The sequence below is a fragment of the Leisingera sp. ANG-M1 genome (assembly GCF_000813745.1).
Lineage (GTDB): Bacteria > Pseudomonadota > Alphaproteobacteria > Rhodobacterales > Rhodobacteraceae > Leisingera.
On sequence record NZ_JWLC01000024.1, the window covers coordinates 1 to 103817 of the forward strand.

93 protein-coding genes are annotated in these 103817 nt (G+C 62.2%); 52 read left to right on the top strand and 41 right to left on the bottom strand.

What is annotated here, in order from left to right:
- Positions 1-2 precede the first annotated feature (2 nt).
- The 4 genes from RA19_RS18890 to RA19_RS18905 form a co-directional block, all read right to left on the bottom strand.
- On the bottom strand, positions 3-1370 hold the full coding sequence (locus RA19_RS18890; RefSeq protein WP_039165580.1) for a CmpA/NrtA family ABC transporter substrate-binding protein: 1368 nt from the start codon (positions 1368-1370) through the stop codon (positions 3-5).
- A 266-nt stretch (positions 1371-1636) separates the two neighbouring features.
- Positions 1637-2815, bottom strand: a complete 1179-nt coding sequence (locus RA19_RS18895) for a CmpA/NrtA family ABC transporter substrate-binding protein (RefSeq protein WP_039165582.1) — start codon at positions 2813-2815, stop codon at positions 1637-1639.
- The gene (locus RA19_RS18900; protein ID WP_039165746.1) at positions 2812-3396 is read right to left on the bottom strand and encodes an ANTAR domain-containing response regulator; all 585 of its coding nucleotides are present in this window, start codon (positions 3394-3396) and stop codon (positions 2812-2814) included. The genes RA19_RS18895 and RA19_RS18900 overlap by 4 nt, the downstream gene beginning before the upstream one ends.
- Positions 3397-3890: 494 nt before the next feature.
- The gene (locus RA19_RS18905) at positions 3891-4256 is read right to left on the bottom strand and encodes a winged helix-turn-helix transcriptional regulator (protein WP_039165583.1); all 366 of its coding nucleotides are present in this window, start codon (positions 4254-4256) and stop codon (positions 3891-3893) included.
- 81 nt (positions 4257-4337) lie between these two features.
- Here RA19_RS18905 and RA19_RS18910 point away from each other — a divergent pair, with 81 nt between their 5' ends.
- The 3 genes from RA19_RS18910 (at position 4338) to RA19_RS18920 (ending at position 7142) form a co-directional block, all read left to right on the top strand.
- Positions 4338-4928: an NADPH-dependent F420 reductase gene (locus tag RA19_RS18910; protein ID WP_039165584.1), complete on the top strand. Its 591-nt coding sequence runs from the start codon at positions 4338-4340 to the stop codon at positions 4926-4928.
- A gap of 94 nt (positions 4929-5022) precedes the next feature.
- Positions 5023-6204 (top strand): iron-containing alcohol dehydrogenase, encoded by a 1182-nt coding sequence (locus tag RA19_RS18915; protein WP_039165585.1) that lies wholly within the window; start codon positions 5023-5025, stop codon positions 6202-6204.
- Between the two features lie 59 nt (positions 6205-6263).
- Positions 6264-7142 carry an alpha/beta hydrolase gene (locus RA19_RS18920; protein ID WP_039165749.1) on the top strand — a complete coding sequence of 293 codons (879 nt, stop codon included), beginning with the start codon at positions 6264-6266 and terminating at the stop codon, positions 7140-7142.
- Between the two features lie 334 nt (positions 7143-7476).
- Here RA19_RS18920 and RA19_RS18925 read toward each other — a convergent pair whose 3' ends face one another.
- From RA19_RS18925 to RA19_RS18965, 9 genes are all read right to left on the bottom strand, one after another.
- Entirely contained in the window at positions 7477-8127 is a 651-nt protein-coding gene (locus RA19_RS18925) for an FMN-dependent NADH-azoreductase (RefSeq protein WP_039165587.1), read from the bottom strand.
- 25 nt (positions 8128-8152) lie between these two features.
- Entirely contained in the window at positions 8153-8620 is a 468-nt protein-coding gene (locus RA19_RS18930; RefSeq protein WP_052261933.1) for a hypothetical protein, read from the bottom strand.
- Positions 8617-9909 (bottom strand): amidase family protein, encoded by a 1293-nt coding sequence (locus tag RA19_RS18935; RefSeq protein WP_052261934.1) that lies wholly within the window; start codon positions 9907-9909, stop codon positions 8617-8619. The genes RA19_RS18930 and RA19_RS18935 overlap by 4 nt, the downstream gene beginning before the upstream one ends.
- Positions 9909-10796 carry a polysaccharide deacetylase family protein gene (locus RA19_RS18940; RefSeq protein ID WP_039165589.1) on the bottom strand — a complete coding sequence of 296 codons (888 nt, stop codon included), beginning with the start codon at positions 10794-10796 and terminating at the stop codon, positions 9909-9911. Before RA19_RS18940 ends, RA19_RS18935 begins: the two co-directional genes overlap by 1 nt.
- A complete protein-coding gene (locus RA19_RS18945; RefSeq protein ID WP_039165591.1) occupies positions 10793-12343 on the bottom strand; it encodes an amidohydrolase family protein in 1551 nt (516 codons plus the stop codon). The genes RA19_RS18940 and RA19_RS18945 overlap by 4 nt, the downstream gene beginning before the upstream one ends.
- Positions 12344-12355: 12 nt before the next feature.
- Positions 12356-13051 carry a DUF1989 domain-containing protein gene (locus tag RA19_RS18950; protein WP_039165594.1) on the bottom strand — a complete coding sequence of 232 codons (696 nt, stop codon included), beginning with the start codon at positions 13049-13051 and terminating at the stop codon, positions 12356-12358.
- A 109-nt stretch (positions 13052-13160) separates the two neighbouring features.
- The gene (locus RA19_RS18955) at positions 13161-13946 is read right to left on the bottom strand and encodes an SDR family NAD(P)-dependent oxidoreductase (protein WP_039165597.1); all 786 of its coding nucleotides are present in this window, start codon (positions 13944-13946) and stop codon (positions 13161-13163) included.
- Positions 13947-14011: 65 nt separating this feature from the next.
- Complete coding sequence (locus RA19_RS18960; RefSeq protein ID WP_039165600.1) at positions 14012-14572, bottom strand: VOC family protein; 561 nt, start codon at positions 14570-14572, stop codon at positions 14012-14014.
- A gap of 11 nt (positions 14573-14583) precedes the next feature.
- Positions 14584-15045: an ester cyclase gene (locus RA19_RS18965; RefSeq protein ID WP_052261935.1), complete on the bottom strand. Its 462-nt coding sequence runs from the start codon at positions 15043-15045 to the stop codon at positions 14584-14586.
- Positions 15046-15328: 283 nt separating this feature from the next.
- On the opposite strand from RA19_RS18965, the gene RA19_RS18970 reads away from it, so the two are divergent.
- The 21 genes from RA19_RS18970 (at position 15329) to RA19_RS19070 (ending at position 34945) form a co-directional block, all read left to right on the top strand.
- Positions 15329-16543: an ABC transporter substrate-binding protein gene (locus RA19_RS18970; RefSeq protein ID WP_039165602.1), complete on the top strand. Its 1215-nt coding sequence runs from the start codon at positions 15329-15331 to the stop codon at positions 16541-16543.
- A 114-nt stretch (positions 16544-16657) separates the two neighbouring features.
- Entirely contained in the window at positions 16658-17377 is a 720-nt protein-coding gene (locus tag RA19_RS18975; RefSeq protein WP_052261936.1) for an ABC transporter ATP-binding protein, read from the top strand.
- Complete coding sequence (locus RA19_RS18980) at positions 17370-18044, top strand: ABC transporter ATP-binding protein (protein ID WP_039165606.1); 675 nt, start codon at positions 17370-17372, stop codon at positions 18042-18044. Before RA19_RS18975 ends, RA19_RS18980 begins: the two co-directional genes overlap by 8 nt.
- Positions 18041-18913 carry a branched-chain amino acid ABC transporter permease gene (locus RA19_RS18985; RefSeq protein ID WP_039165608.1) on the top strand — a complete coding sequence of 291 codons (873 nt, stop codon included), beginning with the start codon at positions 18041-18043 and terminating at the stop codon, positions 18911-18913. Before RA19_RS18980 ends, RA19_RS18985 begins: the two co-directional genes overlap by 4 nt.
- Position 18914: 1 nt before the next feature.
- Positions 18915-19910, top strand: a complete 996-nt coding sequence (locus RA19_RS18990; protein WP_039165611.1) for a branched-chain amino acid ABC transporter permease — start codon at positions 18915-18917, stop codon at positions 19908-19910.
- A 301-nt stretch (positions 19911-20211) separates the two neighbouring features.
- Positions 20212-21684, top strand: a complete 1473-nt coding sequence (locus tag RA19_RS18995) for an amidase (protein WP_039165614.1) — start codon at positions 20212-20214, stop codon at positions 21682-21684.
- Between the two features lie 90 nt (positions 21685-21774).
- On the top strand, positions 21775-22158 hold the full coding sequence (locus RA19_RS19000) for a hypothetical protein (protein WP_039165616.1): 384 nt from the start codon (positions 21775-21777) through the stop codon (positions 22156-22158).
- A gap of 93 nt (positions 22159-22251) precedes the next feature.
- Positions 22252-23256, top strand: a complete 1005-nt coding sequence (locus RA19_RS19005; RefSeq protein ID WP_039165617.1) for a sugar ABC transporter substrate-binding protein — start codon at positions 22252-22254, stop codon at positions 23254-23256.
- Positions 23257-23282: 26 nt separating this feature from the next.
- Complete coding sequence (locus RA19_RS19010; RefSeq protein ID WP_193748305.1) at positions 23283-24836, top strand: sugar ABC transporter ATP-binding protein; 1554 nt, start codon at positions 23283-23285, stop codon at positions 24834-24836.
- A complete protein-coding gene (locus RA19_RS19015; protein WP_052261938.1) occupies positions 24833-25816 on the top strand; it encodes an ABC transporter permease in 984 nt (327 codons plus the stop codon). Before RA19_RS19010 ends, RA19_RS19015 begins: the two co-directional genes overlap by 4 nt.
- A 69-nt stretch (positions 25817-25885) precedes the next feature.
- Positions 25886-26815, top strand: coding sequence for a LysR substrate-binding domain-containing protein (locus tag RA19_RS19020; RefSeq protein WP_039165619.1), 930 nt, complete (start codon positions 25886-25888; stop codon positions 26813-26815).
- Positions 26816-26980: 165 nt separating this feature from the next.
- On the top strand, positions 26981-28093 hold the full coding sequence (locus RA19_RS19025) for an extracellular solute-binding protein (protein WP_039165622.1): 1113 nt from the start codon (positions 26981-26983) through the stop codon (positions 28091-28093).
- 92 nt (positions 28094-28185) lie between these two features.
- The gene (locus tag RA19_RS19030; RefSeq protein ID WP_039165623.1) at positions 28186-29046 is read left to right on the top strand and encodes an ABC transporter permease; all 861 of its coding nucleotides are present in this window, start codon (positions 28186-28188) and stop codon (positions 29044-29046) included.
- A 3-nt stretch (positions 29047-29049) separates the two neighbouring features.
- Entirely contained in the window at positions 29050-29847 is a 798-nt protein-coding gene (locus RA19_RS19035; RefSeq protein WP_052261939.1) for an ABC transporter permease, read from the top strand.
- 59 nt (positions 29848-29906) lie between these two features.
- A complete protein-coding gene (locus RA19_RS19040; protein WP_039165625.1) occupies positions 29907-30992 on the top strand; it encodes an ABC transporter ATP-binding protein in 1086 nt (361 codons plus the stop codon).
- A gap of 17 nt (positions 30993-31009) precedes the next feature.
- Positions 31010-31681, top strand: a complete 672-nt coding sequence (locus RA19_RS19045) for a GDSL-type esterase/lipase family protein (protein WP_039165627.1) — start codon at positions 31010-31012, stop codon at positions 31679-31681.
- 54 nt (positions 31682-31735) lie between these two features.
- Positions 31736-32125 (top strand): hypothetical protein, encoded by a 390-nt coding sequence (locus RA19_RS19050; protein WP_206540296.1) that lies wholly within the window; start codon positions 31736-31738, stop codon positions 32123-32125.
- 118 nt (positions 32126-32243) lie between these two features.
- Positions 32244-33140 carry a LysR substrate-binding domain-containing protein gene (locus RA19_RS19055; RefSeq protein ID WP_039165633.1) on the top strand — a complete coding sequence of 299 codons (897 nt, stop codon included), beginning with the start codon at positions 32244-32246 and terminating at the stop codon, positions 33138-33140.
- A 114-nt stretch (positions 33141-33254) separates the two neighbouring features.
- On the top strand, positions 33255-33953 hold the full coding sequence (locus RA19_RS19060) for a GDSL-type esterase/lipase family protein (protein ID WP_039165635.1): 699 nt from the start codon (positions 33255-33257) through the stop codon (positions 33951-33953).
- A gap of 27 nt (positions 33954-33980) precedes the next feature.
- Positions 33981-34382 (top strand): hypothetical protein, encoded by a 402-nt coding sequence (locus tag RA19_RS19065; RefSeq protein WP_152615825.1) that lies wholly within the window; start codon positions 33981-33983, stop codon positions 34380-34382.
- Positions 34379-34945, top strand: coding sequence for an invasion associated locus B family protein (locus RA19_RS19070; RefSeq protein WP_039165641.1), 567 nt, complete (start codon positions 34379-34381; stop codon positions 34943-34945). The genes RA19_RS19065 and RA19_RS19070 overlap by 4 nt, the downstream gene beginning before the upstream one ends.
- Before the next feature lie 86 nt (positions 34946-35031).
- On the opposite strand, the gene RA19_RS19075 is transcribed toward RA19_RS19070, so the two are convergent.
- Positions 35032-35385 carry a winged helix-turn-helix transcriptional regulator gene (locus RA19_RS19075; protein WP_039165644.1) on the bottom strand — a complete coding sequence of 118 codons (354 nt, stop codon included), beginning with the start codon at positions 35383-35385 and terminating at the stop codon, positions 35032-35034.
- Positions 35386-35563: 178 nt separating this feature from the next.
- Between RA19_RS19075 and RA19_RS19080 the strand changes: the two genes are divergently transcribed.
- Complete coding sequence (locus RA19_RS19080) at positions 35564-36529, top strand: MBL fold metallo-hydrolase (RefSeq protein ID WP_039165646.1); 966 nt, start codon at positions 35564-35566, stop codon at positions 36527-36529.
- A gap of 326 nt (positions 36530-36855) precedes the next feature.
- Here the strand turns inward: RA19_RS19080 and RA19_RS19085 are convergent, their stop codons facing one another.
- Entirely contained in the window at positions 36856-37341 is a 486-nt protein-coding gene (locus RA19_RS19085; protein ID WP_052261940.1) for an acyl-CoA thioesterase, read from the bottom strand.
- A 661-nt stretch (positions 37342-38002) separates the two neighbouring features.
- Between RA19_RS19085 and RA19_RS19090 the strand changes: the two genes are divergently transcribed.
- Positions 38003-38677, top strand: a complete 675-nt coding sequence (locus RA19_RS19090; protein WP_152615826.1) for a hypothetical protein — start codon at positions 38003-38005, stop codon at positions 38675-38677.
- 370 nt (positions 38678-39047) lie between these two features.
- Here RA19_RS19090 and RA19_RS19095 read toward each other — a convergent pair whose 3' ends face one another.
- Entirely contained in the window at positions 39048-41189 is a 2142-nt protein-coding gene (locus tag RA19_RS19095; protein WP_052261941.1) for a putative bifunctional diguanylate cyclase/phosphodiesterase, read from the bottom strand.
- 1 nt (position 41190) lies between these two features.
- Positions 41191-42168 (bottom strand): ABC transporter substrate-binding protein, encoded by a 978-nt coding sequence (locus tag RA19_RS19100; protein ID WP_039165651.1) that lies wholly within the window; start codon positions 42166-42168, stop codon positions 41191-41193.
- Positions 42169-42623: 455 nt separating this feature from the next.
- Here RA19_RS19100 and RA19_RS19105 point away from each other — a divergent pair, with 455 nt between their 5' ends.
- On the top strand, positions 42624-43292 hold the full coding sequence (locus RA19_RS19105; protein ID WP_152615827.1) for a hypothetical protein: 669 nt from the start codon (positions 42624-42626) through the stop codon (positions 43290-43292).
- On the opposite strand, the gene RA19_RS19110 is transcribed toward RA19_RS19105, so the two are convergent.
- The gene (locus RA19_RS19110; RefSeq protein WP_039165658.1) at positions 43230-43967 is read right to left on the bottom strand and encodes a hypothetical protein; all 738 of its coding nucleotides are present in this window, start codon (positions 43965-43967) and stop codon (positions 43230-43232) included. The two genes, RA19_RS19105 and RA19_RS19110, sit on opposite strands and share 63 nt — an antisense overlap.
- 111 nt (positions 43968-44078) lie before the next feature.
- On the opposite strand from RA19_RS19110, the gene RA19_RS19115 reads away from it, so the two are divergent.
- A complete protein-coding gene (locus tag RA19_RS19115) occupies positions 44079-44420 on the top strand; it encodes a hypothetical protein (RefSeq protein WP_152615828.1) in 342 nt (113 codons plus the stop codon).
- Between the two features lie 218 nt (positions 44421-44638).
- Here the strand turns inward: RA19_RS19115 and RA19_RS19120 are convergent, their stop codons facing one another.
- Entirely contained in the window at positions 44639-45658 is a 1020-nt protein-coding gene (locus RA19_RS19120; protein ID WP_039165775.1) for an AraC family transcriptional regulator, read from the bottom strand.
- A 105-nt stretch (positions 45659-45763) separates the two neighbouring features.
- Here RA19_RS19120 and RA19_RS19125 point away from each other — a divergent pair, with 105 nt between their 5' ends.
- Complete coding sequence (locus tag RA19_RS19125; RefSeq protein WP_275041748.1) at positions 45764-47545, top strand: acyl-CoA dehydrogenase; 1782 nt, start codon at positions 45764-45766, stop codon at positions 47543-47545.
- 56 nt (positions 47546-47601) lie between these two features.
- Positions 47602-48408: a methylthioacryloyl-CoA hydratase gene (dmdD, locus tag RA19_RS19130; protein WP_039165662.1), complete on the top strand. Its 807-nt coding sequence runs from the start codon at positions 47602-47604 to the stop codon at positions 48406-48408.
- On the opposite strand, the gene RA19_RS19135 is transcribed toward dmdD, so the two are convergent.
- The gene (locus RA19_RS19135) at positions 48405-49310 is read right to left on the bottom strand and encodes a LysR substrate-binding domain-containing protein (protein WP_052261942.1); all 906 of its coding nucleotides are present in this window, start codon (positions 49308-49310) and stop codon (positions 48405-48407) included. The two genes, dmdD and RA19_RS19135, sit on opposite strands and share 4 nt — an antisense overlap.
- 89 nt (positions 49311-49399) lie before the next feature.
- On the opposite strand from RA19_RS19135, the gene RA19_RS19140 reads away from it, so the two are divergent.
- From RA19_RS19140 to RA19_RS19150, 3 genes are all read left to right on the top strand, one after another.
- Entirely contained in the window at positions 49400-51031 is a 1632-nt protein-coding gene (locus RA19_RS19140) for an AMP-binding protein (protein WP_039165666.1), read from the top strand.
- Positions 51032-52138: a dimethylsulfoniopropionate demethylase gene (locus RA19_RS19145; protein ID WP_082020624.1), complete on the top strand. Its 1107-nt coding sequence runs from the start codon at positions 51032-51034 to the stop codon at positions 52136-52138.
- A 287-nt stretch (positions 52139-52425) separates the two neighbouring features.
- A complete protein-coding gene (locus RA19_RS19150; protein WP_052261943.1) occupies positions 52426-53880 on the top strand; it encodes an MFS transporter in 1455 nt (484 codons plus the stop codon).
- A gap of 69 nt (positions 53881-53949) precedes the next feature.
- Here the strand turns inward: RA19_RS19150 and RA19_RS19155 are convergent, their stop codons facing one another.
- The 5 genes from RA19_RS19155 to RA19_RS19175 form a co-directional block, all read right to left on the bottom strand.
- Positions 53950-55203 (bottom strand): aminotransferase class V-fold PLP-dependent enzyme, encoded by a 1254-nt coding sequence (locus tag RA19_RS19155; RefSeq protein WP_039165669.1) that lies wholly within the window; start codon positions 55201-55203, stop codon positions 53950-53952.
- Positions 55204-55437: 234 nt separating this feature from the next.
- Positions 55438-56166 carry an aspartate/glutamate racemase family protein gene (locus tag RA19_RS19160; RefSeq protein ID WP_039165672.1) on the bottom strand — a complete coding sequence of 243 codons (729 nt, stop codon included), beginning with the start codon at positions 56164-56166 and terminating at the stop codon, positions 55438-55440.
- Positions 56163-57428: an NAD(P)/FAD-dependent oxidoreductase gene (locus tag RA19_RS19165; RefSeq protein WP_039165674.1), complete on the bottom strand. Its 1266-nt coding sequence runs from the start codon at positions 57426-57428 to the stop codon at positions 56163-56165. Before RA19_RS19165 ends, RA19_RS19160 begins: the two co-directional genes overlap by 4 nt.
- Complete coding sequence (locus RA19_RS19170) at positions 57425-59650, bottom strand: TRAP transporter permease (protein WP_039165676.1); 2226 nt, start codon at positions 59648-59650, stop codon at positions 57425-57427. The genes RA19_RS19165 and RA19_RS19170 overlap by 4 nt, the downstream gene beginning before the upstream one ends.
- 139 nt (positions 59651-59789) lie before the next feature.
- Positions 59790-60800 carry a TAXI family TRAP transporter solute-binding subunit gene (locus RA19_RS19175; protein ID WP_039165680.1) on the bottom strand — a complete coding sequence of 337 codons (1011 nt, stop codon included), beginning with the start codon at positions 60798-60800 and terminating at the stop codon, positions 59790-59792.
- Between the two features lie 157 nt (positions 60801-60957).
- On the opposite strand from RA19_RS19175, the gene RA19_RS19180 reads away from it, so the two are divergent.
- The 3 genes from RA19_RS19180 to RA19_RS19190 all read left to right on the top strand — a co-directional run bounded on the left by RA19_RS19180 (position 60958) and on the right by RA19_RS19190 (position 65181).
- Positions 60958-61881 (top strand): LysR family transcriptional regulator, encoded by a 924-nt coding sequence (locus RA19_RS19180; RefSeq protein WP_039165683.1) that lies wholly within the window; start codon positions 60958-60960, stop codon positions 61879-61881.
- A gap of 289 nt (positions 61882-62170) precedes the next feature.
- Positions 62171-63862, top strand: a complete 1692-nt coding sequence (locus tag RA19_RS19185; RefSeq protein ID WP_039165792.1) for a thiamine pyrophosphate-binding protein — start codon at positions 62171-62173, stop codon at positions 63860-63862.
- Positions 63863-64065: 203 nt separating this feature from the next.
- A complete protein-coding gene (locus RA19_RS19190; protein WP_039165685.1) occupies positions 64066-65181 on the top strand; it encodes a cystathionine gamma-lyase in 1116 nt (371 codons plus the stop codon).
- A gap of 41 nt (positions 65182-65222) precedes the next feature.
- On the opposite strand, the gene RA19_RS19195 is transcribed toward RA19_RS19190, so the two are convergent.
- Genes RA19_RS19195 through RA19_RS19205 form a run of 3 tightly spaced genes read right to left on the bottom strand, consistent with a single transcriptional unit; the run spans position 65223 to position 68086 of the window.
- Complete coding sequence (locus RA19_RS19195; protein WP_039165687.1) at positions 65223-66461, bottom strand: Coenzyme F420 hydrogenase/dehydrogenase, beta subunit C-terminal domain; 1239 nt, start codon at positions 66459-66461, stop codon at positions 65223-65225.
- Positions 66462-66488: 27 nt separating this feature from the next.
- On the bottom strand, positions 66489-67241 hold the full coding sequence (locus tag RA19_RS19200; RefSeq protein ID WP_039165689.1) for a sulfotransferase-like domain-containing protein: 753 nt from the start codon (positions 67239-67241) through the stop codon (positions 66489-66491).
- 14 nt (positions 67242-67255) lie between these two features.
- A complete protein-coding gene (locus RA19_RS19205) occupies positions 67256-68086 on the bottom strand; it encodes an aspartate racemase/maleate isomerase family protein (RefSeq protein WP_039165691.1) in 831 nt (276 codons plus the stop codon).
- 95 nt (positions 68087-68181) lie between these two features.
- On the opposite strand from RA19_RS19205, the gene RA19_RS19210 reads away from it, so the two are divergent.
- Positions 68182-69111, top strand: a complete 930-nt coding sequence (locus RA19_RS19210) for a LysR family transcriptional regulator (RefSeq protein ID WP_039165692.1) — start codon at positions 68182-68184, stop codon at positions 69109-69111.
- Here RA19_RS19210 and RA19_RS19215 read toward each other — a convergent pair.
- Complete coding sequence (locus RA19_RS19215; protein ID WP_039165695.1) at positions 69083-69973, bottom strand: LysR substrate-binding domain-containing protein; 891 nt, start codon at positions 69971-69973, stop codon at positions 69083-69085. The genes RA19_RS19210 and RA19_RS19215 overlap by 29 nt on opposite strands.
- A gap of 104 nt (positions 69974-70077) precedes the next feature.
- Between RA19_RS19215 and RA19_RS19220 the strand changes: the two genes are divergently transcribed.
- Together RA19_RS19220 and RA19_RS19225 are read left to right on the top strand one after the other, a co-directional pair.
- The gene (locus RA19_RS19220; protein WP_039165698.1) at positions 70078-71736 is read left to right on the top strand and encodes a GMC family oxidoreductase; all 1659 of its coding nucleotides are present in this window, start codon (positions 70078-70080) and stop codon (positions 71734-71736) included.
- Positions 71737-71749: 13 nt separating this feature from the next.
- Complete coding sequence (locus RA19_RS19225; RefSeq protein WP_039165702.1) at positions 71750-72958, top strand: mandelate racemase/muconate lactonizing enzyme family protein; 1209 nt, start codon at positions 71750-71752, stop codon at positions 72956-72958.
- Positions 72959-72974: 16 nt separating this feature from the next.
- Here RA19_RS19225 and RA19_RS19230 read toward each other — a convergent pair whose 3' ends face one another.
- Positions 72975-73979, bottom strand: coding sequence for a LacI family DNA-binding transcriptional regulator (locus tag RA19_RS19230; protein ID WP_082020626.1), 1005 nt, complete (start codon positions 73977-73979; stop codon positions 72975-72977).
- A gap of 114 nt (positions 73980-74093) precedes the next feature.
- Here RA19_RS19230 and RA19_RS19235 point away from each other — a divergent pair, with 114 nt between their 5' ends.
- The 4 genes from RA19_RS19235 to RA19_RS19250 all read left to right on the top strand — a co-directional run bounded on the left by RA19_RS19235 (position 74094) and on the right by RA19_RS19250 (position 80063).
- Positions 74094-76418: a DUF1989 domain-containing protein gene (locus RA19_RS19235; protein ID WP_039165705.1), complete on the top strand. Its 2325-nt coding sequence runs from the start codon at positions 74094-74096 to the stop codon at positions 76416-76418.
- A 38-nt stretch (positions 76419-76456) separates the two neighbouring features.
- Positions 76457-77413, top strand: a complete 957-nt coding sequence (locus tag RA19_RS19240; RefSeq protein ID WP_039165707.1) for an ABC transporter substrate-binding protein — start codon at positions 76457-76459, stop codon at positions 77411-77413.
- Between the two features lie 72 nt (positions 77414-77485).
- Positions 77486-78535: a quaternary amine ABC transporter ATP-binding protein gene (locus tag RA19_RS19245; RefSeq protein ID WP_039165709.1), complete on the top strand. Its 1050-nt coding sequence runs from the start codon at positions 77486-77488 to the stop codon at positions 78533-78535.
- Between the two features lie 10 nt (positions 78536-78545).
- Entirely contained in the window at positions 78546-80063 is a 1518-nt protein-coding gene (locus RA19_RS19250) for an ABC transporter permease (protein WP_039165710.1), read from the top strand.
- Positions 80064-80207: 144 nt separating this feature from the next.
- Here the strand turns inward: RA19_RS19250 and RA19_RS19255 are convergent, their stop codons facing one another.
- From RA19_RS19255 to RA19_RS19280, 6 genes are all read right to left on the bottom strand, one after another.
- Entirely contained in the window at positions 80208-81407 is a 1200-nt protein-coding gene (locus tag RA19_RS19255) for an aromatic ring-hydroxylating oxygenase subunit alpha (protein ID WP_039165712.1), read from the bottom strand.
- The gene (locus RA19_RS19260; RefSeq protein ID WP_082020627.1) at positions 81408-83483 is read right to left on the bottom strand and encodes an oxidoreductase; all 2076 of its coding nucleotides are present in this window, start codon (positions 83481-83483) and stop codon (positions 81408-81410) included.
- A 70-nt stretch (positions 83484-83553) separates the two neighbouring features.
- A complete protein-coding gene (locus RA19_RS19265; protein WP_039165714.1) occupies positions 83554-84612 on the bottom strand; it encodes an ABC transporter substrate-binding protein in 1059 nt (352 codons plus the stop codon).
- Positions 84613-84648: 36 nt separating this feature from the next.
- Entirely contained in the window at positions 84649-85749 is a 1101-nt protein-coding gene (locus RA19_RS19270) for an ABC transporter ATP-binding protein (RefSeq protein WP_039165717.1), read from the bottom strand.
- A gap of 14 nt (positions 85750-85763) precedes the next feature.
- The gene (locus tag RA19_RS19275; protein ID WP_152615829.1) at positions 85764-86615 is read right to left on the bottom strand and encodes an ABC transporter permease; all 852 of its coding nucleotides are present in this window, start codon (positions 86613-86615) and stop codon (positions 85764-85766) included.
- Positions 86616-86623: 8 nt separating this feature from the next.
- The gene (locus RA19_RS19280; RefSeq protein WP_039165801.1) at positions 86624-87487 is read right to left on the bottom strand and encodes an ABC transporter permease; all 864 of its coding nucleotides are present in this window, start codon (positions 87485-87487) and stop codon (positions 86624-86626) included.
- Positions 87488-87738: 251 nt separating this feature from the next.
- Here RA19_RS19280 and RA19_RS19285 point away from each other — a divergent pair, with 251 nt between their 5' ends.
- Complete coding sequence (locus tag RA19_RS19285) at positions 87739-88410, top strand: TetR family transcriptional regulator C-terminal domain-containing protein (RefSeq protein WP_039165721.1); 672 nt, start codon at positions 87739-87741, stop codon at positions 88408-88410.
- A gap of 3 nt (positions 88411-88413) precedes the next feature.
- Here the strand turns inward: RA19_RS19285 and RA19_RS19290 are convergent, their stop codons facing one another.
- Together RA19_RS19290 and speB are read right to left on the bottom strand one after the other, a co-directional pair.
- The gene (locus tag RA19_RS19290; protein WP_241479107.1) at positions 88414-89481 is read right to left on the bottom strand and encodes an extracellular solute-binding protein; all 1068 of its coding nucleotides are present in this window, start codon (positions 89479-89481) and stop codon (positions 88414-88416) included.
- A 42-nt stretch (positions 89482-89523) separates the two neighbouring features.
- Entirely contained in the window at positions 89524-90495 is a 972-nt protein-coding gene (gene speB / locus RA19_RS19295) for an agmatinase (protein ID WP_039165727.1), read from the bottom strand.
- A gap of 100 nt (positions 90496-90595) precedes the next feature.
- Here speB and RA19_RS19300 point away from each other — a divergent pair, with 100 nt between their 5' ends.
- Complete coding sequence (locus tag RA19_RS19300; protein ID WP_039165730.1) at positions 90596-91396, top strand: helix-turn-helix transcriptional regulator; 801 nt, start codon at positions 90596-90598, stop codon at positions 91394-91396.
- A gap of 7 nt (positions 91397-91403) precedes the next feature.
- On the opposite strand, the gene RA19_RS19305 is transcribed toward RA19_RS19300, so the two are convergent.
- A complete protein-coding gene (locus RA19_RS19305; protein ID WP_039165732.1) occupies positions 91404-92312 on the bottom strand; it encodes a LysR family transcriptional regulator in 909 nt (302 codons plus the stop codon).
- A gap of 189 nt (positions 92313-92501) precedes the next feature.
- Here RA19_RS19305 and RA19_RS19310 point away from each other — a divergent pair, with 189 nt between their 5' ends.
- From RA19_RS19310 to RA19_RS19330, 5 genes are all read left to right on the top strand, one after another.
- Complete coding sequence (locus RA19_RS19310; RefSeq protein ID WP_039165735.1) at positions 92502-93587, top strand: ABC transporter ATP-binding protein; 1086 nt, start codon at positions 92502-92504, stop codon at positions 93585-93587.
- A gap of 52 nt (positions 93588-93639) precedes the next feature.
- A complete protein-coding gene (locus tag RA19_RS19315) occupies positions 93640-94728 on the top strand; it encodes an ABC transporter substrate-binding protein (protein ID WP_052261944.1) in 1089 nt (362 codons plus the stop codon).
- A gap of 76 nt (positions 94729-94804) precedes the next feature.
- Positions 94805-95692: an ABC transporter permease gene (locus RA19_RS19320; RefSeq protein ID WP_052261945.1), complete on the top strand. Its 888-nt coding sequence runs from the start codon at positions 94805-94807 to the stop codon at positions 95690-95692.
- A 3-nt stretch (positions 95693-95695) separates the two neighbouring features.
- Positions 95696-96496 (top strand): ABC transporter permease, encoded by an 801-nt coding sequence (locus tag RA19_RS19325; RefSeq protein WP_082020629.1) that lies wholly within the window; start codon positions 95696-95698, stop codon positions 96494-96496.
- On the top strand, positions 96496-97836 hold the full coding sequence (locus RA19_RS19330; protein ID WP_052261946.1) for an NAD(P)/FAD-dependent oxidoreductase: 1341 nt from the start codon (positions 96496-96498) through the stop codon (positions 97834-97836). Before RA19_RS19325 ends, RA19_RS19330 begins: the two co-directional genes overlap by 1 nt.
- Positions 97837-97846: 10 nt before the next feature.
- On the opposite strand, the gene RA19_RS19335 is transcribed toward RA19_RS19330, so the two are convergent.
- Positions 97847-98785, bottom strand: coding sequence for a LysR family transcriptional regulator (locus tag RA19_RS19335; RefSeq protein ID WP_039165740.1), 939 nt, complete (start codon positions 98783-98785; stop codon positions 97847-97849).
- Positions 98786-99005: 220 nt separating this feature from the next.
- On the opposite strand from RA19_RS19335, the gene RA19_RS19340 reads away from it, so the two are divergent.
- The gene (locus RA19_RS19340) at positions 99006-101423 is read left to right on the top strand and encodes a GcvT family protein (RefSeq protein ID WP_039165742.1); all 2418 of its coding nucleotides are present in this window, start codon (positions 99006-99008) and stop codon (positions 101421-101423) included.
- 136 nt (positions 101424-101559) lie between these two features.
- Here RA19_RS19340 and RA19_RS19345 read toward each other — a convergent pair whose 3' ends face one another.
- Complete coding sequence (locus tag RA19_RS19345; RefSeq protein ID WP_039165744.1) at positions 101560-102576, bottom strand: GlxA family transcriptional regulator; 1017 nt, start codon at positions 102574-102576, stop codon at positions 101560-101562.
- Between the two features lie 427 nt (positions 102577-103003).
- Here RA19_RS19345 and RA19_RS19350 point away from each other — a divergent pair, with 427 nt between their 5' ends.
- Positions 103004-103771, top strand: coding sequence for an inositol monophosphatase family protein (locus tag RA19_RS19350; protein ID WP_446720298.1), 768 nt, complete (start codon positions 103004-103006; stop codon positions 103769-103771).
- Positions 103772-103817 lie beyond the last annotated feature (46 nt).

Consider the following 103817-nt stretch of genomic DNA (forward strand, 5'->3'; position numbering starts at 1 on the left):
TGTCAGCCCTGTACGGCGTTGCCGACGACGGTCTGACCGGATTTCAGGCCGATCGGCAGGCTGTCGATATAGGCGTTTGGCGTTTTGCCATCGAAGGGGATGCCGTCGATGATATCCTCGGCCGGGGTCGGGGCCTTGTAGCCGTCGCTGTCCCAAGGGAAGTCATCGGGATTTGCCAGGCCCTCATCGACCAGCATTTTTGCGGCTTCGAGGTAGATTTCGGGCTTGTAGACCGAACGGGCCACCGCGTCGTACCAGCTGTCAGGCTTGGGTTCGGCAATCTGTCCCCAGCGGCGCATTTGGGTCAGATACCAGACGGCGTCCGAATAGAACGGATAGGTGGCGTTGTAGCGGAAGAACACGTTGAAATCGGGAACCTCGCGCTTGTCGCCCTTTTCGTACTCGAAGGTGCCGGTCATCGAGTTGGCGATCACCTCATAGTCCGCGCCGACGTAATCCGGGCGGGACAGGATCTCGACCGCTTCCGGGCGGTTGGCGTTGTCATTTTCATCCAGCCACATGGCGGCGCGGATCAGTGCTTTGACCACGGCACGGGTGGTGTTCGGGTTCTCCTCAGCAAACTCGGCAGAAATACCGAACACTTTCTCCGGGTTGTTCTTCCACAGCTCGTAGTCGGTGATGACCGGAACGCCGATGCCCTTGAACACCGCTTGCTGGTTCCAAGGCTCACCCACGCAGTAGCCGGAGATGGTACCGGCCTCCAGTGTCGCAGGCATCTGCGGTGGCGGGGTCACCGATAGAAACGCCTCCGCACCGATCTGGCCGGTCACATTTTCTGGCGAGTAGTAGCCAGGATTGATACCGCCGGCCGCCAGCCAGTAGCGCAGCTCGTAATTGTGGGTGGAGACGGGGAACACCATGCCCATGTTGAAAGGCTTGCCCTTGGCGTTGAAGTCTTCGATCACCGGCTTCAGGTGCGATGCGGAGATCGGGTGCGCGATCTTGCCATCTGCGTCCGTAGGCAAGTTCGGTTTCATCATCTCCCACACCTCGTTGGAGAGCGTGATGCCGTTGCCATTCAGGTCCATGGAAAACGGCGTGATGATGTGGGCCTCGGTCCCATAGCCGATGGTGGCTGCCAGCGGCTGGCCCGCCAGCATATGAGCGCCGTCCAGGGTCCCGTCGATCACCCCATCCAGCAGAACTTTCCAGTTCGCCTGCGCTTCCAGTGTGACAAACAGACCCTCGTCATCGAAAAAGCCTTGCTCGTAAGCCACGGCCAGCGGCGCCATATCCGTCAGCTTGATGAAGCCGAAGGTCAGCACATCTTTTTCCAGATCAAGGGTTCCGGCCAGCGCCGGACCGGTCAGTGCGGTTGAGGCCGCAAGCGCCATGATGAGTTTCTTCATCGGGTTGTTTCCTTTTCCTAGCTGTGTCCGGCCCTGGGGGCGGAACAGAAAAAAAGCCGCTGACACGCACCGCCGGGAGGAGTGGCGGTGGGTCGAGCGGCTTTGCTCAGTGAAACCCGGTCTTCGGGAAAATTCTCAGTCAGGCTCCGTTGCCTGTCTGACTTCAGACTGCCGGAAGTGCTGCGGGGCGCCAATGGTTTCTTTGCTGCTGCAGCAAAAAATTCTGCATTGCAGCGTAAGGTGCCGGAAAGCTGCCTGATAATTCATCACGGGGCAGCAAGAGGGTCAAAAACCCGGCCATCAAAGAACCGGTTCTTCAGCAGGCTGACGGTTTCTGATTCTCCGGCGGCCAGCAGCGGAGAGCTGACCGCGCCTTCCAGCTTCGAAGAAGCAGCGGGCAAATCCGCACCGGTCCCGCGCAAGGCGTTGCGGTACAGGTCGCTGCGGAAAACGCTTCCAGCCTTCGCAAGAGCCGTCTCGCCGTCCAAACCGTTCCGCCGTGCGAGCTGCAGGGCGATCCACTGGGCCTGACTGCGCCAAGGAAAGCCCGCGGCACCATCATGGAACCCGATGAAACCAGGCGCTCCACGCTGCAGGCCCTGCGCCGAGACCGTGAATTTCCCCGAGAGAGCCCGTTCGATGATTTCGGCTGGCAGATCGAGATACCGCCGGGAGGACAGGATTTCGGCCGCCAGCCCGCAGGAGGCCGGGTCAGCCAGCCAGCGCCCTGCGCGCCACAGCGCCCGGATCAGGCGGCCGGTCAGGCCGGGTTCGGTCTCCGCCCAGGTGCTGCGGACAGTCAGCACCTTTTCCGGCGCAAAGGACCAGATCGCTTGGCCAGGCAGCAGCAGCGCGCCTATCCCCTGTTCAACCGCCATCGAACCCCAAGGTTCGCCGACGCAGAAGGCATCGATTTCCCCGTTGCGGATAGCCTCGGTCATCAGCGGTGGCGGGACCGTGCGGATGCCTATGCCAGCGGGTGTGTCTGTCCCCAGGCCCTTCAGCCAGTAGGTCAGCAGTTCCGCATGCATGGAAAAGGGGAACGGGACGCCAATCCGCAGGTTCGGGCCGGCTGCAGCAGTCAGGGCTCTTCCGGCAGAAAGGGCGTCATCGAAGGAAAATCTGTAGCCGGCATCAATCAGCCTGCGTGCCAGGCTGCTGCTGACGCCAATGACGGTGCCATTTACAGAGAGCACGGACAGCACTGACAAGGGCGCGCTGGCGCCGCCGAGGCCAAGCGCCGCAGCGACCGGCACCGGCGCGAGCATATGGGCGGCGTCCACCCGGCCAAAGGCCAGCATATCCCGCAGCGATGACCAGGAGGGGGCACGGTGCAGATCCAGCGTCAGCCGTTCTTCGGCGGCAAAGCCCATTTCCTGCGCCGCAATCAGCGGTGCAGCATCGGTCAGCGGGACATAGCCTGTGGGGATCCGCGTCAGGCTCATGCCAGCAGCCCCGCTGCAGAGACCAGTGCCTGTGCAATTTCGGCGACACGCTTGTTCTGATCCATTGCCGCCTTGCGCAGCAGCGCATAGGCCTCGTCCTCGCCGATGCCCCGGGCCTTCATGATCATCCCCTTGGCGCGGTCGATGACCTTGCGTTCTTCCAGGGCGCGTTTGGTCTCGGCCAGTTCTGTGCGCATGCGCTGAAACATCCGGAAGCGGGCGATAGCAGCATCCAGAACCGGCTTTAACCGTGCAGGCTGCAACCCATCCACCACATAGGCCGAAACCCCGGCTTCCACGGCAGCCGAAGTCATGCCGTCTTCACTGCGGTCCACAAACATTGCAACAGGCCTGTCTTTGGGGCCGGATGCCAGTGCCAATTCTTCCAGAACATCGCGGGACGGGTTTTCAATGTCGATTAGGACAACATCGGGGTCCTGCAATTGGATCTGGCGCGCAAGCCGTGACGGTTCAGAGATGACGTGTATGTCGAATTCTCCAGCTTCACGCAGTCCGTCCACTATCATGAACGCGCGCTCACGGTCAGCTTCGACAACGATAATGGACAAGGTATCTGGCATGCGGCACAGCATGATGAGGCTGGAAGAAAGCTGTAAAGGCGAGTGGTGCCGCGTGGTTTTCAAACAACCTGCCTGCGCCGGAATTTTATGCGGATTGCCCGAACATTTGGCTTGGGGAAAACAAAATTGATGCAAGCCAGAACACAGGCCTAACCGTGGCATGCTGCTCGTGTGGCATTCCCACAATGCAAGCTGGTGCAGAGCTGCCTGGTTCCCTCATTCTGGTGGACTATTAGGCCGGAAAAACCGCCTGAGAGGAAGTGAAACGGGCGAGTGCAGTTACGTTGCTGCTCTTATTTCCCAATGCATTCAGAAACATGGTTGCAGCGCTATAGGAGGGGAAATTTTGACCTTGTGGCACGACGGCAGGTTGCCGAAGGCTAATTTCAACCGAGCGGTCGATTGTGCGCAGGCTGCTGCAGCAGATGGCGTCCAGCTTGGCTCCTCCCAGGACATTTCGTACCGAAATGCCCTGTCGGCGACGGATCCTGGCCCTAAGCGCCGCTTGAGCGCACCTCAAGTATCTGCCGCATGTTGCGCTCTGCCCAGTCCTTGATGGCTTGGTTCAATGGCACAAGTTCCCGCCCAAGCGCGGTCAGCTCATATTCCACCCGCAACGGCATCTCGTCATAGATCTGCCGGGTCACCAGCCCATCCTTTTCCAGGTTGCGCAGGGTCTGTGTCAGCATCTTCTGCGACACGCCCTCCACCTTGCGGCGCAGGGCGCCAAAGCGCATCGGCCCGTGCTGCAAGGCAATGACAATCAGAAAGGTCCATTTCTCCGCCAAACGGGCAAGGATTTCGCGCGACGGGCAGGCCGCAACAAAGGCATCTGGTGTGCCCTCGGGAATAATCTCCATAGTTACCTCTGGGTACCTAATTGACGATGGGTACTACCCTGCCCATTTTCCGGACCAATTCAATCCCGAAAGGAGCCAAAGATGAAAATCGGTATTCTCGGCACTGGCAATGTTGGCAGCAGACTGACAGCCCTCTTCACCCAAGGCGGCCATGACGTCCTGATGGGCGGCCGCAGCGGCGAGATTTCGCTGCAGGACGCCGCAGCCCATGGCGATATCGTCGTCGTCGCGGTCCACTACCATGTTGCAGCAGAAGTTTTGCGCCCGCTGGCCGTTACGCTGGCCGGCAAGATCGTGGTGGACGCCACCAACCCGCTGAACGACGAATGGTCGCCGATGTTGCTAGGCCAGGAGACCTCTGCCAGTGAAGAGATTGCAAAACTCCTGCCGCAGTCAAAGGTGGTCAAAGCCTTCAACACAATCTTTGCCGACGTTATGTACCCGGACGCCATCAGCCGCGGCGGCCAGAACATCACCGCCTTCGCGGCTGGCGATGACAGCGAAGCTGTGGCTGATGTTGCGGCGCTGGCCAGGGACGCGGGTTTTGCCCCGGTCGCCATCACCAAGCTGAGCGCCGCCCGCTACTTGGAAGCCATGGCGCATTTGAACATCGAGCTAGCGGTGGGCCAGGGCGGCGGGACCAACGCCGCCTTCCTCTATCACCGCGCTTGAACCGCATTTGGGCAAAGGCCGGCACCCGCGGCCCGGCCCTTGCCGCTTTGACACGACGCTTCGCCACCCCGGCGGCTATCAGGAGGGCCTGCCCATGTCCCACACATTCAACTTTCAATACAGCGCCCCAACCCGGATCCATTTCGGCGTCGGCAAAATCTCCGGCTTGAGCACCGCGATCCCGCTGGATGAACGGGTACTGGTTCTTTACGGCGGCGGTTCGATCAAGAAAAATGGCACCTATGACGCTGTTATCAGCTCCTTGTCTGGGCATGACATCCGCGAGTTCGGCGGGGTCGAGGCGAATCCGGAATACGAAACCCTGACCCGGGCAGTCAGCCTGGTGCGCGACCAGGGGATCTCCCTGATCCTGGCTGTCGGCGGCGGTTCGGTCATCGACGCCGCCAAATACATCGCGGCTGCCAGCCTCTACGGCGGCGACGGCTGGGATTTGCTGGATGGAAGCGCCCCGGTCGTCGAAGCCCTGTCCGTCGGCGTTGTTCTGACCACCGCAGCCACCGGCTCGGAGACCAATGCCTACGCGGTCATCTCAGACAAGGCTCGCGGCCTGAAACTGGCGCTGACCTCCGATCTGGTGGTGCCGAAGTTCGCTATCATGGACCCGCAGGTCCTCTCGTCGCTGCCGCGGCGCCAGCTGGCCAATGGTCTGGCCGATGCCTTTGTGCATTGCTGCGAGCAATATCTGACCTACCCAGTGGGGGCACCGATCCAGGACGGCTACGCCGAGGCAGTGATGCGCACCCTGGTCTCGCTGGCAAACGATATCGATCAGGTTGGAACACTGGAGTGGAACCAGAACATGATGTGGGCCGCGAACCAAGCGCTCAGCGGTATCCTTGGCCTTGGCGTGCCCGGGGACTTTGCCAGCCATGTGATCTGCCGCAGCCTGACCGTGTTCTGGGGCATCGACCACGCCCGAACCCTCACCATCATCCAGCCCGCCCTGTTGCGTGAGAGTCTGGCGGAAAAGGCAGGCAAACTGGCTATGCTGGGCGAGAACGTCTTTGGAATGGAGCGGCATACACCACTGCAAGTGGTCGAACGGATCGAGGACTTCTACCGGACGCTCGGCCTGCCGCTGAGCCTGCGGGACGCCGGAGTGACGGACGGGCTGGCAGTGCCCAGGATCCTGGCCAGCTTGGAGGCGGAAGGGATCACCAGCCTCGGCGAAAACGGCATTTTCACTCCCGCCCGGATCCGCCGCATCGCCGAGGCTTGTGTCGAAGGATCCCGCGAAGGCGGCATGCGGACCTGAATCTGGGCTTTGGCCGGGTGATGCAGCGAGGGCCCGGCCCAACAGAAATGGAGGCCAAAATGCCAGTTCAGAAAATCCAGTTCACCGCCGGCGGCGTGTCTCTCATCGGCGATCTGCATCTGCCCGCTGGAGACGGTCCTTTTCCCGGTCTGATCGTGGGCGGGCCGATGACCTCGGTCAAGGAGCAGGTGACCGGCACCTATGCTGCCGCGCTGGCAAACTGCGGCTTTGCTGCTCTGGCGATCGACCACCGGCACTACGGCCAAAGCGGCGGCGAACCGCGCCAGTATGAGTTCTACGAGCACAAGATCGAAGACCTGCGCGCCGCCTTGGGCGTCCTCTTGGATGCGCCGTGCGTCGACAGCAGCCGGATCGCGGCCGTCGGCGTTTGTCTCGGCTGCGGTTATGTTGCCCACGCTCTCAAAGATCGCACTGAGGTCCGGGGCTTCGCAGCAATTGCGGGCTATTACCGGGACGTGCCCGCGATGAAGGCTGCAGATCCGGAAGGTTTTGCCCGGAAGGTCGAGGAAGGCCGCGCCGCCCGGCTGCACTATGAAGCAACGGGCGAAGTGCGCAGCATCCCCGCCGTTGCGCTTGACCGTGACGCAGCGATGACACTGCAGTCGACCTACGACTATTACGCAGGCCGCGCGGCGCACCCCAATTACACCAACGCATTCGCGGTCATGTCGCGCGAGCCCTTCCTGCAATTCGATGTGCAATCCGCGGCGGCGAACATAACCATGCCTTTCCTGATGGCGCATGGTGAGAATGCTCTGAACCCCGGCTGGGCACAAAAGTTCTACGGTGCAGTGCCGGCTGCGGACAAACAGTTCCATGAGATTGGCTCAATGGGCCAAACCGACATCTACGACGACCCAGCCATCGTCCAGCCGGTGTCGCGAACGGTAGGGGACTTCTTGCTGCAGGTGCTGTAACCCGGCTTTCTGGCCCCGCGGCCTGCTCTGGATCGCCGCTTTCCAAGGAAGGCGCCGGGTTGGCTGACATTGTACAGAGAGCTTAACGCAATAAACCGTGGCTGAGTGCCCCGGTTTGAATGCCTGTGCATGACTGGCCTTTGATCCGTCGGAACAATGGTTTCCGGCGCAAGTTGTTTTCCAATGCAGGATGCGGCCGGTTGATGTTTTCGTGATTCATCCATTGGCTGGTTAGGAATTGTGCCTTGCCCAGGCTGTAGAGAAGCACCCCGTTCAGATGGTTTGCGAGGGACACTAAGGACCCTCGCAAAGGCTTCAGGCTTAAGGCAGCTGATCACTCACCTGACAAAGCCGCGGCCAGTTCTGCAGTGCGGCGCTGCGCTGCCGCCAAAGAGTTTTCCCAGCGCTCATCCTTGAACTCTTCATACTCGATAGAAACGGTTTCCATTTCTGCGGCATCGGCGCCCAGGTAGTGGGCCGAGGCCGCCAAGGCCGGATCCAGACCGTTCAAATGAGCCCGCTCGCCGCCGGGAGCGAAGCCGAACTCTCCCCGGGAGGACAGGACGATCAGCTTCTTGCCGGACAGGATCGGCTCAATCGGGGTGTCGCCGCGGGCCAGGTCGAAGCTGAATGTCACCCCGACACGCGCGATCAGGTCAAACCAGGCCTTCAGAGCGGCTGGCATCGAATAGTTGTACATGGGGGTGCCAAGGGCGATCACATCAGCGGCCTTGATTTCTTCGATCAGAGCATCGGATTCGGCAAGAAGGGCGCGCTGCTCGTCCTGCAGCTCTTCCGGGCTGGTGAAAGCCGCAGCGATCCAGTCTTCGTTGATGATGCCCGGCGGGGTCAGGCCTACATCGCGCTCGGTGATGGAACCGCCGCCGCTGGCTGTCCAGGTTTCGGCAAAGATGCGGGCCAGACCGCGGGTGTGCGAGCGGTTCTGCCGGGCGCTGGAGTGCACGATAAGCAAGGATTTGGGCATGTGTTTGCTCCTGTGGAATAGATGTTCAGACGTCAAAAGGTTCGGCGACAAGGCCGGTTGCGGCAAAAGCCGAGGCGATTGATGGCAAGATGTCCCAGGCCTGGGCTGCGATTGCCCAGCCGCCCGGGTTCCGGATCAGCAGGAAGGCGCTGATGTCTTCAGTGACTTCAGTGCGGTTCTCGTGCATCTCGCAGCCGGCCATTGCGACGGCGACGCTTCCGGCAACCCAGATGTGCAGGCCGCAGCCTTTCTCCTCGAACACTGGGATATGGCCGCTGTCGCGCAGTCCGGCCATTCTAGCGGCGAAGTCCTGTGCGGACTGGGCCCGGGCCGGGCGGGCGGAGGCGAAGAGCTGAGCTTCCGGCAGGTAAGCTCCGGTCAGTGCGGCGGTGTTGGGCGGTGTTTCTTCGTCCCAGCACAAGGCGCGGAACTGGCGGGCAATCAGCGCCGCGATCTCCTCTCGGTCGGCTGCGGTTTGGCTGGCGGCTGTCATGCTGGTGTCTCCGTCGTGAGCTGTGAAAGCAGCGGTGCAAGTGTTCCGGCGCAGGCCAGAATGCTGCTGTCGCTGCCGGCAGGGCCGGTAAGGGTTAACGAATGCCCGGGCCTGGCAGCGTCAGCAGGTATTGCAAGGGACGGCATGTTCAGAAAGGCAAGCGGCATCGTCAGGCTCAGGGCCCTGGTGTTTTCCTGGGCGAACCGGGCGGCGTTGGAGGAAACTGTGTCCAGACGGGGCGGGGCTGACGGAACCGTTGGCAACAGCATCAGGGCATCCTGCAGGTCCCGATTGGCGAGCGCTTGCAGGCGCTTGCGCGCCGCCATTAGCTGCCGGGCATTTGCAGGTTTAACCGGCAGCGCGGCCTGAAGCCTGCGGCGGACATTGGGATCAATCGCCGGATTGCTGAGGCGGGCAAACCGGGCCAGGGTGCCTGGCGCTTCGGCGGCGACAAGTGTTCCGAAGCGTTCAAAAAGCGCGCGGATTTCTTCCAGCGCGGCAAAAGGACGGATCTCTACAGACCAGCCGCTTTCACGCATCCGTGCGGCGGCTGCGAGCAGCAAACCCTCAATCTCAGAAGACAGGCATCCCAGGCTGGCAATGTCAGGAATGACGATCCGCTGGGGCAGGGCTGAATAGGATGTCGGCATGTTGCCCCGCAAAGCAACATCCAGAGCTATCAGCCCGTTCAAATCCCGCGCCAATGGCCCTGGTGTGTCGAGCGACGGGGCCAGCGGCAGGATGCTGCTGCTGTCATAACGGCCCATGGTCGGACGGAAGCCAAACAGCCCCTGGTAGGCGGCCGGGACACGGGTAGAGCCGGAGGTATCTGTGCCAATCGCAAGGTCCGCGATGCCAAGCGCCAGGGCCGAGGCGCAGCCGGAGGAGGAGCCGCCGGGCACAAGATCCGGGTCCAACCCATTGCGCGGGGTGCCGAAATGCGGGTTCAGGCCAAGCCCGGAGAAGGCAAACTCCGACAGGTTCGCGTGGCCCATCGGGATGGCCCCTTGCGCCTTTAGGCGCTGAACCAGCGGTGCGTCTGCTGCTTCAGCCTGGGCAATGAAACTCAGCGAGCCGGCAGTGGTCGGCAGGCCGGCCAGCGCGATATTGCCCTTGATCACAACAATTTTGCCGTCGAGCGGGCCAAGCAAGCCTCCCTCTGCCCGCCGCCGGTCAGACTGCCGCGCCAGCTCAAAAAGCGCAGCATCGTTGCGGCGGATGAAAATACCTGCGGCATCGGGCTGATCGGCCCGGCCCAATGCGCGGGCAAGACGGGTGACAGCTGACATCAGAACAGGACCGGTTTGGTGTAATAGGGCAGTTCTTCCACCCGGACGGCGTTTGGATCTTTCGCGGCCTCGGTGCGGACATGGGTTGCAATTTCATGCAGCGGGGCGAACCAGACATCGCCGCGCTCCAGCACATCTTCCAGCCAGGTCTCCACCTGCCGCCAGCGCGCCAGACGCCCGGTCAGGAAGGGGTGCCAGATCGCCAGCCAGAACCCGCCGGCTTCATATTGCGCCTCGAATTCTTCCCAGAACCCCTCAAGTCCGCGGCTCGGCCCAGCCACCGGCATCATATAGCCGATCTCATCATAGTGGGCGAAGGGCGGCCAATCGTCGGTGCCCCAATGGACCGGAAGCTCAACCAGCGACCCGGCGGAGGTGTTCATCAGGTAGGGCACATCATCGGCCATCAGTGAGCTTTCGTACTCGAACCCGTGTTCGATCAGCAGGTCGATCACCGTCTGCGTCACATTGTAGACAGGCGCGCGGTAGCCTTTGGGTGTGTTGCCCAGTACCCGTTTGTGGCTGTCCAAGGCCCTCTCGAACCACTCCCGCTGCTCGGCAGGCCCGTGTGCGGTGGGGTCTTCGTGCAGATAGCCATGGTGGCCGATTTCATGGCCGTCCTTCAGGATCATCTCCATGGCGCCGGGGTATTGCTCGACGACCCATCCAGGGGCAAAGAACGACTGTTTCAAACCAAACCGGCGGTAGGTTTCCAGAATGCGCGGGATGGCAACCGTAGGGCCGTATCTGCCCATCGAGATGGGATAGAGCCGGTCGTGGCCGTCTTTGGGGCGGGAGATATGGATGAGGCTGTCAGCGTCAATGTCAAAGCTGATGGCACAGGCGCAACGCGCGCCGTTCGGCCATTTGATGGGCTTGCGGATCATTGCAGGTCCTTTCCTGTCGGCGAGGGCCGGGCGCCGTAGCGCGTCACCGGCGGATGAGTGTCGGCGGCCCAGGCGTCCCACCGCGCGTACCAGCGCATCAGGTAGGGGCGCAGATCGCGTTGCAGCTGCCGGGCCGCAGGGCTGGGCGGGTTGGCGTCTGCTTCCTGCTGCACGCGGTTCATCAGGGACCGCTCATCTATCCCCGTGCAGATACGGCTGTGCAGAACCGGCCGGCCGCCCACCAGAACGTCGCGCACATCATCTGCCTTGGCGCGGCCCACGATCAGCTCCAGCGGATCTGCAGCGGTGCTGCTCCAGGGGGCCAGGAGACGCTGCAGATTCAGAACCACCGCATCTGCGCAAAACCCTGGGTGCAGCCGGCCCAGCTCATCTTCCCGGCCCATGAGGCGCGCACCGTGTTCTGTTGCCATTGCGAAGACCTGCTGAGCTGTCAGCGACTGTGCCGTGCTATGAGGCGGCCGGTTCAGGTTGAGCGCCAGCCGCATTTCGGCAAACATATCCTCGTCGCCGGCCAGCGAAGTGCCGTCCATGCCGATGGCAGTTGCTACCCCTGCTTCCACCATGGCAGCAGCCGACGCGATCCCTGATCTCAGTCGCAGGTTGGAGCTGGGGTTATGGCTTACTTGGGTTCCGCTGCGGGCGAGGCGGTCAATGTCTTCGCCGGTTGCCCAGACCGCATGCGCCAGAGACAAACGCCCGGTCAACAGCCCGGTGTTTTCGAAATGCCGGATGACTGAGCCGCCGCGGATGCGCGGGCTTTCGATGCTCTCATAGTGGCTTTCCAGCACGTGAGTCTGGATACGGGTATCCAGGCGTTCAGCCGCCGCCGCGATCTGCTGCAGCAGCCCATCCGGGGTCCACTGCGGGCCGGTGGGGCCGAACCAGAAATTCTGAAAGCCGTTCCCCTGCGGCACCAGAGTACCGATCAGGGCGAGATATTCTGCAGGTGCCAGTCTCTGCCTGCGGGCCTCGCTTTCCAGCAGCCGGGTGCGCAATCCTGGCGGAAGAGTTGCGAGGAAGGCGGCTTCCTCTCCGGACCCATGCACGATGCGGTTCTGCCAGCGCTCGCCAGGGGCGATGGAGGCCCTTATCCCGGCATCACGGTAGGCTGCCGCTTTTTCATGCAGCCGTGTTTCGGCAACTGCCCGCGACGGCCCGGCGGCACACATGTCCACCACAGCCGTCACCCCCGAACGCAGCAGCCGAAAAGCTGAGTAAGCCGTCGAGGCATAGTTGGACAGCCCGGTCATGGCGGGGCCGCTGAACATCCAAGGTTCCAGAAAGTCGTCGGCAACCGCGTGGTTGAGCAGTTCCGGCCCATAGCAATGGTGATGCGCGTTGATCAGCCCCGGCAGAATGGCGCAGTCAGGGCCGCCCCATTCCGGTATGCCCGGATGAGCCGCCCGCATGTCCGCTGCCGGTCCGGTTTTTGCAACGCGCCCATGGTGGACCAGGACCGCATGGTCCTGGCACACATCTGTGGCGGAAAGCACCACCCAGCGGCCAGTCAGCAGCAGATCATCCATCCCGAAACCGCCTCAACCGCTGGTGACGCGGAATTCGAGCCGTTCCGGCGAGGCGCCTTCGCCATTCACCGGCGTCACATCTTGAGGGCAGGCCGACATAACCGCAATCACGTCGGTTTCGGCACGGAATGACATCTGGTCGCCGGGTTTAGACACCGGGGGCTCGAAACTGGTGCTGCCGTTTGGCTGCACCGGCACGTTCATCCAAAGATTAAAAGGAGCCGGGACCGCTGGCGCCCGCAGGCCAATCGCAATCAACGCCTGCCGGAGATTATCGGTGCAGTTGTCGTGGTAGTCATCGACGCCAAGCTGCCGGTAGCGGTTGTGATCGCAAGCGGCAATCACGGTGTCATGCACACCGGGCGAGGTGTCTTCGGTGATGGTCATCAGCGGGCGGCGCAGGTTCGAGACCACGCCGTCGCCCACCTTCGGGAAGATTGAGCCAAGCGAGGTGTGCAGATGCTCCATTGAGCTGTATTCGTTCAGGTCATCCGCCGCGAAGATCCAGAAGTCGCAGACCTGGAAGCCGGCAGGATTGATGACTGTCAGGGTCTGCCCCTTGCTGACCCGCACGGCCAAGCCGCAGCGGGCGGGGATCTCATACAGCTTGCCGGGTTCAGGCGTGCCATCGGCCGAGATGGCAATCTCTATGCTGCGGTTGGTGCCGTCTGGCTGGCCGGGGTCGAATGTGGTGGCGGAGGGGATCATGGCGGGCAGACCTTTGTCGTGGTGGTTTTCCAAAGCACACACCAAAGGCCCGCCCGCGAAAACTGAGGAATCTTCAGGCCAGAGAGAAGAAAATCTAAGCTGAGCGTGGTCAGCCCTGCACTGCACCGCGATCCGCGTTCAGAGTCTGACCGGTTATGTTGGCCGCCAGCGGGGACGCGAGATAAAGATAGCTGAGCGCGACATCATCGGCAGATTGCACCCCGGGCAGGGATTGCTCCGCGCTGATTTCCTGGGCGATGACATCTTCGGCCGCACCGCGCTCCCGTGCCATTTCCTGCAGTGTGTTCCGGGCAGGGCCGGTCATGACCCAGCCCGGGCAGACTGCGTTGACCCGGATGCCGTGCGGGCCAAGCTCTTTGGCAATAGAGCGCATGAAGCCGATGTTGGCGTGTTTGGAGGCCACATAGGCGCTGAGTTCTGGCACTGCGGTACTGCCCCAAATGGATGCTGTGATGATAATCCGCCCGCCAGGCCCCATTTGCGGCAGCGCGGCGCGGGTGGTCAGATAGGTTCCGATGGTGTTGATCTCGGTCACCCGGCGGAACAGCGTCTCGGCCCTCGCGCTGCGGTCGCTGATCGGGGTGACAGCCTCCAGCCCGGCGTTGGCGACAAACACACCCAGCGGGCCTGCCTGCGCAAAAACCTCATCAACCCTGGCACTGTCGGTGATGTCGCAGGTCCAGCCGGTCACGCTTTGACCGGTTTCATCTGCGATTTGGCGGGCGGCATCATGTATTTCCTCCCCCTGTGCGAGGATGTGCAGGTTTGCGCCATGCTGCGCAAAGGCGCGGGCCACGCCATAGCCAATCCCCCGGCTGGCACCGGTTACCATGACGGTCTGGCCGCTGAAGCCCACTGTCGCGGGATGAGTCATCTTGCTGTCTCCTGAAAAAAGGCGGCGTCGGCCGGAGCGGGCACCGCGGTAATTGGGGGAGCTTGTTACCAGTCCGCCCCGTTAGGCGGCGGGGCAGGGAACCAGCTTTCCGGCTCGGGATAGTCCCAGCCTTCGGGGAAATGATAAGTCTCGAATGTGGTGCCTGTGACGTCTTCGGTATCGAAGAAGGCAAAGGCGTTCTGGCCCTGCCATTTTCCGGACTGCACCATCTTGAAACCGCGTTTTTCCAGTTCGCTGATACGGGTTTCCCAAGGTATATCGTTGCAGTCATAGGCCACGTGGTGGAACCCCGGGCCGTGCTTGTCGAGGAAGTCCTGAAAAATCGAAGGCCCCCAAAGCGGCTGCATCAGCTCCCAGATCATGTTGCCGGATTGGGCAAAACAGACTTTGAGCGCAAATTTGCAGGGTTCGCCTTTATATGTCTGGTCCGATACCGTTTCCGGCGAAAAGGTGTAAACGGCCCATGGGCCAATCCCTAGCCGGCAGAGGCCCTCCATAGTTTTCTCGTGGTCATCGGTGACAATGCACAGCTCAACCGCATTGCCGAGGAAGCTGTTTGACAGCGTCTCGCCGTCAACAACCGAGGGCAGCTTGGAAAGGTCCATGGGCAGCGGCTTTACTTCTGCGAGCCGTCGACACCGGCAATGGCCAGATGCGGCAGCGGCATGACGCCCAGCTGGAAGAACAGGCCCAAGGTATCTTCGTGATAGAGGTAATCAGTGACCTTGCCGTTCTCATCGAACTTGAACCACTCGGCACCATAGATGTCGACTTTGCGCCCGGTGCCGGGAATGCCATAGAAGTCGCCCTGGTGGGTGCCGCGCAGGCGGAAGCGGGACATCACGGTGTTGCCATCGGCCACTAGGTCAATCGCGTCTTCGTGGATGTCGGGGAACGCCTCGCGCCAGAACGCCACCAGTTTTTTGAAGCCATCACGGCCGGAAGGCCAGCCATCCAGCAGAAGGCCGTGGCGCACGTCTTCGTCAAAGATCTCGTCGACGCGCTGCATATCGTTCTTGTTCCAGCAGGTGGCGTAGATGTCAGCCACTGTGGCCTTGTTGCGTTCCTGATCGGTCATGGAAACCTCCTTTTGAATTTCCCGAATAAGTGAGGCGCACGGGCCGTTTCTGTCACCCGACGAAACCTCAGCCCTTGGATGAGGAGATTTCAGGCGCGGATCCCGCGGGCCGCGGTTAGTGTCGGGATGCACAGCGTCCGGCATGGGCGCTCTGCGGCCTCACAGGCCTCTGTTCAGCAAGGATCTGTAAGCCTGCCCGCAGTCTGCGGTTTGCGGCAGGGCGTCTGTGCGCCCGGGGCGGAGCCTTGCCAAAAACACAGCTGTTCCAACGGGAGGAACTTACATGGTTTTCAATTCTCTAAAGGTCCGGGCAAAGGCCGGTCTGCTTGCCGGTGCTATTGCCGCGGCAGGGAGCGCGGCCCATGCCGATACCATTTCGCTTGGCGCGCCGATTCCGCTGACCGGTTATTTCGCCGCGGATGGTGAAACGATGGAGCAGGCAATCAATCTGGCGGTTGGTGAAATCAACGCAGGCGGCGGGCTGCTCGGCAATCAGGTCGAGGTTGTGACCTTCGATATCGGCGACCTGACCCCGGATAAGCTGGCGGCGGCCGCCGCCAATCTGATCGAGCGGGAACAAGTCAGCGCTTTGATCAACGGTTACGGCGGCATGGGGCCGGATATTCCTGCCTTCTGCCCCTACGGCATTCCCTACATCCACAATGACGCGGTGATCGGCGTTGTCGACCTGGCCGAGCGGATGCGCTGCAACGCGATCTTCAATGCCTCCGACGTCGGCTTGAACTACGGCCGGGCTCAGTTCGACATGGTGCTGAAAACCGGCCACGCGTTTGAGACCAAACGCCTGGCAATTGTGCATGGCGATTTCGAATGGGACATCAACAACGCCAAATCCATGGCCGCTGCCGCCGAAGAAGCAGGCTGGGACGTCGTCTATGTGCAGGAAGTGCCTTATGACACCGTGGAATGGACCGGTATTCAGTCGCAGATCCGCGAGGCCGCACCGTCGCTGATCCACCTGGAGGCGCTGGAGCCTGCCGTCGCCACCACTTTCCTGTCGCAATACAAGGACAAGCCCGCAGGCAAGGCGCTGCTGAACGTCGGGTATATCGGCGCGACCACCGGCCTTGACGATGTGATCGCCCAGGGGCAGGCGGAAGGCTTGCTGGCCTTCACCCTGAATGCGCATCAGGAAAACGAGGCCGGTGCGGAATTTGTTGAAAGCTGGAAGGCTGCCTATGGAAGCGAGCCTTCGGTCAGCCTGGCCGCTGCGGTCTATGACATGGTGAATATGTGGGCTGCCGCTGTCGAACAGGTAGGCGATGCCTCAGACCATGCGGCCGTTGCCGAGGCCATCCGCACCATGAAGTACCAGGGGCTGGTCGGAACCTTTGCGTTCAACGACCGCAACTTCATTGACAACGGGCCGGACACCCAGCCTGCGCAGCTGTTCCAGGTGCAGAACAACGAGCGCGTCCGTGTTGTGGTGGGCGATCAAAAGGTCGCCGACATCGTGACTCCTTCCTGGATCAAGTAACGGTCCGGGCACCTGCCGCGCCTTCGCTCTCCCCCCTTCTCCGGAGGCGCGGCATTTTTCAGACAGCAGGCCTGATGCAGGCAAACCGTCCAGAAAGCTCTCTTCATGACACAAATGTCCCTTGAAAACGTAACCATACAATTCGGGCCGTTCCGGGCGCTCACGGATCTGTCCTTTCAGATCGAGCGGGGCGAGATTCTGGGGGTGGCGGGCCCGAATGGCGCCGGTAAGTCAACCTTGATGAACGTGTGCACCGGCGGGCTGCACGCAAGCCGGGGCAGGGTGCTGTTCAATGGCAAGGACGTGACCGGGTTCAAACGCCACAGCCGCTGCGGGCTGGGAATTGCCCAGACGTTCCAGATCCCGACGCTGCTGTCGTCGGTGACGGTGGGGGAAAACCTTCTGGCCGGGCAGATGTTCGGCAGCGAGGCCCGGGGGTCAGCGCCGGATATCCCGATCCAGGATATCCTCTACCTGACCCAGCTCGAGGACACGCTGAACCTTCCGGCGTCGCAGGCTGATCTTTTGACCCGCAAACGGATCATGCTGGGGGCGGCACTGGCAACGGGGCCGGAAATCATCTTTATGGATGAACCGCTTGGCGGGCTGAACGCCGAGGAAATCGTCGAATTCCTGCAGGTGATCCGTCACGTCCGCGAGGAGCTGGGGATCACCATCGTGATGGTCGAGCACAAAACGCGGGCGCTGGCTGAGATCGCTGACCGCATCCTGATCATCAATTTCGGCGAGTTTGTGATGCTGGACCGCCCCGAAGTGGTGCTGAACGACGACCATGTGGTCGAAATCTATCTTGGAAAGAAACACGATGCTTGAGGTGAACGGCGTCAACGCCTTCTACAGCGATTTCCATGTGCTGCATGATGCATCGCTGCGCGTGAACAAGGGGGAGCTGGTTGCCGTGGCTGGGGCCAATGGCCATGGCAAAAGCACCCTTCTGAAGACGATTTGCGGGCTGGTGCCTGCAAAATCCGGCCAAATAACTTTTGACGGCCAGGACATTGCCGGTCGCAAGGCGCCGCATCTGGTTGGCCGGGGCCTGGTCTATGTGGCCGAAGACCGCCGCCTGTTTCCCGATATGACCGTGCTGGAGAACTTGCAGCTTGGCGCCTATCTGCCTGAAGCGCGCAGGCGGGAGAAAGATAACCTGGACCGCGTGTTCAGCCTGTATCCGCGCCTGGCGGAGCGCCGCGGCCAGCTGTGCCGCTCATTGTCCGGCGGCGAGGCGCAGATGGTGGCGCTGGGGCGGGGTCTGATGTCCAACCCGTCGCTTCTTGCCATTGACGAACCCTCTCTGGGACTGGCGCCGAACCTCACGGAAACCATGCTGCGCACCGTGTCACAGCTGAACCGCGAAGGGCTCACCGTGCTGCTGGTCGAACAAAGCCTGGCGCTGCTCGAAGGGATGATCGACCGGGTCTATTCCATTGAAGAGGGCGTGGTCACCGAAGCAGACAGCCGCAGCCTGCAGGAGGCTCTATGACACAGATCGTTGAAATCCTGCTGAGCGGGATCACCCAGGGGGCTGTCTATTGCGTTGTCGCAGTTGGCCTGTCGCTGGTTTACGGCGCCTCGCGCATTTTGAACTTTGCCCATGGCTCGCTCTATTCGCTGGGGGGCTTTCTGGCCTGGTTCCTGGTCGTAGGGCATTTCAACCTGCCTTTGTGGCTGGCAGTGCTGGTTGCCATCCCGATTCTGGCAGCGGCGGGCATCGGTATTGAACGGCTGATCATCCGGCCGCTGCGGGGCAGCGCAAACTGGAAGATCAACACCATTATGGTGACGCTGGGCCTCGCCTTCATCGTGGAAAACGGCCTGCAGCTGGTCTTTGGTCCCGGCACCAAAACCATTCCGCCGTTCACCGAAGGCGTGCTGGAAATCGGCGGGATCACCCTGTCCTGGTACCGGATCTGGATCTTTGCCATATCCCTTGGGCTGGTCGCCGCGCTGGAATACTTCCTCTCTGCCACCCGCTATGGTCAGGCCGTCCGGGCGGTCAGCCAGGATATGCAGGGCGCCAATCAGGTGGGTGTGAACGTCAATCAGGTGTTTTCGCTGACCTTCGCCCTGTCGGTGGTGCTGACCGGAATCGCCGGGATCCTGCTGGCGCCGGTGTTCCTGGTTTCGCCGCTGGGTGGCTGGGCGCCGTTTCTCAAGGCCTTTGTGATCGTGGTTCTTGGCGGGCTGGGCAGTACTAAGGGTGCCTTTGTTGCCGCCTTCATCCTCGCGATCCTCGAGGCCTTTGTCATTTTCTACATCGGCCCGAGCTGGGCCATGCCGGCCTGGCTGGTGATGCTGATCGCCGTGCTGATGATCCGCCCCAAAGGCCTGTTCGGAGTCTGGGAGAACTAAGATGGCTGACCGATCCGCATCAATTACGTCGCAATTCACCGGCGCCGGTCTGGGCCGCAGCAGCCTGATTTTCTGGGCGCTCGTCGGCGGGCTTGCCCTGCTGGGAGGGCTTCTGGGCGACAGCTATGTCCGGCACATTTTCATTCTGGTCTTTATCTGGTGCATCGTGATCGCCAGCTGGGATCTGATTCTGGGCTATGCCGGGATTTTCAACTACGCGCAGCTCGTGTTCTTTGCCTTTGGCGCCTATGGCTCGGCGATGCTGTCGATCTATGCCGGGCTGACCCCGCTCTTGGCCATTGGCGCTGCCGCGCTGGTCGGTGCCGGGATCGGGGTGCTGGTGGCCGTGCCCAGCCTGCGGCTGAAAGGCGAATATGTGGCGCTCTTTACCTTTGCGGTGCATCTGGCGCTGCCGCCTCTGATCCAGCAGGGCAGAGCCATCGGCATGGGTGGCAACACCGGACTGCTGGGAATCCCCTGGCTCAACCTTTTCGGCTTCCAAGTGTCCTCCATCGACAAGCTGACCTGGTACTGGGTGTCTCTCGCCTTCGGCGCCGTCTGTGTCTATCTGATCTATTTCGTCATTCTGCGCGGGCGCATGGGGCTGGCCTTCATCGCGATGCGGGACGCCGAAACATTCGCTCAGGCAATCGGGGTGAATGAGTATAAATACAAGCTGCTGGCCTTTGTCGTTTCGGCGGTTTTCACGGCCGTCGCCGGAGGGATCTATGCGCATTACACCTCTGTGGTGACACCCAAGGTGCTGGGGACAGAGTTCTTCCTGATGGCAATGGTCATGCTGGCGATTGGCGGCATGGGGCGCTTTCCCGGGGCCATAGCCGGGGTGTTTACCGTGGTCATAGGGAACGAGCTGCTGCGCAGCTTCGATGACTACCGGCTGCTGCTGCTCGGGGTGGCCGTGGTGGTTACGGTGATTTTCTTCCCGGAAGGCGTGGCCGGTGCCTTCAAGCCCAAGCCGCCTGAAAAGGCTGAGTAACTGGCCTGCGTCCCTGGCATTCGGCCTTAGGACGATACAACAGACACACGGTGCGGAGCGGCTGTCTCCGCACCGTGTTTTGTGCTTTTGACAGCCAGTCTGCGCCGGTTTTCCAGCTTGCACCGGTCAGCAAATTTCACGGCAACAAGCAAACCTGTTACTCATTGTTTTTGTTGTGGAAAACCTCTTCACCCATGGCCTGAGCTTTTCTCAGTTGTTGGAATCCCCAGCTCCGCCATCCTGTTGGCAAGCCGGGCCGGAAACTGCCGGTACCGGGCACATCAACGGGAGGAGTTGAAACATGGCAGACCTTGCCAAGCTGAGCGCAACCGAAACAGCGCTTGCCATCCGCGAGCGGCGTGTCTCCGCGTCAGAGGTCATGGAGGCCGCGATTGCGCGGATCGAAGCGGGCAACGAAAAACTGAACGCGTTTGTCTTTACCGCCTTTGACGAGGCGCGGGATGCCGCCAAGGCCGCAGACGAGGCTGTCGCCCGCGGCGATGAGCTGGGTGCGCTGCATGGTGTGCCGACTGCGATGAAAGACCTGTTTGACTTCAAACCGGGCTGGCCGAGCACTTTGGGAGGTATTCCGCAGCTCAAGAACAACATTGCCGACATGAAATGCGGCTTCGTTGAGAGCATGGAAGCAGCAGGCGCTATCTTTGTCGGCAAGACCAACAGCCCGGCAATGGGCTATCGCGGCACCACGGACAACGCGGCCTTTGGCCCGACTGCCAACCCGTTTGACACCAACCGCAATGCCGGCGGCTCGTCGGGCGGTTCCGCCGCCGCGGTTGCCGCAGGCATGCTGCCGGTTGCCGAGGGCACCGACGGCGGCGGGTCGATCCGAATTCCAGCCGCATGGACCAACACCGTCGGCTACCGGGCCTCGGCAGGCCGCACGCCGCTGCTGGTGCGCCCGAATGCTTTTGCCAACACGCTGCCCTACATCTTTGAAGGCACCATCACCCGCAATGTCGAGGATGCGATCCTGTCGCTGGGTATTCTGCAAGGTGCGCATCCCGGCGACCCGAACTGCCACCAGATGGTCAACGACTTCTCGGATGCAGCCCTGCGCGGCATCAAGGGGATGAAGATCGGCTATAGCCCGGACCTGGATGTCTTCCCGATCGAAGGCGAGGTGAGCGACGTCGTCGCTGATGCTGTCAAAGTGTTCGAACAGGCTGGCGCCGAAGTGGAAGAGATCAAGATCGGCCTGACCCGAGACCAGCGCGAATACAGCGACATCTGGTGCCGCCTGTTTGTGCCGATCATGCGCCACAGCTTTGACGCCATCAAGGCTTCAGGTCTTGACCTGCTGTCCGAAGAGCATCGCCATGGACTGGCGCCCGACCTGCTTGACTGGGTGGAGCGCGTCGGGCCGGGCTACAGCGCGGATGATCTCTACCGCGACCTCTCTGTCCGTTCGGAAGTGTTCGATGCCTACCAGGCCACTTTTGCGAAATACGACCTGATCGTTTCACCCACGGTGAGCGCGATGCCGGTCAAGAACACCGCGGATGGCAACACCAAAGGCCCCAGCGAAATCAACGGTGTGGAAATTGATCCGCTGATCGGCTGGTGCCCGACTTTCCTGACCAACTTCACCGGCCACCCGTCTGTGTCGGTTCCCGCGGGCCTGGGTGCTTCCGGCTTGCCGGTTGGCCTGCACATTGCCGGACGCCGCCAAGCCGACGGCGACGTGCTGGCTGCCGCTGCGGTCTTTGAACGCCTGCGCCCGTGGGCGCAGCACTACAGCCGGATTGCCCTCTAACGGTCCGGACTGCCTCTAGGGCCGGATCCCACACGCTGGCGACCCCGCGGCGTGCCGGCCGCCTTTTGCCCAACCAACAGGAGAATACCAATGAAAATGCTGAAATCTCTAGCGCTTGCCGCTGCCATGACTGTGACCGCCGCCGCCGGCGCCATGGCAGAGGCGCTGCCGATCAACAAGGCAGTTGTTGTCGAATATCTTGAGTTCAACCTGATCGACGGCGCCAACCCGGATGCGTTCCTGCGCGAAACCCTGGCCATGGACGAAGTGCTGGAAGGCTATGACGGGTTCGTTGCCCGCCACCTGGCCAGAAACACCGATGGCTCCTGGGTCGAGGTTGTTTACTGGACCTCGCAGGAAGATGCCGAAGCGGCCCTGCCGCGATTTGTCGAAGACCCGCGCACCAAGGGTTTCCTGGCGCTGGTCAACGGCGACTCGCTGTCGGTGAAATACTCGAACCTCTTTGAATTCTGAACCGGCCGCCGGGCGGGGTCTGCTGATCCCGCCCAAATCAAGAGCTGCCGCCAAAGGCAGCCGTCCGCAGCCCGCAAACAACAGGGAAATCCAATGAAGACCATCACAAAAAAACTGGCCCTTGCGATCGGCCTTGCCGCTGGCACGCTGGCTCAGGCCGATGAGGTCAAAGAAGTCACCATCAAACAGATCCGGGAAGCCGCAGCGGATGCCTGCGCCGGCGGCCAAACCTACCAGGTGGCCTACAGCCACTCGGTTTCAGAGGTTGCAATCGTCAAGCAGGTGCGCCGGTTTGCCGATGAACGCGCCGCTCAGCTGGGGTGCGTGACTGTCCTGCATGACAACACACAGGCCAATAATCTGGAGCAGCAGATCAATGCGATCCAGGGCTGGATCACTCTTGGCGTTGACGCCATCGTTGTTCTGCCGATTGAGCCCACAGCTTTGCAGCCGCTGCAGCGCCAGGCCCAGGCGCAGGGGATCAGGTGGCTGACATACTTGGGCAAAATGGACGGGTCGGATGGCTTTGTCGGCTTTGATCACGCCCAGTCCGGCCAGATCGTGGCTCAGGCAGCCGTTGATTGGGCCAAGGAAAACGGTGTGACCGATGCCAAGGCGCTTGTGACCACGCTGACTCCGCTGCCCTCGCTTGCCCCGCGCTGGACCGAGGTGATCCGGATCTTCTCGGAAAATGGTATTGAGGTGGTGTCGGAACAGGACGCGGCTGATCAGACCAACGGCCTGCGGGTTGCGGAAACGGTCCTGCAGCAGCATCCGGATCTGGATATCATCATCGGCATGGCAGATGACGCGGCGGTTGGCGCCATGCGGGCGATCAAACTGGCAGATGCAGATGCGGACGCGATGTTTGTCGGCGGCCAGGACGGCTCTCTGGAAGGGCTGAGTGCAGTGAACGAGGGCGGGGCTTACCGGGCCTCCGCGGCGATCCTGATCAATGAACTGGGCGCCAATATCGTTGATCTAGCACTGAATGCCGTGCGCGAGAAAGGGCCGAGCTTTGCCTACACGCCCACTGTGCTGGCCAGCAAGGCCGACCAGCCGCTGCTGAACTTCCTTCTTTCGAATTACGAAAACTGATGCGTGGAACCGGCAAGGAGGCGGAAATGCGTCTTGAAGTGAAGGATCTTCGCAAATCCTATGGCTCTGTTGCCGTACTCAAAGGGGTGGACCTGCAGGTCGAGGCCGGAAAAGTTCTGGCATTCCTGGGAGCAAATGGCGCAGGCAAATCCACTCTGCTGAACTGCATCAGCGGAGCGCAGGACGCGGACAAGGGCGATATTCTTGCGGGTGGAGCTTCCTTGCGCGATGCCACGCCGCGGCAGGTGCAGAACCTGGGCGTGGCGATCATCTATCAGCACTTTCAGGTCTTTGAAGGGCTGACCGTTGCCGAGAACATCTTTCTTGGACATGAAATCAAGCGCGGCGGCAGGGTGGACCGCCGCGCCCAGAACGGCAAGGCGCGGGAGCTGCTTGCGCGGCTTGGGGTTTCAGGTATCAATCCGCGGGCCGAACTTGGAACGCTGGGCGTCGGCGAGCGCAAGGTGGTGGAAATCGCGCGTGCGCTGCGGCTGAAACCCAGGTTTCTCATTCTTGATGAGCCGACGGCCTCGCTCTCTGACAAGGAGGCCAAGGCGCTGCATGCGGTGATCCGGCAGGCGGTTGCCAAGGACGGGATCGGAGTCATCTACGTCACGCATTTTCTGGATGAAATCCACAAGGTCGCGGATCAGGTCACCATCCTGCGGGACGGGCGTATCCTTTGGACACGGCCGGTGGAGGAGGTGACCATCGCCGACATGACGGATGCAATTTCCCCGGATGCGCTTTTGAAGGGGATAGAAAGGCCTGGCTTCACGCCCAGTGGTCCCGCTGTCTTGAAGATGGATGGTTTGAGCACCGGATTTGTCGGGCCTGTCAGCGCCGAACTGCGGGCAGGCGAGGTTCTTGGCATCTACGGGCTGATGGGGGCGGGCAGAACCGAACTGCTGGAATGCCTGTCAGGTGCTGCGCCGAAATCCAGCGGCCGGATAGAGCTCGACGGGCAGGATGTCAGCTTTGCTGCGCCGCGCGAGGCGTTGTCGCAGGGTGTCGCCCTGGTGGCCAGCGACCGCAAGGAGCAGAGCCTGTTTGCCAGTTTTGCTGCTGTCGAAAACCTGCTTGTGCCGCACTTCGGACGCTCGCCGATGCCGCGGCTGCTGCGCGATTTCCGCCGCGAAGGCCGGGAGTTCGAACGCGCCGCCCGCCGGCTGAACATCCAGCCGCCCAACCCGCGACTGCAGGGGCAACGGTTCAGCGGCGGCAATGCGCAGAAGATCATGGTGGGCCGCTGGCTGGTCGAAGGGACAGGGCTGAAGCTGCTGCTGCTGGATGAGCCGACCCAGGGCGTCGACATTGGCGCCCGGCACGAGCTCTACGAGGCCCTGGCGGATGTGAAGCGCAAGGGCACGGCAGTCGCGGTGGCCTCGTCGGACGCGACCGAGATCTGTTTGCTGGCCGACAAGGTGCTGGTGCTGGGCCGCGGCAGGCAAGTGGCCCTGATCGACAACCCGCAGGATGAAGAAATGCTGATCGAGCTGGCTCACCGCGCAGAGCACAGCGCGCAACAGGATCCAGCGGCTGCAGAGCCTGAAGCAAAGGAAATGGAATTGACGCAATGACAGATACCGGACTGACACGGGCCGCGGCGGCGGCTGACGAAAAAGCCGAACGCGACTGGTTCGAGATCGCGGTGGCGGCCGCATTGCCGGCAGCCATCGCCCTGCTGGCGCTGTTCTTCTATGTAAAAGCGCCGGTCTTCATGACCGCCAACAACTGGATCGCGATCTCGGTGCAAGTGTCAGCGCTGATGACGATTTCCATTCCTTTCGCCATGCTGCTGATGGCTGGCAAGATCGACCTGTCTGTCGGCTCCACCCTGGCGCTTTGCGGTGTTGTTGCCGGGCTCAGCTTTGAACCTTTGGGGATTACAGGCGCGGTGCTGCTCACCTTGGCTGTTGGAACAGGCGCGGGGCTGATCAATGGGGTGCTTGTGTCGTCAATCGGGATGTCCCCGATCATTGTGACCTTGGGCACGCTGACCCTCATCCGCGGGCTGGCCCAATGGCTGGCGCCGAACCCGATCTTCGGTTTTCCGGAGGAATTCCTGGTCATCGGCTACGAGCGGATCTTCGGCCTTCCGGTCCTGACCTGGATCATGCTTGCAGTCATCGCTCTTGGGGCGGCGGTCATGGCCCTGCTGCCTATCGGCCCGCAGATTGTGGCGCTGGGGGTGAACCGGCGGGCGGCTTTCCTGGTCGGCCTCAGGGTCAAGGCCATTGGCGTGGGTCTGTATGCAGCCACTGGCTTCTTTGTGGCGGTTGCGGCACTGATGAGCATTTCGCGGATCAACTCGGCCCCCGCCGGCACCCTGGGCATCGGGGTTGAGCTTAGTGTTCTGACGGCGGTTCTGCTGGGCGGTATCCCTTTTACCGGCGGCAAGGGCTCGGTCCTGCGGGTCGTGCTCGGTGTCTGGCTGCTGGGGATGCTGTCGAACGGGCTGATTCTGATGAATGTGCCAACTGAATTGAGTCTCATGACAACTGGTATCGTTTTGGTTGTGGCGGCCGGTTTGGACGTATTGCGTGCGAGGCGCGGCTAACTCCAGACTGAACCTGCAGGCCTCTTCCGCGCGGGAGGGGCCTGCCCCTTGAAAAGAGAGGTTCACGCCGTGAAACGCCTGCCGCCCCTGACCAGCCTTCAGGCCTTCGAGGCCGTCTCCCGGCATATGAGCATCAAGCTGGCGGCAGAGGAACTGTCGCTGACACCCACCGCGATCAGCCACCGGCTCAAGACCTTGGAAACACAGCTGGGTATTTCGTTGTTCCACCGGCTGACACGGTCGCTGAAGCTGACTGCTGAGGGCGAAATTCTGAGCCCCTTTGTCAGCGATGCTTTCAGCCAGCTGAACCAGGGCGTGGCGCAGCTCAGCATGGATGAAATCGAGGGCGAGCTGGTGGTGACCACCACGCGCTCTTTTGCCTGGAGCTGGCTCAGCCCCCGGCTACCGAAATTCAGCCGCCTGTATCCGCAGCTCGATGTCAAAGTCATCGCTTCGGACAGCGTTTTGGATTTTGCGCGGTACTCCGTTGATATTTCGATCAGATACACGGATACGCCCGACCCCGGCGCCCATGCGGCCTGGGTGCTGGATGACTTTGTGACCCCGGTCTGCGCCCGTAAATTGAGCAGCATGATCAGAACCCCGGAAGACCTGCTGAGCCGGGATCTGGTCGAATATGAATGGCTTGGGTTCGAAGACGGCGATCCAAACTGGCAAGCGTGGTTCGCCTCAGCCGGGGTGCCAGCCTGCCAGATCCGCCCGATCGCGCATTTCAGCGATGAAATCATGTGTATTGAGGCCGCCATAGACAACCGCGCGGTCGCCCTTGTCAGCGTGATCGCAGCATCCCGCGAGATTGAACGGGGGCGCATTGCCGCCCCCATCCCGCAGGTGCTAAAGGATCGCAGCTATTACCTGGTCTGCCCGGTGGAGCGGGCCCGCACCGCGAAGATCAAGGCGTTTCAGGACTGGCTGCTGAGCGAGGCGGACCTGTTCCGGGACAGCGCCTATGGCCAGCAATTCATGCCCCAGGGTTGAGATTCGGCGGCCGGTTTGCAGCTGCCAAGGGTTGCAGCCTGTAAAATTCACGGATTGGCCGCGTCCAAAGGCTGAGAAAATCTTTGAAACGGCTGAGTTCTGCTCGATTGTTGGGCCGGCGGCCGGGCTGGATACTTCCTTCATCACGCAAGGGAGGAGCCGGAAATGGCCAAGAATAATCTCACACGGCGGGGTCTTCTAAAGACAAGTGCCATGGCAGCCGGTGCGCTGGCGATACCAATGATCGCACGGGCGCAATCCGTTACCGAAATGACGATGCTGGCCTGGTACGGCCAGGCGGAACCGGATGCGGTTGCCGAATTCGAAGAGCTGCACAACGTCAAAATCACCCCGAAGTATTATGTCGGCGGCGAACAGATGCTGGCCCTTCTGGCGCAGTCCCCGGCGGGGACTTATGATCTGATCCACGCGGATGCCGAATATGTGCAGCAGCTGGTCCGTGCCAATTTTGTCGAGAAGCTGGATCCGGCCGACTACCCGTTTGATGACTTCTATCCGGAGTTCCACAAGTTCCCGGGCCACTGGCATGATGACGAACTCTATGCGGTGATCAGCCGCTTCGGCTTCCTGGGGATCTCCCACAATCTGGACGCGGTTTCGGTCAAAGAGGCGATGTCCTATGACATGCTGTGGGACGCCAAGCACCACGACAAGGTCGGCCATTTCGACTGGCACCTGCCCAATCTCGGCGTGCTGAGCCTGCGCAACGGCAACGCGCAGCCCTATGACATCAGCGGCGGCGCATGGGACAAGCTGCAGGAAACCACATTGAGTCTGAAGCCGCAGGTGCGTGGTTTCTACGACTATGGCGGCGTTCTGTCTTCGCTGAAATCCGGGGAAGTCACCGTGATGCCGGGGATCGGCGAGTGGATTACCGGCGTGCTGCGCCGCGATGGCGCCAATGTCACCACCACTATCCCGGAGCAGGGCGGCATCCAGTTCACTGAAAGCTTCTCGATCGGACGCGGATCACGCAAGGCAGAGCTGGCGCGCAAGTTCATCCAGCACGCCTCCAGCCCTGCCGGACAGTACAACCTGGCCAATCTGAACGTGTTCCCCGCGATTATCCCGTCGCAAGCCGGCTGGGAACGGATGATTGCCGAGAAGCCTGAAGATGCCCGCCATCTGGGAATGTTTAAGGGTGACGGCAACGCCATCGACCTGATCCGCAAGGGCCGCATCCACATCCGCCAGCTGCCGGTGCAGCAGGATCTGGGTGACTGGAACGACTTCTGGTCCGCCTACAAGAGCGCCTGATCTCCCCTCTCAGGTGCTTTTGGTCCCGCTGCCGGGCTCCGATTGGCAGCGGGACCTCTCACGACCCTTCCCAGAGCCGAAGGACACATACCATGACTTCTCTCCTACAAGCCCGGCGCCTGTCCCGGGCCGCCTATGGCGCCATGTGGAGCCTGCCGCTGCCGGTCTGGCTGGCGGGGTTCTTTCTGGGGCCGATGGTCCTGCTGATCTGGCTCAGCTTCTGGGATGTGAAGAACTTTCTGCTGACGCCGGATTTCCAGCTGGAGAACTGGCAGAAGATCCTGACCGCCGGGTATTTCTGGTCTGCCTATGCGCGTACCGCGGCAATCGCCGCCAGCGCCGCGGCGCTGGCTACGCTGGTAGCGCTGCCCTGCGCGCTGGCCATCAGTTTCTTTTTAAGCCCGCGCGCCCGGATGGTGCTACTGGGCCTGTTTGTGGTGCCCTTCTTCACCTCCTACCTGGTGCGTATCTACTCCTGGCAGATCTATCTGACCGAAAACGGCATCGTGATGAAGCTGATGGCGGCCATCGGCATTGAGACCGGAAGCCTGCTGAACACACCGCTGGCGCTGATGATCGGGCTGGTCACCCTGACGCTGCCGCTGGTGATCGTGATCCAATCGATCTCGCTCCTGTCGCTGGACCGGACCCTGATTGATGCGGCCTACAACCTTGGCTGCGGCCCGCGCCGGGTGCTGTTTGCCACGGTGCTGCCGGCTGCCCGGCCTGGGATCGTGCTGGGCGCCCTGTTTGCCTTCATCTTCAGCTTCGGGGATTTCGTGACGGCAACCTACCTGGGCGGCGGCAAGTTCACGACCCTGTCCATCCTGATCGCTGACACCGTGAAATCCGGCCAGCAATGGCCCCGCGCCGCCGTCGTCGCCCTAATGATGATCGCGACGCTGCTGCTCACCGCGCTGGCCTCGATCGCCTATGCCTACCGGAGGACCTGACCCATGCGTGTCACCCGCACCACCCGCCGTCTGACCCTTGCCTTCACCGGCCTGGCCCTCGTGTTCCTCTATGCGCCGATCCTGACAAACTTTGTGTTCTCGCTGAACTCCGACCGGTTCCCGACCATTCCTCTCGGCGGCTTCACGCTGGAATGGTACCGGCTGATCCTGGCGGATGCGCTGGTGATCGATGCCTTCAAGAACACCATCAAAATCGCGCTGATCGTGGCGCCAGTGGCCACCCTGATGGGCTTTGCTGCGGCTTATGCCGACTACCGGTTCAACTTCCTTGGCAAAAAGCTGGTGCTGGTCTTTGCGCTGATGCCGCCGCTGATCCCGCTGGTGGTGATTGGCCTGGCGATGCTGGCCTATCTGTCCCGCATCGGCCTGTCCGGCACGCTGCCCGCCATCATCGTCAGCCACATCGTGCTGACCTCTCCCTTTGCGATGGCGATCATCCGGTTGCGGTTTTCGCAGATCGACGGCGACCTCGAATTCGCGGCGCAGAACCTGGGCGCGTCCAATTGGCGTGCGTTCCGGGCGGTGATCATCCCGTCGACCAAAACCTCGGTGCTGGCTGCCTTCCTTTTGTGCATGGCGGTGAGCTTCGATGAATACGCGGTCACCTGGTTTGTCGGCGGGCTGGAGGAAACGTCCTCGGTACGGATCCTCAGCTTCCTGCAATCCGCCGTCAGCCCACGCATCAATGCCATCGGCTCCATCACATTCGTGACCTCAATCTCCCTGATCCTGGGCGCCCAGTTCCTGGTGCTGCGCCGCCTGACGAAGGACGCAAAATGAACTCTCTCTCCCCCCTTCAACCCGCGCGTGACGCAGCGCCGCAGCCGCAGGAGCGTGCCATGAGCCAAGCCCATATCTCGCTGAAAAACCTCCGCAAGACCTATGGTCCGGCGGTGGCGGTGGAAAACCTCAACCTGGATATCGAAGAAGGGAAATTCATCGCCATCATGGGCCCTTCGGGCTGCGGCAAATCTACCATGCTGCGGATGCTGGCCGGGCTGGAAGAGGCCAGCGGCGGTGACATCCTGCACCAGGGACGGCGGATCAACGACCTGCCGATCTGGGAGCGCGAAATGCCGATGGTCTGGCAATCCCTGGCGCTGTTCCCCTTCCTAACGGTGCGCGAAAACGTCGAATTCGGCCTGCGGATGAACGGCGTGGGCGCGGCGGAACGCAAGCACCGGGCACAGGTCTGGCTGAAGAAACTGGGCCTGGGCGAATATGCAGACCGCGGCATCGACCAGCTGTCCGGCGGCCAGCGGCAGCGGGTTGCCCTGGCGCGCTGCCTGGTTACTGAACCCTCGGTGCTGCTGCTGGATGAACCGCTGTCGGCCCTGGACGCGCATCTGTCGGTGCAAATGCAGGGCGAGCTGAAACGGCTCCAGCGCGAGCTGGGCATCACCTTCATCTATGTCACCCACAGCCATTCCGAGGCGTTCTCGATGGCGGACACCGTGGTGATCATGAACAAGGGCCGGATCGAGCAGGCCGGCAGCCCGGAAGACATCTATCTGCGCCCGGCGACGCCCTTTGTGGCGGAGTTCCTGGGTGGGTCGTCAATTTTCGGCTGCACCGTGCGGACGCGCAAAAACGGCGAGCTGGTGCTGGAGAGCGCCGATGGCACCTTCAAATGCGACGCGGCCCAAAGCTCCGGCCTTACGCCGGGGCAGAACGTCAGCCTGGTTGTCCGGGCGGATCAGATCTCCATCACCCCGGCGGCCGGCTGGGCAGACAACGAAGTCTCCTGCCGCGTCATCGGCGAGGAGTTTGTCGGTGCGCTGGTCAATCTCCGCCTGGAAACCGGCGCGGGCACTCAGATCACGGTTCAGCTGCAGCAGCGCGACATGCAGAGCCTTGATCTTGAGACCGGGGCAGGGGTGACCGCCAGCTGGCACCCGGAAGACGGCCACATCATTGCAGAATAAGCGAAAGGAAGCCTGAAATGGCACAGAAGAAGATCCTTGTTTACGGCGACAGCAACACCTGGGGCTGGATCGGTGTGGAAGAGGCCTTCCCCTCCACCCGCTGCGCCGATGGCGAACGCTGGGCGGGGGTGATGGCCGCTGAGCTGGGCAGCGGTTATCAGGTCGCAGTGGACGGGCTGACCGTACGGGCAACCAACCTTGATGACTCCATGGATTGGAATGCCATCAAAGCGGATATGTTCAATGGCGCCAAAACGCTGCCCGCCGCCATCGCCCGCGAAATGCCGGTGGATTTGCTGATCATCGCTTTGGGCACCAACGATCTGAAGGCGGAAACAAACCGCTCAGCCGAAGATATTGCCGAAGCCATCATCGAGGTGGCCAGAGTCGCGCAGGGCTGCGCGGGTGGTGTTGCGTATCACTACGGCGCGCCCGAGGTGCTGGTCGTGTCGCCGGCCCCTGTCGACGACATGCCGCATCCGGATTTCGCGGCCATGTTCGAAGGCGGCAAGGCCAAATCAGAAGCGCTGGGTGCCGCACTGAAAGCCGCCGCGGACAAGGCGGGGATCGCCAGCTTTGATGCAGGCGCCGCGGTAGGCAATGCCCAGGGCGCCGATGGGCTGCACATGAGCCGGGATCAGCATGCGCAACTGGGCAAGGCCATCGCTGAGGCAGTGCGCAATCTCTGACTTTCAAATGCCACCACACTCAATCCCATCATGCAACAGGAGGAGACCGATATGATGAAATTTGCAACCGGCCTGAAGACCGCGGTGTTTGCAGCAACCATGGCCGCAGGAGCTATGACCACCGCAATGGCCGCAGACCTGACGAAAGCCGGAACCATAGAATACGTCACCTTCAAGGCCAAGGAAGGCGTCACCGTCGAAGCTATGTCTGCCGCGGCGGCCGGGGGCACGGTGAACGCAAACCTGCACGCCAATTACGAAGGCTTCGTTGACCGCCATGTGGCGCTTCAGGCTGACGGTGTCTGGATTGAAGTCGTTTACTGGGAAAGCGAAGAGGCTGGCCGTGCCGCTCTGGACAAATTTGTTGCGGACCCGGTGAACAAGCCGTTTCTGGATCTGGTGAACGTGGACAGCGTCAGCATCACCTATTCCGACATTCACTGACGCTGCGGCCCCGGGCCTCCTGTCTGCCAGGCGGCCCGGACCCCAATCAGTTTCAATCCCTTTCATGCAGATATTTCAACTTTGTCTGACACCGCCGTCCATGCCATGAAAGGGTGAGATGAAAAGACGCTTGCCACCTCTGAACGCGATCCGCGCTTTTGAAGCTGCCGCCAGGCTGCAGAGCATCTCGGACGCTGCGGATGAGCTTTCGGTGACACCGACTGCCGTCAGCCATCAGATCCGGCATCTGGAAACATTGCTGGACATCAAGCTGTTCGAGCGCTCGGGCCGCAATATCACGCTGACAGACCAGGGTGCCCGGATGCTGCCGGATATCACCCGCGGCATGGACAGCCTGGCAGCCGCGTTTGAGGAGACCTATGGCAACATCGACGCCAATTCAGTCAACATCTCAACGACCCGCGAATTCGCCCGCTACTGGCTACAGCCCAGGCTGGGCCAGTTCTACGAGACCTTTCCGCAGCTGACGCTGAATATCTATGCCAGCGAAGGGGTTGCGGATTTGAGCGGCAGCGAAATTGATGTGGCGATCCGCTATGGTGCAAAGCCTCCCGAAGGCAGCGCGGAAATCGCGCTTTATCAGGAGTACTATGTTGCTGCCGTCAGCAAATCACTGCTGAAGCCGGGCAGGGCTGCCCGGATTGAAATGCTGACCAAGCAGCGCCTGATCGAGGTCCGCTGGGAGAATTCCGCGCTGACGGCACCGTCCTGGAAAGCCTGGTTTTCAGCCGCTGGCCGGGATGGTTTCGAGACATTCCGCCGGATGAGCTTTGATGCCTACAACTTGGCTTTCGACGCGCTTAAACGCGGTCATGGTGCTGCTCTGCTGAGCCGGACGATTGTGAATTCCTCCGAGTTCGAAGACAGCCTTGTGCAGCTCGAAGGCCCGCAATTGCCGGGTTACCACTACCGGGTGTTGCGCTCTCCTTCAGCGATGCGGAAGCGGGCCGTGCGGCAGTTCGTGGACTGGATTTCAGACGCCGCCAAGGGCTGAAGCTCCCGCAAATGTGAACCGGATTGGCATAGTTACCAAAAAGTGCCTTCTGCATACAGCCGAAGGCGGGCGGTAGATTTGCCTGAAAGCGCGTCGCCGAACGGAGAGCTTCTCATGCGCAAACACCTGATTGCCATCGCTATCTACCTGCTGCCGAGCTTGGCTTTGGCGGAAGCACGTATCCTGGTGCTGGGTGACAGCAATACATGGGGTTCGAATGCATCTGGTGCCCGGCATGATAGCGGCAGCCGCTGGGGCGCTGTTATGGGCGCAGAGCTGGAAGAGGCGGTTGTCATTGAGGAGGGCCGCATTGGACGCCGGACCGATTTGCAGCACGGGGCGCCTTTGGACAACATCGGTTTGGCGGTTCGCACCTCTATCCCTCAGGTGGCGGCGCAGCATATGCCGCTGGATCTCGCAGTCATCATGCTGGGCACAAATGACCTTCAGGCGGGGCTGCAGCGGGATGCTGAGACGATAGCGCGCTCAGCCTTTTCACTGGCCCGGATCCTGCGTGCAGGCGGGGTGCGGCAGGTTCTCGTCGTTGCACCGCCTCCCCTGATAGATCCGCACAAGGGGGCGCTGGGATATCTCTTTGGCGCTGCGGAGGAGCCTTCGGAGCGTCTGGCATCAGCCTTCAGCCTGATGTCGCAATGGACGGGCATACCGATGTTCGACGCAGGACAGATCATCAGTGCCGACGGGGCTGATGGCGTACACTTGTCTGCCGAGGCTCAACGCCGCTTAGGGCAGGCAATTGCTCCGGTGGTCCAGCAGCTGCTGCGTGTATCTGCCCCGGATGCACCCGAATGAGAATTTTCCAAAACAGGAGATAAGATGATGAAGAGACGGATGTTTTGTGCCGCTGCAATGGCTGCGCTGGCCGTGGCCGCGGGCGGTCAGTCAAACGCTGCCGGGGCGGTCACGTTCCACTTTTATGGCGCCGAGGACTGCCCGCCCTGCATGGCTTTCAAAAGGGACCACCTGGCTGAGGTCAGGGCAGAAGGGAACGCGCTGGGTTTCGCGGTAGAGGACAACGTGATCCCGCGGACGCGGGATGTGCCGACCCCGGGTGTCTACGGCGAGCGTGATCCAATCCTGCGTCTCGCGGCTCCTCATCTGAAGTTTGTCTATCCGCCGATCTTCTTTGTTTCGCAGGCTGGTGGGATTGTGTCAGTCCATGGCCATGACTGGCGTGCGGCAATGGAGGCAGCGCGGCAACTGGCAGGCCAAAGCGGATGAGCCGGCTGCGCGGCCTGGCCGGCGGCATCGGCCTGCTGATTGCGGGTGCCGCCGGAGCGCAAGACCTGCAAGGGCGTGACACCGCGGGGAACTGGCGGGTCACGCATTATTCTTCGCATGGCATCTGGAACACCATCTGCGATGAACGTGAGGAGCAGGGGGCCTTGAAACGGAGGTGCTACATCCGCTGGGTGGATGTCTATGCCGAAGCCCCAGCGTTTGGCGCCATGTTCACATTCGTGACGCCGCGGGGCGGAGCAGGCGGCAGGCATGATGTCATGTTCGGCCCTGAGCCGGGAACGGCCTTTGCAGCGGATGGTTTCCGGATAGACAGAGACGGCCGGACCGTTTGGCAGATGCAGGACCGCCGGTGCCTGCTGTGGGCGGACTGCAGCCTGGATGCGGAAGAATCGGCTGCGGTTCTGCAGGCGATGCAACAGGGCGGTGTTTTCCACTTTGAATTCACCGGCCGGCATGGCCGGCGTTTCAACCTAGCATGGCCGCTGGAGGGGTTCGCGGAAGCTTTTGAGACCTATGAGCAGCAATGGCGCCAGCGGCAATGAACCCCGGCCCGAGCTGCCGGCTCCCCTATGCAAATAAGCCGCCCCTGCCGGGGCGGTTCTGCTTGTGACAGATTGAATAGGCGGGTTCAAGATTTCTGCGGCTTCCGGATCATGCCGTCAAAGTTCTCAATCACCCAATTGTCGAGCGTGCTGATCACGGCTGCCAGAGACTGCCCAAGCGGCGAAAGACGATAGTCCACACGGGGCGGCACCTCGCCGTAGTCGCGGCGGGTGATCAAATTGTAGTCTTCCAGCCGTTTCAAAGTCTGAGTCAGCATCTTTTGCGAAATCCCCTCGATCGCCCGCAGCAGCTCGGCATTCCGCTTGGGTCCGTCAAGCAGAAGCGGGATAATCAGCAGGGACCATTTGTCGCCGATCACCGCGATGATCTGGCGGGAGGGGCAGAGGGCTGCGTAGGGGTCAGGCTTAACATCAAGCATTTGTGAAAACTCTATAGGCACTAAAAGGTGCGTACTTCTCGTTTAGTTTCCACGATTTTATCGTTCTCTTCAATCAGTGCAAGCATGGGAAGCCGGTTGGCTGGAGCGCGCATGGCGTTTGAGCATGCATACGGTTTTGCCCGGTGCTGCTTGCGATTGATTAGCAAGGAGATAGAACATGACACAAATCACACGCAGACAAGTTTTTGGCACGGCAGCCGTAGCCGCGGCAGCCACGGCCTTGCCCGGCGCCCTATCGGCCAAGGCGCCCCTGGCAGCAGGGCAGGCGCCAGGCTTTTACCGTCGCAAGGTGGGCGAGGCTCAAGTCACGGCCCTTTTGGACGGGTACCTTGATGTTGCCCACGGGTTCTGGAGCGGCATCGAGCAGGCTTCGGTCGAAGAACTGGCGGCTGCTGCCGGACTGCCAGACAACGGATCGATCCGGATCGGCGTCACCTCCTATCTGATCAATCAGGGCAGCCGCTTGGTGCTGGTTGATACCGGCTCGGCTGATTTGTTCGGTCCAACTGCCGGAAAGTTTCTGTCCGCGCTGGCCGCCGCTGGCCATACGCCGGACCAGGTGGATGACATTCTGATCACCCACATGCACCCCGACCACATCGGCGCCCTTCTGGAAAACGGCGCCGCTGTGTTCCCGAATGCGCAGCTTCATGTTGCGGGGCTCGAGTTCAGCTACTGGACTTCAGCAAACGAGCAGTCGAGCGCACCGGACTTTGCCAAATCCTGGTTTGACGCCGCCATCGGCGTGAAAAAGGCCTATGACGGCCGCATAAACGTCTTCTCGGGCGCGCCCGAGGTAATCCCCGGCATCACGGCGGTGCCGCTCTACGGGCACACCCCCGGCCACAGCGGTTACCGCCTGTCCTCGGGTGGCGAGGATCTGCTGATCTGGGGGGATGCCTGCGGTGTCGCATCGGTTCAGTTTGCCCACCCGGAGGCGGGCCTGGCCTTTGACGTCGACGGTGCAACAGGAAAACAAACCCGCGCCAGCCTGTTGGACATGGCCGCAGGCGAAGGCGTGCTGGTTGCCTCTGCGCATCTTCCCTTCCCGACGTTCGGTCGGGTTTTGCGTTCTGGCACGGCCTACGCTTGGCAGCCGGACGAGTACCGTTTCGAAGTCTGATCCGGAGCAGCAAGCAGATTTGCTCCGTAAAGGCCGGAGCAGGCAAACCGCCTGCTCCGATTTTCCTTGAGGCTGATCAGCAGGATCTCAGCAGCCAAACGCGGCAGGCCCCGGGCCAATAGCAAGGCGGTGTTGAGTTTCTTCCCGATCACAGTGACGGTATCGCAGAAAGCTCTGCTTTTTAGACCCCAAAATGGTCTGATCAGATGGATCTAGCCCTCAAAAGAACGGCCTTATGGCCGCCAGTATTCGGTCACGTCAAAGCTGTCCCCGCAACGGGCGAACCATCGGAAACCGCCTCCGGACAGATGATTTGCAGCGCCGGATCAGCTGCTATGCTCTGCATACGCGGCGAGTGCGGCCTTGATATCCGGGGGGATTGGGATGGCTTGGTGCTCGTCCAGGCAAGTGGTTACAGTAGTAAAATTTCCACGCAAAGCCTCGCGGCCGTTCTTCATTGCATGCAGCTGAAGCTGGTAGGATTTACTGCCAATTGCCGTGACAGCGACAAAGATCTCGACTTTTTCGCCCATCATGCAAGGGGTGAAAAATGTCGCTGCAGCATTCACATAGCCCAGACCGGTGCGGCGGGGGCCGATAATTTCGTAATAGCCGATGCCCAGGCGCTTGCAGAACCAGGCTTCGATTACCTGGTTGAAGACGTCAAAAAACTTGGGGGTATAGACGATGCCGGCCGGATCGCATTGGCCGTGCCGGAACACATGGGTCATCGACCACAGGCCCGCAGGCAAGCCGGCCGTGCTGAGCGGACGGGGGCGTGCCTGCTGAATACTCTGTTCTGCTGTTGTCATGCAAAAGACTCGATTGTTTTGGTTAGGCCGTCCAGGCTTGCACCTGAGGCGTCTTTGACCGCCGGGACGGGCGGACCCTGCACCCAATCAGCAGCGTCTTTCCGTGCGGCAGCGGATTTTAAGCTTCTATGACCCTATCAAATTTTGCCGCTGTCCGGATACGGGTATCTGCACAACTTTTGCCCAGGCGCCGAAGCAAAGACCTGTGCCCGCAAGATCATTGCTGGGCGGCACGGCTGCGGTAGCCAAGACCGGCCTAGCTTTACAGTGGGCTGGTTGCTTTGTTGCCATTTTCTGCCGCGCACAGTCTGAGCTCCCGGGCTGGAAAGCCGCTGCAACTACGCGTCCGGTTCTGAACACTGCAAGCGGGAAAGGCGTCTTTCGGGCCATCCCCGGACGAAGTCGGCAACGAAGGGCGCAGGTTGCGCAGTGAGTCAAAATCTCGAACGCCGGCGATACCCGTTTTGAGGGTTTTTTGAAGATGTAATCGCGCCTTGATTGCTATTGAGTCCTGTGACACAATTAATACCACTCAGGATAGTATTAAATGTGAGCGAGCCGTAATTTCTTTTGGAAATAGGCTTGTTCAAGAGAGTGTTGCCACTTGGCCGCAGCGGTGCAGTTGCGAACGGCAAATTGAAACATGCTGAAGGGAATTAAGATGAACGGTATCGCAAATGAATCACCATTCGTTTTGGCCTTGACGATTGTAAACTCTGAACAGCCGCTGTCTGGCGAGGTTGCGGCAAACGACAGGGTGCTGGTTTGTGTTCGCAACGAGGAGATCAACAAGACACATCCAAACGTCATCAGCGTTCCCACCCAGAGAATTCCCACCTCTCTCGCCAAGCACATTATAGCCGCCGGGGCCGCCACAGGGAGTTCCGGAAGCACGACAATCTACAGCGGGCAAACTGCGTCAAGCCAGTCGTCAAACGGGCACAGTGAAATCATCTACGCCGTCGAGAGCCTTCTGGCTGGAAAGCTGGGCCTCGCTGACGCAGTCGAGGGCGGTAAATTTACTTTCACAGCGCGGATTGCGGGCAATCAAATCGGGACTGCAAACTACCCGGAATTCCACGGCACTGGATTGAAAGATCACGAAGATCTTCAGATGCTCAACCTGCTGGTCCAAGTTGAACAGGGGGCAGATTCATTCCCTGAACGCACACTGAGCTATGATCATATTAAATGGGTGCCAATTGAGAAGTTCCTGAACATGTGGGCGAATGGAAAGCAGCCCACTGATCTTGGGTTCTCCGGCGAGCAGTCGTTTCGATTGTGCATACACGGGCTTTGCATTTCATCTTCCGCAGACGTTTTGGCTGCTATCTGACAAACAAGAAGCCAGCTGCGCGCCGGTCTTCCTGGGGTTGCCAGAAAGCAGGCTGATGAGAAAAACTTTGCAGCCGCCCGCTGTCCAAGAGAAACCTCCGGCAGAGCGGTGAACGTGGCATTTTTGATAGGTCAGTAGCCGCGAGCGGCCATTGTGTCCCGTACCATGCCGCAAGTGATCTGTGCCGCTGGGGGGCTGTTGCCGCGCAGCAAGCCCTTGCCAGATTGCTGCTGGCGGATTGCGCTGTATCTGATCCGTGCTGACAGGGGCAGTGGCTCCCTCCCGCCCGGCGGAGGACGGGCTGGCGTTCCAGGGTCCGCAATCCTCCTCTAACTCCGGCGATGGCTGCTGCCGCGGCGCATCTGCGTCTTCAAGCAACCCGGAGTTCCTGTTTTTGCGCCCAGACTATGAAATCCTCGACGCTGAGAGGACGGGCGAATGCGAACCCCTGCAGTGTATCAGCGCCGACCTCTGCAGCTGCCTCTGCCTCGCCAAAGGTCTCAACTCCTTCCACGATCGTGCTGACAGAAACATGGTTGGCCATGTCTACTATTCCGCGAAGAAGATCCCTGCGCTGGGTGTCTTTGTCGATCCCGGTTACAAACATTCTGTCGATTTTCAAGCGGTCGGGTTTCAGGGCCAGAACAGATGCAAAACTGGCGTGGCCAGTGCCAAAATCGTCGACTTCGATTTTGATGCCCAGGTCTTTGAGGGCTGCTATCGTCAATTCCAGCTCCCCTGTCACGCTGTCCAGAAATGCCGTTTCGAGAACTTCAAACGCCAGCCCGGTCTCAGGAAGGTCGGGGCGGTTGCGGAGTTCTTCAAGCAAGTTCGGCGAGGTCAGGCGGCGGGCTGAAACATTCACCGAAACCTGCGGAATATAGCCAAGCTCCGCCTCAATCGTTTTGCGGGCGTCAAGAGCCAGGTCCAGCACCCTGCGGTCCAGGTCTGCCTGCAGTTTCAGCTCTTCAGCGATCTCGACAAATACCGCAGGCGATTGACGGCCTCTTTCTGGATGGTCCCAGCGGGCCAGCACTTCAATACCCTGCAGGGCATAGCTTCTGGCGCAAACCTGGGGCTGCACTTCAATGGTGATCTCATCGCGCTCAAGCGCGGTTTTAAAGTCGTTAATGAGCCTGAGCTTGGCGTCGTGGGCCGCGCCGAGCGTGGCACTGAAGGCAACCGCCTGATTGCGGCCTCTGTGTTTTGCCTCATACAGGGCGAGATCAGCGCGTTTCAACGCATTCAGCAAAGGTTCGCCCGGCGCCAGCAAAGCCAGGCCAATCGAGGCGCCGACACTCAGGTCGATGCCTTTGTACTCCGTGGGGCAAAGCAATTCGTCCAGAAGGTGATCGCAATACCATTGAGCATGCGTTTCACTGCCATCGAAATCGAGGATCAGGACGAATTCGTCGCCGCCGATCCGAAAGGCAAAATCACGGTCCCCCTTGATCCGGTTTCTCAGCCGCTGGCCGCAGGCTGTCAGAACCGCATCCCCGGCAGCATGGCCATAGGTGTCGTTGACGTCCTTGAAACGGTCCAAATCGATTGCAAGCAGCAATGTCCCGCAAGGATCCGGCCGGCTGTCACCCGCTGCCTCGGTCAGTTCCAAGGACAGTTCTTCAAGCAGTGTCCGGTTGCCAAGCCCTGTCAGAGTGTCGTGGCGGGCGGCCTGGGCGGTGGCTGCTTGGGCATCGCGCACTGCGTCCAAAGCGTCTCTGGTACGCCGCTCAGCTTCCAGTGCTTGGCTGGCAGCCTCCTGCGCCTTGCGGTTGCTCTGCTCAAGGCGCCTGGCCTTGTCGGCAACCTCGTCAAAGGCAGAAATCAGCCGGTTCTGCATCTCGGCAAACTCGCGCCCAAGCAGGCCGAATTCATCCGCCCGCTGCCAGGCGGCGGCGCTGAGAGGACGTTCCAGGGTTGCCTCAGCCACATCCCGGGTGAGCTCTTTCAAGGGTTTCAAGGCGGCGCTGCGGAAACCCAGCCACAGCAGCGGGACGCCGAGTATCAGCAGTCCGACCGTCGTCCAGACCGAGGTTTTGAACACGCGGGCGGCTTCGACACGGTTGGCTTGCGAGTTTTCGACCAGGCGGTCGGCCAGTTCGGTCATTTGCTGAAGCTTGGCGATCAGCCGGCCGATTTGGATTCGGCGCAGCTGCGGCGAGGCGTTCTTATTGTCAAAGCCGATTGCGCCAAAAGCCTGGGACAGCTCTGTTGTGATCATTTCCAGCTGTATCGCGTCCGCTTCCTTGTCCGCGATCGGACCGGCAAGCCTGTCCCGAACCCTTTGCGCTTCGTTGGTCCATTGCTGCTGGATCCGCTTCGAAGGGCGCTGCAAGGCCTCCATTGCCAGGGCCCCAAAGGCCGTGACATGGCTTTTGATCGCATTTGCCCGGTCATAGTTCTTATGGGCTGCTGTCTGCTTCAGGTCTCCCCACAGCAGAAGGCCGATGACGGAAGTCAGCAGCAGCCCGCTCAGGACCGCAACAAAGCCGGACTTCTCGACGAGGCGCATGTCAGTTCAAGCCGATGATGCTGATCGCATCGGGATCGGCTTCCTTCAGAGCAGCAGGCGCGATCAGGTCCAGGTAGTTCGGCACTGCGCCGGACGACAGCCCCAGGTCGATCCGGAACCAGGCCTCGTCCTCCATCAGCCGGAGCAGAGCCTGGGACAATGTCAGTTTAAGCGTGTGCTTGGGCCAAAGGTATTCCATCGTGCCGGCGTCGAGATCAAGGCGCCGTCCGACGATCTGCTTCGCAGTTTCGGGATCGGACTCGGCAAATTCTGCGGCCTCCACCAGCCGGCCGACAATGTCGCCGGCGGCGGGCTGGTTGGCGGAGATCCAGCCTCCGGCCCCGTGCAGGACGAACTCGTAATTATGCCATTCCTGGTGGGGCAGCTGAACAAATTGGTCACCCAAGGCAGCGGCCGCTTGGCGCAGGTACGGGTCCCAGACAACGCCTGCATCGATAGAACCGTCAGCGATGGCTGAAACCATTTCCAGCGGCAGCAGCGGTTGCATGGCGCCGAGTTTGACACCGCTTTCCAAAAGCACCCGGTGCAGAACGAAATGCGCAAAACTGTTCTGGACGACGCCTACCGTTTTACCCTCAAGATCAGTGTAGGCGCGGATATTCCGGTCCGCGCGGGCAAAAACGTCGATGGTGCGCGAGCGCGACAAAGAAGCCAGGATTCTTAGATCCGGACGGTCAAAGGCGACGGACACAAAGGCGAATTCCGAGCTGGTGGCCAGGTCGAGCTTGCCACCGACCAGATCTTTCGCGGTCTTGGTGCCAGAAGTGTATTTGACGATTTCGATATCATGGGGACTGTCGCGCAGCAGCCCCATGCCATCGGCCAGCCAGACAAGCACAGCTGTCGGCGTTGCCCCCAGCCGAATGGGCTGAGCGGCGCGCAGCAGTCCCGGCGCCGACAGGGCGAGCGCGGTGCTGCCGGTGAGGGCGATTGCTTTTCTGCGGGAAAAATTCGTCATGATGTAACCTCCAATCACGGGCACTGGCAGCCAAAGGCGCATAACTGCAAACAACCGGTGCGAGCATCATTAATTGGGCCCGATATAGATTCCGTAAACGCAGCTACCATCCATTAATCGAAACTGCCTGTATGGTGTCCTGAGAGGAGTTTTTTGCGTTAATTTTTAATACTGCCCTAGGGAGTCTTTGCTGGATTAAAAGTCAGTGAAGCCAAGGCAAAATGCGCAGGCAAATTGTCCCAGTTTCCCACGCGGCCCGCACCGCTGCAGCTCGGGCCCAGGCGCGAAACATGCGGAGCAGCACAGGCCGGGCTGCCCTTCCTGTAGCCAGTCAAATATTCACTCAAACGCCCGGTATTATGTGAAAAGAGTGCTTTGCTCTCAAAAAGAGGGAATTCTTGTTTTGCGCACTCGCTGTGCGTGTGCGCGCTTCCATTTTTCAAAGGGAGAAGAACATGGAACCCAAAAACATTCGCGCTCACATGCAGGCTATCGAGGAACGGTTCAAAGCCGAGAACCTGACACTTTATGTGTGTACAAACCCGGATGAATTGCCGGCCCTGTTGCACGAGGTGGGCAAAAAGAGCATCCACCCGATGTCGGAAGTCAGCGGCGAGGAACTGGCCGCGGGCCGCGCTTTCTGGCTGTTTCTGAAACGGGCGGACCGCTGCATCACTTGCATCTCTGCCAAGCTCGTCGACCTCGGCGGCAAGGACTTCGGGAGGTACTTCCGCGGCCTTGCGGCCTCGCGTTACGGCGGCCGCAAGGAGGTTGTGGCCAGTGTCTCGCAGCCGCTTGTCGATGAGCTGCAGGGCCGGCTGATCTATTTCGGCGGCATCGAAGTGGCGCCGGACGAACGCGGCGGGATCCGGCGGCTTGGGGATTTTGCCCAGTATGTGAAACTGCTGGCAGCGCTGCGCTGGGACTTTGACTGGATGTACACGATCATCGCCTACAAGCATCGCCGCCTGGCTGATGATTATGGCTTCAACGGCAAGTACCGCAACGCGATACGCTGGGCGGACCCGGCGCCGGAAGGGCTGGCCAACGATCAGATGATCCTAGGCCTCAACGCGGTCCACTTCTCGCACATTGTCAGCAGTGTCGAGCCAGGTAAGCTTTGAGAAAACTGCAGTGACCGGCTCGCCTCTCGGGTCGGTCACCCGCATCGTCACCTTTCGGTAGCCGCCCCGCACTCTTTGCGCCTTGATGATCACATCAATCTCTTCATCCGTGACCAGATAGGGGACTTCATCAAGCATCCTGTGCGACTGCATCGCGCGCGCGATGATTTTCTCCTCAAAGGAGCCGACGATACGGTAGAAATCGCGGTTGCCGGCCAGCATCAGCCGTTCTGCAGTTGAGCTGCGCTTGCCAATCTGAATCGGATGCATGATCCGGTCAGTGGGTTTGATCGGCTCGTAAAGGTCGATCTGGTCTTCGAACCACTCCCAGTTTTTCAGCACTCCGCCTTCCTGATGGAACCAGTCCAGGATGTGGTCGGTTGTCACGTTGAAGCCTGCGCGCGAGCAGGCGGCATGTTCGGTATTGGCGAGCTCTGCCGCCCGCCACCGGTTCAGGCTGGTTGCAGCGGCTTGTTCTTCAACGGGAAATTCAAAGAAAAACTGAATAGGGATGCGCAGGCCGGCCGACAGGCGGGCCAGCGAAGAGGCCGGTATCTCCCGGTTGTTCCGCATCTGGCTGCGCAGCGTGCCGTAGTTGAGTCCGGAAATCGTGCAGGCAGTTTTCAACTTCACCCCTGCGATCTTGCAAGCAGCGTCAATCCGGTCAGCGATCATTGGAGGCCTCGAAAGTTTACATATGTGAACTTCTAGCCAAAAGATTGACAGCTGTGAAGTAAAAGCTGACAATCAATGCTTGTGCAGGGGATGCAAAAGTTAGGACGGCCATTGAAGCAGACAGACGCAAAACTGCATTGCGCTGACGGGGATCAAAACGACCCGGGCAGCAGCGGCGGCGAGTTGGCGCTGCTTGAGAAGGCGTGCAGAATGTCTGGGCGGAGTCTCGGCTTTTGGACCAGTTTCACAGACGGTCTTGATGAGAAATCTCTGGCTTTGCTGGCCGCTAGGGCGCACATGATTTCTCCCGATATTACAGCATCTTGCGATGCACTGCAGCGCGATCAGAGCGAAGCTGTATCGCTGTTTTCGCAAGTAGGGGACCGGGACCGCGAAGCGCTGCTGGTGGCCCTGCGGAGCCTGGTGGAGCTTCGCAAGGGGCGGCTGAATTGAGCAAAGTCAAGGAGGGGCGATTCTCGGCCCTTGCCTGAGCGCGGGGCGCATCCAGGACCTATCTGCCTCAAAGAACATTTGAACAACCCATCGTAGGGTCCACTGCATCAGGTCACGGAGTAAGCCGCCGTCCAGTTTGATGCGTGCGTCCTGCCAGGCTGCGAAGCCCAAGGGCCCGTTGCCAAGCGGACCGCAAGCAGTAGCGCAGGCAGTTATGTTCAGGACGGCAGCCGCCTGTAGGAACTTGGCGTGGCGCCGGTCCAGCGCCGGAAGGCCCGGTGGAAATTCGCCGAGGAAGAAAACCCGACGTCCTGAGAGATTTCCTCGATGCTCTTTATCCCTGCCTGCAAATCGCCGATAGCAATGTCGCGCCGCAGCCCATCCTTGATGGCTTGAAAAGAGGTGTCCTCTGCCTCCAGCCGGCGGATCAGCGTTCTTGGCGTCAGCTTCAATGCCTTCGCGGCCCCGGCCAGATGGCAATGCGCCCAGTCCGTCCGGTAAAGGAACTCCCGGATCCTCAGCGACTGGCTGTGTTCATGGAAGCTGGTAAAGATCCAGTCGCGCGGCGCCCGGTCGAGAAACGCCTTCATTTCTGCGCTGCTGCGGGCTCCCGGCGGACCCAGTTCCGCGGTGTTGAAGGCAATTGCAGAACAGGGGGCCTGGAAACCGGCTTTGGCAGGGAATATGACCGAGTAGTCCGCTGCAAATTCCGGGCGAACAAAGGAAAATTGAATCGAGCGGACCGGCACCTCGTATCCTGCCAGCCACGACAAAAGCCCATGCGCCAGTTTCAGGATCAGCATATGCCCAAAGCGCTGTGGCAGCTGATCTGCATAAGGGGTTAGCTGCAGTTCAATGCTGCCGTCATGGTGGACGAGGCTGAGCCTGTAATCGTCGAGCAGCAAGTTCCAAAAGGTAGAAAACCTGTGCAGGGCCGAGGGCAGCGAGCTGGCTTCTCGGACCGTGGTCAGCAAGTGCTGCAAGGCCCTGGAGCGGACCGGACGGCTCCACAGCCCCATCATCTCGTCGCCGGTCTCGACGGCGGCGATCTGATAAAGGCGCACGATCTGATCCAGGGTGACCCGGTGGGCGGGCTGTCCGTGGACGGCGTCCATTCCCGATCGCTGCAAAAAGGAAGACAGCTGGCTGCTGCTGCTGCAGCTCCGCAAGGCTGTCAGCCAATCACCTGCGAATTGCGAGGAAACCGTGGCAAGGCTGGAGGAACCTGAAAGGGGCATCGGGCGGTGTTCCTGCTCCATTTGTCACTTTTGGATAGGATCTTGTCCTGTATGGAGGTGGAACTGCTGATCGGCAACATGTATTTGGCACAAGGAAACAATTCTATGGGAGCAGCCGAAATGCCCTACCAGGCGCCGGTACGCGATATCATGTTCAATATCGAGCAGCTGTCAGCCTGGCAGGAGGTGGCCGCTTTGCCCGCCTACAGCGGGGTGGATCAGCAGGATGTGCAGGCGGCGCTGGAGGGGTTCGGCCGTTTTTGCGCCGAGGTCATCGCACCGCTTTCGGCTGTTGGGGACGGGACAGGGGCGGAATTTGACGGCTCGGCCGTGACCCTGCCTGCGCCTTATGAGCAGGCGCACCGCCAGTTTCAGGAGATGGGCTGGCAATCGCTGTCCCACCCGGTGGAATTTGGCGGCATGGGGCTGCCGCGCGCAGCCGGTGCCGCGGCCACAGAGATTCTCAATGCGGCCGACACCAGTTTCGGGCTGTGTCCGCTGCTGACCGATGGTGCCGTTGAGGCGCTGCTGCTGACCGGGTCGGAGGATCAGAAAGAGCGCTACCTGGCGCCGCTGATCTCCGGTCTGTGGTCCGGCACCATGAACTTGACTGAACCGCAGGCCGGCAGCGATCTGGGCCGGGTGCGCAGCAAGGCTGAGCTGCGTGCCGACGGCTCTTATGCGGTCAGCGGCACCAAAATCTTTATCACCTATGGCGAACACGGCTTGACCGGGAACATCATTCACCTGGTGCTGGCGCGCACGCCGGGCGCCCCGGCAGGGCCCAAGGGGCTCAGCCTGTTCATCGTGCCCAAATTCCTGGTAGAAGACGATGGCAGCCTCGGTGCCCGCAATGCTGTGAAATGCGTCAGCATTGAGCACAAACTGGGCGTCCGCGCCAGTCCGACTGCCGTTCTGGAGTATGACGGCGCCACCGGTTTCCTGGTCGGCGACGAGAACCGCGGCCTTGAATATATGTTTGTGATGATGCGGGCGGCCCGGTTTGCGGTTGGCATTCAGGGTGTTGCGGTGGGGGAGCGGGCCTGCCAGCACGCTGTGGCCTATGCCCGGGAGCGGGTGCAGAGCCGCCCGGTGGACGGCAGTTCCAAGGAGGCGGCTGCAATCATTGAACACCCGGACGTGCGCCGCATGCTGATGCGGATGCGGGCGCTGACCGAAGGCGGCCGCGCCCTGGCCATGGCCACCGCAGGCTGGCTGGACCTGGCCCATCACGGCAGCGGCGGCCGAGAAACCGCAGCGATGGCCGATTTCCTGGTGCCGCTGGTCAAAAGTTTCTGCACCGAGCGGGCTGTGGAAACGGCCTCGCTCGGCGTACAGGTTCACGGCGGCATGGGCTTTATCGAGGAAACCGGGGTGGCGCAGTTCTACCGCGATGCCCGGATTCTGCCGATCTATGAGGGCACCACGGCGATCCAGGCCAACGACCTGCTGGGCCGCCAGGTGCTGCGCGACGGCGGTGAAACCGCCCGCCGGTTTGCAGGTATGATTGCAGAGACTGAAACGGCCCTGCGCGCCGGCAGCGCCAAGGCGCAGGCCATCGCAGGATGCCTGGCAGAGGCGCGCGGCCATTTCGAGGCCAGCCTTGCCTGGCTGCTGGACACTACGCCAAAGGATCCCAACGCAGGTTTTGCCGGCAGTGTCCCCTTTCTGATGCTGACCGGGACATTGGCGGCCGGCTGGCAGCTGGGCCGCGCTGCGCTGGCAGCCGAAGCCAAGCTGGCGCAGGGCGAAGAGGATGCCTTTATGTCGCGCAAGATCGCAACCAGCCTGTTTTTCGCGCAGCACATCCTGGCGGAGTGCGGCACCGAACGCTCCCGGATCACCAATGGCAGCGCCAGTGCGCTGGACGCTGATTTCGAGATCTGACCCACACAAGACACAGGCACGCCCAGTGCCTTCCAAACATTGCAAAGGCCTGACCCATGTCCCACGCAACCGACCCTACGACTTATGAAAACCTTGCTATCGAGGTGCGCGAAAACGGCGTCTATGTCGTCACGCTGAACCGCCCGTCCAAACGCAATGCGCTGGATGTGGCCACGATCGAGGAACTGGTCCGCTTTTTCAGCAACGCCCATCAGGGCGGCGTCAAGGCGGTGGTGCTGGCAGGCGAGGGCGACCACTTCTGTGCCGGCCTTGACCTGGTGGAGCACTGGAAGGAAGACCGCAGCCCCGACGATTTCATGCATGTCTGCCTGCGCTGGCATGAGGCGTTCAACAAGATGGAATACGGCGGGGTTCCGGTCATCGCAGCGCTCAAAGGTGCAGTCGTCGGCGGCGGGCTTGAGCTGGCCAGTGCGGCGCATGTCCGGGTGATGGAGCAGACCACTTATTTTGCCCTGCCCGAGGGCCAGCGCGGCATCTTCACCGGCGGCGGCGCCACCATCCGGGTGTCGGACATGATCGGCAAATACCGGATGATCGACATGATCCTGACCGGCCGGGTCTACCAGGGGCAAGAGGCCGTCGACCTGGGCCTGGCGCAGTACATCACCGAAGGCTCCAGTTTCGACAAGGCGCTGGAGCTGGCGGACAAGGTGGCGCAGAACCTGCCGCTGACCAACTACGCGATCTGCTCGGCGATCAGCCATCTTAACAACATGTCCGGAATGGATGCAGCCTATGCCGAGGCAGTGGTGGCCGGGGTGGTGAACACCCAGCCTGCCGCACGCGAACGGCTGGAGGCTTTTGCCAATAAAACCGCGGCGCGGGTGCGGCCCAACAGCTAGGTCCGGCCGCTGCCGGGCTGCGGCCCGGTCAGAACCTTCAGGATCGTCCGTCCTCTTCGCGTTTCAAAGAAACCAGGGCGGGCGATCAGCCAATAGCCTGCTTCAGAGACAGCGGTGTCTTCCGACAGCCGCACGAGGCTTCCGCCGGCCAGCAGATCCTCGACCACGCCAAGCCAGGCCAGCGCAATACCGGCGCCGGACAGGGCCATGTGCAAAGCCAGCCCGTGGTCGTTGACAGCAGTGCGCCCGGCCGGCAGGGCAAGGCCGGATTTGGTCTGGCGCAGCCAGTCGTCCCAGCCGATCCAGCGGTGTTCCGGGTCTTCCTGTTCAATCACCGGCAGATCTGCCGGGAATTCCCCCTGCGGTGCGCGCCGGACCCTTTCAGCCTGCGCAGGCGCAGCCACCGCGCAGACCTGTTCGCGAAACAGCAGCCGGGCGTCATGGCCGGGCCAATCGCCCTTGCCGAAAATGATCCGGCAATCAGCCTCCTCACGCAGCAAATCGGCATCTTTGACCAGCGTCACCACCCTCGCCGGAACCCCCAGGGCGGCAGACAGCTCCGGCAGCCGGGAGGACAGCCAGTAGGCGCCGATGCCCGGGTAGGTCGCGATGGTCACCGGAGATGCCGAAGCCGTTTGCCGCAGCCTGTCGGATGTTCGGCGGATGGCATCGAAGGACTGCGACAGGGTATCAAACAATTCATTGGCTGCTGCCGTTGGCTCCAGGCGGCCGCGCTCCTTGGTGAACAGCGCTGTACCCAGATCCTCTTCCAGACGCTTGATCTGATAGCTGACGGCTGGCTGCTGCACATTCAGCGCCTTGGCGGCGGCGGTGTAGCTCCGGCGCGCAAATGCCTCTTCGAATGCGCGAAGGGCTTTCAGGGGCGGCAGGGTTTCTGTCATTGAAAATTTCAATCCTAGCAGTGATTTTTTCCTTATACTCCAAAGCATAAAGGCGAACTATTGAATTTCAAAAGCCGCGCATTCATCGAATGGGGAAGACCATGCAAGAGCTCTATGCCCGCCTTGAAAAGACAGCCGCCAACTATGTGCCCTTGTCACCTGTGTCGTTCCTGAACCGGGCGGAAAGCCTGCACGGAAGCCGGACTGCGGTGATCTATGGCGGGCTGCGGCGCAGCTGGGCGGACGTCGCGGCCCGGGTGCGTCGCATAGCCAATGGCTTGGCGGCGCAGGGGATCGGCAAGGGCGACACGGTTTCGGTGCTGTGCCCGAACATCCCGGAATTGTTTGAGCTTCATTTTGCACTGCCGCTGACCGGGGCTGTGATCAACACGCTGAACACCCGTCTGGAAACAGAGACAATTGCCTACATTCTGGATCATGCCGAAAGCAGGCTTGTGATCGCCGACCAGGAGCTGATCCCGCTGCTGGCCAATGCTTTTAAGCTGCTGGGGCGTTCGATCCCGGTCATCGAAATTGCCGACCCTGAGGCCGGATGCACGGAAACGCTTGGCGGCATGTCTTACGAAGACTTGCTGGAACAGGGCGCGGAGACGGCTGCGCATGGCCTGCCGGAAGATGAATGGGATGCCATTGCGCTGAACTACACATCGGGCACCTCCGGACGGCCCAAGGGCGTGGTCTATCACCACCGCGGTGCTTATCTGATGGCGCTGGGGACGGTGGCGGCCTGGCAGCTGCCGCATTACCCGGTCTACTTCTCCGTCGTGCCGATGTTTCACTGCAACGGCTGGGGGCACCCCTGGGTGATGGCGATGCTGGGAGGCACCATGGTCTTCACCAGAACCCCGGCCGCGGACCGCATTCTGGACGCCATCCGCAGCAACGGCGTGACCCATTTCGGGGCGGCTCCGATTGTGCTGCAAATGCTGGCCGAGGCCGAAGCGGATGCGGCCTTCGATCCGGCAGTCAGGGTGCTGATGGCAGGCGCACCGCCGCCGCCGTCAGTTCTGGAAAAGACCCGCGCGATGGGGTTCGAGGTGACCCAGGTCTACGGGCTGACTGAGACCTACGGCCACATTTCTCAGTGCCTGTGGCAGGACAGCTGGGACGGGCTGAGCGCCGTTGAGCAGGCTGAACAGCAGGCGCAGCAGGGGATTGCCATGCCGATGGTCGAGGCAGTTGCGGTGATTGATGCCGGAACCGGCCAGCCGGTTGCCCGCGACGGTGCGGCCCAGGGCGAAATTGCGGTGCGCGGCAACACTGTGATGAAGGGCTACTACAAGGACCCCGCCGCGACGGAGAAGGCCTTTGCCTACGGTTGGTTCTGGTCCGGCGACGGCGCAATTGTGAACCCGGATGGCTACATCCGGATCCGCGACCGGCTGAAGGATGTGATCATCTCGGGCGGCGAAAACATCTCCTCGGTCGAGGTGGAGGCGGTGCTCTACCGCCACCCGGCTGTTCAGGCTGCAGCCGTGGTTGCCATGCCCGATGCGAAATGGGGCGAAAGCCCTTGCGCCTTTGTCGAGCTCCGCCCCGGTTCCGACGTCTCAGCTCAGGATATCATCCAGTTCTGCCGCGAACATCTGGCCGGCTTCAAACGGCCCAAAGCCGTTGTTTTCACAGAACTTCCCAAAACCTCAACCGGCAAGATCCAGAAGTTTCAGCTTCGCGAAACCGCCAAAACCATGAGCACCTGAATGAGCCACATGATCTCCCATTCCCGCCGCTTGCGCGACACGCCCTTCACCCCCGGTGTCGAGGCCGCCGGCGTGAAAGGCTACACTGTCTATAATCGTATGCTGCTGCCAACGGTGTTTGAGAGTGTCGAAGCCGACTACCACCATCTGAAGACCCATGTGCAGGTCTGGGATGTCGCTGTGGAACGGCAGATTGAGCTGAACGGCCCTGATGCGTCGCGGCTGATGCAGATGCTGACCCCGCGCGACCTGTCGCGGATGCAGGATGACCAGTGCTACTATGTGCCGGTCACCGATCAGCGGGGCGGTATGCTCAACGATCCGGTGGCGGTCAAGCACAGCGATACGCGGTGGTGGATCTCTATCGCCGACAGCGATCTGCTGCTGTGGGTCAAGGGGCTGGCCATCGGTGCGGGGCTGAATGTCGAGGTGTTCGAGCCCGACGTGTCGCCGCTCGCGGTGCAAGGCCCCAAGGCAGAAGCGCTGATGGAGCGGATGTTTGGCAGCGCGGTGCATGACATCCGCTTTTTCCGCCAGAAGCGGCTGCCGTTCGCAAGCACGTCCTTTGTGGTCGCGCGTTCGGGTTATTCCAAGCAGGGCGGTTTCGAGATCTACGTCGAGGGAACCCGGCACGGCATGGCGCTGTGGGAGGCGCTGTTCAAAGCCGGGGAAGACCTAAACGTCCGCGCGGGCTGCCCGAATCTGATTGAGCGGATCGAGGGCGGGCTGCTGAGCTACGGCAATGATATGACGGCCGAGAACACCCCGCTGGAATGCGGGCTGGGCAAATTCTGCTGCCCTGCGGAAGGTATTGATTTTATTGGCCGTGATGCTTTGGCGGCTGAGCTGGCCAGCGGGCCGGCCCGGCAGATCCGGGCCATCTCGATCCCAGGTGAACCGGTCATCCCACCACGCACTGCCTGGCTGCTGTTCAAAGACGGTCTGCGCGCAGGGCAGGTCACATCCGCCGCTTGGTCTCCGGATTTCGCAACCAATGTGGCCATCGGCATGGTGGAGGCGGGCCATTGGCAGGACGGCACCGAACTGACCGTGGAAACACCGCAGGGAGCGCGCCTGGCCCGGGTGCAGGAACGGTTCTGGGCGTAGGCCGGCACAACGACGGCCAGGCGGGGGAGGGAAGCCACTTAGACTGCGGTGTTCTGGCATGCGGGCGGAGAAGACGCGAGCGCAGCCGTGGCCTCTCCTGGCCGCAGCCGACCTACGGCCGGTTTGAATACTGCGCCCCGACGCCACTGCCGGCGACCGGGTGCATACTGAGGCCCGCTGCATTGCCATGTTCTGCCCTGGTGCCTGTTTCAACAGTTGATTTTTTCCCTTGACCTCAACCAACGTTGAGGCCCTAGCAATACTGCTGTCCGAACGAGGAAAGCAAAATGACAGCAGCAGGCACCAATCCAGATGCAGACAGCTTTGTGCCGTGGAAAGAGTTTCTGACAAGCGCCCATGCGCCGCCACTTGCCCTGGTTTGTCTCGCGGTTTGGCTGCACGCAGCCGACTCGCTGATCGTTGCGACAATGCTCCCCTCCATCGTTTCCGAGGTTGGCGGGGCCGGTGTGGTGAGCTGGTCGGTGTCTCTCTACGAGATCGCTTCGGTTGTTGCTGGCGCTGCCAGCGCGTTGTTAACAGTGCGGCACGGGCTTCGGGCGCCGATGAGCCTTGCCGCGGCATTGTTCGGGTTTGGCTGCTTGCTAAGCGCGGCCAGCCCGAACATGGCTCTGATACTGGCAGGCCGGTGTTTGCAGGGGCTTGGCGGCGGCGGGCTGGTCTCCATGTCTTTTGTTGCCGTGGGGGTCATGTTTCCCCGGCGCTATACGGCGCGGGCTTTGGCGATGGTCTCGGCCTTTTGGGGCATTTCGGCATTTCTGGGCCCTCTGATCGGCGGTTTCTTTGTCGAATATGCGACATGGCGCTGGGGGTTCGGCTTCTTTGCGCTTCAAGCCTTCGGGCTTGCGGCCTGGATTGCGCTGCGGCCGGATTTGCCCGCTCCGCAGGGGCAGGGTGCGGGCAGCTTTCCTGTCAGGCGCTTGGCGCTGCTGTTTCTGGCGGTGCTGCTGGTTTCCACCGGCGGAATTGAAGTCGGAGCGCTGCAAACCCCGGTTCTTGTTGCGGCGGGGTTGCTTTGCCTGGCCGTTTTCCTGCAGCTGGATGGCCGTGCCGCAGCAGACCGGCTGCTTCCAAACCGCCCGTTCAGCCTGCGCAATACCACCGGCGCCGCCTTTGTGATGATCCTGTCCTTGTCCATGGCCACTATTGCGCTGACTGCCTTCGGACCGCTTCTGGTCACCGCAATTCATGGTGTTTCTGCTCTGACCGCCGGCTTTCTTGCGGCCTGTTCTTCCATTGGGTGGACCATTGCGGCTGTTCTGGTCAGCGGGTCGCCCGAACGGCTGGACCGGCGGATGATCGGGGCCGGGATCACGCTGGTTGTCTTGAGCATTGCCGGATTTGTCTATGCAATTCCAAACGGCCCGGTCTGGCTGATCGCGGTGTTCGCTGCAATGGATGGGGCTGGTTTCGGCATGGCGTGGACGTTCATCCTGCGGCGGACAACATCCCTTGCCGATCCGGCGGAGGTGCAGCGGATCTCAGCGGCGATGCCCACTGTTCAAAGGCTGGGCTACGCCCTGGGTGCCGCCTATACCGGTATTGCCGCAAACGCAGCCGGGTTTGTGTCCGCAGCTACGCCCGCCGCGGCCGCGGATGCCGGCAGGTGGATCTTCCTTTCCTGCCTGCCTTTCGGCCTGTTGGCCTTGGCGGCGATGATCGCTGTTGTGCGCAGCGGGCCGGATAGTCAGGGCATGCCTGCCGCAAGGGAGCCTTCCCGTTGACAGGATGCTGGCTGCGCCCCATCCAAGAGCACAGCCTGTTTCGGTACTTCCCGGCTGGGTTGAAAGGTGTCAGCTCGTCAGCTCTTTCATGACTCCAAGAAACTTGGCGACCTCTCCGACGCTGTTGTAGTGGCACATGGAGACACGCACGCAAGAATCCATGCCCAGCGGTGCCAGGATGTTGCCGGAGTAGTGATCCGCCTTGCGCAGATGGGTGCGGATCCCTTGTTCGTTCAACCGCTTTACCACATCCACCGATGGAACCCCCTCCACGGTCAGCGAAACCAGCCCTTCTCTGGCCGGGTTATCGGCACCGCCCAGAATGGTGACGCCCTCCATTTCCGCCAAGCCGGGCAGGTTGCCTGTACCGCGGATCATTGCATCGGTCAGGGCCTTTTCATGGGCATGGATGGCCTCGCCCGCAGCTACGAATTTCGCACGCCGGTCGGTGGCATCGCTGACTTCTCCGCCAAGCCATTCCAGGTAATCGGCCACATCCGAAAGCGTCGCATAGCTGCCGGTGTCGCGGGTGCCCATTTCCCAGTTGTCCTCAGGCCCGTCGATCAGCGCGTTATGCGGCACATGGGTCAGCCGGTCGGAAATCCAGGCCAGGCCATAGCCATGGCGCGAGAACATCTTGTAGGGCGAGATCACATAGCCGTCGACGCCATAGGCCTCCAGGTCGATGCGCCCGTGGGCGGCATGCTGGATGCCGTCAACGATGATCAGGCAGCCCGGTGCCACCTCGCGGATGGCAGCGGCGCAGGCGGCAAGGTCCACGCCCATGCCAGTGACAGGCGAGGTATGGACGATGGTTGCCACCACGGTTTCCGGCGTAACGGCCTTGGCATAGGCATCGGCGGTGATAGTACCGCTGGCGTCGTCATGGTCGATCAGCACATGCTTTTGCCGCGCCACCCCAGCCCAGCGGGCACAGGCGGAGCGGGTTGACGGGTGCTCCAGCGTCGAACCCAGCACGGTGCCGCCCTCAGCCGAGCCGAGGCAGGCGTTCATGATCAGGCGGAACAACAGCTCGGTGCCGCTTTCGCCGGCAAAGAACTGGCCGCCCGGCGCGTTCATGAAGACGCGCATGTCGTCCTTGGCCTTGTTGATCACCCGCACCAGCTCGTGGCTGCCGGGGTTGTCGCGGCCTTGGTTGTCGGCGATGGCAGCGTATTGGGCCGAGGTCTCCACCACCGATTTCAGCGTCAGCGCGCCGCCGGCGTTTTCAAAGAAGATGCGGCTGCCCTGCTGCGGGCAGCTGTCGACCTGGGCAAAGCGGTCTCTGATTTGCTCAAGGATTGTGTCGGTGATCTGGCTCATGATGGTCCTATCGGGTGGAATTTGGTTTCCGCGCCAGATTAATGGCCAGCACCTCGCGCTACATGCAAAAGATTTGGGGGCTCAGAGCCGGAAATCTCTGTGGCAGCTGGCACTGCCCGGCAAGGCTTCTATAACGAGACGAACCGCCCGGCCGCAGGCCGGGCAGCGCCCGACCCTCCCCACGGGAGGGCGCTTACGCACCCACCCAGGGTCGGACGCTGCCCTCAGCGTTTTTTAGGTTATGAAGCCAGAAAACGGCACACGCAGCGCAGCCCTATGCACCATCTCAGACAGGGTGATGATATCAAACACTGGCCGGTTCAGCTCCGCCTGCAGCGCATGCGCATAAGGCGGCAGGTCGGTGCACTCCAGCACGATCGGGCCGATCTCCGGATTGCGTTCAATCATGCCCTTGGCCGCGGCCAGCAGTTCCGCCTCAACCTTGGCCAGGTCCATCGCGGTGCGCTCATTGCGCAGGATCACGGTGGAGAATTCCTCCGCATCGTCCAATCCCTGCACCGCAATCGGCGTATGTTCCGCCCCGACACCCTTCAAGTGCGCTTCGGTCAGGCTGCCGGATGAGGCGGTGATCACCCCAACCGTGCGCCCGGTCATCTGATGCGCCAGCGGCACCTGGATCAGCGAGGAGACAAACACCGGCACATTCACCGCCGCCGCGATCTCTTTCTGGAAAATCGCCAGGAACCCGCAAGAGCCGGTGATCGCCCGCACGCCCTTGGCCTCCAGCCGCTTGGCGGCATCGATCAGCCGGTCCTTCATCTCGCCTGTCGGATTGGCCAGCAGCTTTGGCACGGTGATCCCGTCCAGCATTTCATACAGCGTGGTAAACTGCAGGCTGGAGGGGTTCTTGATATGGCCGGGCGGCTTGGGGAAATAGCTCTCCAGCGCCAGCACGCCGATGGAGACGCCGCAGATGTTCTGCCCGCCGGGGTGGATGGTCATGTCTTGATCCTTTCATACCGCCGCGCGCGGAACGGCGCGAGGTCTTCGTTCATCGGGGTTTGGCTGACGATATCAGCCACCAGCCGCCCGGTTTTCGGCGCCATCATCAGGCCATAATGGCTGTGGCCAAAGGCGGCGATCAGGTCCGGGAAGCCCTCGACCTCGCCAATGCAGGGCAGGCTGTCGGGCAGGCTGGGGCGCTGGCCGGACCAGGTGTCTATGTCGGCTGCATTCAGATCAGGCAGCAGCGCCCTGGCCAGTTCGACCAGCCCGTCGAGGCGTTTCTGATTGAGCGGCTGGTCGAGGCCTGCAAACTCGGCGGTGCCCGCCACCCGCAAGCCTTCCTCCATTGAGGAGGCCACGAATTTCATGTCCATATCCATGATCGAGTTGTTGAGCGTAACACCCGGGTTCTTGAACGACACGTGATAGCCGCGCTCCGATTCCATCGGGATCCTGATGCCCAGCGGTTTCAGCAGTTCTCCGGACCAGACACCCATCGCCAGCACCAGCTTCGGCGTCCATTCCTGGCCCGCATCGGTGGTATAGGCCCAGCCGCCGCGCTCGGCGGGCAGGATGCCCCGCACAGTTTGGGCCAGGATCTCGCCGCCCATGGATTGGAACTTCTCTGCCAGAACCGTGCAGATGCGGCCCGGAGAGGTCGCCCGCGCCTGGCCTTTGATCAGGATCGCTGCCTGGAACTCCGGCGTCAGAGCGGGTTCCAGATCGCGCAATTCGCTGGCGCCAATCCGCTCCAACTCCGCCCCGCGCTCACGGCGCATCCGGTAGTCGGTGGAACTCAGATCCGCAGCCTCCGCATTGCGGAAGGCGTGGACGTAATAGCTGTCCTGCACCAAGTCCTCATGCCCAGTGCCGGCCAGATGCAGCCGGTACATCTCCACGCAGTTCCGGTTCAGCGTGTCCATTGCATCGGAGATCTGCTGGATCCGCCCTTCGCGCCCTTCGGACAGAAACCGCAGCCCCCAGGGTGCGACCTTGGGCAGATAGCCGGGCTTTACCGACACCGGCCCCAGCGGGTCCAGCAGCCAGCCCGGCACCTTCTTCCACAGTCCGGGCATCGATTGCGGCACCACCGACCACGGCGAGATAATGCCGGCATTGCCGTAGGATGTCGCCTGGCCCGGCGCATCGCGGTCAATCAGCCGGACACGCAGCCCCCGCTCGGCCAGGGAAAGGGCCGAGCAGATGCCGACGATCCCGGCCCCCAGGACCGTTACGTCTGGGGTGGCCAGGCCGCTCATTGAGCGGCCTCGGCCTGCAGTTTGCGCTGCTGGCCCAGCTGCTGCACCAGGGCCGGAGCCATGATCACCAGAGCCGCGATGTCCGAGCCGCCGGACGGCGCCACCAAGAGCAGGCCCCCGATGGCCATCAGCAGCCGCCAGATGCCGCTAAGCGGTGCCAGGAAATAAGCCGACACAGCCGTGGCGATAGCAAACACGCCCAGTGCGCAAGTGCCGGTCACCTGGATGAAGCCAAGCCACGTGAAATATTCGGGCAGCACGATCAGCATCACCGGCGCATAGACAAACACCATCGGCACCATCAGCTTGCCCAGTCCCAGGGTGAAGGCATTGAGGCCGGTGCGGAACGGGTTGGAGCCCGCAATCCCCGCCGCCGCATAAGCCGAGGCGCAGACCGGCGGGGTGATCTCGGAAATCACACCGTAGTAGAGCACGAACATATGGGTGGCGAGCGGCGGCACGCCCAGCTGGCTCAGCGCCGGCGTCGCAACCGCAACCAGCATGATGTAAAGCGCCGTGGTCGGCAGGCCGGCACCCATCAGGATACAGGCCATGGCAATCAGCACCAGCGACAGGAACTGCTGAATCGACGGCTGGCTGAAGGCCTCGATGGTGGTCCAGTCCAGAAGCGGGGCCAGAGCCGCCGCCATATCTGCAGCACCTCCAGTGACCATGAAGCCCAGGCGGAAACCAACGCCGGTGGTGTTGATCACACCCACCACGATACCCACGGCCGCCGAGGCTGCACCCACCGCCAGCGCATACTGCACGCCGACATGGAAGCTGTCGAACAGATCCCGGAACTTCTGCCGCTCGTTTCGGTGAAGGCAGGCCAGGATGGTCAGCGCTGCCAGCATTCCCGCCATCACGGGGCTGTAGCCTTCGCCGGAATAGGGCGAGGCCTTCCACAATATGAATCCGAGCAAGACAAAGGGGATCAGCATGGTTGCAGGCTTGTTGAAGGCGCAGAAACCGGTGACCACACACAGGCTGAGGCCGATAAACGCCGCCATGTTCGGCGAATAGCCCGAGAACAAGACAAGCAGCAGGGCAATCAGCGGAATGATCGTGTACCAGCCGTCTTTCCAGACTTGCAGGAACTTCGGCAGCTGATCCTTGGGATAAGCGGTCAGGCCCAGTTTCTTGGCGGTGAAATGCACGATCGAGATCACCCCGATGTAATGCATCATCGCCGGCACAATCGCCGCAATCACGATGGTGGTGTAGGGCACCTCCAGGTATTCGGCCATCAGGAAAGACGCCGCGCCCATGATCGGCGGCGTGATCTGCCCGCCAGCCGACGCCGCTGCCTCAACCCCGCCTGCGAAATAGCCAGGGTAGCCAAGCTTCTTCATGTTGGGGATGGTCAGCGAGCCGGTGGAAACGGTGTTGGCGATGGAAGACCCGGAAATGGTGCCGAAAAAGGCCGAGGAGACCACCGACACCTTGGCCGGGCCGCCGGTGTAACGGCCTGCCAGCAGCATGGCATTGTCGACAAAGAACTGCCCCAGCCCCATCCGCTGCGCCACCACGCCGAACAGCACAAAGTGGAACACCACGGTGGAGACCACCCACAGCGTCACGCCGAAAATGCCTTCGGACGGGAAATACATGTTGTTGACGAACTGCTGCCAGTTCACGCCCGGATGCTTGAGGATCTGCGCCGGCATATAGGGGCCGAACAGCGCGTAGACCATGAACACCAGAATGATCAGCGGCAGCACAAAGCCTATGGTGCGCCGGGCGATCTCAAGCACCGTCAGGATCAGCACCGAGCCGAAGAACACATCGAGGCCGGACGGGTTGCCCTGCCGCAGCGCCTGCTCGGCGATGTCGAACCCGAACATGTCAAAGCCGCGCCAGCTTACCCAGAGGAACAGCGCTGCCGCCATGCTGAGGCCGGTGAGTGCCCAGTCATAAAGGGGCACATTGCCGGGGCGCAGCGGGTTCGGCCCGCGCCATTCCAGGCTGCGCGCCGATTTGATCAGCGGGAAGCCCACAAAGATGAACAGGAACAGCCCTGCCAGGTGAATGCCCATATGCACATGGTCCACCGGTGTGCCGAACCCGGCCGTCCACAGGTGGTAAAGGGCAAAGGCGATGGAGGCCCAATAGATGACGCCGGTCAGCTTGGGTCCGTTGTCGCGCGTGTTCAGAGCGGAGTCGTACTGCTTCTCCAGCTCCTCAAGCGCTTTGTTGTCGAGATGGGTGTCCAGGGACATCGGGGTCTCCAATTCCAGGAGTTTCACCGGTGCAAACGCCGTGCATCCGCCGCAGCAGTCAGGGGGCAGCAGACAGGGGCACCGGGAGATAAAAAACGGCAGCAAGGCGCACCCTGCTGCCGCAGTTCAGGGGGAGAGATTACTTCAGCAGGCCGACTTCGCGGTAGAAACGCTCAGCACCCGGGTGCAGCGGCACACCGATGCCTTCGATACCGTCCAGCGCGGTCTCCAGGGTGATTGCCTTGCCTTTCGGATGGCCGTTATCCAGCAGCTTGCGCGCGGTATCGGACCACATCGCCTTGGTGATGCCGTAGATCAGCTCTTCGGACATGTTGGCGTTGGTGACCAGCATGCCGGAGACCGCAACGGTGTTCACGTCATAATCCACACCCGGATAGGTGCCGGCCGGAATGGTCGAGGGGATGTAGTAGGGCACGGTGGTATTGGCCATCTTGATCTCTTCCGCCGACCAGTTGTGCAGCTCCATGCCCTTGGTGTTGTCGAGCTGGATCATTGCTGCCACCGGAGTGCCTGCCGCATAGAAATAGGCATCCAGCTGGCCGTCGGCGATGCGTTCGGCGGACTGGGCGTTGTTCAGCTCGGCTTCATCCATGTTGTCACGGTTCACGCCGTGGTCGTCCAGGATCAGCTCAACCGCGATCTGAGTGCCGGAGCCCGCCTGGGCGATGCCAACGCGCTTGCCTTTGAGGCTGGCCAAGCTGTCCAGCTTGTGGCCTTCGGGCAGCACCAGGTGCAGATCTTCCGGATAGAGGTTGGCAATCACCCGCAGGTCGGGTTTGGCGTTGCCTTCGAACTTGCCCTTGCCGTGATAGGCAAAGTGCAGGGTGGCCGCACCCGACAGGCCCGCTTCCATCTGGCCATTCTGAATCGCGTTCACGTTATGGGCTGATGCATTGGTCGATTGCGCCATCGCCACCAGGCCGGGCACGCCGCAGTTGCCGCCCTCACCGCACTCGCGCGAGCCGGGCGGGTTGGAAATCGCGTTGGCAATGATGCCGCCGATCGGGAAATAGGTGCCGCCTGCACCGCCGGTGCCGATGCGGAAAAAGGTCATGTCCTGCGCCACTGCGGCGCCGGTCAGCATGGTGCAGGCCAGTGCCGCACCGGTCAGTTTCTTGAAAAGTCCCATTGTCTCTTCCCTTGGTTTTCGGGCCGCAGCTTGCCTGCCGCAGCTCACTCCTCCGATCCTTGCATCATGGGAAAGGAAAAGCATAAGTACAAATTTAAAATTATACTGTATGTATAGATTGAATTTATGTTGGATTTACGCTGGAGGGAGCGGATTCATGAACTCACATCAGCTTGCGGTGTTTCATGAAGTGATGAAAACCGGCTCGGTCAGCCAGGCCGCCCGCAACCTTCACCGCACCCAGCCCGCGATCAGCGCTGCCATCAAGACGCTGGAGGAGGAACTGGGCCTGACCCTGTTCCTGCGCGAGGGCCGCCGCCTGGTGCCGGTGCCCGAGGCGCAGTATCTGATGGAGGAAGCCACCGAGATCCTGTCGCGGATGGAGACCGCGCAGCAAAATCTGGCCAATATGCGCGACCGGCTGCAGGGCTCGATCCGCATCGTGGCGATGCCGGGGCCCTCGACCTATCTGCTGCCGGAATTCATTAGCCGATTTGTGGCAGGCAAGTCCGAGGTGAGGGTGACGCTCGCCACCCGCTCCTCGCCGCAAGTACGCAGCCTGGTGGCGGCCAGCAGTTTCGACATCGGCTTCTGCGACATGACTCGCTTCCGCGGTGACCGGAAGCTCTATGCGGCCGAGGAGCTGCCCAGCAATTGCCTGTGCGCGGTACCCGCCAGCCATCCGCTGGCTGGCCGGGACGTCATCACCGCCGCCGACCTGAACGGCCAGCCGATGGGTGCGCTGCAGCCGGATCACAACACCTATCAAGCCACCTCGCAGGCCTTCCTAGCCGCGGGCGCCGAGTTCAACCTGCGCTATGACGCGCAGTATTTCCTGCCGCTGTTCCACTTCATTGCAGCGGGGCAGGCCTGCGCCGTGGTCGATGTGCTCAGCGCCGAAAGCTACCGGCGCAGCAATGCGGGCGACGAGCGAATCCGTTTTCTGCCGTTCGATCCGCAGATCCCCTTTGGCTATTCCATCCTGACCCCCAGCGAGCGGCCGCTGTCGCAGCTGGCGGCCAGTTTTGCCGGGGCCTGGCGGGAGTACGTGCAGGACATCCTGATGGATGCTGCCGGGTAGCCGGAATTTTGGGAAAATCCGGAGGCCCGCGTCACTTGTGCCCGCGGTACTTGGGGCCGGCCCGCGCCCGCCCGCTCCATCCTTTAATGACTTGTCCCGGGGAAACGCCGGTCAGGCCTTTCCTCTGACGGGGCGGGCGCCTGGCGCTTTGATCCAGCCGTTTTCCTGTATCCTTAAATTTGGTCTTCACATCTATCTACAGAATTGTATACAGTTTGGAGCACGAATCCCGGGCATCTCCCCGGGGCAGGTTTCATACAGGTTTGAGGGGGCACCCATGAAGAACACGATGACCAATTCGCTGAACGGCGCAGAGGCGATGGTGCGCTCTCTGGAGGCGCATGGCGTCACACATATCTTTGGCCTCTGCGGCGACACCACGCTGCCGTTTTATGATGCGATGAACCGGCTCGAGCACGGCATTACCCATGTGCTGACCCGCGACGAGCGCAGTGCCGCCTATATGGCCGACGGCTTCTCCCGCGTGACCGGCCGGGTTGGCGTGTGCGAGGGCCCCTCGGGCGGCGGCGCCACCTACATCCTTCCGGGGCTGATCGAGGCCAACGAAAGCTCTTATGCGGTGCTGTCGATCACCACTGACATCTCGGTCGGCTCCTACGGCAAGTACCCGCTGACCGAGGTCGACCAGGAAACCCTGATGGGGCCGCTGACCAAGTTCAACACGGTGATCAAGCGCGCCGATCACATCCCGCGCATGGTGCGCCAGGCGTTTCGGGCGATGACCACCGGCCGCTCCGGCTCGGCGCACTTGGGGCTGCCGTATGATATCCAGTATGACGCCGTGCAGAGCGATGACATCTGGGGCGATCCCAAGCATCAGAGCTACCCCTCCTACCGCGCGGCCCCCGAGCCGGGCGCAGCCGAGGCCGCAGTGGAAGCCATCCTCACCGCCAAATCGCCGCTGATCGTCTGCGGCGGCGGCGTCGTGATCTCCGGCGCGATGGAGGAGCTGGGCACGCTTGCCTCCCGCCTCGACATTGCCGTCGGCACCTCGATCTCCGGCAAGGGCTCGCTGGCCGACACCCACCCGCAGTCGCTGGGCGTGGTCGGCTCCAACGGCGGCACCAATGAGACCTGGGAGATGATGGAGGCGGCGGATCTGGTGGTCTTCATGGGCTGCCGCGCGGGCTCCACCACCACCTCGCGCTGGGAGGCGCCCAAGCCCGGCCAGCGTATCGTGCATTTTGACAACGACCCGATGACCATCGGCGCCAACTACCCGACCGAAGTCGGCGTGGTCGCCGACCTGAAACTGGCCCTGCAGGCGGTGAACGCCTATCTGGACGGCCGCGCAGGCGACGTGCCCTCCTTTGGCGGGGCTGCCAAGGTGGCCGACATCAAGCAGCGCAAGTTTGCCAAGTTCGAGGAACTGGCAAACAGCAATACCGGGCAGGTGCTTCCGGAGCAAATCATCCACGCGCTGAACCAGAACCTGCCCGATGATGCCATTGTGGTTTCCGACCCCGGCACCAGCTGTCCCTATTACAACGCCTATTCGCAGCAGAAACACCCGGGCCGCCAGTACATCACCAACCGTGCGCACGGCGCGCTGGGGTATTCTCTGTCGGCGTCGCTCGGCGCTTGGTTCGGGCGGCCCTCCAGCAAGGTTGTGGGGATGATGGGCGATGGGTCCTTCAACTTCACCTGCGGCGAGCTGGAGACCGTGGTGCGCTGCAACGCGCCGATCACCTATGTGGTATTCTCCAACGCCAACTTCGGCTGGATCAAGGCAAGCCAGCGCGACGATTGCGAGAAGCGTTACTACAATGTCGACTTCAACCGCACCAATCACGCGGCGGTGGCCGAGGCATTCGGTGTCAAGACCTGGCGGGTGGAGAAGCCGGAAGATCTGGATCAAGCGATCAAGGAAGCCTTTGCCCATGACGGCCCGACTCTGATTGATGTGGTCTGCCAGGCGCTGGAAGAAGCCGCCGCTCCGGTCCGCCGCTGGATGGGGTGAACTGTTTCGGAATTGCACCGCCCGGCTGCAGGCCGGGCAGCGCCCGTCCGCCCCCAGGGGCGGGCGCTACGCTTCCGCTCGCGGCCGGGCACTGCCCTTAGCACTTTGTTCCAAAACCCTGCTGGCTTGCAGCAACCGATTTTCTTTCTGTCTTTGGCCCGCTATCAATCCTGAAACCCCGATTTCAGGAAAGGCGCCCGCCCATGGACAGACCCACCGCTCCCAAAGCCGGAGCCATGCTGCATCTGCGCGGCAATACGCTGACCGAAGGCGAGCCGGTGGCGCTGCCGCTGACGCAAAGCTCAATGTACCACCTGCCGGGCGACTGGACCGGCGGCCCCAGCTATGGCCGGGTGGACAATGCCACCTGGGAACAGCTGGAACATGTGCTGGCCTACCTGGAGGAGGCGCCGACGCTGGCTTTCCCCTCCGGCATGGCGGCGATCTCGGCGTCGCTGTTTGCCACGGTCAAGGCAGGCTCCCGTATCCTGATCCCCTCGGACGGTTATTACGTCACACGTCGCCTCAGCGAGCGGTTCCTTCAGAACCTCGGCGTTGTGGTCGAGCAGCGCCCGACCACCAGCTTTGCCAACGGCGGCTTTGAAGGTTTTGACGTTGTTTTTGCGGAGACCCCCTCCAACCCCGGGCTGGACCTCTGTGATCTGCGGGCAATTGCACGGGACGTCCATGCGGCCGGCGGTATCCTGATCGTTGACAACACTACCATGACGCCGCTGGGACAGCGGCCGCTGGAGCTGGGCGCAGATGTTGTCGTGGCGTCCGACACCAAGGCGCCGGGCGGGCATTCGGATGTGCTGATGGGGCACCTGGCCACCCGCAACGACGACATCCTGCAGGCCGCGCGCGAATGGCGGCAGTTCGGCGGCGGCATCCCCGGCCCGCAAGAGGCCTGGCTGGCGCACCGGGGATTGGAGACTCTGGACGTGCGCTTTGACCGGATGTGCTGCACGGCTGAGGTGCTGGCCGAACGGCTGGCCGTCCATCCGCTGGTGCAGCAGGTCCGCTTTCCGGGACTGAAATCCGACCCCTCGCATGAATTGGCCAAACAGCAGATGGCACGGTTCGGTTTCCTGATCTCGATCACGCTGGACAGCGCAGAGCAGGCGGATGCCTTCATCAACACCTGCCCGCTGATCCGATCGGCGACCTCCTTTGGCGGAGTGCATACCTCGGCCGAACGCCGCGCCCGCTGGGGCGACGCGGTTGCGCCTGGGTTCATCCGCATCTCGGTTGGCACCGAGCCGGCAGAAGAGCTATGGAGCGCCATGGCAGCATCGCTGGACGCACTGGCCGGCTGAACCTGGAAGCTGAAATCTGCGGCTGTCCCCGCGGGGACAGCCTAAGATTTTGCCGCCATCGCCCGCTCATAGGCGCCGCGTTTCTGGCGCGCGTTCTCCTCGGGCGCGTTCATCGCATTCAGTTTCTCCAGCCGCAGGCCAATGGTTTCGGGCGCCAGCGAGCCGGCCTCGCGCATACCGTCGTACCGCGCCTGAACCGCGCGTTTTTTGGTAACCTGATGCGGCTGGGTTGCATCCATATAGGGGATTTCGACTTCCTCCCCCAGCTCTAGGAAACCGTCGCGCACTGCTGCGCTGATCAATTCCATTCCGCGTGCGGTGCGGATGATCATCGAGTTGGTGCCGGGATCGGTTTCTGATGCCACCCGGTCCGGCGAGGCTTTGGGCCAGGTGTCGGCAGCGGCGATGTCAGCGCCCTCGCCGATGCCGTCGGGGCAGATCTTGCAGCGGAAAGGCAGCGACCAGCTGCTTTCGTCCTCTCCCCAGAAATCCAGGTAGTGGTAGTCGCGCCGTTGCCCGCCGCGGGTTTCGATGGTGGTGGGGCCAGGGCAGCCGCGGCCGCGATAGCGCAAGGCAGTGACCTCTTGCGGGTCGAAGCCTTCTTCCTTCAGGAACCGCCCCATCGCCGCATCCGGCATGAAGCCGCCGCAGACCGGGGTGAGCATGTAGCGGATCAGCTCGTTCACCCGGCTGTCCTTGTGCGCCAGATTGCGGATCGCGTTCAGGTCGCAGGGTTTGGCAATCACTGCGAAGGGCTCCCCGCGATCTAGCGCCTCGGCCAGCCCGGTCAGCGGCGCCGCCGGGCCATAGCGGGAGCCGGCTCCGGCCAGCACCTCGGCCGGCGTCGTGGAGATGGTGGGCTGGCCAAAGGTCGGCTCATCCTTGGGCGTGTTCACATGCAGGATGAAGTTCACCCGCTTTGAGTGCAGCAGAAACTGGCCAAGCGCTGTCAGCACCCCGCCGGTGGAGCCTTCGAACCGCACCTCGGGGTCAGCGGCCCAGCCCAGCACCAGGCTGTGGTAGGGGCCCCAGACCAGATCCTGATGCGGGGCAGCTTCGATTTCGGCCGGAGGGATACCTTCGCAGCGGGTGCCAGGGCAGGTGGCATAGACCAGGTCCACGTCCTGCTCTGACAGTTCCCCGCGGATTTGCGGTTGCAGATCGCCCGAGGCGCCCCGGGCCATCCGCAGCTTGTCTGTGCCCAGCAGGGACTGGCAGAGGCCGCAGCCTATGCAGAGCCCGTCCTGCAGGATCCTGTTGAAACGGCTGGCTTGTGTCATGGCTTGCCTTTCCATGCCGGGCGGTGATCAGGCCATCTGCGGCACGCGGATGCGGTGCTGGTGCATCTTTTCGTAATGCGGCAGCATCCGGCGGTGGACGCGACGGACACGTTCCGGGGTGTTTTCGATCTCCACGTATTTGCGGGTCTGGCGGGTGAGGCCGGTGGATTTCGCCAGATTGGCATGGAATGAGCCGCCGTCCCACCAGCTATGCGCAGACGGATCGCCGCCGGGCTCCCAGGTTAACGCTTCCTTAAGGAACGGAATGCCGACCGCTTCGCAGAAGGCTTCTGTCATTTCCTCGGGGTTTTCCAGCAGGTCGTCGCTGTCGACCACCGGCGGCGGGGTGCCGTTCAGGGCGGTCAGCAGATCGAACAGCGCGCGCTGCTCAGGGAAGCCGACCTCCAGCTCATCGAAGTCCGGCCATTTGTTGTACATCGAAGTGATGGTTTTGGCCGGGTCGCGGATCAGGAAGGCGTGGGTGAAGTGGCTGAGGAACTCAGGATCCCACATATGGTTGATATAATGCGGGAAATCCTTGAGGAACACCGGGCCTTTTTCAGCGCGGGCCTTGATGTCTTCCCAGACGCTTTCAATGGTCAGGCCGGGGGTGGTTTTCTCGCCGTCCTTATAACGCGGCCACAGCGGGTCCTCGCCCTGGTACCAGGCCTCGCCGAAAGGTTCGTGAAGGCAATCGAGGTCGCCGCGCTGGCGCATCATCCATTCAAACGCGGTGGAGGTGGAGCGGGGCACAGCCCACAATGCGACAATCTTATGCATCAAGGGATTCCTTATCAGAGAGAGGACAGCAGGGAGCCCTGCGGGGTTTCGGGTGCGAGGCCCAGGGTTTTGAAAATGCGCCAGTACAGTGCTGTGTCATGGCCGATCACCGGCTTGCCGAGGCGCTCCTCCAGCTCCGCCGTGTAATGCACCGGGCGCTGCGCGATGCCATCGGAAGCGCGGCGGTAGTTGCTCATGCCGTTGATCAGATAGGCGTCGGCCTTGGGGGCCTGTTCGGCGGTGTAGTCGAAGGACTTCCAGATCAGGTCCTCGTCAAAGCACCAGATGCAATTGTCGACGTCCTCCTGGGTTTCGAACCAGCCCTGGTCATAGAAATTGCCGGCCCAGACCACGTCAAACCCGGCTTCCTTCAGGAAACCGACGGTGCCTTTGTACCAGCTGTCCGGGTGGTAGCAGGCGTTCAGGGCAACCTTTTCGACGTTGCGGTCGCGCAGGGCTTCGACCATGGCATAGCCGGCCATGTGGAAGGGGGTTTCATACTTGTCGCTCAGCATCTCGCAGTGTTCACGGATGCCTTCGACACCCAAACCGGACGCATGCACCCAGTTGGAGCCGACCTGGCCGCAGACATCGGCGCCGTTGTTGGCCATGCATTCGACGAACTCCTCCAGGAGGCCAAAGTTCTTCTGCCGCTGGCCCAGCTGGTGGGCGTAATCCGGCACATGCAGCATCCGGCCATGCACCCCGACCGAGCGCGGCGCCATCCGCAGAAAGTCCGAGGGTGCCGCGTCGAAGTCATGCGGCGGGCTGGTAAAGCCGACCTGATGCGGGAACAGCTTGTTCTTCGGATTGGCCCAATGGGCGGGCTTTTTATAGTCGGGCATTCCACCTCTCCCAGTTTGCGCTTGGGGGACACGCTGCGGCAGAGGTGTGAGTCTGTCTATTGCTTTCGCGTGCATCCAGGCATATCCAATTTGATATGGCTACGCGAAGATACAACCTGCCTTCAGTGAATGCGCTGGCCGCTTTTGAGGCGGTGGCGCGGCTGCAGGGGTTTGCGCGGGCGGCGGAGGAGCTGAACACCTCGCAGCCGGCGATCAGCCGCCATATCCGCAATCTGGAGCTGCGGCTGGGGGCGCCCCTGTTCGACCGCAGCGGCGCGCAGATCCGGCTGACACGGAAAGGTGAGGGGTTTTATGCCTCTGTGGTGCAGGCCTTGGACGGGTTGCAGCGGGCGGCGGGGGAGTTTGCCAAGCCAGAGACGGGGGTGACGATTACCTGCTCCTATTCGGTTTCACATCTGCTGCTGCTGCCGCGCCACAGCGCACTGCGCTCGGCTTTGGGGGCAGAGACCGAGCTGAGGTTTGTGACCGCCGAATACAATCTGACCGGGGCTGCGGTAGATACCGGAGCGGATATTGTCTTTGAGTACTCGCAAACTCCGCCGGAGCGGGAGCATGTGGTGGTCTGCCCGGAAGAGGTGAAGCCGGTCGGGACGCCTGAGGTGATTGCTCAGGCGTCTGCGGCACTGGCGGGGCGCGGTGCGCCTCCGGGCGTGCTGGGGTTGCGGCAGGAGAACTTTGGCTGGCTGCGCTGGGAGGACTGGCAGGCTGCAAACGGCGATGCGGGCTGGCCGCAGGCAGAGAGTTTCGACAATTACGTCTTTCTGCTGGAGGCGGCGGCACAGGGGCGGGGGCTGGCTTTGGGCTGGCGCGGCTTTGCCGACCCTTATTTGGAGCGCGGCCAGCTGCAGGAGCTGCCAGGGGACTGGTTCAGCCGGGACACGTTCCTTTATGCACGTCTGACGCGGTTTGGAGAGCAGAACCCAGCGGCGCGCAAGTGCCTGGCTTTGCTGGAGGATATCCGGCGGCTCAGAGAGTTCAGGTCATCGCCTGATAGAGCGAGGTGATCCAGTTGCTGACTGCCTTCACCTCGTCCCGCTGACCTGCACGGTCGTTGATCACCATGTAGTGCGAACGCCGTTTCGGCAATTTGTAGGTGGTGGGAACGACCACCAGCCCTTGTTCGATGTACTGCCGGGCAAAGCTCTCCAGCACCATGGTCACGCCGTGGCCCGCCGCTACCGTCTGCAGCGCCAGCAGCGAAGAATCCGCCTTGAGCCAGTCGGTGGTGATCTGCAGGGTCAGCCCGTGCAGGTCGGCGAGGCGGCCCCAGTCGGTTTCAGAGCCGATGATCTGCACAACGTCGGCGCGGGCAAGGTCCTCGATCGATGGCGCGCCGCCGAGGGCTGAGGCATAGGCGGTGCTGCAGACCGGTATGGCGCTTTCGTGGCCGAGGTGCTGGATCTGGGCTTCCTGCCAGTCGCCGGAGCCGTAGCGGATGTCGATGTCCAGTGCCTCCTCGTCGAAACGGCTGGACCAGACGGTGGTGGAAAGCTGCACGAAGATATTCGGGTTTTCGGCCTGAAAGCGGGGCAGCTGCGGCGCGATCACCAGCGCGGCGCAGGAGATGGTGGCGCGCAGGTTCACCACCCGCTTGCGCTTTTTGCTGAACAGCCCAGTGGTGGCGCGCTGCATGTCATCAAAGGATTTTCGGATCGGCTGGGCATAGGCCTGGCCGGTATCCGTCAGCGCGACGCCGCGCGGCAGGCGTTTGAACAGCTGGGTGTGCAGGTGTTTTTCCAGCAACCGGATTTGCTGGCTTATGGCGGCGGGAGTAAGGCCCAGCTCCTCGGCCGCAGCCGAGAAACTGTTGAGCCGTGCGGCGGCCTCAAAGGCCTTGAGCCAGGTGACATGGGGCAGATCGGTCATGCTGACCTTTAAGCACAGTTTGGCCTTAGGGGTAAAACGCATTGTTTGAATTGATTATGCGCCAGTGTGCAAGCTGGGGGATATCTGGGGACTCGGGGCCGGCCATGGCGCAAACATTTGATTTCATTATCGTCGGAGCCGGATCAGCGGGCTGTGTGCTGGCGGACAAGCTGACAGCAAGCGGCCGCTACAAGGTGCTGCTGATCGAAGCGGGCGGCACTGACCGGCGGTTCTGGGTCAAGATTCCGGTGGGCTATGGCTTCACCTTCTCGGATCCTGCGGTGAACTGGCGCTATTCGGCCGCGGCGGATCCGGGGCTGAACGGGCGCGAGGCCTATTGGCCGCGGGGCAAGGTTCTGGGCGGCTCCAGCTCGATCAACGCAATGGCCTATGTGCGCGGGCTGCCGCATGATTTTGACGACTGGGAAGCGGCAGGCGCCGCCGGCTGGGGCTGGGACACCGTGCGGCAAACCTATGAAGCGATGGAGAGCCATGACGAGTGGCATGAGCAAAGCCGCCGGCTGCGCGGGAATGGGCCGGTGCGGGTCACTGACCTCAGCGAGCGGATGCATCCCTTTGCCCGGAACTTTCTGGCGGGCGCCAAGGAAATGGGTTGGCCGTTCCTGCAGGACATGAATGCGCCTGCCGATGCCGGAGCGAATACCCTGCCGGGCGAGGGCGTGGGCTATGTGCGCAGCACGGTGAAGGACGGGCGGCGCTGGTCCTCGGCAGATGCGTTTTTGAGGCCGGCGATGACGCGGGGCAACCTGACCGTGGTCCGCGGGGCGCTGGTGGAGAAGGTGCTGACGTCCGGAGGCCGGGCTGTTGGCGTGGCCTACAAGATCAAGGGCTGGCAGGAACTGGCGCTGGCGGCGCGTGAGGTGATCCTCAGCGCCGGCGCGGTGAACTCGCCACAGCTTCTGCAACTGTCGGGGATCGGTCCGGCGGCACTGCTGCAGCGGCATGGGATTCCGGTGGTGCATGACCTGCCGGAAGTGGGACAGGGTCTGCAGGATCATCTGGCGGTGTCGCATTTCTTTTGGGCCAATACTGCGACCTTGAACGATAAACTGGGCCACAGGGCCGGGCAAATGAAGGCGGGGCTGCAGTATGTGCTGACCCGCAAGGGACCGCTCAGCGTGCCGGTGAACCAATGCAGCGGTTTTGTCCGCACCAAAGGCGCGGCGCTGCCGGATGTGCAGGTCTATTGCAATCCGGCGTCGTATTCGACGCAGGCTAATGGCAAGCCGCAGATCGACAAGGATAACGGCTTCCTGCTGTGCGTCCAGCCGAGCCGGCCGACCAGCCGCGGCCGGATCTGCATTCAATCCGCCGACCCGGGCCAAGCTCCGCTGATCGAGCCGAACTCGCTGTCGACCGAGGAGGACAGGGCCACAGCGGTGCGCGCGAGCCATCTGCTGCAAGCGCTGGCCGGGACGCCTGCCATTAGGGCGGTGACGCGGGAGCGGCGGGCGCCCGACATCATCGGAATGGATAATGCCGCCTTGCTGGAGAACTTCCGCGCGCGTGCAGGCACCGTGTTTCACCCAACTTGCACCTGCCGCATGGGCAATAACGCGAAGGACTCGGTGCTGGATGCGCGGCTGCGGGTGCATGGGGTTGCGGGCTTGCGGGTGATTGACGCTTCGGCGTTTCCCAATGTGACTTCGGGCAACACCAATGCGCCCACCATGATGCTGGCGCACAGGGCAGCGGATCTGGTGCTGGAAGACAATGAAAACAGGCCGTTGGCGGCTGAATGACAGGAATCGTCAAATGAAACTCGACACCATTGAAACCTTTGTGTTCGGCAACCCGCCGCCGCGCCATGGCGGGCGCTATTTCATCTTTGTGCGCCTCACCACCGCTTGCGGCATCACCGGGGTGGGGGAGATTTATAACGCGACCTTCGGCCCCGATCTGTGCTGCGCCATGGCCGAGGAGATGTTTGCCCGCCAGTTCGAGGGCTGCGATCCGCATCATATCGAGAAGCTGTGGCGCAAGTCTTATGGCGCGGGCTATACGCTGCGGCCCGATGTGACGGTGATGGGGGTGCTGAGCGGACTGGAAATGGCTTGCTGGGATATCATCGGCAAGGCAGCGGGCAAGCCAGTGTATGAGCTGATGGGCGGCCAGGTGCATGAACGGCTGCGCAGCTACACCTATCTGTACCCGCCGGAGGGAGATGTATATCCGGATCCGGATACACCCAATGTCTATAATGATCCGGACATTGCCGCCGAAGTTGCCTTGCAGCGGGTGAATGAGGGCTTCACGGCGGTGAAGTTCGACCCGGCCGGCCCTTACACGATCTACGACGGGCACCAGCCGCGGCTGGAGGATCTGGAACGCAGCGAGATGTTCGTGAAGCGCATCCGCGAGGCGGTGGGAACACGGGCGGACCTGCTGTTTGGCACCCATGGGCAGTTCACCGTCTCCGGCGCCAAGCGGATGGCGCGGCGGCTGGAACCCTACGAGCCGCTGTGGTTCGAGGAGCCGACCACGCCGGAGAACCCATCTGATATGGCCGAGGTCGCCCGGTTTACCTCGGTGCCGATTTCCACCGGCGAGCGGCTCTGCACCAAGCATGAATTTGCGCGGGTGCTGGAAGCGGGTGCGGCCTCAATCCTGCAGATGGATCTGGGGCGGGTCGGGGGCCTTTTGGAGGCCAAGAAGATTGCCAGCATGGCCGAGACACGGCAGGCTCAGATTGCGCCGCATCTCTATTGCGGGCCGGTGGTGGCGGCCGCGAACATCCAGATTTCCGCCTGCAGCCCGAACTTCCTGATCTTGGAGTCGATTGGCACCTTTGAAGGGCCTTACATGTCCTGTCTCAAATCCTCGATCACTTGGGAAGAGGGCTATGTACTCCCGTCCTCCGAGCCGGGGCTGGGGGTGGAGCTGGATGACGCGGCGATTGCCGCCAGCCCCTACACCGGCGGCAAACTTCACCTGGACCTGGCGCATGAAGCGGTGGTGCAGTGACGCGCTGGCGCGCCTGTTATGACGGGCGCGCCGTCGATCTCCGCAGTACCAGCGAAGGTTCCAGCAAGAACGGCTCCGGCACGGTTTGCGTTTCGACCCACCCGGCGATGGCATCTGCTGCCGCAAGCCCCATGCGGGCGACGGGCAGGTGGACGGTGGTAAGCTCTGGATAGATATGCGCGGAGCCCGGCAGATCGTCGAGGCCGATGACCGAGATGTCTTCGGGTACGATCAGATCCTGGCGGTGCAGCTCGGCCAGCACTCCGGACGCAAGAACGTCCGAGAGGCAGAGAATGGCGGTCGGGTGCTGCGGCTCCTGCAGGATGGCACGGGCAGCAGTGCAGCCGCCGGCGAGGGAGATTTCCGTCTCAAACAGCTGCAAGACCGCCCCGGTACCGGTCAGCCCGTCCAGACGTGCGCGTGTGCGGTCGTTGTTGGTGCGGGGGCCGTGGACCACGGCAACCTGGCGGTGGCCGAGGCTGGTCAGATGTTCCAAGGCCAGTGCGGCGGCGGCGGCATTGTCATAGCCGATTGTGGGCAGGGCAAAGCCCGGATCATAGTAGGACGTTGCAATCGCCGGGCGCTGGCTGCGCTCGAGCAGGTCATAGAGTGCCTGATCGTGGGTGATGCCTGACACAATCAGCCCCTCGGCGCCGATGTCGATCAGGGTTTTGGCTTTTTCTGTTTCAACGTCGGGGCTGCCGTCAGTTGTGGCGACCACCAGCGACAGGCGGTGCGTGTTGAGCTGGTTCTCCAGCTTGGACAGGAAGCGGGCAAAGATTGCGTTGTCCAGCGTCGGCACCAGGGCGCCGACAAACCTTGTGCGGCCGGTGTTGATGGCACGGGCTGCGGCGCTCGGCACCCAGCGCAGGCTGTTCATTGCATCCTCGACCCGTTTGCGGGTCTTTTCAGCCACCGTGTCTGGTGCGTTCATCACCCGCGAAACCGTTGCCACAGATACCCCCGCGGCCGAAGCAACATCCCGTAAGTTCGCGCGTTTCTGGGGCTGGGTTTTGCTCATGCCGTCTCTGCCTTTTGCTGCCGCTCACAAGGGGGCGGATATGAAAGTCTTGACACATGTAACCGGTTTCATCAACTTATGTAACCAGTTACATTTTGGGAATCGGCAGAAGAGATGACCCGCTACACAGTCCTGCGCGGACTAGACAACATCGGATTTGACAGCCCCGGCCGGGCCTTCCCGGGCTTTGCCAAAGCGGCCCGGGGCAGCACCCGGGTGATCGCCCTGCGCGACGGGATCCGCCAGGAGATGCAGGCGGGCGACCTGCTGTCAGTGGAGATTGCGGACGGGGCGGAAGGCGTGCAGATCGCGGGTTTTGACGCCGCTGGCCGTCCGGCGCTGGCAGCATTGGGGCTGCAGGCGGAGGCGCGGCTGAAGGTGGCGGGTTGCGACAGTGCGGAGCTGCTGGGCTGGATAGCCTCCAATGGCGGCGCGGCCGGGGATATTCCCGCGGCGAACCTGGCAGCCAACGGTGTGCCGCTGATCCTGAAGGCGGGCAGCGCAGTGACGGTTTGGGTGTTGCATACCGCCAGCAGCGAGGCCCTGGTGCAGGGCAGGGCGCCTGCCAACACCAAAGTTACCTGGCAGCCTGCCGAGAGCCGCACGCCGCTGCTGCCGCCTTTGCTGGGGGATACGCGGGATGAATTCACTGTCAGCCGCGGCACCGGATTTGCCTATGAAGTGAAACAGGGCGAGATCATCCAGATCATCGACGTTGAGGGGCAGCAGTGCTCGGACTTCACTGCCTTCCGGGCTGACGGGCTGGAGCGGGGCGAGGAGCTGATGATCGACAGCACCGCCACCCGCTCGATGGTGCGGCGGTCCTATCCGGGGCCAGGACTGCTGGACAAGTTCTTTGACCGCGACATGCGCCCCTTGCTGAACGTGATCCAGGATACCTGCGGGCGGCATGACACCTTTGGCCTGGCCTGCACCGCGCGCGGCTATGAGGAGCGCGGCTTTCCCGGTCATGTGAACTGCTCCGACAATATGTCCCATGCGCTGGCGCCCTATGGTGTGGCGCGGCGGTCGGCCTGGCCTGCGATCAATTTCTTCTGGAACACCTGGGTCGATCCGCATTCGCACCACATCATGACTGAGGAGTCCCACTCCCGCCCTGGCGACTATGTGGCAATGCGGGCGCTGGAGGATCTGGTCTGCGTCTCCACCGCCTGCCCGGACGACATCGACCCGATCAACGGCTGGAACCCGACGGATGTGCATGTGCGCATCTACCGCCCCGAAACTCCCCTGCGCCGCGCTGTTGCCTACCGCGAAAAGGAAGACGCCCCGATGTCGATCAGCCAGAACTCCGCCTTTCATGACCGGCTTGAGCCGCTGACCCAGCATTTTGCGCCCGCACGCGATCTGTGGGCGCCGGTGAGCTTCCCGTCGCATGGCACCACCGGCGAATACTGGGCCTGCCGCAATGCGGTGACGGTGCAGGATATGAGCGGCCTGCGGAAATATGACATTGCGGGCCCCGATGCCGAGGCGCTGCTGCAGCGGGCGACCACCCGCAATGTGGCCAAGCTGGCAGTCTGGCGCGGCTCCTACACCCTGATGTGCGATGAGGCGGGCACGGTGATTGATGACGGTACCCTGTTCCGGCTGGCGCCCGACCTGTTCCGCTGGTGCTGCGGGTCCGAAGAAAGCGGCCGGGTGCTGGAGACGCTGGCGCAGGAGATGGGACTGCAGGTGCGTATTCACGACATGCGCGGGGCGATGCCGAACCTGGCGATCCAGGGGCCCAAGTCGCGGGATTTGCTGCGTAAAATCGCCTTTACCCAGCCGCATGTGCCGCAGCTGGACCAGCTGAAGTGGTTCGGTGTCACCGTGGCACGGTTGAACGACCGGGAGGGGGCGCCGTTTATGCTGTCGCGCTCCGGCTACACCGGTGAGCTGGGCTATGAGATCTTCTGCGCCAAGGCGGATGCGCTGGCGATCTGGGACGCGGTGATGGAAGCAGGTGAAGAGTTCGGGATCACCCCGATGGGCTCTGCCGCGCTGGAGGTCATCCGGATCGAGGCCGGGCTGGCCGCCGCCAATGCGGAATTTGCGCCGGGCGTGGATGCGTTTGAGGCAGGCCTTGGCTTTGCCGTCGACCTGACCAAACCGGAGTTCACCGGCAAGGCCGCGCTGGAGCGCAATGCGCGCGAGCCGCGCCGGGTGCTGAAGGGGCTGCTCTTGGGCTGCAACGATGTGCCGCTGCACGGAAGCCCGGTCTATGACGGCGAACGGCAGGTGGGGGTGGTGACCTCGGCCACCCGCTCGCCCTCGCTGGAGCACGCCATTGCCATTGCCCGGCTTGGTGTCGAGCACGCTGAAAGCGGCACCCGGCTGGAAGTCGGCCAGCTGGACGGGCGGATGAAGCGCCTGGGCGCCACCGTCACCGACATTCCTTTCATAGACCCGCAAAGAAAGCGGGCCCGCGCCTGAGCGGCGCTTCACCTCACATCAACAGGAGAGAGAAAACGATGAAACATCTTGCGTTAGCCACTGCAATTGCCGCTTTGGGCACCGGTGCCATGGCACAGGAGAAGGTCATGGTGGGCGAGCCCAGCTGGCCTGGCGCCAAGATCATGAGCCGGATCATCGGCCAGGTGATCGAAACCCGCCTGGGCGGCGAGGCAGGCTATGCCCCCGGCGCCAACGCGGTGATCTTTGCCGCGATGGACGGCGGCCGCGGCGATATCGACGTGCACCCGGACGTCTGGCTGCCGAACCAGTCGTCCTTCACGGACGAATATGTCGGCCAGAAAGGCACCGTTGCGCTGTCCACGGGCAGCTACGAGGGGCGCTCGGGCTTCTGCACCCCGACCTATATGGCTGAAGAGCACGGCATGAAGTCGGTCTTCGACCTTGCCACCCCGGCAGCGCAGGAGGCCTATGACACCAATGGCGACGGCAAGGGCGAGATCTGGGTTGGAGCCTCGGGCTGGGCTTCGACTAACGTGCACAAGGTGAAGGTGCGCGATTACGGCATCGAAACCTTCCTGGAGCCGTCGACCGAGGATGAAACCGTGTTCTATTCGCGGCTGAAGGATGCGGTAGACCAGAAGGAAGGTGTCGTCTTTTACTGCTACAAGCCGCACTATGTGCATGCGCTTTATGACGTGACGATGATCGAAGAGCCGGAGCACGATCCGAGCGCCTATAAGATCATCCAGCCGGATCAGGATGCGGATTGGTACGCCAATTCTTCGATCACCACCGGCGACCAGGTGAAGACGGTGACCGTGGCTTATTCGAAATCGCTGGAGCAGCGGAACCCGGCGGCGGCGTCTTTCCTGAGCCAGATCGACATGGATGCGGGCGAGCTGTCCAAGCTTACCTACGCTGTTGTGATCCAGGGCCAGGAGATCGACACGGCGGTGTCTGATTGGCTGGCAGCAAATGGCGCGATTGTCGACGGCTGGCTCGGCCTCAACTGATCGCAACCTTTGGCCCTGCCGCCCCGTGCGGCGGCGGGGCTTTTGCAAGACTTATGAAGACAGGGGGAGGCCATGGCGGGTGACATCGCAATTGACGCACGCGGCGTCTGGAAGATTTTCGGGGCGCGCTCGGCTGAGGCGCTGAAGGCCATTCATGCGGAAGGGCTGACCAAGCCGGAAGTGCTGGAGCGGTTCAACTGCGTGGTCGGGGTGGCGGACGCCAGTTTCCAGATCGAGCGGGGCGAGCTGTTCTGCGTGATGGGCCTGTCGGGCTCGGGCAAGTCGACGCTGGTGCGCCATGTGAACCGGCTGTTGGAGCCCACGGCGGGCCATATCTACATCAATGGCGACGATGTGATGGGGCTGAACGCCGAAGGCCTGCGCGACCTGCGCAACCGCCGCGTTGCCATGGTGTTCCAGAACTTTGGCCTGATGCCGCACCGCACGGTGCGCGACAATGTGGCGATGCCGTTGGAGATCCGCGGCACCGGCAAGGCGCGCCGATGGGAAGAGGCCGACCGGGTGCTGGATCTGGTAGAATTGAGCGGTTGGGAGGACAAATACGCCCATGAGCTGTCCGGCGGTATGCAGCAGCGGGTGGGTCTGGCGCGTGCTATTGCCTCGGACCCGGAAATCCTGCTGATGGACGAGCCGTTTTCGGCGCTGGACCCGCTGATCCGCAAGCAGCTGCAGGACCAGTTCATGGAGCTGAGCCGCAAACTGGGCAAGACCACCATGTTCATCACCCATGACCTGGATGAGGCGATCCGCATCGGCCACCGCATCGCCATCATGAAGGACGGCCGCATCGTGCAGATCGGCACGCCGGAGGAGATCATCCTCAACCCGGCCGATGACTATGTGGCGGACTTCGTGGCCGGTATCTCCAAGCTCAACATGATCTTTGCCCACTCAGTAATGAAGCCAGTGGCAGAGTTTGAAGCCACCCATGGCGCCCTGCCGGCGGATGCCAAGGTGGCGCGGCCCGATATGGATCTGAGCGACCTGATGGATCTGGCTGTCGACGGCCATGGGATCGTCAAGGTGGCGGATGCGGGAAGCACCGTCGGGGTGATCAACCGCGCGGGGCTGATCCGCGCCATTCAGGACAGCCAGGCGTAAGGAGGTGGTGATGAAACACATCGACCAATCACAGATCAAACCGGAAACCGCCGGCCGCCTGAATGCGCTGGTGGGCGAGTTCACCGGCCAGTCGCAGACCTACTACCAGCAGGTCTTCAGCTACATGATGGAGGCGCCGGGCTACCGCTTTACCCTGAACTGGGCAGCGGGTGTTCTGGGGCCGGTGTGGTTCGGGGCGCGGGGCCTGTGGTCCTGGTTCCTGGGCTTCCTGGTGCTGGAAACCCTGGCGTTTATCCAGATCGGTTTGGGCCTGTTCGGAGACCTGGGCCGTGATTTCCGCATCCGGGCCGAGCAGATCGCCCAGACGCTGGAACTGCGCCATCAGCAGATCGCGGCGGCTGAGGCGTCGGGCGCGTCTTCGCTGGACTCGCTGAAGCGCGCGGCGGAGTCGCTGGAAGGCGCCTTGGCCAGTGCGCAGGAGGCAGCCGCGGCGGCGAATGCCAGCGGGGTCATTTATCTTGTTGTGGGCATTGCCTTGCTGCTGGCGGTGAAGTTCCTGGCGGCGTCGCTGGCGAACTGGACGCTGGAGGGGCAGTTTGCCCGCTGGCGCTCGGACCGCAGCGTGGCAAGCGGCTGGTCGCTGCCGCGGCTGGCGGTCTCGGCGGTGCTGGCGGCGGCAGTTGTGGTGCTTTCGGCGGTGAAATTTGCCATGCCGGATGCATTCTCGCTGTTGAATGCTTTCCCAACCAACCGCGACTGGCGGCTGAATGTGGGTGATGGGGTGCAGGCAGCGTTTGATTGGACCAAGACCTCGGGCCGCGGCTTCTTTGACGGGCTGACCGCGGGGATGCGCACGCTGCTCGACTGGATCGAGGTAGTGCTGGTTGATACGCCCTGGCCGGTGGTGGCGCTGGTCATCGTGATGCTGGCGTACCTGTCGGCTGGTGCGCGGGTGGCGATATTTACCGGCGCGGCGCTGGCCTATCTGGGTCTGCTGGACTTCTGGGAAAAGGCGATGACCACCATTGCGCTGCTGGGTGCAGCGGCGTTGATCTCGATCACCCTGGGCATTCCGCTGGGCATCTATTGCGCGCGGCGTCCGAAGGTGTTCGCGGTGGTGCGGCCGGTGCTGGACTTCATGCAGTCGATGCCGTCGTTTGTTTACCTGATCCCGGTTGTGGCCTTCATCGGCTCGGGCAAGCCGGCGGGTGTGGTCGCCACCATGATCTTTGGCAGCCCGCCGGTGATCCGCTTTACCGTGCTGGGCTTGCAGCAGGTGCCGGAAACCGTGCGCGAGGCGGCGCTCGCCTTTGGCGCCACGCCGCGGTACCTGCTGTGGCGTGTCGACCTGCCGCTGGCACATAAGACGATCATGGCGGGTGTGAACCAGACGATCCTGTTGTCGCTGGCAATGGTTGTCGTGGCCTCGCTGATCGGTGCCAAGGGCCTGGGCGAGGACGTGCTGGAAGCGCTGCAGTATGCCGCCGCGGGGCAAGGCATCCTGGCTGGGCTTGCGATCCTGTTCTGCGCGCTGATCCTCGACCGGATTGTGGCGGGCAGGAAGTGAGTTGAAACAAAAGCGGGGCATGACCGCATGCCCCGCTGCCTTAATCTCCCGTCAGGTTGTGATATAGGCCTGACCACTCAGCACCCGGCCATGGGGTTATGGCCGGGTGTTTTTAGTTGTCTTGCAGTACGCCAGGGCCAGCCGTTAGATCATGCTGAAGTAGCCTTTGTAGAACCCCGAGATGCCCCACTCCATCTCGGACAGCGGCCCGGGCACGAAACGGTAGGAGTTCACCCCTTCCTGATTGTGGCGGATGATCCGCTCGTCATCGAGCGAGGTCACATGCCACAGCCAGGTGAGCGCCTCCTTGTCATAGTCGCGCCCCTCTTCGGCGCCGCCGCGCACATACCAGGCGATCTGGATATCGGTCTCCTGCAGGCCGCGGGGCACAAAGCGGTAGCCGACCAGGTGGTCGGCATAGATCAGGAAGTAGTTGAGCGGGCCGACCGACAGGTCGGTGGCGCCGCCGTCGAGGCCTGAGAGTTCTCCCAGAGGCGGTGCCAGCGGCGCGCCGTCCTTGCTGCCGGTCTGGTAGCCGGGGAACAGCGGGTAGCGGCGCCAGTAGAGATCGGCGCCGGGCGCGGGGGCGTTGGGGCCGGTTTGGTCGAATTCCTCGGCAGGCAGGCCGATGGCGGTGGAACGCGCGCGCAGGTCATCGGCGTATTTCTCGACATCCGCCGGATCCTTCAGCGAGTGGCTGCGGGAGTACTCCTGATGCGAGGGCGCACAGTGGTAGCACTCCAGGTAGTTCTCCAGCGCCAGCTTCCAATTGGCGGGCACTGGGTAGGAGGCCTCATGCGCAAGTTTCAGGTTCTCCAGCTGCAGCGGCGCCGACAGCGGCGCCAGCTTGGCAAGGCCTTCTTCCAGCGGCGGCGGTTTCTCGTCGGCGCAGATGAAGATCAAACCTTGGAAGATCTGCACTTGCACCGGGAACAGCCCGTATTCGGACGGGTCGAAGTCCGGCCCCATGGAACGGCCGCCGCGCAGTTTCCCGTCCAGGCCGAAGGTCCAGGCGTGGTAGGGGCAGGAAAACACCCGGGCGGTGCCCTGTTTCTCGAGGCAGACGCGGGAGCCGCGGTGGCGGCAGACGTTCAGATGCGCCCGCACGTCGCCCTCGCGGTCGCGCACCACTATGACCGACTCCGGGCCGTAGTCGAACAGGAAATAGTCGCCGGGCTCGGCGATCTGGCTCACATGGCCAACCCAGATCCAGTTACGGTTCCAGAACATCTTGATGTCGTGGTCGTAGACGGCCTCGGAAGTGTAGAAATGGCGGTCCAGGGCAAAGCCTTCGCGGTAGCTTTGCATCAGTTCGCGCATTGTCTGCAGGTCATCACTGGGCATTCAGGTGCCTCCCATGTCTTGGAGAGAGATCAATTCGCGGCGGAACCATTCGGCATCGGCCGCCGCCGGGTCGCGTTCAAAGTTGCGGGCCGCTAGGTGGCCTGCAAAGACCGCATCGGCAATCAGGCCCGGGGCGGCGGCGTCGCCGATCAGTTCCAGCGTGGTGAAGCTGTCTGCGTAGTTCGCCTTCAGGGCGTCATATAGTGCGGTGTTGCGCTGGCGCGAGGTGACCATCAGCAAGCTGGCGCAGTCCACGCGGCGGAGGCGGTCCGTATAGACGCAGGCGAGGTCCGCGCCGGTGCCGTCCGCTGACTGCAGGCTGTGCAGCGGGATGATCTCGACGCCGGCTTGCAGCAGCTCGGCCTGTACCCGGTGCTGTTCCAGCGTCAGTTCGGTAAAGGCAGAGGCAATCGCACCGGGGGTGGCGAGGATCACTTTGCGCCCAGCAGCGGCCAGCTGGCTGGCCAGCACCCCGCCCATATACCCCTGATCATCGTCATAGAGCAGCACCGCTCCGCTGTCCGGCAGCAGCTCGCCTGCCATGACATCATCCGGGGTGAAAACGGGCAGGTCCTTGATGTCCAGAGACTGTGGAGAAGTTCGGCCGCGCCCGTCGCGGTGCCAGGTGCTGCCGGTGGCGAGGAAGACACTAGGGATGCCCAGTTCCACGATCTCGGCTGCGCCGAGCTTGCTGCCGGTGAACATCTGCACATTGGCGCGCTGCTGCAGGTCCCAGAGGCGGTTGTCGGCAACGCGTTTCCAGGCCGAGAGGCCCCTGAGCCCGCTTTCGTTCAGGACCCGGCCGCCGAACTCGTTGGCGGCTTCGGCCAGGGTGACCTGATAGCCGCGCTTGGCCAGCTGCATGGCGCATTCCAGGCCGGCGGGGCCGGAGCCGACCACCAAGGCGGCTTCCTCTCGCTGTTTCGGGGCGATCTTCTCGGGGTGCCATTTGCGCCGCCACTCCTCGCCCATCGTGGGGTTCTGGGTGCAGCGGATGGAGACGCCCAGATTGTCGGCCGAGACGCAGATATTGCAGCCGATGCATTCGCGGATGTCCTCGATGCGGCCCTCTTCGATCTTCTTCGGCAGGAAGGGGTCGGCGATGGAGGGGCGGGCGCCACCGATCAGGTCCAGCACGCCCTTGGAGACCAGAGAGGCCATCAGGTCCGGCGAGGTGAAGCGGCCGACGCCGACCACTGGTTTGCTGGTCACCTGCTTTACGAAATCCGTGTAGGGAATCTGGTAGCCGTCTTCGGGTTGAAAACGGGTGGTCTGGCTGTCGTTGCTCCAATCGGCGACGTTGACGTCCCAAAGATCGGGTAGATCGGCCAGCATCTCGACCACGGCACGGCCCTCTTCGCTGGCCTGCATTCCATCGGCGCCCATCATCTGGTCGACAGCAAAGCGGAAGGCGACGGCGCAATGGCCGTCCAGCACTTCGCGGGTGTCTTCCAGGAGTTCCCGGGTCAGGCGGGCGCGGTTTTCCAACGAACCGCCGTATTCGTCGGAGCGGGTGTTGTACTGCGGCAGCAGGAAGTGATGCGCCAGGGTCATCTGGTGGCCCGCGTAGACATAGACGATGTCGAACCCGGCCTCTTTTGCGCGCAAGGCGGCGTCGCGGTGCCAGCGGCGCAGGTCGCGGATGTCCTGCTTGTCCATGGCGCGGGCCTGTTTGGGGAAGACCGCATCAATGGGCCGGTCGCTGACCCCCAGCGCCGGGGCGCGGGTCAGGTGGTTGGTGGCGTGATGGCCGTTGTGCGCCAGCTGGATTGCCGCCAGCGATCCCTTGGCGTGAACCTGCTCCGTCATCAGCTGCAGGGCGGGGATGTCGTGCTTGTCCCACAGCCGGTGCTCGGCATAGGGGCCCAGGTCCGAAGTCGGGTGAATCTCGGTCTCTTGGGTGGAGACCACCGACCAGCCCCCCTCGGCCTTCATCGCGCGTACTGCGGCCTCGGCCTGCGGGCGCACATGGCCCAAGCCGGTGCAATGGGGCACTTGGAAGAAGCGGTTGCGGGCGGTGACAGGGCCGATCTTCACCGGCTCGAACAGAACGGAATACCCATTTGCGCCTGGCATGCTGGCACATCCTTTAAGTCAGAGAGTGTTTTGGCGGCGGCGGGCGCTGTGGCCTGCCGCCGGGAGGGGATCAGAAGCCGGCTTTGATGCGCTCGAATTCTTTCAGCATGCGGCCTTCGAGTTCTGGTTTGACGGCGTCGAAGAACAGGCTGCCTTCGAAGAAGCTGTTCACGTCGGCAAAGCCGTAGGTCTTGACCAGCTCGGGGTCGGCTGCAGCAAAAGCATCGGCGTTTGAATGCGCGTAGCCCCAGCTTTCGATGATGTATTTGCCGCTGGCCTCGGCGCTGAGGGCATTGAGCATGTCATAGACCTGCTCGTCGCTCTGGGTCGAGGAGTTCAGATGCACATAGCCGCAGACCCAGGTGGCGATGCCCTTGTCCACGTCGCGCATCATCTTGGCGGGGGTCTCGTTCCAAATGAGGTTCAGCTCCGACTGGTTCCAGCCCCAGCCCATGGTGACCTCGCCGCTGGCAAGAGCTTGATCCAGCTGGCCGGCGTCAGACCAGTAGAAGCGCACGTTCTGGTGGATCGAGCGCAGGAAGTCCGAGGCCTTCTGGAATTCCTCCTCGCTCATGTCGGTATAGCTGGAGGCGCCGGTGGCCAGTGCGGCCATTGCATAGGCCGAGGAGGCGGCATCGGGAATGGCGATCTTGCCCTGGTAGCCGGGGTCGGCCAGCAGCTGCAGCGAGATATCGGCGTCGGCGATCTGGTCGGTGCGGTAGATCAGCCCGGTGTTGCCCCATTCAAACGGCACCATATAAGTGTTGCCGTCGATGGTGACGCCGTCCACGTCCTTGATCTGCGGCAGCAGTTTATCCCAGTTGCTGATTTTCGACGTGTCGATGGGTTTCAGCAGTCCCGCAGCCACCCATTTGCGCAGCCCGTCGGTGCAGGGATGGGCGAGGTCGGCGGCAAAGCCCGATTGCAGCTTGGTGAAGGCCTCTTCCTGGCTGCCGAAGTAGGTATAGCTGGGCGCGCCGCCGTATTTTGCGACGTAGTCGCCATAGAAGCCCTGATCCTCGTACCCGGACCAGTCAAAGACCGACAGGCTGGCGGCATCGGCGGACGCGATGGTGGCCGAGGCGGTTAAGGCAGTGGCCGCGGCCAGGGCCGTTTTGAAGTGTTTCATTGTTTTCCTCCCTATTATTCCTGTGGCCTGATGTGCTCAGGCGTCGCGGGCGCCCAGGTCGATGACTGAGGCGTTCTGCACCCCGAGCCAGACCTGATCGCCGCGTTTGTGATCAACCGTGTGGAAGTAGTTGGGGACGGCGGCTGAGATCGGCTGCTCCACCCCCGCGGCGCGCACGTAGTAGTGGACGCTTTCGCCGTAAAACGCGATGTCGCTGACGGTGCCCTGCAGGCAGGCGTCATATCCTTCGGGGCGCTGCGCGCCGATCTCCAGCTGTTCCGGGCGGATGCCCGCCAAGAGGTCGGGGCTGCGGGCCGGGGCGTTGGGGTTCACATCGATGGTGAGCGGGCCGAAGCCCTGCAGGTTGACATCCACCGTAGCGCCGTTGTCGCCGGTGACCCGCGCATCCAGGAAGTTCATACCGCCGATGAAGGACGCCACCCGGCGGTTGCAGGGGCGGGCATAGAGCACCTCGGGGCGGTCGACCTGCTCCAGCTTGCCGGCAAACATCACGCCGATGCGGTCGGACATGGTCATCGCCTCATACTGGTCGTGAGTGACCATCACAAAGGTGATGCCCAGCTTCTGCTGCAGACGGCGCATCTCCAGCTGCATCGCTTCGCGCAGGTTCTTGTCGAGCGCCGACAAGGGCTCATCCAGCAGCAGCACCTTAGGCCGCATCACCAGGGCCCGGGCCAAGGCCACCCGCTGGCGCTGGCCGCCGGAGAGCTCATCCGCCTTGCGCGCCTGCAGCCCGCCGAGTTCGACCATCTCCAGCGCCTCGGCGACGCGGGTCTTCATGTCCGCCTTGCTGAGGCCCAGCTTGCGCAGGCCGAAGGCCACGTTGTCGCCGACGTTCAGATGCGGGAAGATCGCATAGGACTGGAACACCATATTGGCCGGCCGCTTGTTGGCGGGGATATGGGCCATGTCCTGGCCTGCGATGCGGATGCTGCCCGCGTCATGGTCCTGGAAGCCCGCAATCATCCTAAGCGCCGTGGTCTTGCCGCAGCCGGAGGGGCCGAGGAGCGAGAAGAACTCGCCCTCTTTCAGCGTCAGGTTCAGATCCTTGACCGCGGTGAAGGTGCCAAAGCGCTTTTCCACCCCGGAGATTTCGATGATGTTCTGATCGGTCATCTGATGGTCCTCATTCAGGCGGATTTACTGGCGGATTTGGTGGAGCGGCGGCGGAAGTATTCGGCGGTCAGCAAGAGCTGCACCGAGGCCAGCAGCAAGAGTGAGCCGAGCGCCAGCGTGTTCGGCAGCTTGGCCGGGAAGCGGATCTGGCTCCAGATGTAGACCGGCAGGGTGGGCTGGTTGCCGGACAGGAAGAAGGCTAGCACAAACTCGTCGAACGACACCGTGAAGGTGACCAGCAGGCTGGCAACAATGCCCGGCGCCACAATCGGCAGGGTCACCCGGCGGAAGGTGCCGATAACGCTTTCGCCGAGGTCGAAGGCGGCTTCCTCCAGCGATTGATCAAAGTCGTCAAAGGCGGATTTCATGATCGAGACCGCAAACGGCAGCGCCACAAAGACATGGCCAAGGATCACCGTGGTGAGCGAGGGTTTCAGCCCTAGCGAGATGAACAAGACCAGCATCGACGACGCCACGATGATGCCGGGGATGACCAGGGGCAGCATCACCAGCCCTTCCGACAGCTCGCGCCCCTTGAAGCGGTAGCGCACATAGGCGCGGGCGGCGAAGAGGCCCAAGGAGGTTGCCACCAGCGCAGTGACGGCACCCACGGTCAGCGAGTTGATCATCGCCTGAAGCAATGTGTCCTGCTCGCCCAGCTGGGCGTACCATTTCAGCGTAAACCCCTTCATCGGGAAGGCCACAATGGTGCCGTCATTGAAGGAGAACAGCGGCAGCAGCAGCACCGGCAGATACAGGAAAATCAGGTAGCCGACGGCGTAGGCCAGGAGCCAGGGAAACCGGATGGGCTTGCGCCGGGCTTTGCTGACAGCGGGGCTCAGCGGTTTGTTCAGGGGTTCGCTCATCGGAGTGCTCAACGGATCCTCCTCCCCAATGCGGTGGCCAGGACGGCAAACAGGATGGCGGCAAAGCCGACCGAAGCCATGGCGACCAGCGACAGAGTGGCGCCCAGCGGCCAGTTGTTGGCGGGGCCGAACTGCACCTGGATCAGGTTGGCGATCATCTTGCCCTGCGAGCCGCCGACCAGCGACGGGGTCACGTAGTCGCCGACAGTGGGGATGAAGATGATCAGGCTGGCGGCAATGATGCCCGGCACGGTCAGGGGCAGGGTGACGCGGACAAAGCGTTCCAGTTTCGAGCAGCCGAGATCGGTGGCGGCTTCCAAGAGCGAGCGGTCGATCTTTTGCAGCGACACGTAAATCGGCAGGATCGCAAAGGGCGCCCAGGCATGGGCCAGGGTCAGCACCACGGCGAATTCGTTATAGAGGAGGAAGGTCAGCGGCTCGTCAATCAGCCCCAGCGAGATCAGCGCCGAATTCAGCACTCCGTTGAAGCCGAGGATCAGTTTCCAGCTGAACACCCGCAAGAGGTAGCTGGACCAGAACGGGATGGTGATCAGCAAGAGCCACAGGGTTTTCTTCTGGGTGCGGAAGGCGATGAAATAGGCAATCGGGTAGGCCAGCGCCACCGTTGCCGCAGTCACCGCGCCGGCAATCAGGATGGAGCGCAGCATCAGATGGCGCACCAGCGGATCGGTGGCGGCCTCCAGGTAATTGGCCCAGGTCAGCGTCTTGTCGATCTCGACATAGGTCTGGGTCCAGAAGCTGTAGGCCACCAGAATGCCCAGCGGCGCCGCAACCAGCAGCCCCACATAAAGCGACGCAGGCGCGCTGAGCGCCAGGCCTTTGCCAGCCTCGGTTCTGAGTAATCCGGCCATGTCACTCCCTTGCTTGCAAAAGGTCTGCGGGCGAGGCAGTCCATCAAAAAATGGACAATCGTCCATCAAAATCTGACGGCTGGCAGGGCCTTCTGTCAACAGGATTTTGAAAAAAATGTACAAACGTCCATTTTGCTTGGAGAAATTGCCGGGATGTGCCTAGATTGGGGAAACGGGCCGCTTGATGCAGGCTGGCAAAGCGCATATCAGCGCGGGCCAAACGCAGAAGCGATTGATGGATCGGAGGCCGGATGACCGGCAAAAGGGAACAGAACCGCGAGCAGAACCGCCTTGCCCTGATCGAGGCGGTGCTGGAGTCGGTGGCCGAAAAGGGGATCTCGGAAACCTCGGTAAGCGAGATCATCCAGCGGGCCGGGCTGTCGCGCGGCATGATCCACCTGCACTTCGGCGGCAAGGACAACCTGGTGCATGCCGCCGCGCGCCATTCCTCGGAAGAGTATTACGACGGTATCGAGGCGCTGCTGCAGACGGCAGGCGACAGCCCGCAGGAGCGGGTTGAGATGATCGTGCGGGGCGACCTGAGCGAACGGGTTCTGAACCGGCGCAACGTGAGCATCTGGTATGCCTTCCGCGGCGAGGCCCGCAACAGGACAGTGATTGCCGAGTATTCGGACACCCGCGACGGACGGCTGCGCAACATGATCCACAACGCCTTTGTGCGGATCGTGCGGGAAGCGGGTTGCGAAGATGCGGCGGGCGTTGCCCGGGACGCCACCCATGGCACGCTGGCGATGCTGGAGGGGATGTGGACCGACTTTCTGCTGCACCCGGACCGGTTCGACCGGGAGGAAGCGGTGCGGATTGTGTTCCGCTTCCTGACCGCGATGTTCCCGGTTCATTTCTCGCTGGCGGGCGCCGTCCGTCCGGAGCTGGCAGAAAGGGCCGCAGAACGGCCCCTTTAGAAATCAAATCCCCGATTTCACCTTGGTCCAGGCGCGGGTGCGTTGGCGCAGGGCTTTGGCGCCGAGGCTTTTGTCCGGGAACAGCCGGGCCAGGGTGGTTTCATCCGGGTAGATGCCTGGATCAGACAGCACCTCAGGCAGCACATGCGCATCGGCGGCCGCGTTTGCGTTGGCAAAGAAGACGGTGTTGGACACATCCGCAATTACCTCGGGCTGCAGCATGTAGTCGATGAAGGCGTAGGCTTCGTCGACATTGGGCGCGTCTTCCGGGATGGCCATCAGGTCGATCCACATCAGGGTGCCTTCCTTGGGGATCGCGTAGAGGATTTCGATCCCGTTACCCGCATCCATGGCCCGGGCCTGGGCGATGCCCGCATCGCCGGAATACATCACTGCCAGGCAGACATTGCCTGCGGGCAGGTCGGTAGAGGGTTTCTGGTTGTTGAAGTAGCTGACGTTCTGCGCTGCCGTGGCCAGCAGCTCCTGCGCCTGAGCGATCTCGCCCTTGTCCTCGGAGTAGGGGTCGGCGCCGAGGTAGTTCAGGGTGACCGAAAGCATTTCGACCGGGGAATCCAGCACACCGATGCCGCAGTCCTTGAGTTTGGCGGCATAGTCCGGGTTGAACAGCAGGTCCCAGCTGTCGACCGGAATGTCTCCCAGCCGCGCGGCGACCAGTGCCGGGTTATAGGCGATGCCGATGGTGCCCCAAGTATAGGGCACCCCCAGCTTGCGCCCGCCCGGCACCTTGTCGAGCGAGGCCAGGATCTCTGGGCGCAGGTTGCCGTAGTTCTGAAGCCGAGAGGTGTCGATCGGGTGCAGGGCGCCTGCCTGCAGCTGGCGCTCGGCATTGGAGGCGGCGGGGAAGATCACGTCATAGCCCGAGCCACCTGCCAGCATCTTGGTCTCCAGTACCTCGTTGCTGTCGAAATAGTCGAGTGTGACCCTGGTGCCGGTGGCCTCCTCGAAGCCGGAGACCGAGGTTTCGCCGAAGTAATCCGCCCAGTTGTAGATGGCGAGCTCTCCGGCATTTGCCGGCGCCGCCAGGGCGGCGGCCAGCAGGGTTGCAGTCATGAGGCTGTTTTTGGACATGTTTTCCTCCCTGTTGGATATGCCTCAGCGCTGGCCGGATTTGCCGACGGCGTAGAGGCAGAGCAGATCGTTGGCGATGGTGGCGCCGGCAATGGCGGTGATTTCCGAGATGTCGTAGGCGGGCGCGACCTCGACCACGTCCATGCCGACCACGTCGATGCCCGCCAGCCCGCGGATGATCTCCTGCGCCTGGTAGGGCGAGAGGCCGCCGATCACAGGTGTGCCGGTGCCAGGGGCAGAGGCGGGCTCCAACGCGTCGATGTCGAAAGTCACATAGGTCTTGTGATCGCCGACGATGGAACGAACTTTCTCCGCCACCGCTTCGGGGCCGGATTTTTGGACTTCGATGGCGTCGATGATGTTCATGCCCATCGGGTCGGGGTTGTGGGTGCGGATGCCGATCTGGACCGAGCGGGACGGGTCCACCAGCCCTTCGCGGATCGCGTGCCACAGCATGGTGCCGTGGTCGATGCGGCCCTCCTCATCTGCCCAGGTGTCGGAATGGGCGTCGAATTGGATCAGGCTGAGCGGGCCGTGCTTTTCCACATGCGCCTTCAGCAGCGGATAGGTGATGAAATGGTCGCCGCCGATGGACAGCAGTGCGGTGTCAGTCGCCAGCACGTCGCGGGCGGCCTGGGCGATTTCCTCCGGCACCTTGTGAGGATAGCCGTAATCGAACTCACAGTCGCCGTAATCCACGACGCGCAGCGCCTCGTAGGGGTCGGCTTCCCAGGGCCAGGGTTTCGACCAGGAGATATGGCTGGAGCCTGAGCGCACCGCGCGGGGCCCGAGGCGGGTGCCGGAGCGGCTGGAAACCGAGAGGTCAAAGGGCACGCCCATGACGGCCACATCGGCGGCACTCAGATCGCGGGTATAGCGGCGGCGCATGAAGCTGAGCGCGCCGGCATAGCTGGCCTCGGCAATCACTCCGCGGTCGCTGTCGCGGGTGAAGGCCAGATCGCCCTGCACGGGGTTTACGCTGGAAGTGGATGTCATGTGAGGGCTCCGTTTGGCTTGGAAGTTGCTTGGAACCCAGTTTGAAATCCGCGCTTATGCCGGTAAACTTAGCTAAGGATATATATCTATAGGTATAGAGATGAGCGACGATCCCGCCTTCCCCGCGCTTGCCTCCGATTGGGTTGCTGCCACGGCGGCTCTGGCCGAAATGATCGGCACCGAGCGCTTTCCGCAGGCATTGCGGCAGATCCTGTCGCTGGGCTGCAGTTTCGATTCGATGATCGCCTCGCACTACGAGGGCGCGATGCCGCCGGTGTCGCTCTATCAGGACCTGGACGAGCTGCAGGCGGCGATCACAGTAGAGTTTTATGCCAGCGGCCCTTACCTGCTGGATCCTCTCTATCAGGCCTGCCGCAATGGCTGTGCACCGGGGGCTTACCGGCTGATGGATTTGGCGCCCGAAGCGTTTTACCGCTCGGAATACTACCGCGCCTTCTACCGCAAGATCAGTATCAGCGATGAAATCGGTGTGCTGGTGCCGGACGGTGCCGACAGCTGGTTCATCGTGTCCCTGGCCCGTTTTGCCCGGGCGCAGCGGTTTGAGCCCGCGGACACGGACAGGCTGAACGCGGTCTTCCCAGTGATCTCTGCCGCGATCCGGCGCCAGTGGGGGCAGGCGGAGAAGCCGGCAGAGGGGTATCAGCCGGAGGGCTGGGAAGACCGGATGCAAACTTTCGGCACCGGTATGCTCAGCCCGCGCGAGCGGGAGGTGGTGCAGCTGATCCTGCAGGGGCATTCAACCCCTTCGGCGGCTGCCTATCTTGGCATTGCCGAAGGCACCGTGAAAGTGCACCGGCACCATGCCTATTCCAAGCTGGGAATTTCGTCGCAGGCCGAGCTGTTCTCGATGGCGACCCGGCATCTGGCCGGGCCGGGGTAGGGCGGCGCTACAGTTCCGGAACCGGCGGCCCGTATTCCTTGCTCAGCTCCTCCAGCAAGAGCTGCATGAAGCGTTTGCGCTCGGTGACCAGATCCTTGGCCTCGGACTCCAGCACGGTGCATTCATAGAACACCGGCGGTTCAAACGGGCGGAAGGCCATGTCTGGCAGATCCATGGTGTGGCTCTCCGACTGGCCGGGGGCAAAGCCCACTAGATCGGAGTAGAGGGCGGTGGCGATGACTGATGAGAACAAGTTGCACTCGGCCGCCAGACTGGGGGCGAGGCCGGCCTCGCCAAAGGCGGCCAGCAGCGACTGGGTGGGCTTCAGATTGCCGCTGAGCGTCACCAGCTGGTAAGGGGCCGCGTCCGCCGGGGTGACGGTCTCCAGCGCCGCCAGCGGATGGTCTTCCCGGAACACACAGCCGAGCGGGATGCGGAAGGAGATGCCGTCGCCGCGGCCTTCCTGAAAGGGGGCGTCGACGATGCCGATGTCGGCGACTTGGTGCAGAACCAGATCCAAGGTGCGGGGGGAGGTGCGGGCCTGAACCGAGACCTGGCAGGCGGGATAGTCCTGACGGAACCGGGCCACCACACGGGGCACGATCCGCAGCGACATGCCGGCCGAGACCGAAACCCGGATCTGGCCCAGCGGGTTGGTGCGCAGCATCTGGCCGGTTTCGCGGGCGGATTCCAGCGCTGAAACTGCCTGCTCCGCCGCCCGCAGGAAGTAAAGCCCGTGCGGTGTCGGTGTTACCTGGCCTTGGCGGCGGTGCAGTAGCGAGAACCCCAGCTCCTCTTCCAGCGCCGTCAGCATCTGGCTGACGGCGGGAGCGGAGACATGCATCAGCCGGGCTGCCTGGGCCAGGGTGCCGGTTTCGATCGCCAGCTTGAAGGCACGCAGCTGTTTTTCGTTCATGCCGTTCCTCAAAATAAGTAGAGCTTACTATTACCGAAAATCTTACGATTTTGGAGAAGTCCAATTCCTGTGTATCTATGTATTGAACAGCGCAAATGACGGCAAGTGTAACGGAAATGTAAAAAGCATTCCTTACTTTTGTAACGAACCGAAACGTGCTGCAACATGGACTAGGGAAAGCTTCACACGATGCAGGGCGGCTCACGAATTCAAATCTCGGATCTCTCGAAACATTACGGGCCGGTGCAGGCAGCGGAAGCGGTTGACCTGGACATTGGCCAGGGTGAATTCGTGACCTTCCTGGGCCCGTCGGGCTCGGGCAAGACGACAACGCTGATGATGGTGGCGGGGTTCACGGTGCCGACCCGGGGCGACATTCTGGTGGATGGCCGCTCGATCGTGCCGGTGCCGGTGCATAAACGCAATATCGGCATGGTGTTTCAGAACTACGCGCTGTTTCCGCATATGAGCGTGGCGGACAATATCGCCTTTCCGCTGCAGATGCGCGGGCTGGGCAAGTCCGAGATCCGTGAGCGGGTGGCCCGGGCACTGGATCTGGTGCGGTTGGGGCAGCACGGCGGCCGGCGGCCCAAGCAGCTGTCAGGCGGCCAGCAGCAGCGGATTGCGCTGGCGCGCGCGCTGGTATTTGAGCCCTCGATCCTGCTCCTGGACGAGCCGCTGGGGGCGCTGGATGCGAAGCTGCGCGAGGAAATGAAGTTTGAGCTTAAGCAGCTGCACCACCGGATCGGTGCGACGATCCTGTTTGTAACCCACGATCAGGAAGAAGCACTGACGCTGTCGGACAGGATTGCCGTATTCAACGACGGCCGCATCATGCAGACCGGCCGCCCGGATGAGCTGTACCGGGCGCCGGCAAACCGGTTTGTGGCGGATTTCATCGGCGAAACCAACCTGCTCAGCGGCCGTGTCACCGATGGCGGCGGCGAGGTCATCACCATCGACGCTGGCGGACAGAGTTTCGCGGGCCGGATGCGCAGCGGATTTGCCCGACCGTCGTCTGAGGCGACGTTCACCCTGCGGCTGGAAAGCCTGCGCATCCTGCGCGGAGAAGAGCCCGCGGATTGCCGCGCCGAGGGGGTGATTGAAGAGTTCCTTTATGTGGGCAACTCGACAAAATACCTGGTCCGGCTGGTCTCGGGCCAGCGGCTGACGGCGCGGGTGCCGGGCAACCTGCCGGATGAGACGCTGCGGGTGAACAGCAAGGTCACGCTGGGCTGGAACATCGACGACATGCTTTTGGTCGAAGCGGCCTGAGAGCCATTTCCCCTCCCCCCTGAAAACCTTCGAAAACCGACAGGAGACTACTATGACATTGAATAGACGCGCATTCCTGCAAGGCACTGCTGCGGGCCTCGGCGCCCTGGCGCTGGCGCCGGGCACGGCCCGCGCTGCAGGCCTTGGCCTGGAGCAAATCAAGGCGGAGCTGGCCAAACACAAGGGCCGCAGCCTGACTGTCGCTTCGTGGGGCGGCTCGTTCCAGGAAGCGCAGCGCAAGGCGTTCTTTGCGCCCTTTGCCGAAGAGTTCGACATTGAGATTGTCGAAGACACCGACCCCAAGGACCCCAAAATCATCGCCATGGTCGAAGCGGGCAATGTGAGCTGGGACCTGGTCGACATCGGTGCCTACCGCTCCACCCCGCTAGGCAAGGCGGGCGCGCTGGAGGAGATCGACTATGGCATTGTTGACAAAACCCATGTGTTCAAGGGATTTGCGCCGAAATGGGGCATTGGCAACCTGAGCTATTCCGAGGTGCTGGCTTATCGCACCGATGTGTTCACAGAGAAGAAGCCTTCCTCGATGGCGGATCTGTGGAACACTGCAGACTTCCCGGGCATGCGGGCAATCCGCGACAATCCGATTGCCACGCTGGCCTATGCGCTGCAGGCGGACGGGGTGCCGCTGGCGGAGATCTATCCGCTGACAGAGGAGAAACTCTCCCGCGCCTTTGCCAAGCTGGATGAGATCAAGGAGCATGTGATCTGGTGGAGCGCGGGCGCTCAGGCGCCGCAGCTGCTGGCCAATAAGGAGGCGGTGATGGTCACCGCCTGGAACGGCCGCCTGGATGTGATCCGCGACGAAGGCGTGCCGCTGGAGATCGTCTGGAACGGCGCCCAGCTGATGGGCGATGCCTGGGCGATCCCCAAAGGCGCGCCGAATGCCGATCTGGCGCAGTTGTTCATCGCCTGGGCCAGCCATGAGGACATCAACTGGCGCCTGAGCGATCACATTACTTACGGCCCGGTCAACCACAATGCGATCCAGAAGGTGAACCCGGAGCGCGCGGCGCTGCTGCCCACCACCTTTGCCGATGTGCAGCTGCCCTGCGACTACGGCTATTGGGGCGAGGCTTATCTGCCGATGCTGGACCGCTGGAAGGAATGGAAGCTCGGCTGACGCCGCTTCTCCCAGGGCCCGTCCTGTCCTCTCTCCCCGGGGAGGGCGGGCCCGCTTTAGCAAAGACGGACTTTTCATGCCACGTGACACCACCCTGATCCCGCCCTCGGCGGCACAGCTGAAATGGCTGGAGCGCCGCGAGCGGCTGGTTTTCCTCGCCTTTCTGGCGCCGGCCCTCCTGTTCCTTGTTCTGATGTTCCTGGTGCCCCTGGGTATGTTCCTGTCCCAGAGCCTGTTTGATCCGCATTTCACGCTGGAGAATTATCAGAAGGCCTTCACCCGCCCGGTCTATATGAAGATCCTGTGGCGCACACTGGTGGTGTCCGGCGAAACAACGCTGATCTGCCTGCTGATCGGCTATCCGGTGGCTTTTGTGATGGCGCATGGCTCGGACCGGGTGAAGATGATGGTGACGGCACTGGTGCTGATCCCGTTCTGGACCAATATCCTGGTGCGGATGTTCGCCTGGATGGCTTTGCTGGGCCGCAACGGGGTGATCAACCGCGGCCTGATGGAAACGGGGCTGACCGATGCCCCCATTCCGATGCTGTTCAACCAGTTCTCGGTTACCATCGGGATGGTGCATTTCATGCTGCCCTACATGATCCTGCCGCTCTATTCGGTAATGACGAACATTCCGCAGAGCCTGATGGATGCTGCCGCCAACCTGGGGGCCAACACTCGCCGCACTTTTCTGCGGGTCTATCTGCCGCTGTCGCTGCCGGGCATTGGCGCGGGCGTGCTGCTGGTCTTCATTCTCAGCCTTGGCTTTTTTGTCACCCCGGCGCTCTTGGGCGGACCGCAGAACACCATGCTGGCACAGATCATTGAGCTGGAGATCAATGACAGCGTTGACTGGGGCTTTGGCGCTGCGCTGTCGACCATCCTCCTGGTGCTGACAGTGGCGCTTTATGCCCTCTACGACCGCTTCCTTTCCGCCGAAAAGATCTATGAGGGGCGCTGAGAGATGAAACTTGATGGACCGATGACCCCGGGCAAGGCGCTGCTGTATCTCATCGTGGCGCTGGTGCTGTTCTTCCTGGCGGTGCCGAATTTCATCGTCGCGCCGATTTCCTTCTCACCGACCTCGGTGCTGGAGTTCCCGCCGCGCGGCTTCTCGCTGAAGTGGTATGACAAGTATTTCACCCAGCCGGGCTGGCTGGCCGCGACCTTCACCAGCTTTTATGTGGCTTTCCTGACGGTGATCGTTTCGCTGGCAGTGGGCAGCGCCGCCGCCTATGGCATCGTGCGCGGGGATTTTCCGGGCAAGCGGCTGCTGAATTCCTTCTTCCTGTTCCCGATCATCATCCCCAGCCTGCTGACGGCCATCGCAATCTTCCGGCTGTTTTCCTATCTCGGCTGGACCGGCACGACTTTTGGCTTTGTGCTGGGGCATTCGGTGCTGGCGGTCCCGTTCGTGATCACCATCATGACCGCGTCCTTCCGCGGCATCGACGTGTCGGTGGAAAATGCTGCCCGGAACCTCGGCGCAAACCGCATCCGCACGGTGCTGCATGTGACGGTGCCGATGGCGATGCCGGGATTTCTGTCGGCAGGGCTGTTTGCCTTCCTGGTTTCCTTTGACGAGCTGCTGATTGCGCTGTTTCTGTCGAGCCCGCGGGTCAGCACCCTGCCGAAACGGCTGTGGGAGGGCATTCAGCTGGAAATTGACCCGTCTCTGGCCGCGGTCTCGACGATCCTGGTGCTGATCAGTCTGGCGGTGCTGGTGGCGGCAGGGCTGATCAAACGCAAGCTGGAGGCAAAGTGATGTACAGGCATCTGGTGAAGTCCGGCCGCGCCAAGGTCTCGAAGGTGGCGCTGAACGACAATAGCTGCGGCTGGGTTGAGACGCTGCCAAAACGCAATGATATCCGGCGGCTGCAGGGCGATCTGCGCTGCGAGTGGGTGGTGATCGGTGCAGGCTTCGCTGGGCTGGCGGCGGCACGCCGGCTGGCGGATCTGTACCCGCAGGCGGATATCGTTGTGATCGAAGGCCAGCGGGCGGGCGAGGGCTCGGCCGGGCGCAATTCAGGCTTTGCGGTGGACACCTCCCCGGGGCGGGTCGGCGATGACGAGACGATGAAGTCCAAGGCGCTGACCAGCTATGTGATCAACATGGCGGGGCTTGAGTACCTGCGCGAGGCGGTGGAGGCTTACGGGCTGCAGCACACCTGGGACGGCAATGGAAAGTTCCACTGCGCCGCCGAACCGCGCCATGCCGGCAATCTGGAGAAATTCGAGGAGATCCTGCAGCAGCTGGACATCCCCTATGAATGGCTGGAGGGCGAGCGTCTGAACCGGCGCTTGGGCATTCCCTACTACCATAAGGGGATCTGGACCAAGCAGGCGGCGCTGGTGCAGCCCGCTGCGCTGATCCGCGGGCTGGTGCTGCATCTGCCGGAGAACGTGCGCCTGCTGGAGGAAACCCCCGTTGAGGAGATCGAATACGGCGATCAGGTGCGGATCCAATGCCGCCAGGGCAGGGTGACGGCGGACAAAGCGGTGGTGGCGACCAACGGGCTCTTGGGTGAGTTTGGCCTGTTCCGGGGCCGGATGATGCATTTGACCCTGACTGCAAGCATGACCCGGCCGCTGAACACCGCCGAGCGGTATCGGATCGGCGACCCTGATCCCTGGGGCATCCTGTCCGCGCACCGGATGGGGGCCACGATCCGCTACACGAGCGACCGCCGCATCATGATGCGCAACACTGCAGAATACTGGCCCGGCCTGGCCATGAGCGAAAGCGACCTGGCCGCCCGCCGCAAGCTGCACCTGAAGGCGATCCGGGCGCGCTGGCACATGCTGCCGGAGCTGGAGATTGAACATACCTGGTCCGGGGTGGTGGCGGTGAGCCGCAATTTCTCCTCGGTTTTTGCTCAGCCGGCACCGAATGTGCTGGCGGTGGGCGGCTTCAACGCAGGCGGCATTGCCCGCGGCACCGGCTTGGCCAAGCTGCTAGTGGATCAATACGCTGGCGTGCCATCCGCCGCCCTGAGCGAGGCGCAGAAGCTGGCGCCGCCTGCGATCCTGCCGCCGCGGCCCTTGCTGGATATCGGCGCGCGGCTGAATGTGATGCGAATGCGGGCGGGCGCGGGCCGGGAATAGCAATCTGCGCCTAGGGCAGGCGCCGGGGCGGCCCGCCCCGGGCGCAGGCGTTGATCAGCCAGCGCCGTACCCGCAAGACTTCCGGCTCTTGGCTGATGGCTTTGCGGCAGGTGAGGAAATAGCCGTTCTCAGTGCGCAAGGCGGTTCCCGGCAGCTCCACCAACTCGCCGCTGTCCAGGGCGCCGTCATCCAACCCGCGCCAGATCATACCGATGCCGCGGCCCTCGATCGCGGCATAGACCACATGCGGGTAGCTGTTAAAGAACAGCGTTGACGGGTCCGGCTGATACGGAACACCGAAACGTTCGAAGAATGAGCCGAACCAGAGGATACCGTATTCGCCGCGGTCCAAGTGCAGCAGGGGCAGGCGGGTGAGATCTTGCAGACCGGCAGCGGTCAGCCCGTGTTTTTCAACAAGCGCCGGGGATGCGGCCAGGCAGATATCTTCGGGGATCAGCAGGTCCGAGTGCCACTCCGGGTCCGGATGCGGACCGAGGCGCACGTCCAGGTCCGGCACCCCGTCCTCGGGGCGGACGCCCAGCGGGCCGACCGACAGATTGATCTGCAATTGCGGGAAGGAGCGCTGCAGCCGCGGGTAGTGCTGCAGCATCCAGAACTGGGCAAAGCCGTGACCGCAGCGGATGCGGATCTCGCCTGGTCCCTGCTGGCGCTGCAGCTCCTGCGCCTTTTGCGAGATGGCGCCAAGGCCTGCGTCCACAGTGGCAAACAGCTGTTGTCCCGCAGCGGTCAGCTCCATACGGCGGTTCCGGCGCAGGAACAGCGGGCAGTTAAGGTGCGCTTCCAGGTTCTGCACGTGGCGCGAGAGGCTGGATTGCGACGTGCCAAGCGCTTGCGCTGCCGCGCTGACCGAGCCGAGAGACGCCACAGCGCGGAAGGCGGCCAGCGCATTCATCACCGGGAAAAGGAAGGAATCGGTTTCTGGCGGCATTGATTGCAATCCATGTCGAGCGTCATCCGGAAACTACACGAAAATGAATGCTTAAAAAGCATGGATGAGCGCTTCTGAGGGGAGTTATCAAACAAAGCACAGTGAACTTCTGAATTTTACAAAGGAAATACAAATGGTTGTTGTCCACCTATGTTGAGGCCACGTGTTCCATTCTTCGCTTTCCGGCATCCTCAGAGCAAGGAAACAAACGGAGGGCGCCATGCCTGAACAGCGCAATATTGTTATTATCGGCGGCGGGGTGATCGGCCTCAGCCTCGCCTATCATCTGGCCAAGAAAGGGGCCGAGGACATTCTGCTTCTGGAGCGGAACCAGATGACCTCGGGCACCACCTGGCATGCGGCCGGGATCGTGGGACCGCTGCGCAGCACTTTCAACATGACCAAACTGGCGAGCAAAGCACTGCAGACCTTTCCGGAGCTGGAACGGGAGACCGGGCTGGCGACCGGGTATCAGCAGACCACCGGCTATTGGATCGCACGGCGCCCAGAACGGATGGACGAGCTGCACCGGATCCACGCGATGGCGGAATTCACGGGCATGACGCCGGAAATGCTCTCCGGCGACGAGGTTGCCGCCCGGGTACCCGGCATCAGTGCCGAGGGCATCCATGGCGCGCTGACGCTGAAGGAGGACGGGCAGGTTAATCCGGTGGACCTGGCTATGGCTTATGCCAAGGGCGCCCGCAGCCGGGGGGTGGAAATCCGTGAGGGGGTCAGCGTGGCGCGACTGCTGCAGGAGGAGGGCCGGGTGACCGGGGTGGAATTGGCGGACGGGACGCAGATTTTGGCCAATCAGGTGGCGCTCTGCGCCGGCGCCTGGTCCAAGAAACTGGCCGATGAGGCCGGCGTGGTGCTGCCGCAGCATTCGGTCAAGCACATGTACGTGGTGACCGAACCGATTGAGGGCTTCCCCAAGCCTTTCCCGGTATTCCGAGACATGGAAACCCATGTTTATATGAAGGGCGACGCGGGCAAGTTGCTGGTGGGCTGGTTCGAGATGGATGCCAAGCCCTGGGATCCGCACGGGGCCGAGGGCGACCGGCCGTTTCTGGAGATGGAAGATGACTGGGAGCAGGCGGAGCCCTTTATCGAGGCGGCGCTCACTATGTATCCGGGACTGGAGAGCGCGGGCATTCAGCACTTCCTAAACGGGCCGGAAAGCTTTACCGCCGACAGCCGCCCCTTGGCGGGGGAGACACCGGAGCTGCAGAATCTGTTTGTGGCAACCGGGCTGAACTCGGTGGGAATCATGTCCTCGGCTGGGGTGGGGGATGCGCTGGCCGATTGGATGATCAGCGGCGAGGCACCCAGCGACCTGTGGGACATCGACATCCTGCGCTGCGATCCGCTGCAGTCGGGCGAGACTTTCATGGAAGACAAGATGCGCGAGGCCGTGGGCAACAACTTTGCCATGCACTGGCCGTTCAAACAGCCCATTTCGGGCCGTAACCTGCGCCTGTCGGCATTGCATGAACAACTGGACCAGGCCGGGGCGGTTTGGGGCGTCGGCGGCGCCTGGGAGCGCACCCGCTGGTTTGCGCAGGATGAGGCGGAGAAAGCGCTGCCCTATTCCGTGGGTCCGCAAAGCTGGCAGCATGTGGCGGACCGCGAGGCGCAGGAGATGGCGGCGGATGTGTCGCTGATCGACCTTTCGATGTTCACCAAGATTGATGTGGCGGGGCCAGATGCGCTGGCTTTGCTGCAATGGGTCAGCACGGCCGATATGGATGCGGCCGAGGGCCGTGCAGTCTATACCGCCTGGCTGAACCAGCGTGGAGGCGTGGAGGCGGATCTGACCGTGACCCGCTTGGGTGCCGACAGCTTCCGGGTGACTTCCGGCGCTGCGACCCGGCGCAAGGATCTGTACTGGCTGCAGAAGCAGGCACGCCTCAAAGGGTTTGACGTGGCGCTGACGGATGTGACCGAGGCGGAAGCCGTGATCGGGGTGATGGGGCCGCGCTCGCGGGCCCTGCTGCAGAAACTGTCCGGCGATGGCTGGGAGGCGTTTCCTTTCTCTACGGCCCGCCCGGTCACTGTGGGGGGCATCGAGGCCAGCGCCACGCGGATCAGCTTTGTTGGCGAGCTGGGCTGGGAGGTCTCGGTGCCATCCGCGCAGGCGCCGGCGCTGTTTGATGTTCTGCGGGCTGAAGGCGCAGGGCTGCTTGGGATCCACGCCTTTGACGGTTGCCGGATCGAGAAGGGGTTCAAGCATTGGGGCCACGACCTGGGGCCGGACATCTCGCCGCTGGAGGCGGGGATCGGTTTTGCGGTCAATTGGACCAAAGGCGATTTCCTGGGCCGCACCGCATTGGTGAAGCAGAAAGAGGACGGCCTCACCCGCCGCCAGATCCTGCTGGAGGTGGAAGGCGAGGCGCTGCTGCTGCATGACGAGCCAGTATGGGAAGGCGGGCGACGGGTTGGACTGACCTCCTCTGGCGCCAAGGGGCCGCGCACCGGCAAAAACCTCTGCTTTGCTATTGTGGCGATTGCTCCGGGTGAGAGCCTGGCCGAAACCCGCGCCCGCAGTTTCGAAGTCGAAGTGGCGGACCGGCGGTATAAGGCGGCGGTGCTGGCGCGTGCGCCCTATGATCCGGACGGCAGCAGGATGAAGGGTTGAGCCGACCGCTGCCCCAAAGAAAAGGCCCTCCGGGACAAACCCGGAGGGCAAACGGCAGACTGGCGCACCTGCGAGAGGAGAAATCGGCCGGCCTCGGGCCAGCCGTCAGGAGAGGAGGGTGCGCCGGGTTCCTGCCTCAGGCGGCTTTCGACGCGCGGAACGTGACCGGGGTGGCGCCGAAACTGTTGCGGAAGAGCTTGATGAAAGAGGAGAGCGATTTGAACCCGCAGGCCAGGGCGATCTCGGTGACCGGCATATTCGTGTCCTCGACCAGGCTGCGGCCCAGCTCCAGCCGCTGCTTGCGGTAGAACCGCACCGGCGAGGTGCCGAGATGCCGCAGGAACATCCGCTCAACCTGGCGCACGGACAGCCCGATGGTGGCAGCGATTTCGTTCACAGTCAGCGGCTCTTCCATGTTGGCGAGCATCAAGTCGATGGCTTTTTGCAGTTTGACAGGCGCGCCGCGGAAACGGTCGGCAGCAGAACAGGTCTGGTTCCGGTCGGCGCTGCGGGCTGATTGCAGCAGCAGATAGTTGCGGATCCGCCCCGCCGTCTCCGCCGAGATATTGCCTTCCACCCAGTTCAGAGCAAAGTCCATCGCGCCCAGCTCGCCCGAGCAGCTGAACAGGTTGCCGTCGCGGACAAAGATCGAATCCTCGAACTCGATATGGGGCAGAGTTTCGCGATTTGCCGGGATGCGCGACCAATGGTCGGTACCCTTGGTGATATGGCCGGATTGAGCGATCACCCGGATCGCCGCGCCAATTGCGCAGACCGGGGTCGCGGAGGCCCGGCATTTGCGCACCAGTTCCAGCGCGGCGGCGGCGGCGGCCGCGCTCATCTGTGCGCCGGAACAGATCACATAGACGTCAGGTTTCGGCATGCTGTCCTGCCGTCCCCTATCTGCCAGAGCGGCGTCCGGCGCCACCAGCACTTTGGAACGCGACCGCACCGGCGTGCCGTCCAGCGTCAGCAGCGAAACATCAACGCAATCCGACGGCGAAGCGGTCTGCACCGCGTCAAGAACGTCGGTCAGCGAGGTCAGGCTGAGCAGCGAAAACCCCTCGGTCAGCAGGATCGCTGCGTTGAAGTAGCGGCGGTGACGCCGCTGCAGCAGTGGCTGACTGTCCTGGAAGGCATGAAAGTGAGTCATCCGGCTGCTTCCTGTACTGATGTTTCCTGTCCGGGCACGCGCAGGGTGGCTGCACACTGGCAGCGGCAAGGCCCTGCGCCCATCTTGCGGCAAAGTGGGTTTTTCAAAAGTCCCATTATGAGATCTCCTATAGGCCCATTTTGATTCCGGTCAAAACCCCTCGGACTTCTCGGCGGTTTTGGCCGGGTTTGTGGTGGTTGCCGCCAAATTTCAGTCATTATCCAACTTTTTTGTTGACCAAACCCACACTTTCGAGAATTTTGACCGTCAAGTTGGGATTCGCCGGACCCATGTGTGGAAACGGTCAAATCTCCGGCACACCAGTCAGCCCGGACGATCCGGGTATCGTTGGGGCCGCAGGCCGGTCAGTTTCTGACCTGCTGCTTCCCTGGCTCAAACCAAAGGGATGGACCCGGGACCGATGCTGATGACACAGGACTACGCAGAGCACGCAGTGCGGATTGCGGAGATTGCGGCAGATGCTGCCCGCGGCTATTTCCGCGGCCGCCTCGGGATCGAGTTCAAGGCAGATGAAAGCCCCGTTACTCAGGCTGACAAAGGGGTCGAGGCAGAAGTGCGCGCCTACCTGGAGCGCAACTTCCCGGATCACGGGATTTTTGGCGAAGAACACGGGTTCGAGGGCGCGGACAAGGACGACGTCTGGATCATCGACCCGATTGACGGCACCCGCTCGTTCCTGTCCGGCCATCCGCTTTTCGGCTTCCTGCTCGGCTATCTGAAGGGCGGCGTGCCGCAGGTCGGGGTGATCGGCATGCCTGCCTTGGGCGAGACCTTTCTGGGGGTGCGCGGCAAGGGCACAACGCTGAACGGCGCGCCGGTCCAGGTCTCGCGGCAGACCCGGTTGGACCAGTCCGTTCTTTATGTCAACGAAGGCGACAAGATCCACCGCGACTATCCGCAGCTGTTTGATCGGCTTATGCAATCAGGCCAGACCCGGCGGTTTGCCTATGACTGCTATCCCCATGCGCTGCTGGCCGCGGGACATGTCGACGCAGTGATCGACTATGACCTGCAACCCTATGATTTCCTGCCGGTTTCCGCGGTGATCGAAGCAGCCGGAGGGGTGATCACCGATTGGGACGGCCAGCCGCTGGGATTGGAGTCCGACGGGCGGGTGATCTCTGCAGCCACCCCTGAACTGCACGCTGAAATGCTGGCTCTGATCAAAGGATAGCGGCGTGGCAATCCTCACCTTCCTCATCAGCCTTGCGGGCGCCACA

Bases quoted from the DNA above. Each gene is read 5' to 3' on its own strand.
- RA19_RS19100 (WP_039165651.1), bottom strand. From the start codon at position 42,168: ATGACGAATTTTTCCCGCAGAAAAGCAATCGCCCTCACCGGCAGCACC.
- RA19_RS19080 (WP_039165646.1), top strand. From the start codon at position 35,564: ATGACACAAATCACACGCAGACAAGTTTTTGGCACGGCAGCCGTAGCC.
- RA19_RS19015 (WP_052261938.1), top strand. From the start codon at position 24,833: ATGACAGATACCGGACTGACACGGGCCGCGGCGGCGGCTGACGAAAAA.
- RA19_RS19030 (WP_039165623.1), top strand. From the start codon at position 28,186: ATGACTTCTCTCCTACAAGCCCGGCGCCTGTCCCGGGCCGCCTATGGC.
- RA19_RS19105 (WP_152615827.1), top strand. From the start codon at position 42,624: ATGGAACCCAAAAACATTCGCGCTCACATGCAGGCTATCGAGGAACGG.
- RA19_RS19330 (WP_052261946.1), top strand. From the start codon at position 96,496: ATGTACAGGCATCTGGTGAAGTCCGGCCGCGCCAAGGTCTCGAAGGTG.
- RA19_RS19155 (WP_039165669.1), bottom strand. From the start codon at position 55,203: ATGAGCCAGATCACCGACACAATCCTTGAGCAAATCAGAGACCGCTTT.
- RA19_RS19240 (WP_039165707.1), top strand. From the start codon at position 76,457: ATGAAACATCTTGCGTTAGCCACTGCAATTGCCGCTTTGGGCACCGGT.
- RA19_RS19230 (WP_082020626.1), bottom strand. From the start codon at position 73,979: ATGAGCAAAACCCAGCCCCAGAAACGCGCGAACTTACGGGATGTTGCT.
- RA19_RS19290 (WP_241479107.1), bottom strand. From the start codon at position 89,481: ATGACTGCAACCCTGCTGGCCGCCGCCCTGGCGGCGCCGGCAAATGCC.
- RA19_RS19010 (WP_193748305.1), top strand. From the start codon at position 23,283: ATGCGTCTTGAAGTGAAGGATCTTCGCAAATCCTATGGCTCTGTTGCC.
- RA19_RS19135 (WP_052261942.1), bottom strand. From the start codon at position 49,310: ATGACAGAAACCCTGCCGCCCCTGAAAGCCCTTCGCGCATTCGAAGAG.
- RA19_RS19175 (WP_039165680.1), bottom strand. From the start codon at position 60,800: ATGGGACTTTTCAAGAAACTGACCGGTGCGGCACTGGCCTGCACCATG.
- RA19_RS18915 (WP_039165585.1), top strand. From the start codon at position 5,023: ATGTCCCACACATTCAACTTTCAATACAGCGCCCCAACCCGGATCCAT.
- RA19_RS19090 (WP_152615826.1), top strand. From the start codon at position 38,003: ATGAACGGTATCGCAAATGAATCACCATTCGTTTTGGCCTTGACGATT.
- RA19_RS19040 (WP_039165625.1), top strand. From the start codon at position 29,907: ATGAGCCAAGCCCATATCTCGCTGAAAAACCTCCGCAAGACCTATGGT.
- RA19_RS19310 (WP_039165735.1), top strand. From the start codon at position 92,502: ATGCAGGGCGGCTCACGAATTCAAATCTCGGATCTCTCGAAACATTAC.
- RA19_RS19160 (WP_039165672.1), bottom strand. From the start codon at position 56,166: ATGACCATCCACCCCGGCGGGCAGAACATCTGCGGCGTCTCCATCGGC.
- RA19_RS19285 (WP_039165721.1), top strand. From the start codon at position 87,739: ATGACCGGCAAAAGGGAACAGAACCGCGAGCAGAACCGCCTTGCCCTG.
- RA19_RS19305 (WP_039165732.1), bottom strand. From the start codon at position 92,312: ATGAACGAAAAACAGCTGCGTGCCTTCAAGCTGGCGATCGAAACCGGC.
- RA19_RS19280 (WP_039165801.1), bottom strand. From the start codon at position 87,487: ATGGCCGGATTACTCAGAACCGAGGCTGGCAAAGGCCTGGCGCTCAGC.
- RA19_RS19005 (WP_039165617.1), top strand. From the start codon at position 22,252: ATGAAGACCATCACAAAAAAACTGGCCCTTGCGATCGGCCTTGCCGCT.
- speB (WP_039165727.1), bottom strand. From the start codon at position 90,495: ATGACATCCACTTCCAGCGTAAACCCCGTGCAGGGCGATCTGGCCTTC.
- RA19_RS18935 (WP_052261934.1), bottom strand. From the start codon at position 9,909: ATGTCAGCTGTCACCCGTCTTGCCCGCGCATTGGGCCGGGCCGATCAG.
- RA19_RS19245 (WP_039165709.1), top strand. From the start codon at position 77,486: ATGGCGGGTGACATCGCAATTGACGCACGCGGCGTCTGGAAGATTTTC.
- RA19_RS18970 (WP_039165602.1), top strand. From the start codon at position 15,329: ATGGTTTTCAATTCTCTAAAGGTCCGGGCAAAGGCCGGTCTGCTTGCC.
- RA19_RS18995 (WP_039165614.1), top strand. From the start codon at position 20,212: ATGGCAGACCTTGCCAAGCTGAGCGCAACCGAAACAGCGCTTGCCATC.
- RA19_RS18920 (WP_039165749.1), top strand. From the start codon at position 6,264: ATGCCAGTTCAGAAAATCCAGTTCACCGCCGGCGGCGTGTCTCTCATC.
- RA19_RS19070 (WP_039165641.1), top strand. From the start codon at position 34,379: ATGAGCCGGCTGCGCGGCCTGGCCGGCGGCATCGGCCTGCTGATTGCG.
- RA19_RS19300 (WP_039165730.1), top strand. From the start codon at position 90,596: ATGAGCGACGATCCCGCCTTCCCCGCGCTTGCCTCCGATTGGGTTGCT.
- RA19_RS18890 (WP_039165580.1), bottom strand. From the start codon at position 1,370: ATGAAGAAACTCATCATGGCGCTTGCGGCCTCAACCGCACTGACCGGT.
- dmdD (WP_039165662.1), top strand. From the start codon at position 47,602: ATGTCCCACGCAACCGACCCTACGACTTATGAAAACCTTGCTATCGAG.
- RA19_RS19025 (WP_039165622.1), top strand. From the start codon at position 26,981: ATGGCCAAGAATAATCTCACACGGCGGGGTCTTCTAAAGACAAGTGCC.
- RA19_RS18910 (WP_039165584.1), top strand. From the start codon at position 4,338: ATGAAAATCGGTATTCTCGGCACTGGCAATGTTGGCAGCAGACTGACA.
- RA19_RS19150 (WP_052261943.1), top strand. From the start codon at position 52,426: ATGACAGCAGCAGGCACCAATCCAGATGCAGACAGCTTTGTGCCGTGG.
- RA19_RS19325 (WP_082020629.1), top strand. From the start codon at position 95,696: ATGAAACTTGATGGACCGATGACCCCGGGCAAGGCGCTGCTGTATCTC.
- RA19_RS19320 (WP_052261945.1), top strand. From the start codon at position 94,805: ATGCCACGTGACACCACCCTGATCCCGCCCTCGGCGGCACAGCTGAAA.
- RA19_RS19275 (WP_152615829.1), bottom strand. From the start codon at position 86,615: ATGAGCGAACCCCTGAACAAACCGCTGAGCCCCGCTGTCAGCAAAGCC.
- RA19_RS19345 (WP_039165744.1), bottom strand. From the start codon at position 102,576: ATGACTCACTTTCATGCCTTCCAGGACAGTCAGCCACTGCTGCAGCGG.
- RA19_RS19065 (WP_152615825.1), top strand. From the start codon at position 33,981: ATGAAGAGACGGATGTTTTGTGCCGCTGCAATGGCTGCGCTGGCCGTG.
- RA19_RS19195 (WP_039165687.1), bottom strand. From the start codon at position 66,461: ATGACACAAGCCAGCCGTTTCAACAGGATCCTGCAGGACGGGCTCTGC.
- RA19_RS19255 (WP_039165712.1), bottom strand. From the start codon at position 81,407: ATGCCCAGTGATGACCTGCAGACAATGCGCGAACTGATGCAAAGCTAC.
- RA19_RS18950 (WP_039165594.1), bottom strand. From the start codon at position 13,051: ATGATCCCCTCCGCCACCACATTCGACCCCGGCCAGCCAGACGGCACC.
- RA19_RS19185 (WP_039165792.1), top strand. From the start codon at position 62,171: ATGACCAATTCGCTGAACGGCGCAGAGGCGATGGTGCGCTCTCTGGAG.
- RA19_RS19145 (WP_082020624.1), top strand. From the start codon at position 51,032: ATGAGCCACATGATCTCCCATTCCCGCCGCTTGCGCGACACGCCCTTC.
- RA19_RS19260 (WP_082020627.1), bottom strand. From the start codon at position 83,483: ATGCCAGGCGCAAATGGGTATTCCGTTCTGTTCGAGCCGGTGAAGATC.
- RA19_RS18975 (WP_052261936.1), top strand. From the start codon at position 16,658: ATGTCCCTTGAAAACGTAACCATACAATTCGGGCCGTTCCGGGCGCTC.
- RA19_RS18945 (WP_039165591.1), bottom strand. From the start codon at position 12,343: ATGGATGATCTGCTGCTGACTGGCCGCTGGGTGGTGCTTTCCGCCACA.
- RA19_RS18980 (WP_039165606.1), top strand. From the start codon at position 17,370: ATGCTTGAGGTGAACGGCGTCAACGCCTTCTACAGCGATTTCCATGTG.
- RA19_RS18990 (WP_039165611.1), top strand. From the start codon at position 18,915: ATGGCTGACCGATCCGCATCAATTACGTCGCAATTCACCGGCGCCGGT.
- RA19_RS18940 (WP_039165589.1), bottom strand. From the start codon at position 10,796: ATGATCCGCAAGCCCATCAAATGGCCGAACGGCGCGCGTTGCGCCTGT.
- RA19_RS19035 (WP_052261939.1), top strand. From the start codon at position 29,050: ATGCGTGTCACCCGCACCACCCGCCGTCTGACCCTTGCCTTCACCGGC.
- RA19_RS18905 (WP_039165583.1), bottom strand. From the start codon at position 4,256: ATGGAGATTATTCCCGAGGGCACACCAGATGCCTTTGTTGCGGCCTGC.
- RA19_RS18930 (WP_052261933.1), bottom strand. From the start codon at position 8,620: ATGACAGCCGCCAGCCAAACCGCAGCCGACCGAGAGGAGATCGCGGCG.
- RA19_RS18960 (WP_039165600.1), bottom strand. From the start codon at position 14,572: ATGGACCTTTCCAAGCTGCCCTCGGTTGTTGACGGCGAGACGCTGTCA.
- RA19_RS19250 (WP_039165710.1), top strand. From the start codon at position 78,546: ATGAAACACATCGACCAATCACAGATCAAACCGGAAACCGCCGGCCGC.
- RA19_RS19265 (WP_039165714.1), bottom strand. From the start codon at position 84,612: ATGAAACACTTCAAAACGGCCCTGGCCGCGGCCACTGCCTTAACCGCC.
- RA19_RS19140 (WP_039165666.1), top strand. From the start codon at position 49,400: ATGGGGAAGACCATGCAAGAGCTCTATGCCCGCCTTGAAAAGACAGCC.
- RA19_RS19225 (WP_039165702.1), top strand. From the start codon at position 71,750: ATGAAACTCGACACCATTGAAACCTTTGTGTTCGGCAACCCGCCGCCG.
- RA19_RS19000 (WP_039165616.1), top strand. From the start codon at position 21,775: ATGAAAATGCTGAAATCTCTAGCGCTTGCCGCTGCCATGACTGTGACC.
- RA19_RS19180 (WP_039165683.1), top strand. From the start codon at position 60,958: ATGAACTCACATCAGCTTGCGGTGTTTCATGAAGTGATGAAAACCGGC.
- RA19_RS19125 (WP_275041748.1), top strand. From the start codon at position 45,764: ATGGGAGCAGCCGAAATGCCCTACCAGGCGCCGGTACGCGATATCATG.
- RA19_RS19210 (WP_039165692.1), top strand. From the start codon at position 68,182: ATGGCTACGCGAAGATACAACCTGCCTTCAGTGAATGCGCTGGCCGCT.
- RA19_RS19190 (WP_039165685.1), top strand. From the start codon at position 64,066: ATGGACAGACCCACCGCTCCCAAAGCCGGAGCCATGCTGCATCTGCGC.
- RA19_RS19170 (WP_039165676.1), bottom strand. From the start codon at position 59,650: ATGTCCCTGGACACCCATCTCGACAACAAAGCGCTTGAGGAGCTGGAG.
- RA19_RS19085 (WP_052261940.1), bottom strand. From the start codon at position 37,341: ATGACAACAGCAGAACAGAGTATTCAGCAGGCACGCCCCCGTCCGCTC.
- RA19_RS19270 (WP_039165717.1), bottom strand. From the start codon at position 85,749: ATGACCGATCAGAACATCATCGAAATCTCCGGGGTGGAAAAGCGCTTT.
- RA19_RS19120 (WP_039165775.1), bottom strand. From the start codon at position 45,658: ATGCCCCTTTCAGGTTCCTCCAGCCTTGCCACGGTTTCCTCGCAATTC.
- RA19_RS19055 (WP_039165633.1), top strand. From the start codon at position 32,244: ATGAAAAGACGCTTGCCACCTCTGAACGCGATCCGCGCTTTTGAAGCT.
- RA19_RS19075 (WP_039165644.1), bottom strand. From the start codon at position 35,385: ATGCTTGATGTTAAGCCTGACCCCTACGCAGCCCTCTGCCCCTCCCGC.
- RA19_RS18925 (WP_039165587.1), bottom strand. From the start codon at position 8,127: ATGCCCAAATCCTTGCTTATCGTGCACTCCAGCGCCCGGCAGAACCGC.
- RA19_RS19050 (WP_206540296.1), top strand. From the start codon at position 31,736: ATGAAATTTGCAACCGGCCTGAAGACCGCGGTGTTTGCAGCAACCATG.
- RA19_RS19215 (WP_039165695.1), bottom strand. From the start codon at position 69,973: ATGACCGATCTGCCCCATGTCACCTGGCTCAAGGCCTTTGAGGCCGCC.
- RA19_RS19350 (WP_446720298.1), top strand. From the start codon at position 103,004: ATGACACAGGACTACGCAGAGCACGCAGTGCGGATTGCGGAGATTGCG.
- RA19_RS19205 (WP_039165691.1), bottom strand. From the start codon at position 68,086: ATGCCCGACTATAAAAAGCCCGCCCATTGGGCCAATCCGAAGAACAAG.
- RA19_RS19200 (WP_039165689.1), bottom strand. From the start codon at position 67,241: ATGCATAAGATTGTCGCATTGTGGGCTGTGCCCCGCTCCACCTCCACC.
- RA19_RS19060 (WP_039165635.1), top strand. From the start codon at position 33,255: ATGCGCAAACACCTGATTGCCATCGCTATCTACCTGCTGCCGAGCTTG.
- RA19_RS19095 (WP_052261941.1), bottom strand. From the start codon at position 41,189: ATGCGCCTCGTCGAGAAGTCCGGCTTTGTTGCGGTCCTGAGCGGGCTG.
- RA19_RS18900 (WP_039165746.1), bottom strand. From the start codon at position 3,396: ATGCCAGATACCTTGTCCATTATCGTTGTCGAAGCTGACCGTGAGCGC.
- RA19_RS18955 (WP_039165597.1), bottom strand. From the start codon at position 13,946: ATGACTCATCCCGCGACAGTGGGCTTCAGCGGCCAGACCGTCATGGTA.
- RA19_RS19220 (WP_039165698.1), top strand. From the start codon at position 70,078: ATGGCGCAAACATTTGATTTCATTATCGTCGGAGCCGGATCAGCGGGC.
- RA19_RS18985 (WP_039165608.1), top strand. From the start codon at position 18,041: ATGACACAGATCGTTGAAATCCTGCTGAGCGGGATCACCCAGGGGGCT.
- RA19_RS18965 (WP_052261935.1), bottom strand. From the start codon at position 15,045: ATGACCGATCAGGAACGCAACAAGGCCACAGTGGCTGACATCTACGCC.
- RA19_RS19045 (WP_039165627.1), top strand. From the start codon at position 31,010: ATGGCACAGAAGAAGATCCTTGTTTACGGCGACAGCAACACCTGGGGC.
- RA19_RS19235 (WP_039165705.1), top strand. From the start codon at position 74,094: ATGACCCGCTACACAGTCCTGCGCGGACTAGACAACATCGGATTTGAC.
- RA19_RS19340 (WP_039165742.1), top strand. From the start codon at position 99,006: ATGCCTGAACAGCGCAATATTGTTATTATCGGCGGCGGGGTGATCGGC.
- RA19_RS18895 (WP_039165582.1), bottom strand. From the start codon at position 2,815: ATGAGCCTGACGCGGATCCCCACAGGCTATGTCCCGCTGACCGATGCT.
- RA19_RS19315 (WP_052261944.1), top strand. From the start codon at position 93,640: ATGACATTGAATAGACGCGCATTCCTGCAAGGCACTGCTGCGGGCCTC.
- RA19_RS19110 (WP_039165658.1), bottom strand. From the start codon at position 43,967: ATGATCGCTGACCGGATTGACGCTGCTTGCAAGATCGCAGGGGTGAAG.
- RA19_RS19335 (WP_039165740.1), bottom strand. From the start codon at position 98,785: ATGCCGCCAGAAACCGATTCCTTCCTTTTCCCGGTGATGAATGCGCTG.
- RA19_RS19165 (WP_039165674.1), bottom strand. From the start codon at position 57,428: ATGAGCGGCCTGGCCACCCCAGACGTAACGGTCCTGGGGGCCGGGATC.